Annotated in this window: 94 protein-coding genes, 2 pseudogenes and 2 riboswitches (2 of these 98 cut by a window edge); of the genes and pseudogenes, 58 read left to right on the top strand and 38 right to left on the bottom strand. The window is 36.7% G+C overall.

Annotation, left to right across the window (positions count from 1 at the left end; translation table 11 throughout):
* From bglX to BCI01S_RS05340, 4 genes are all read left to right on the top strand, one after another.
* On the top strand, positions 1 to 1,421 hold the 3' portion of the coding sequence (gene bglX / locus BCI01S_RS05355; RefSeq protein ID WP_061797064.1) for a beta-glucosidase BglX. It extends 739 nt beyond the left edge of the window; 1,421 of the gene's 2,160 nt are visible here — the last part of the coding sequence; its start codon lies off the left edge, out of view; it ends in the stop codon at positions 1,419 to 1,421.
* 10 nt (positions 1,422 to 1,431) lie between these two features.
* Positions 1,432 to 4,746, top strand: coding sequence for a GH36-type glycosyl hydrolase domain-containing protein (locus BCI01S_RS05350; RefSeq protein WP_061797062.1), 3,315 nt, complete (start codon positions 1,432 to 1,434; stop codon positions 4,744 to 4,746).
* 18 nt (positions 4,747 to 4,764) lie between these two features.
* Complete coding sequence (locus BCI01S_RS05345; protein ID WP_047940934.1) at positions 4,765 to 5,736, top strand: LacI family DNA-binding transcriptional regulator; 972 nt, start codon at positions 4,765 to 4,767, stop codon at positions 5,734 to 5,736.
* Between the two features lie 68 nt (positions 5,737 to 5,804).
* The gene (locus BCI01S_RS05340; RefSeq protein WP_328004437.1) at positions 5,805 to 6,506 is read left to right on the top strand and encodes an alpha/beta hydrolase; all 702 of its coding nucleotides are present in this window, start codon (positions 5,805 to 5,807) and stop codon (positions 6,504 to 6,506) included.
* 71 nt (positions 6,507 to 6,577) lie between these two features.
* Here the strand turns inward: BCI01S_RS05340 and BCI01S_RS05335 are convergent, their stop codons facing one another.
* Positions 6,578 to 7,216 (bottom strand): copper homeostasis protein CutC, encoded by a 639-nt coding sequence (locus BCI01S_RS05335; RefSeq protein ID WP_047940932.1) that lies wholly within the window; start codon positions 7,214 to 7,216, stop codon positions 6,578 to 6,580.
* Positions 7,217 to 7,519: 303 nt separating this feature from the next.
* On the opposite strand from BCI01S_RS05335, the gene BCI01S_RS05330 reads away from it, so the two are divergent.
* Positions 7,520 to 8,797, top strand: a complete 1,278-nt coding sequence (locus BCI01S_RS05330; protein WP_061797060.1) for a histidine--tRNA ligase — start codon at positions 7,520 to 7,522, stop codon at positions 8,795 to 8,797.
* Between the two features lie 311 nt (positions 8,798 to 9,108).
* Positions 9,109 to 9,666, top strand: a complete 558-nt coding sequence (locus tag BCI01S_RS05320) for a tyrosine-type recombinase/integrase (RefSeq protein WP_047940929.1) — start codon at positions 9,109 to 9,111, stop codon at positions 9,664 to 9,666.
* 37 nt (positions 9,667 to 9,703) lie between these two features.
* Here BCI01S_RS05320 and BCI01S_RS05315 read toward each other — a convergent pair whose 3' ends face one another.
* On the bottom strand, positions 9,704 to 10,396 hold the full coding sequence (locus BCI01S_RS05315) for a universal stress protein (protein ID WP_047940928.1): 693 nt from the start codon (positions 10,394 to 10,396) through the stop codon (positions 9,704 to 9,706).
* A gap of 231 nt (positions 10,397 to 10,627) precedes the next feature.
* On the opposite strand from BCI01S_RS05315, the gene BCI01S_RS05310 reads away from it, so the two are divergent.
* The 8 genes from BCI01S_RS05310 to queF all read left to right on the top strand — a co-directional run bounded on the left by BCI01S_RS05310 (position 10,628) and on the right by queF (position 17,186).
* Positions 10,628 to 13,045, top strand: coding sequence for a Na+/H+ antiporter subunit A (locus tag BCI01S_RS05310; protein ID WP_047940927.1), 2,418 nt, complete (start codon positions 10,628 to 10,630; stop codon positions 13,043 to 13,045).
* Positions 13,029 to 13,454, top strand: a complete 426-nt coding sequence (locus BCI01S_RS05305; RefSeq protein WP_047940926.1) for a Na(+)/H(+) antiporter subunit B — start codon at positions 13,029 to 13,031, stop codon at positions 13,452 to 13,454. Before BCI01S_RS05310 ends, BCI01S_RS05305 begins: the two co-directional genes overlap by 17 nt.
* Positions 13,454 to 13,792, top strand: a complete 339-nt coding sequence (locus tag BCI01S_RS05300; protein ID WP_047940925.1) for a Na(+)/H(+) antiporter subunit C — start codon at positions 13,454 to 13,456, stop codon at positions 13,790 to 13,792. Before BCI01S_RS05305 ends, BCI01S_RS05300 begins: the two co-directional genes overlap by 1 nt.
* Positions 13,785 to 15,266 (top strand): Na+/H+ antiporter subunit D, encoded by a 1,482-nt coding sequence (locus BCI01S_RS05295; protein WP_047940924.1) that lies wholly within the window; start codon positions 13,785 to 13,787, stop codon positions 15,264 to 15,266. Before BCI01S_RS05300 ends, BCI01S_RS05295 begins: the two co-directional genes overlap by 8 nt.
* A 40-nt stretch (positions 15,267 to 15,306) precedes the next feature.
* On the top strand, positions 15,307 to 15,789 hold the full coding sequence (locus BCI01S_RS05290; protein WP_047940923.1) for a Na+/H+ antiporter subunit E: 483 nt from the start codon (positions 15,307 to 15,309) through the stop codon (positions 15,787 to 15,789).
* Positions 15,782 to 16,066: a Na(+)/H(+) antiporter subunit F1 gene (locus tag BCI01S_RS05285; RefSeq protein ID WP_047940922.1), complete on the top strand. Its 285-nt coding sequence runs from the start codon at positions 15,782 to 15,784 to the stop codon at positions 16,064 to 16,066. The genes BCI01S_RS05290 and BCI01S_RS05285 overlap by 8 nt, the downstream gene beginning before the upstream one ends.
* Complete coding sequence (mnhG, locus tag BCI01S_RS05280; RefSeq protein ID WP_047940921.1) at positions 16,044 to 16,424, top strand: monovalent cation/H(+) antiporter subunit G; 381 nt, start codon at positions 16,044 to 16,046, stop codon at positions 16,422 to 16,424. The genes BCI01S_RS05285 and mnhG overlap by 23 nt, the downstream gene beginning before the upstream one ends.
* Before the next feature lie 89 nt (positions 16,425 to 16,513).
* A riboswitch (PreQ1 riboswitch) is annotated at positions 16,514 to 16,560 on the top strand.
* A gap of 125 nt (positions 16,561 to 16,685) precedes the next feature.
* Positions 16,686 to 17,186 (top strand): preQ(1) synthase, encoded by a 501-nt coding sequence (gene queF, locus BCI01S_RS05275; RefSeq protein WP_047940920.1) that lies wholly within the window; start codon positions 16,686 to 16,688, stop codon positions 17,184 to 17,186.
* Between the two features lie 66 nt (positions 17,187 to 17,252).
* On the opposite strand, the gene BCI01S_RS05270 is transcribed toward queF, so the two are convergent.
* Entirely contained in the window at positions 17,253 to 18,170 is a 918-nt protein-coding gene (locus BCI01S_RS05270) for an aldo/keto reductase (protein WP_047940919.1), read from the bottom strand.
* A gap of 329 nt (positions 18,171 to 18,499) precedes the next feature.
* On the opposite strand from BCI01S_RS05270, the gene amyS reads away from it, so the two are divergent.
* The gene (amyS, locus tag BCI01S_RS05265) at positions 18,500 to 20,044 is read left to right on the top strand and encodes an alpha-amylase (RefSeq protein ID WP_047940918.1); all 1,545 of its coding nucleotides are present in this window, start codon (positions 18,500 to 18,502) and stop codon (positions 20,042 to 20,044) included.
* Positions 20,045 to 20,102: 58 nt separating this feature from the next.
* Here amyS and acsA read toward each other — a convergent pair whose 3' ends face one another.
* Complete coding sequence (gene acsA, locus BCI01S_RS05260; RefSeq protein WP_061797056.1) at positions 20,103 to 21,821, bottom strand: acetate--CoA ligase; 1,719 nt, start codon at positions 21,819 to 21,821, stop codon at positions 20,103 to 20,105.
* Between the two features lie 156 nt (positions 21,822 to 21,977).
* Entirely contained in the window at positions 21,978 to 22,193 is a 216-nt protein-coding gene (locus BCI01S_RS25890) for a DUF3899 domain-containing protein (RefSeq protein WP_235844442.1), read from the bottom strand.
* 644 nt (positions 22,194 to 22,837) lie between these two features.
* Between BCI01S_RS25890 and BCI01S_RS05255 the strand changes: the two genes are divergently transcribed.
* The 8 genes from BCI01S_RS05255 to BCI01S_RS05220 all read left to right on the top strand — a co-directional run bounded on the left by BCI01S_RS05255 (position 22,838) and on the right by BCI01S_RS05220 (position 35,536).
* On the top strand, positions 22,838 to 24,508 hold the full coding sequence (locus tag BCI01S_RS05255; protein WP_061797055.1) for a peptide ABC transporter substrate-binding protein: 1,671 nt from the start codon (positions 22,838 to 22,840) through the stop codon (positions 24,506 to 24,508).
* Between the two features lie 154 nt (positions 24,509 to 24,662).
* Positions 24,663 to 25,592 carry an oligopeptide ABC transporter permease gene (gene opp3b / locus BCI01S_RS05250; protein ID WP_047940914.1) on the top strand — a complete coding sequence of 310 codons (930 nt, stop codon included), beginning with the start codon at positions 24,663 to 24,665 and terminating at the stop codon, positions 25,590 to 25,592.
* A 1-nt stretch (position 25,593) separates the two neighbouring features.
* Complete coding sequence (gene opp3C, locus BCI01S_RS05245) at positions 25,594 to 26,748, top strand: oligopeptide ABC transporter permease (protein ID WP_047940913.1); 1,155 nt, start codon at positions 25,594 to 25,596, stop codon at positions 26,746 to 26,748.
* Positions 26,749 to 26,766: 18 nt separating this feature from the next.
* Entirely contained in the window at positions 26,767 to 27,822 is a 1,056-nt protein-coding gene (locus tag BCI01S_RS05240; RefSeq protein WP_047940912.1) for an ABC transporter ATP-binding protein, read from the top strand.
* Positions 27,819 to 28,760 carry an ABC transporter ATP-binding protein gene (locus tag BCI01S_RS05235; protein ID WP_061797050.1) on the top strand — a complete coding sequence of 314 codons (942 nt, stop codon included), beginning with the start codon at positions 27,819 to 27,821 and terminating at the stop codon, positions 28,758 to 28,760. The genes BCI01S_RS05240 and BCI01S_RS05235 overlap by 4 nt, the downstream gene beginning before the upstream one ends.
* Positions 28,761 to 29,101: 341 nt before the next feature.
* Positions 29,102 to 31,588: a DEAD/DEAH box helicase gene (locus BCI01S_RS05230; protein WP_172885255.1), complete on the top strand. Its 2,487-nt coding sequence runs from the start codon at positions 29,102 to 29,104 to the stop codon at positions 31,586 to 31,588.
* A 294-nt stretch (positions 31,589 to 31,882) separates the two neighbouring features.
* On the top strand, positions 31,883 to 34,666 hold the full coding sequence (locus tag BCI01S_RS05225; RefSeq protein WP_047940910.1) for an ATP-binding protein: 2,784 nt from the start codon (positions 31,883 to 31,885) through the stop codon (positions 34,664 to 34,666).
* A 12-nt stretch (positions 34,667 to 34,678) separates the two neighbouring features.
* Positions 34,679 to 35,536, top strand: a complete 858-nt coding sequence (locus BCI01S_RS05220; protein WP_047940909.1) for a CheR family methyltransferase — start codon at positions 34,679 to 34,681, stop codon at positions 35,534 to 35,536.
* A gap of 102 nt (positions 35,537 to 35,638) precedes the next feature.
* Here the strand turns inward: BCI01S_RS05220 and BCI01S_RS05215 are convergent, their stop codons facing one another.
* The 5 genes from BCI01S_RS05215 to BCI01S_RS25165 form a co-directional block, all read right to left on the bottom strand.
* Complete coding sequence (locus BCI01S_RS05215; protein WP_047940908.1) at positions 35,639 to 36,784, bottom strand: fused response regulator/phosphatase; 1,146 nt, start codon at positions 36,782 to 36,784, stop codon at positions 35,639 to 35,641.
* 211 nt (positions 36,785 to 36,995) lie between these two features.
* Positions 36,996 to 37,838 (bottom strand): hypothetical protein, encoded by an 843-nt coding sequence (locus BCI01S_RS05210; protein ID WP_047940907.1) that lies wholly within the window; start codon positions 37,836 to 37,838, stop codon positions 36,996 to 36,998.
* 324 nt (positions 37,839 to 38,162) lie between these two features.
* Entirely contained in the window at positions 38,163 to 39,146 is a 984-nt protein-coding gene (guaC, locus tag BCI01S_RS05205) for a GMP reductase (RefSeq protein ID WP_047940906.1), read from the bottom strand.
* 270 nt (positions 39,147 to 39,416) lie between these two features.
* On the bottom strand, positions 39,417 to 40,067 hold the full coding sequence (locus BCI01S_RS05200) for an SIMPL domain-containing protein (protein WP_047940905.1): 651 nt from the start codon (positions 40,065 to 40,067) through the stop codon (positions 39,417 to 39,419).
* A 288-nt stretch (positions 40,068 to 40,355) separates the two neighbouring features.
* Positions 40,356 to 40,514: a hypothetical protein gene (locus tag BCI01S_RS25165; RefSeq protein WP_156485388.1), complete on the bottom strand. Its 159-nt coding sequence runs from the start codon at positions 40,512 to 40,514 to the stop codon at positions 40,356 to 40,358.
* An 80-nt stretch (positions 40,515 to 40,594) separates the two neighbouring features.
* Between BCI01S_RS25165 and BCI01S_RS05195 the strand changes: the two genes are divergently transcribed.
* Positions 40,595 to 40,816: an NAD(P)H-dependent oxidoreductase gene (locus BCI01S_RS05195; protein ID WP_053215590.1), complete on the top strand. Its 222-nt coding sequence runs from the start codon at positions 40,595 to 40,597 to the stop codon at positions 40,814 to 40,816.
* 92 nt (positions 40,817 to 40,908) lie between these two features.
* On the opposite strand, the gene BCI01S_RS05190 is transcribed toward BCI01S_RS05195, so the two are convergent.
* The 4 genes from BCI01S_RS05190 to BCI01S_RS05175 form a co-directional block, all read right to left on the bottom strand.
* Positions 40,909 to 42,915 (bottom strand): catalase, encoded by a 2,007-nt coding sequence (locus BCI01S_RS05190; RefSeq protein ID WP_047940904.1) that lies wholly within the window; start codon positions 42,913 to 42,915, stop codon positions 40,909 to 40,911.
* A gap of 129 nt (positions 42,916 to 43,044) precedes the next feature.
* Entirely contained in the window at positions 43,045 to 44,484 is a 1,440-nt protein-coding gene (locus BCI01S_RS05185; protein WP_047940903.1) for an NAD(P)-binding domain-containing protein, read from the bottom strand.
* A 226-nt stretch (positions 44,485 to 44,710) separates the two neighbouring features.
* Positions 44,711 to 45,163, bottom strand: coding sequence for a hypothetical protein (locus tag BCI01S_RS05180; protein WP_047940902.1), 453 nt, complete (start codon positions 45,161 to 45,163; stop codon positions 44,711 to 44,713).
* The gene (locus BCI01S_RS05175; protein ID WP_047940901.1) at positions 45,160 to 45,918 is read right to left on the bottom strand and encodes a hypothetical protein; all 759 of its coding nucleotides are present in this window, start codon (positions 45,916 to 45,918) and stop codon (positions 45,160 to 45,162) included. The genes BCI01S_RS05180 and BCI01S_RS05175 overlap by 4 nt, the downstream gene beginning before the upstream one ends.
* A 459-nt stretch (positions 45,919 to 46,377) precedes the next feature.
* On the opposite strand from BCI01S_RS05175, the gene BCI01S_RS05170 reads away from it, so the two are divergent.
* Both BCI01S_RS05170 and BCI01S_RS05165 read left to right on the top strand, forming a co-directional pair.
* Positions 46,378 to 46,821: a hypothetical protein gene (locus BCI01S_RS05170; protein ID WP_061797046.1), complete on the top strand. Its 444-nt coding sequence runs from the start codon at positions 46,378 to 46,380 to the stop codon at positions 46,819 to 46,821.
* Positions 46,809 to 47,096, top strand: coding sequence for a YxcD family protein (locus tag BCI01S_RS05165; RefSeq protein WP_047940899.1), 288 nt, complete (start codon positions 46,809 to 46,811; stop codon positions 47,094 to 47,096). The genes BCI01S_RS05170 and BCI01S_RS05165 overlap by 13 nt, the downstream gene beginning before the upstream one ends.
* 62 nt (positions 47,097 to 47,158) lie before the next feature.
* On the opposite strand, the gene BCI01S_RS05160 is transcribed toward BCI01S_RS05165, so the two are convergent.
* From BCI01S_RS05160 to BCI01S_RS05120, 10 genes and pseudogenes are all read right to left on the bottom strand, one after another.
* On the bottom strand, positions 47,159 to 48,196 hold the full coding sequence (locus tag BCI01S_RS05160) for a PTS sugar transporter subunit IIC (RefSeq protein WP_047940898.1): 1,038 nt from the start codon (positions 48,194 to 48,196) through the stop codon (positions 47,159 to 47,161).
* A gap of 280 nt (positions 48,197 to 48,476) precedes the next feature.
* Positions 48,477 to 49,937, bottom strand: a complete 1,461-nt coding sequence (locus BCI01S_RS05155) for a sugar porter family MFS transporter (protein WP_061797042.1) — start codon at positions 49,935 to 49,937, stop codon at positions 48,477 to 48,479.
* 700 nt (positions 49,938 to 50,637) lie between these two features.
* The gene (locus BCI01S_RS05150; protein WP_082810002.1) at positions 50,638 to 52,407 is read right to left on the bottom strand and encodes an ABC transporter ATP-binding protein; all 1,770 of its coding nucleotides are present in this window, start codon (positions 52,405 to 52,407) and stop codon (positions 50,638 to 50,640) included.
* Positions 52,408 to 52,430: 23 nt separating this feature from the next.
* Complete coding sequence (locus BCI01S_RS05145; protein ID WP_061797031.1) at positions 52,431 to 53,270, bottom strand: sugar phosphate isomerase/epimerase family protein; 840 nt, start codon at positions 53,268 to 53,270, stop codon at positions 52,431 to 52,433.
* Positions 53,271 to 53,286: 16 nt separating this feature from the next.
* Positions 53,287 to 53,970: a rhamnogalacturonan acetylesterase gene (locus BCI01S_RS05140; protein ID WP_061797029.1), complete on the bottom strand. Its 684-nt coding sequence runs from the start codon at positions 53,968 to 53,970 to the stop codon at positions 53,287 to 53,289.
* A gap of 37 nt (positions 53,971 to 54,007) precedes the next feature.
* Positions 54,008 to 54,745, bottom strand: coding sequence for an alpha/beta hydrolase (locus BCI01S_RS05135; RefSeq protein WP_061797025.1), 738 nt, complete (start codon positions 54,743 to 54,745; stop codon positions 54,008 to 54,010).
* A complete protein-coding gene (gene uxaC / locus BCI01S_RS05130; RefSeq protein WP_061797020.1) occupies positions 54,726 to 56,141 on the bottom strand; it encodes a glucuronate isomerase in 1,416 nt (471 codons plus the stop codon). The genes BCI01S_RS05135 and uxaC overlap by 20 nt, the downstream gene beginning before the upstream one ends.
* Before the next feature lie 194 nt (positions 56,142 to 56,335).
* A pseudogene (locus BCI01S_RS25885) lies at positions 56,336 to 57,814 on the bottom strand (UxaA family hydrolase); the annotation flags it as partial.
* Between the two features lie 36 nt (positions 57,815 to 57,850).
* Positions 57,851 to 59,269 (bottom strand): annotated as a pseudogene (locus tag BCI01S_RS25880) (tagaturonate reductase); the annotation flags it as partial.
* Between the two features lie 20 nt (positions 59,270 to 59,289).
* Complete coding sequence (locus BCI01S_RS05120; protein ID WP_061797015.1) at positions 59,290 to 60,297, bottom strand: LacI family DNA-binding transcriptional regulator; 1,008 nt, start codon at positions 60,295 to 60,297, stop codon at positions 59,290 to 59,292.
* A gap of 264 nt (positions 60,298 to 60,561) precedes the next feature.
* Between BCI01S_RS05120 and BCI01S_RS05115 the strand changes: the two genes are divergently transcribed.
* The gene (locus tag BCI01S_RS05115) at positions 60,562 to 62,775 is read left to right on the top strand and encodes a helix-turn-helix transcriptional regulator (RefSeq protein ID WP_047940890.1); all 2,214 of its coding nucleotides are present in this window, start codon (positions 60,562 to 60,564) and stop codon (positions 62,773 to 62,775) included.
* Between the two features lie 234 nt (positions 62,776 to 63,009).
* Here BCI01S_RS05115 and BCI01S_RS05110 read toward each other — a convergent pair whose 3' ends face one another.
* Positions 63,010 to 63,897: a carbohydrate ABC transporter permease gene (locus BCI01S_RS05110; protein ID WP_047940889.1), complete on the bottom strand. Its 888-nt coding sequence runs from the start codon at positions 63,895 to 63,897 to the stop codon at positions 63,010 to 63,012.
* A gap of 572 nt (positions 63,898 to 64,469) precedes the next feature.
* On the opposite strand from BCI01S_RS05110, the gene BCI01S_RS05105 reads away from it, so the two are divergent.
* The 9 genes from BCI01S_RS05105 (at position 64,470) to BCI01S_RS05065 (ending at position 74,082) form a co-directional block, all read left to right on the top strand.
* Positions 64,470 to 65,399 (top strand): ABC transporter permease, encoded by a 930-nt coding sequence (locus BCI01S_RS05105; RefSeq protein WP_213088026.1) that lies wholly within the window; start codon positions 64,470 to 64,472, stop codon positions 65,397 to 65,399.
* 24 nt (positions 65,400 to 65,423) lie between these two features.
* Positions 65,424 to 66,071 (top strand): YesL family protein, encoded by a 648-nt coding sequence (locus BCI01S_RS05100; RefSeq protein WP_061797006.1) that lies wholly within the window; start codon positions 65,424 to 65,426, stop codon positions 66,069 to 66,071.
* A 135-nt stretch (positions 66,072 to 66,206) separates the two neighbouring features.
* The gene (locus BCI01S_RS05095; RefSeq protein WP_061797000.1) at positions 66,207 to 67,703 is read left to right on the top strand and encodes an extracellular solute-binding protein; all 1,497 of its coding nucleotides are present in this window, start codon (positions 66,207 to 66,209) and stop codon (positions 67,701 to 67,703) included.
* A 141-nt stretch (positions 67,704 to 67,844) separates the two neighbouring features.
* Positions 67,845 to 68,966: a glycoside hydrolase family 88/105 protein gene (locus tag BCI01S_RS05090; RefSeq protein WP_172885254.1), complete on the top strand. Its 1,122-nt coding sequence runs from the start codon at positions 67,845 to 67,847 to the stop codon at positions 68,964 to 68,966.
* Between the two features lie 12 nt (positions 68,967 to 68,978).
* Complete coding sequence (locus tag BCI01S_RS05085) at positions 68,979 to 70,310, top strand: glycoside hydrolase family 28 protein (protein WP_061796996.1); 1,332 nt, start codon at positions 68,979 to 68,981, stop codon at positions 70,308 to 70,310.
* Entirely contained in the window at positions 70,311 to 71,207 is an 897-nt protein-coding gene (locus BCI01S_RS05080) for a dienelactone hydrolase family protein (RefSeq protein WP_061796992.1), read from the top strand.
* Positions 71,177 to 72,064: a pectinesterase family protein gene (locus tag BCI01S_RS05075; protein WP_213087962.1), complete on the top strand. Its 888-nt coding sequence runs from the start codon at positions 71,177 to 71,179 to the stop codon at positions 72,062 to 72,064. Before BCI01S_RS05080 ends, BCI01S_RS05075 begins: the two co-directional genes overlap by 31 nt.
* A gap of 25 nt (positions 72,065 to 72,089) precedes the next feature.
* The gene (locus tag BCI01S_RS05070; RefSeq protein WP_061796987.1) at positions 72,090 to 72,557 is read left to right on the top strand and encodes a DUF4064 domain-containing protein; all 468 of its coding nucleotides are present in this window, start codon (positions 72,090 to 72,092) and stop codon (positions 72,555 to 72,557) included.
* Positions 72,514 to 74,082, top strand: coding sequence for a glycoside hydrolase family 43 protein (locus tag BCI01S_RS05065; RefSeq protein ID WP_061796983.1), 1,569 nt, complete (start codon positions 72,514 to 72,516; stop codon positions 74,080 to 74,082). The genes BCI01S_RS05070 and BCI01S_RS05065 overlap by 44 nt, the downstream gene beginning before the upstream one ends.
* 197 nt (positions 74,083 to 74,279) lie before the next feature.
* On the opposite strand, the gene BCI01S_RS05060 is transcribed toward BCI01S_RS05065, so the two are convergent.
* The 3 genes from BCI01S_RS05060 to BCI01S_RS05050 are packed head-to-tail and all read right to left on the bottom strand — an operon-like array spanning position 74,280 to position 77,224.
* Entirely contained in the window at positions 74,280 to 75,152 is an 873-nt protein-coding gene (locus BCI01S_RS05060) for a glycine betaine ABC transporter substrate-binding protein (protein WP_047940880.1), read from the bottom strand.
* Positions 75,153 to 75,200: 48 nt separating this feature from the next.
* Positions 75,201 to 76,031: an ABC transporter permease gene (locus tag BCI01S_RS05055; protein WP_061796980.1), complete on the bottom strand. Its 831-nt coding sequence runs from the start codon at positions 76,029 to 76,031 to the stop codon at positions 75,201 to 75,203.
* Positions 76,028 to 77,224, bottom strand: a complete 1,197-nt coding sequence (locus BCI01S_RS05050) for a quaternary amine ABC transporter ATP-binding protein (protein ID WP_061796978.1) — start codon at positions 77,222 to 77,224, stop codon at positions 76,028 to 76,030. Before BCI01S_RS05050 ends, BCI01S_RS05055 begins: the two co-directional genes overlap by 4 nt.
* Before the next feature lie 615 nt (positions 77,225 to 77,839).
* On the opposite strand from BCI01S_RS05050, the gene BCI01S_RS05045 reads away from it, so the two are divergent.
* Positions 77,840 to 78,922 carry an NAD(P)/FAD-dependent oxidoreductase gene (locus BCI01S_RS05045; RefSeq protein WP_061796976.1) on the top strand — a complete coding sequence of 361 codons (1,083 nt, stop codon included), beginning with the start codon at positions 77,840 to 77,842 and terminating at the stop codon, positions 78,920 to 78,922.
* A gap of 197 nt (positions 78,923 to 79,119) precedes the next feature.
* Here BCI01S_RS05045 and BCI01S_RS05040 read toward each other — a convergent pair whose 3' ends face one another.
* The gene (locus BCI01S_RS05040) at positions 79,120 to 79,917 is read right to left on the bottom strand and encodes a hypothetical protein (RefSeq protein WP_061796974.1); all 798 of its coding nucleotides are present in this window, start codon (positions 79,915 to 79,917) and stop codon (positions 79,120 to 79,122) included.
* 483 nt (positions 79,918 to 80,400) lie between these two features.
* Between BCI01S_RS05040 and BCI01S_RS05035 the strand changes: the two genes are divergently transcribed.
* The 6 genes from BCI01S_RS05035 to BCI01S_RS05010 all read left to right on the top strand — a co-directional run bounded on the left by BCI01S_RS05035 (position 80,401) and on the right by BCI01S_RS05010 (position 85,565).
* Positions 80,401 to 81,573, top strand: a complete 1,173-nt coding sequence (locus tag BCI01S_RS05035) for an ABC transporter substrate-binding protein (protein WP_047940875.1) — start codon at positions 80,401 to 80,403, stop codon at positions 81,571 to 81,573.
* A gap of 179 nt (positions 81,574 to 81,752) precedes the next feature.
* Positions 81,753 to 82,628 (top strand): branched-chain amino acid ABC transporter permease, encoded by an 876-nt coding sequence (locus BCI01S_RS05030; RefSeq protein WP_047940874.1) that lies wholly within the window; start codon positions 81,753 to 81,755, stop codon positions 82,626 to 82,628.
* Positions 82,629 to 82,640: 12 nt separating this feature from the next.
* Positions 82,641 to 83,576: a branched-chain amino acid ABC transporter permease gene (locus BCI01S_RS05025; protein WP_047940873.1), complete on the top strand. Its 936-nt coding sequence runs from the start codon at positions 82,641 to 82,643 to the stop codon at positions 83,574 to 83,576.
* Positions 83,569 to 84,351: an ABC transporter ATP-binding protein gene (locus BCI01S_RS05020; protein WP_047940872.1), complete on the top strand. Its 783-nt coding sequence runs from the start codon at positions 83,569 to 83,571 to the stop codon at positions 84,349 to 84,351. Before BCI01S_RS05025 ends, BCI01S_RS05020 begins: the two co-directional genes overlap by 8 nt.
* Entirely contained in the window at positions 84,351 to 85,058 is a 708-nt protein-coding gene (locus BCI01S_RS05015) for an ABC transporter ATP-binding protein (protein WP_061796971.1), read from the top strand. Before BCI01S_RS05020 ends, BCI01S_RS05015 begins: the two co-directional genes overlap by 1 nt.
* Before the next feature lie 180 nt (positions 85,059 to 85,238).
* Positions 85,239 to 85,565: an MGMT family protein gene (locus BCI01S_RS05010; RefSeq protein ID WP_047940870.1), complete on the top strand. Its 327-nt coding sequence runs from the start codon at positions 85,239 to 85,241 to the stop codon at positions 85,563 to 85,565.
* 97 nt (positions 85,566 to 85,662) lie between these two features.
* Here the strand turns inward: BCI01S_RS05010 and BCI01S_RS05005 are convergent, their stop codons facing one another.
* A complete protein-coding gene (locus BCI01S_RS05005; protein WP_061797281.1) occupies positions 85,663 to 86,613 on the bottom strand; it encodes an L-lactate dehydrogenase in 951 nt (316 codons plus the stop codon).
* A gap of 364 nt (positions 86,614 to 86,977) precedes the next feature.
* Positions 86,978 to 87,077, top strand: a riboswitch (TPP riboswitch).
* A 130-nt stretch (positions 87,078 to 87,207) separates the two neighbouring features.
* Here BCI01S_RS05005 and tenA point away from each other — a divergent pair.
* From tenA to pgmB, 11 genes are all read left to right on the top strand, one after another.
* Positions 87,208 to 87,894, top strand: a complete 687-nt coding sequence (gene tenA, locus BCI01S_RS05000) for a thiaminase II (RefSeq protein WP_047941041.1) — start codon at positions 87,208 to 87,210, stop codon at positions 87,892 to 87,894.
* Positions 87,891 to 88,487, top strand: a complete 597-nt coding sequence (locus BCI01S_RS04995) for an ECF transporter S component (protein WP_047940868.1) — start codon at positions 87,891 to 87,893, stop codon at positions 88,485 to 88,487. Before tenA ends, BCI01S_RS04995 begins: the two co-directional genes overlap by 4 nt.
* The gene (locus BCI01S_RS04990; protein WP_061796969.1) at positions 88,465 to 90,078 is read left to right on the top strand and encodes an ABC transporter ATP-binding protein; all 1,614 of its coding nucleotides are present in this window, start codon (positions 88,465 to 88,467) and stop codon (positions 90,076 to 90,078) included. The genes BCI01S_RS04995 and BCI01S_RS04990 overlap by 23 nt, the downstream gene beginning before the upstream one ends.
* Entirely contained in the window at positions 90,044 to 90,778 is a 735-nt protein-coding gene (locus tag BCI01S_RS04985; protein ID WP_061797279.1) for an energy-coupling factor transporter transmembrane component T family protein, read from the top strand. Before BCI01S_RS04990 ends, BCI01S_RS04985 begins: the two co-directional genes overlap by 35 nt.
* Positions 90,779 to 91,060: 282 nt before the next feature.
* Complete coding sequence (gene treP, locus BCI01S_RS04980) at positions 91,061 to 92,494, top strand: PTS system trehalose-specific EIIBC component (protein ID WP_061796965.1); 1,434 nt, start codon at positions 91,061 to 91,063, stop codon at positions 92,492 to 92,494.
* 313 nt (positions 92,495 to 92,807) lie between these two features.
* Entirely contained in the window at positions 92,808 to 94,067 is a 1,260-nt protein-coding gene (locus tag BCI01S_RS04975; RefSeq protein WP_061796964.1) for an extracellular solute-binding protein, read from the top strand.
* A 230-nt stretch (positions 94,068 to 94,297) separates the two neighbouring features.
* Positions 94,298 to 95,599, top strand: coding sequence for a sugar ABC transporter permease (locus BCI01S_RS04970; RefSeq protein WP_061796962.1), 1,302 nt, complete (start codon positions 94,298 to 94,300; stop codon positions 95,597 to 95,599).
* A 1-nt stretch (position 95,600) separates the two neighbouring features.
* The gene (locus tag BCI01S_RS04965; protein WP_061796960.1) at positions 95,601 to 96,437 is read left to right on the top strand and encodes a sugar ABC transporter permease; all 837 of its coding nucleotides are present in this window, start codon (positions 95,601 to 95,603) and stop codon (positions 96,435 to 96,437) included.
* A gap of 108 nt (positions 96,438 to 96,545) precedes the next feature.
* Positions 96,546 to 97,418, top strand: a complete 873-nt coding sequence (locus BCI01S_RS04960) for a DUF1189 family protein (protein WP_061796958.1) — start codon at positions 96,546 to 96,548, stop codon at positions 97,416 to 97,418.
* A gap of 12 nt (positions 97,419 to 97,430) precedes the next feature.
* Complete coding sequence (locus BCI01S_RS04955) at positions 97,431 to 99,707, top strand: glycoside hydrolase family 65 protein (protein WP_061796957.1); 2,277 nt, start codon at positions 97,431 to 97,433, stop codon at positions 99,705 to 99,707.
* A 102-nt stretch (positions 99,708 to 99,809) separates the two neighbouring features.
* Positions 99,810 to 100,469 (top strand): beta-phosphoglucomutase, encoded by a 660-nt coding sequence (gene pgmB / locus BCI01S_RS04950; protein WP_047940860.1) that lies wholly within the window; start codon positions 99,810 to 99,812, stop codon positions 100,467 to 100,469.
* Between the two features lie 278 nt (positions 100,470 to 100,747).
* Here the strand turns inward: pgmB and BCI01S_RS04945 are convergent, their stop codons facing one another.
* On the bottom strand, positions 100,748 to 102,517 hold the full coding sequence (locus tag BCI01S_RS04945) for a glycoside hydrolase family 13 protein (RefSeq protein WP_061796955.1): 1,770 nt from the start codon (positions 102,515 to 102,517) through the stop codon (positions 100,748 to 100,750).
* A 276-nt stretch (positions 102,518 to 102,793) separates the two neighbouring features.
* Here BCI01S_RS04945 and BCI01S_RS04940 point away from each other — a divergent pair, with 276 nt between their 5' ends.
* A complete protein-coding gene (locus BCI01S_RS04940; protein WP_047940858.1) occupies positions 102,794 to 103,750 on the top strand; it encodes a LacI family DNA-binding transcriptional regulator in 957 nt (318 codons plus the stop codon).
* 191 nt (positions 103,751 to 103,941) lie between these two features.
* Here the strand turns inward: BCI01S_RS04940 and hxlB are convergent, their stop codons facing one another.
* The 7 genes from hxlB to BCI01S_RS04905 form a co-directional block, all read right to left on the bottom strand.
* Positions 103,942 to 104,490: a 6-phospho-3-hexuloisomerase gene (gene hxlB, locus BCI01S_RS04935; protein WP_047940857.1), complete on the bottom strand. Its 549-nt coding sequence runs from the start codon at positions 104,488 to 104,490 to the stop codon at positions 103,942 to 103,944.
* A complete protein-coding gene (gene hxlA, locus BCI01S_RS04930) occupies positions 104,483 to 105,100 on the bottom strand; it encodes a 3-hexulose-6-phosphate synthase (protein WP_047940856.1) in 618 nt (205 codons plus the stop codon). Before hxlA ends, hxlB begins: the two co-directional genes overlap by 8 nt.
* Before the next feature lie 127 nt (positions 105,101 to 105,227).
* Positions 105,228 to 106,232 carry a LacI family DNA-binding transcriptional regulator gene (locus BCI01S_RS04925; RefSeq protein ID WP_047940855.1) on the bottom strand — a complete coding sequence of 335 codons (1,005 nt, stop codon included), beginning with the start codon at positions 106,230 to 106,232 and terminating at the stop codon, positions 105,228 to 105,230.
* A 91-nt stretch (positions 106,233 to 106,323) separates the two neighbouring features.
* Complete coding sequence (locus tag BCI01S_RS04920) at positions 106,324 to 107,604, bottom strand: MFS transporter (protein ID WP_047940854.1); 1,281 nt, start codon at positions 107,602 to 107,604, stop codon at positions 106,324 to 106,326.
* Positions 107,601 to 108,566 (bottom strand): sugar kinase, encoded by a 966-nt coding sequence (locus BCI01S_RS04915; RefSeq protein ID WP_061796953.1) that lies wholly within the window; start codon positions 108,564 to 108,566, stop codon positions 107,601 to 107,603. Before BCI01S_RS04915 ends, BCI01S_RS04920 begins: the two co-directional genes overlap by 4 nt.
* On the bottom strand, positions 108,553 to 109,338 hold the full coding sequence (locus BCI01S_RS04910; RefSeq protein ID WP_053215589.1) for a hypothetical protein: 786 nt from the start codon (positions 109,336 to 109,338) through the stop codon (positions 108,553 to 108,555). Before BCI01S_RS04910 ends, BCI01S_RS04915 begins: the two co-directional genes overlap by 14 nt.
* A 265-nt stretch (positions 109,339 to 109,603) precedes the next feature.
* Entirely contained in the window at positions 109,604 to 110,971 is a 1,368-nt protein-coding gene (locus tag BCI01S_RS04905; protein WP_047940852.1) for an MATE family efflux transporter, read from the bottom strand.
* Between the two features lie 322 nt (positions 110,972 to 111,293).
* Here BCI01S_RS04905 and BCI01S_RS04900 point away from each other — a divergent pair, with 322 nt between their 5' ends.
* The 3 genes from BCI01S_RS04900 to BCI01S_RS04890 form a co-directional block, all read left to right on the top strand.
* The gene (locus BCI01S_RS04900; RefSeq protein ID WP_047940851.1) at positions 111,294 to 112,493 is read left to right on the top strand and encodes an MFS transporter; all 1,200 of its coding nucleotides are present in this window, start codon (positions 111,294 to 111,296) and stop codon (positions 112,491 to 112,493) included.
* A 481-nt stretch (positions 112,494 to 112,974) separates the two neighbouring features.
* On the top strand, positions 112,975 to 113,985 hold the full coding sequence (locus tag BCI01S_RS04895; protein WP_061796952.1) for a PTS sugar transporter subunit IIC: 1,011 nt from the start codon (positions 112,975 to 112,977) through the stop codon (positions 113,983 to 113,985).
* A 76-nt stretch (positions 113,986 to 114,061) separates the two neighbouring features.
* On the top strand, positions 114,062 to 115,343 hold the 5' portion of the coding sequence (locus BCI01S_RS04890) for a PucR family transcriptional regulator (protein WP_061796949.1). Its footprint extends 242 nt past the window's final position; only the first 1,282 of its 1,524 coding nucleotides appear in the window; the start codon lies at positions 114,062 to 114,064; its stop codon lies off the right edge, out of view.

Genomic DNA, 115,343 nt, shown 5'->3' with positions numbered 1-115,343 from the left:
TTTTTAGAAAAATATTAAGGGAACAGTTTGGTTTTGATGGGGTAGTAATATCTGATTGGGGAGCAGTGAAGGAATTGATTGCTCATGGCGTAGCTGGAAATGAAAAAAAGGCTGCGGAGCTTGCCATAAAGGCAGGAGTAGATATTGAGATGATGACCACTTGTTATGCTCACTATTTAAAGGAGTTAGTAGAGGAAGAAGTAGTAGACGAAAAACTTTTAAATGAAGCAGTGCTAAGAATTTTAGAATTGAAAAATGATTTAGGGTTATTTGAAAATCCTCATCGCGGAGCAGATGCGGATCGGGAAAAAGAAGTAATACTGTCACAATCTCATCGAAATGCATCCAGAGAAATAGCAGCAAAATCAATTGTATTGCTAGAAAACAATGGAGTCCTGCCGTTATCTGCCAATCAAAAAGTAGCAGTTGTCGGACCGGGAGCAGATTCACAGGATATTTTAGGAGCTTGGTCATGGCAAGGGAAAATGGATGAAGCTGTGTCGTTACTTGAAGGGATGCAAACGAAATCTGCTAATATTCTCTCAGCAGAAGTACCTTGTGATTACTTTGAACTATCAGAAGACATGATTTCAAGTGCACTAAAAGCAGCGAGTCATGCAGAAGTCGTTGTATTAGCTTTAGGGGAACAAGAATGGATGAGTGGAGAGGCGGCCAGCCGAAGTAATATTTCCTTGCCGAAAGAACAGATAAAGCTTTTTAAGCAATTAAAGGATACAGGTAAACCGATAATCGTTACGCTGTATAATGGCCGACCGTTAGATATTAGTGAGCTAGATGGAGCAGCTGCCATTTTAGAAGCGTGGTTCCCTGGTACAGAAGGTGGAAATGCACTGAGTGACATTTTATATGGAGATGTAAACCCAAGTGGACGTTTAAGCATGAGTTTCCCAGAAAATGTGGGGCAAGTGCCAGTTTACTACAATGGAGATAATACAGGTCGTCCTTATGAAGAGAATCCGGACGAAAAATATGTTTCTAAATACTTGGATGTTTCAAATTATGCACGTTATCCATTTGGCTATGGATTAAGCTACAGCGAAGTTGTTTATAACAATTTGCAAGTAGATAAAGAGACCATATCGGAGAATGAAGCCGTGACAGTTACGGTGGAAGTGGAGAATAGAGGCAACTATCCTGTCACAGAAACGGTCCAGCTTTATATTCGTGATCTAGTCGGAGAAGTGGTGCGTCCTGTTAAGGAATTAAAGGACTTTAAGCAAGTTTATTTAGAAAACGGAGAAAAGCAAGTGGTAACATTTATTATTTCGGAGAAGCAGCTTCGATATACCCACAGAAATATGCAATTCATCAGTGATGATGGCGATTTTGAAGTAATGGTTGGTCCAAATAGCATAGAACTTCAATCAAAATGTTTTAAATTAAAAAAGATAAGAGGATAGGGATGAAGATATGAATACTCAAATAGTTACATTGAATGGGAATAATACGACATTTTCATTTCTTCCTAGCGGGGATATATATGAGATTTGTCATAAGGATATAATGGTTAACCAACTCATAGGGAATTTATTAGATGGCAGTGCTAACCAGATCTATTTGCGTGTGTTTAAAAATGGGACAATTCTTTCAACACCATTACTAGGTATTCAATCGGATAGCAAGCTGGCAGTAGGTGAGCGTGTATTAATTTGGAATGGCACCTTTCAAGGAGTATCCTATGAAGTTAAATTTATATTAACTTTACAGGATGTATGGTTCTGGGAAGTTTCTTTACAAGGGAATCAAACAGTAGACTTATTATATGGACAGGATATTGGCATTGCGGCAAAAGGAGCCGTTCAATCAAATGAAGCGTATGTGTCTCAATATATCGATCATTACATCGATTCACAGCACGGATATACAATTTGCTCCAGACAAAATCAGCCGCAAGAGGGTAAATTTCCGTATCTACAACAAGGATGTTTGCAAAAAACAATTGGATTTAGTACAGATGGATACCAATTCTTTGGAAAGTCCTACAAAGAAACAAATATTCCTGAGGCATTACAGAGAGAAAGCCTTCCAACAGAGGTTTATCAGTATGAAATGGCTTATGCGGCCCTGCAAACAGAGAAACGAAATGTACAAGAGAAGCAATCGTTCGTTTTTTATGGTTCTATCTTGGAAAACCATCCAGCAGCCGTAGAGAAACCTTGTTTTACTACGGAACAAATAGAAAAAATTTGGGTAGAAGCAAGCAAGTTGGAACAGGTTACAAAACCAGTAAATAAAATGACGTGTATCGTTAATCAAGTTATCAAAACAGAAAGGTTGACTCCTGAGGAAATAGATGAGTTATTTGGTATTCAACTAGAAAAAGAGATAGTAGATCAAAAACTTTTGTCCTTTTTTACCGATAATCAACGTCATGTTGTATTAAAGGAAAAGGAAGTTCAAATGGAAAGGCCGCATGGTCATATCCTTTTAAGCGGAACTGACTTAGTAGTAGATAAACCGGTAATGGCTACAACGGTCTATATGTATGGAATTTTTAATTCCCAAATTGTTTTAGGGAACACTTCCATGAACAAAATGATGAGCAATAATAGAAATTCACTTAATATAATGAAGAAATCTGGTCAACGGATTTATATAAAAATAAATAATCAGTGGCAGTTATTAGCTATGCCATCTGCATTTGAAATGGGCTTTAATGTTGCTAAATGGTATTACAAGCTTGCGGACGACTTGATTACAGTGACAAATTATACCTCTGTTGAAGAGCATGAGATTAAGCTGAGCATCGAGAGTAAAAAAGGGAAAAAATATGATTTCGTCATTAGTAATCATATTTTAATGAATGATGGAGAGGATTCTGTACCGTTTAAATGGGAACAATCAAATCAAGTCATCACATTTAATGGCACACCAAGTTCAACTGTCGATCAAGGCTATCCAGAGCTAACTTATCATATCCATGTTGAACAACCCTTTACGTTGAAGGATGAAACGGTTTTTGTTTCTCTTAAGGAAGGATCTGACTTCCCGCTAGTCATGTTAGAATTGCTGCAAGAACATACCGTAAACCTTACTATTCAGGGGAATTTGCACAGAGGAAATTATCAGCATCATCAAAAGATCGAAAGTATAGAGACGGAAAGCTATGAACGTTATCTGGATGGATTATTAAATGGTTTTCAGATGAAGCATGAGAATCCGCTCATCCAAGAAGAAGTAGAGAGAATGAATCTGCTTAGTAGATGGTATTCTCATAATATGCTAGTCCATTATCTGTCTCCGCATGGGTTAGAGCAATATGGCGGGGCTGCATGGGGAACAAGGGACGTTTCACAGGGGCCGGTGGAATATTTCTTTGCTGTTAATCGCCCTGAAATTGTCCGTGAGATTTTGAAAAAAGTATATGCAAACCAATTCGAAAATGATGGGAATTGGCCGCAGTGGTTTATGTTTGATCGCTTTGAAAAGATTAAAGCAGATGAAAGTCATGGCGATGTTATTGTATGGCCGTTAAAGGTAGTTGGAGATTATTTAACATTTACAGGCGATACGAGCATATTAGCGGAGTCTATTCCATTTACAGATCGGGATACATTTGCGAAAACAGAAGAGTCTTATCCGTTAATGGAGCATGTTAAGAAGCAAATCCACTATATAGAGGAAAATTTTCTGCCGAATACGTTTTTATCCTGTTATGGAGATGGAGATTGGGATGATACATTACAGCCATATGATAGCAGGTTAAAGAAAAATATGGCTAGCAGCTGGACAGTAGCGCTTACCTACCAGACAATCCGTAATTTAGCGAGAGCGTTAGAGAGCTATGATAATCTGTATGCAGCATACCTTTTTGATTTGGCTAAAAATATTAAAGCGGACTTTAACCGTTTTATTTTAAGCACAGATACTATTCCAGGATTTGTCTATATGGAGGATTCGGATCATGTGGAATTAATGATACATCCAGATGATAAAAAGACAAATATTCAATACCGATTATTACCCATGACAAGAAGTATGATTGCGGAATTAATCACACCGGAGATGGCCGAACATCATTATCAAATTATAAAAGAAAATTTATATTTTCCGGATGGAGTGCGGTTAATGAATCGGCCTGCATCTTATAAAGGCGGCGTAAGCACTAACTTTAAACGTGCGGAACAGGCTGCTAACTTTGGAAGGGAAATTGGTTTGCAATATGTACACGCCCATATTCGTTTTACGGAAGCAATGGCGAAGTTAGGGAAAGCAGAAGAAACATGGAAAGGATTAAATACGATTAATCCAATTGGTCTCAAAGATCGTGTAGAAAATGCAGCTATTCGGCAGAGTAATGTTTATTTCAGCAGTTCTGATGGCGATTTCAAAACGAGGTATGAAGCACAAGAGAATTTTGGTAAACTTAAAAATAGCGGTATTCCTGTAAAAGGCGGCTGGCGTATATACTCCAGCGGGCCAGGAATTTATATTAATCAGTTAATAAGCAATGTGTTAGGGATTCGCCAAACAGCTGCAGAGGTTATTATTGATCCAGTTCTGCCAGAAAGCTTAAATGGTTTAACTGTAACATTTCAATTATTAGATAAGCCTGTAGAGATTAAGTATATACTTAGGTCTAAAGATAGGAAGGCGATCTTTAATGGAAATGTTCTAGAGAACAGACTAGAAGATAATCTTTATCGGCAGGGTGGAATATGCTTAAATAAGGAAGCAATGAAGAAAGTATTACAACAAGAAAATATATTAGAAGTATACTGCTAATAGGAAGGGGTGAAGGCAATGGTAGGGATTAAAGATATAGCTAAGGCAGCTGGTGTTTCTATTTCTACCGTATCCTATGCACTAAATGGCAGTCCAAAGGTAACGGAAGCCACTCGTGCAAGAATAACTGCTATTGCAAATGAGCTCAATTATATTCCTAATATGGCAGCGAGAACATTGAAAAAGCAGGAAACAAAAATTATAGCTGTCTATCTTGCAGATTATGGCGGGAGCTTCTATGGAGAGCTATTAGAAGGAATTAAACGGGGTCTTGCCTATTACAACTACGATATGATTGTTTGCAGTGGGCAGAAGTCCCATCTGTTTCTTCCGGAAAGAATGGTAGATGGGGGTATTATTCTAGATTGGACCTTTAGCACGGATGAAATTATTCAATTTGCTAATCGAGGCCACTCTTTAGTTGTGCTGGATCGAGAAATTAGTTGTCCTAATGTTAGAAAAGTGTTATTGGATAATAAAGGCGGAGCAACGCTTGCGGTGGAAAAAATAATTTCAAGTAATCTGGGAAAAGTTTATTTGGTAACAGGTCCAGAAAAAGCGTTTGATAGCCGGCAGAGGCTGGAGGCAAGTGAACGCGAATTAGCACGCTATGGCGTAGAATATGAGGTTATTCCCTCTGCATTTACGGAGGAATCGGGTTATGCAGCAGCAGAAATCATTCATTCGAAGATGACATGCTCACCGATTACTATTTTTTCTTTTAATGATGAAATGGCTGTAGGGATTTATAAATATTTTAAAGATAAAGATAGAAAGATAGGCACAGATATTTCCCTTATTGGATTTGATAATATAGAAATTGGCTCTTTTCTTAATCCGTCATTAGCGACAATTTCTTATTCCAAACATCGTTGGGGAATGGTTGCAGCGGAAAAAGTGGTTCAGTTGATAAATAATGAAGAAGTCGAGGATGAATGGATAATTACCAGTTTTGTAGAAGGAAAATCATTTATTTCTAATAAAAAGTAGGGGTGGAAAAATGGCTGTCTCTAAAGTGAATTTTCGTTCTGAAGTTTTAGGAAAAGCAACTTCTATGAATATTTATCTACCTGATAAAGGGAATAGCCCCCCTTATTCCTGTTATCTATCTGTTACATGGCTGGTCTGATGATGACGAAGCTTGGTTAACTGCTACATCACTAGAAAGATATGCGTCAGAGTATGAATTTGCGATTGCGATGCCTCAAGTGGATTTAAGTTACTATGCAGATATGGTAAATGGAAATCGCTATTGGACGTTTTTATCGGAAGAATTACCTGCATTAGTGAGAAAGTGGTTTCGTATTTCCGATCAGAAAGAGGCTAGCTTTGTTGCTGGACTATCCATGGGCGGCTATGGAGCAACGAAATTGGCTCTCACTTTTCCCAATCGCTTCAACAGCTTTGCCTCTTTATCAGGAGCAATGGATGCCGTGGAATTGTGGAAGAGGGATAAAGATAGAGACAAAGCATTTGCAGATATTTTTGGATCTATTCAGCAACTGGCTGGCAGTGAAAATGACTTATTCTATCTTTTGGAGAAGCTAAAAGAAGATAGCCAGGTGAAAATGCTGCAAATATGTGGTACAGAAGACTTCCTTTATCAGGATAACTTAAAGTTTAGAGAGAAAGCGCAAAAGAAAATAAGAGATTTTCATTATATTGAAATGCCGGGAGATCATAACTGGGCATTTTGGGATAAAACAATTCAGATTGTATTAAAATGGTTTGATGAGAACTATAAAGAAGCGAATAATTAAAAGAAGGGACTGTCCATTTAGGGATAGTCCCTTTGCTGTTTTCATGAAAGAAGGATGCCTCTTTAGGAAAATTATAAATTCCCCAAAATTCTTGTCCCATGCGCTTCTTTCATTCCTAACTCCGAAGAAAGCAACGGCAGGTTAGCAGATGTTATTCCGCCGCCAGGAATAATAATAATTTTTTCAGCAGCATATTCTATATAACTTTTTAGTGCAGGCAGATTGTTCTCTATTCTGGTTGATAGAGGGCCGCCATGCGTTAAAATACGGTGCACGCCATGGGATGCGAGCCAATCAATTGCTTGCCATTTTAGCTGAGGAGCAATTTCATCAAAGGCCATATGAAAGGTAATCTCCATCCCAGCGGCAGCGTCTATGCATTTCTCCAGCGCTTCTTCATCAATCCAGTTAGCTTTATTCAAGCAGCCGATTACAGCTCCATTTATACCAAGCTCTTTAAAAAGGTGGATATCTTGGCGCATAATATCTATCTCATGCTCGTTATAAATAAAGTTTCCGCCTCTTGGGCGAATGATAGCCATCACCTTTGTATTGGTGTTTCTGCAATAGGAAATCGTTTTTGCCGCAACGCCATAGCTTACTGTTGTTCCTCCAACAGAAAGGTTATCGCATAACTCAATTCGATCTGCCCCTTTTTGGATGGCGCTTGGAACAAGGGTGAAGTTTTCTACACATACTTCTTTTATCATTATTGTCACCTACCAATCTAATTAAGATAGTATCATATATGGACATAAAGGAACGGTATAATAAGTGGCTATTGTTTTCTCTTTCCTAATATGTTAAAGTATTTGGAAAATAAGAGGTGATGGAAATGGTTAAACGCACACTTAGTATCTTTCTTTCACAATTACATCATCATAAACAGTAGTCTTGCTATTTCGATTTAAAAATCGTACATAGGAAGGCTATTTCTCATGAAACCGCATTTGATTAAGTTTTACTACTTAAATCAAGGGCGGTTTTTTATTTTTAAACAGGAGGCTAAAAAAATGAAGAAGATGAATTATCAAAATGTAAAGGGAACACTCGATTATTTGCCAGAAGAGGAAGGAATTAGAAGAACGATCCGCAGAACGATGGAAGATGTATTCATTCAGTATGGCTGCAAGCCGATAGAGACACCAATCCTAAATTATCAAAGCTTGCTTGCTTCTAAATACGCTGGCGGGGCAGAAATATTAGAAGAAATGTATACACTTTCCGATCGGGGGAAAAGAGAGCTGGCGCTGCGATATGATTTAACGATCCCTTTTGCGAAGGTTGTTGCAATGAATCCAACATTAAAAATGCCTTTTAAACGCTACGAGATTGGCAAAGTTTTTCGAGATGGACCAATAAAGACCGGCCGTTACCGGGAGTTCACACAATGTGATGTGGATATTGTAGGTGTTCAATCGCAAGTGGCCGAAGCAGAGCTCATGATGATGGCATTAGATATTTTCAGAAGATTAAAGATGGACGTGACGATTCAATATAATAATCGTAAATTATTAGTTGGATTTCTCCGTCAGTTAAATATTACAGGTCAAATGGTAAACCGTGTGATTTTGATTTTAGATAAAATCGAGAAAATTAGTAAAGAAAAAATAAAAGAAGAACTAAGGGAGGCGGGATTAGACCAAGTGGCGATAGATGCTATAGAATCTTTTTTACAAAAGGACTTGGACGGTATTGTAGAGGAGTATCGACAGTTGGCAGAAAAAGAGGAGATTATCAAACAGGGGTTAGAAGAATGGAATGAATTACAAGCATATTTAAAGCAGCTAGAAATTGAGTCATGTTGTTTGTTTAACCCATTTCTTGCGCGAGGGCTTGAAATTTATACAGGAACGATATATGAAATTTTTTTAACAGATAAAAGCGTAAAGTCAAGCATCGGGAGTGGCGGAAGATATGATAACGCGATAGGAGGCCTAATTGGTTCCCAAGAAACTTATGCAACAGTAGGCATTTCTTTTGGGCTGGATGTCATTTTTGCCGCTCTTTCATTAGAGAATAGCTATTTAGAAGCGGAAAGGCTAGACTACTACATTATTCCAATTGGTCGCCCGATGGAAGCTATATCAGCAGCAAAAGCGCTTCGAGACCACGGTTTTAAAGTGGAATTAGAACTAGGAAAGAAAAAACTGGCAAAAGCTTTAGATAAAGCAAATAAAGAAGGTGTCAAAAAGGTCATTATAATAGGAGAAAACGAGGTAGATGGAAATACGTATAAAGTGAGAGATATGGAAACGGGAGAGGAATGGCTAGAAGCTTTTCAATATTAAGTAGGATGGGGCAGTAGATGGGAGACATTTACTGCCTTTTTATGTTTGTCAGGATTAGAAGCGGTGTCAAAACCCATTTCAAGAAAAAAGGTAAAAGAAAAAACATATCCATATTCCTTTTCATATAAGTTAAAAAAATTACCTTTCCGGTAGCATAGAAAAGCAAATTCTCTAGAAAACTTCATAACAGATTATTTCCACACAAGAGAAGCATACTACAAAAGAAATAATATTTAATAGTAGATATTCGTTGTAATGTTACTTAAATGATGATAACATAAAGTTATGTAACATTATTGGGAGGCAAACCGATGGAATATGTCGATCCTATAAAAGAAATTGAGAGTATTAATGCGATTAAAGAAGTATTAAGAAAACAATCTCAAAGAGACTTGCTCCTTTTTGTATTAGGTATTAATACAGGAATAAGAGTTAGTGATTTACTCGCATTAAAAGTTCGGGATGTAAGAGATGCGTCGGGAATTAAGGAGTTTTTGTATCTTCGTGATTCAGATGAAGTGAAGGCATACTATTTAAATAGTAAAGTGCATACTGAATTGGAGAAATATTTGCAAGAACATGAATTTGAAGAAGATGAATTTCTTTTTAAGTCTCAGAAGAATAATCAACCGATTACTCGTCAACAGGCCTATCGGATTATAAACAAAGCGGCAAAATTAGTTGGAATTTCTGGGAAGATTGGAATGCATACCTTGAGAAAAACATTCGGCTACCATGCCTATCGAAAGGGGATTGCTATTTCTTTATTGATGCATGTATACAATCACACTTCCCGTTCGGAAACATTAAAATATATAGGCATTGAAAAGCACGAAAAGAGATTAGTTAAAGTGGACGTTAATCTTTAATAAAAAACTCCACCAAGTTTGGTGGAGTATAAATGGCCTATAGATAATCATCATCGTTACTAGCGTTCGTATCGATGTCAACATTCGTTAATTCGTTAACGATGTCCTCATGTACTTGCACTTGCAATGTTTCTTGATCTTTCATAAATTTGAATACACCATTATTGAAATCCGTACCATGTTCTTTAAAGAAAATCCCTTCATACATTACCTGCTTTGTATGATTAAAAATTAGACGGTATCCATTTTGTTCTTTTACTAAATATGCACGTACACCTTTTTCATATTGACCTTCAGGGTTTTTCAAAAAACGAGCGACCGAAATGATATGAAGATCAACAAATGGGATTTCACGTAATAACGAATTAATAATCGAACCTTTTGCAATCTGCTCCCAACGACTTTGCGCTGTTTGACCGAGAACAATTTGGGTGATGTTTTTTTCTCTAGCTACTTCTGCGATTACCTTAGAGATTGGTCTTGATTCCTTGTCTTTAATGATAAACGCATCCGCACTATGACGTTCAGCTAACTCTTTCCATCTAGAAATATAGTTTGACTTTTCTGCATCCAGCTCATCAAACGGTTTGGAATCAACCGTTAGAATATAGAGTGGACAATCAAGCATATTAGCTAATTTACAGCCTCGTTGTATAAGACGTTCACCGTTAGGACCGTAATAAACGCAGACGAGAATACTTTCATCCATGCGTTCTTTTCCATTTATCATGATTTTTTTCACCTCAGGTATAGATGTGAATGATTTACACCATTAATAATAAACTATGTATGACTATAACGTATGCTACTTTATGAGTCAATGGATTTCTTAAATTATCCAAATGAACAAATATATTTATATTCTTTTACTAATAGTAAGGTTAGACATCGTTTCCATTATAAATACCTTTTTGACTTAAGTTCATCAAAATAGAACCAATTTAAAGGAGGGAAATTAAAAATGACTTGGTTACATTTTATGATATTGTTTCCATTTATGTTTGCCTTAATTGTGCCTTTTATTTATAAAAGGCTGACGCCGCGAATTCATACTGGCTGGTTTGTACTATTTGTGCCATTTCTTATTTTTATCTACCTGTTGACGTACATTCCAAAAGTGGCAAAAGGAGAGGTGTTTACTTCTGCGGTTAAATGGATACCAGCCTACGGTATTAACTTTATAACCTATTTAGATGGGCTTAGCTTAGTTTTTGGATTGCTGATTGCTGGGATAGGAAGTTTAGTCATTTTATATTCTATTTTCTATTTATCAAAGCATCGCGAGGCGTTGCATAACTTCTATGTATATTTATTGTTATTTATGGGAGCGATGCTTGGGCTAGTATTGTCTGATAATTATTATGTTTTGTATGTTTTTTGGGAAATTACGAGTGTGTCGTCCTTTCTGTTAATTGCTTATTGGTATGAAAGGGACCGTTCTAGATATGGTGCACAGAAGGCAATGTTGATTACTGTTTTTGGCGGACTTGCGATGCTGGCGGGTTTGATTATGCTTTCTATTATGGCAGATACAACCAGCATAAGAGAAACGCTGCTTCAACTTGATTTAATTCAAGGCCATGCTTTATTTATACCAGCAATGATTCTCATTTTGCTAGGGGCATTTACGAAGTCTGCCCAATTTCCGTTTAGTATTTGGCTTCCTGATGCCATGGAAGCACCGACTCCAATCAGTGCTTATTTACATTCGGCAACGATGGTTAAAGCAGGAATTTATTTAGTTGCTCGTCTAACTCCTATTTTTGGCGGGACGATGGAGTGGTTCTGGATTGTTGTAGGAATAGGCATTTTTACTTTACTATATGGCTCCTTTAATGCCGTGAAGCAGACAGATTTAAAAGCATTATTAGCGTATTCAACCATTAGTCAATTAGGATTAATTATGAGTCTGCTTGGCTTGGGTTCTGCTGCAATGTATAAAGGGTTAGCTGTAGAAGAAGCAGGGCTGTATGCAACAGCGATTTTTGCAGCGATTTTTCACTTAGTAAATCATTCCACCTTTAAGGGCTCTTTATTTATGGTCGTAGGAATAATTGACCATGAAACCGGTACTCGGGATTTGCGGAGACTTGGCGGGCTTATTCACTTAATGCCAGTTTCCTTTACCCTTACTGTAATTGGCGGTTTTTCGATGGCTGGTCTTCCACCATTTAATGGTTTCCTAAGTAAAGAAATGTTCTTTACCGCTGTTGTGCAAGCATCGGAAATGGAAATATTTAATCTTCAGCATATTGGAATTTTTATTCCTATTATAGCTTGGATTGCTAGTGTATTAACGTTTGTTTATTGCATGGTATTAATTTTTAAAACATTTAGAGGGAAAAATAAAGCACCAAAACTAGATAAGGTGGTGCATGAGGCACCGATTGGCTTGTTACTCTCGCCTATCATCCTAGGTGCGCTTGTTATTCTTTTCTTCTTTATTCCAAATGTTGTCTCGAAGTTTTTGCTAAAACCAGCATTTGCAGCCGTGCTGCCAACACTTGCGCATACGGTCGAGTCGAAAAAAATTAGTGCTTTCCATGGATTTAATACAGAGCTTTGGATGACGATTGGTGTGGTGGGATTAGGCACGATACTATATTTACTTTTACGAAAATGGTATAAGATTTATCGTTTATATCCACAAGCCTTTACATTAAGTAATTTATATAATCTAGGTTTGGAATATCTGGAGAAATTCTCCAAGTCCATTACTGATTTTTATATGACTGGCTTTTTACGTGATTATTTAGTCTATATATTTGGCTTTATCATTTTAATCATTGGGGGATCCTTGTTCCTATTTAATGGTTTTACATTTGATATGTCACATGATTCACCAATTACTATCTTTGATATGGGAATAGTAATTGCAATGATAGTAAGTTCTGTCACGGTGCTGTTCTCCAAATCGAGAATTACATCTATTGTAGCGGTTGGAGCGCTAGGATTTCTTGTTTCATTTTTCTTTGTTCTTTTTAGAGCTCCAGATTTAGCACTTACGCAATTAGTAGTAGAAACGGTAACTACTGTATTATTCTTGCTGTGCTTCTATCATCTGCCGCAATTAAAGAAAGAAATTAGCAGGGTACCTTTTAAAGTGGTTAATGCCATTATTTCGATTGGCATAGGGCTAGTCGTTACACTGATTGCTCTATCTGCAAATGGAACTCATCTATTTGCTTCTATTTCAAGCTATTATGAAAACTCCTATAAACTGGCCGGCGCAAAAAATATCGTTAACGCCATTTTGGTAGATTTCCGTGGTATTGACACGATGTTAGAGATTCTTGTGCTTACAGTGGCAGGTTTGGGCGTTTATACGTTAATAAAGGTAAGACTAGTGGGAGGAGATAAGAATGAAGGAACCAAATGATATTATCATTCGAAGTGTTGCAAAGGTTGCTGTCGTCATTATCCTCACCTTTGCGATCAACCTTTTTGTCTCTGGACACCATTTTCCAGGTGGCGGATTTATTGGCGGTCTTACCTTTGCGGCAGCGATTATACTGCTTTTTCTTACCTTTGATATTGAATCCGTACGAAAGAACCTTCCTGTTGACTTTAAAGTATTAGCGGGAGTTGGCGTGTTAATCGCTGTTTTGACAGGGGTAGGGGGAATGATATTTGGGGAAGCATTTTTAACCCAAGCCTTTGGATACTTTGATCTGCCGATTTTCGGAAAAACAGAGTTGGCGACTGCAGTCCTTTTCGATGTGGGTGTGGCTCTTGCCGTTATCGGGACCGCCATAACAATTATTATGACAATAGGGGATGATCGATAATGGAGACGTTAATGTCTATTCTTGTAGGTGTCTTATTCTCTATCGGAATCTACCTTATTTTAACAAAGACATTATTACGAATTATTTTAGGGACATCTATTCTTGGTCACGGTGTAAACTTGCTTATTATTACAATGGGTGGATTGAATAAGGGAGGGCCACCTCTCTTAGGTATAACCGATCATACTTTTGCAGATTCTCTGCCTCAGGCATTGCTGCTTACGGCCATTGTCATAAACTTTGCAACAACAGCTTTATTTTTAGTACTAAGCTACAGAGCATATAAAGTACTAGGCACCGATGATACAGATTTATTAAGGGGTAATGAGGATGAATAATATTGTCATTTTGCCGATCATCCTTCCTATCGTATTTGCGATGATCATGGTTATTTTTCGAGATAAAGTTATCCTTCATCGGATATTAAGCTTAGTAGCAGTTTTTTCTGTTTTTATTGTGGCGTGTGTTTTAATTGATCAAATTAAAACAGACGGGATTCAGTCCATTCAATTAGGAGGATGGGAGGCGCCGTTTGGTGTAAGTATGGTTGCCGATATGTTTGCAGCAATTCTTGTTCTCGTTACGAGTGTTATTGGGTTTTGCTGTTTGCTGTACGCATTTCATTCGATTGGGGAACAATTGGAGAAGTATTATTTTTATCCGTTATTCTTGGTTTTGATAACAGGTGTAAACGGTTCTTTCCTTACAGGAGATATATTTAACCTATTTGTTTGTTTTGAAGTAATGCTTGTTGCTTCATATGTCCTGATTTCATTAGGAGGAACAAGGGTTCAGCTAAGAGAATCGATTAAATATATACTGATAAATATTATTTCATCCTTTCTGTTTCTCGTTGCAATTGCTTATTTATACGCCATTACGGGAACGCTAAATTTTGCTCATTTATCTGTCCGTATTGCAGAGGTTGGTCAAGGCGGGCTTATGACGACGGTAGCAATTTTATTCCTAATTGTATTTAGCTTAAAAGCTGGATTGTTTTTATTCTTCTGGCTACCAGGCTCTTATAGTGCACCACCAACAGCGATTTCTGCTATCTTTGCTGCGCTGTTAACCAAGGTAGGAATGTATGCGATTATTCGAGTGTTTACCTTGATTTTTTATCATGAAGTTCACATTACCCATTTATTAATTGGAATTCTCGCAGCTATTACAATGACCCTTGGAGCAATTGGAGCTGTAGCCTATAGAGATATCTATAAAGTGATGACCTATAATGTGGTTATTGGTGTTGGGTTTATTTTAGCGGGTGTTGCTACGTACTCAACAGTGGGGATGACTGGTTCCATCTACTATTTCATTCATGATATGGTGATTAAGGCACTTATCTTTCTACTGGGAGGCACAATTATTCATCTGACTGGAACAAGTAAATTAGATGAGATGAGTGGATTGATTCGTTTGCACCCGCAATTAGGCTGGATGTTCTTTGTTGCAGCTTTATCCTTATCAGGAATTCCTCCACTAAGTGGATTTTTAGGAAAAATATTTATTACAGAGGGTACCTTTACTGCAGGATATTACTGGTTAGGTGCATTTGGACTGATCAGCAGCTTATTTGTCCTTTATTCTATTATGAAAGTATTTATGGCTGTGTTTTGGGGCTATACCGATTTAACACTAGAACAAGAAAAAGGGACCACGAAGGGATTAATGCTGCCAATAGCTTTCCTTACTTTCTTAACCATTGCATTAGGGATAGGGACAGAAGGGATTCATGAATATGTAGATTTGGCAGTTGAAGGCTTGATGGACCCCAATTATTATGTCAAAGCTGTTTTAAGCAATAATTAAGGGAATTTAAGTAGTAAATAGACAGAAAGGGGTGGTATCCATGCCTATGCAGATATTGATCAACTTATTAATCGGTATCATCTGGATGTTTTTACAGGACACATGGAATGTCTTAACATTTTTCACTGGTTACTTGTTCGGTATACTAGTTTTATTTATCTTGCGTCGCTATTTGCCAACTAAATTTTATTTAGAAACATTTTTTGCGGTCGTAAAGTTATTTTTTGTTTTTATTGAGCAGCTGTTTACCTCAAGTGTTGTTGTGATTAGGCAGATAACAAGGCCAAGATTAAATATTTCCCCAGGAATATTTTCGTTAGAAACGGAATTAGAGGGGGAATTGGAAGTCTCCTTACTAGCTCTATTAATGAATTTAACTCCTGGTTCTGTTGTAGTAGAGGTTACTTCCGATAATAAAAAGTTCTTTATTCATGCAATGGATATCCCTGCACAAAAGGAATCCATCTTTCGTTCAAAGGAAAAATTCGAAATGGCCATAAAGAGGGTGACTCGCTATGATTGATCAATTATTGGTTGGATCGTTAATTTTACTGATTATATCTATTCTTGCAACAATATATCGTCTTATCAAAGGACCGTCAGCACCTGATAGAATACAGGCATTAGATAGTTTAGGAATCAATCTAATTGCAGGAGTAGCGATTTTTTCCGTTCTGCTTCGGAATACAGGTTTTTTTGAGGTGATTTTATTAATTGGAATTTTGTCGTTTATTGGAACGATTGCTTTTGCCCGATATATGGAAAGAGGTGTAGTCATTGAGCGAAAACAATCTGATTGAACTCATATCTGTTCTGCTTATATTCTGTGGCGCTATTTTTTGTTTTCTGAGTTCCCTTGGATTAATAAGACTGCCAGATGTATACACAAGATCTCATGCTGCATCCAAAGGTTCTACTATGGGAGTACTCTTTACCCTTGTTGGCACATTTGTCTTTTTTATTATAGAAGGTGTTTTTAGCATTCGCCTGTTCTTGGGAATTTTCTTTGTTTTTTTAACTTCTCCTGTCGCATCCCATGTCATTGTTCGTTCCGCTTATCGCTCAAAAGTTAAGCTTGCGGATATAACGGTACAAGATGATCTGAATGCTGAAATGGATAAAGAAGGGATAGAAACAGTGGAAGTAATTCATAAATAAAGGGAAAAAAAGATATAGAAGGCCAGCGATTTTTAATTGACGAATTTTTGTGGATTCTATATAGTAAGAAAAGATATACCCGTACTGAAACGGGAGAGGTTCATAGCAAATACCCTCTATAAAAAACTATGGATACATGCAATTCACGCCATGTCCATAAAGGACATGGCTTTTTTGTTTGATTCAGCTAGTTTTTCTGCGTAAGGTAAATGCCTCTCTTTTAAGCAGTGTTGGGAAACACCAAACAAGGAGGACTTTTTCATGTCAGGAAGAAAGAACGAAGAAGGATTAACAGATTTAACTTTGTTAGGAAATCAAAATACTCAATATAAAAGTGATTATGCACCAGAGGTATTAGAATCAGTGGATAATCTTCATTCGGATAGAGATTATTTTGTGAAATTTAATTGTCCTGAATTTACAAGTCTTTGCCCAATAACAGGACAGCCTGACTTTGCGACAATGTATATTTCTTATATACCAAATAAGAAAATAGTGGAAAGCAAATCTTTAAAGTTGTATTTATTTAGTTTTCGCAATCATGGAGATTTTCACGAAGATTGTGTCAATATTATTATGAATGATTTAATAAAACTGTTAGATCCAAGATATATTGAAGTATGGGGAAAATTCACTCCAAGAGGCGGAATTTCCATCGACCCATGGTGTAATTATGGAAAACCGGGCACTAAATTTGAAGAGATGGCAGCACATCGATTAATGAACCATGATATGTACCCAGAAAAGGTAGACAATCGATAAGAAAAAAACCAGTCAGCGACTCGTTATGTAGAGTAGTTGACTGGTTTTTCTTTTGGATTAATAAGATTATGGCAAAATATTTCCAGCGGCACGATAAATGCTGTACCATTCTTCTCTTGTTAAATAAACGTCACTTGCTTTTATGCAATCAATTAATCGATCTACATTCATTGTGCCGATTACTGGCTGCATATTGGCAGGGTGACGCAATAACCAGGCAATCGCAATGGTTGTGTTACTTACTTGATATTTGTCTGCAATTTCATCAATTTGTTGATTTAATTCAGGGAATTTATCGTTGCCAAGAAAAACGCCTTCAAAGAAACCAAATTGGAATGGGGACCAAGGCTGAATCGTTATATCATGTAAGCGACAGAAGTCTAATATGCTGCCATCACGGTTAATGGCTGAGTCGTTTTCCATATTGACATTAATCCCATTAGAAATCATATTCGCATTTGTAATACTTAATTGCAATTGATTAGCCACAATTGGTTGTTTCACATATTTTTGCAATAATTGAATTTGCATTGGATTTTGGTTGGAAACACCAAAATGGCGAACTTTTCCTGATTGCTCCAAAATGTCAAATGCTTCTGCTACTTCTTCTGGTTCCACTAAAGCGTCTGGGCGATGGAGTAGAAGAGTGTCTAAATATTCGGTGTTCAATCTTTGTAAAATACCGTCTACTGATTGCAAAATATGTTCTTTGGAGAAATCGAACATTCCTTTTCTGATCCCGCATTTAGATTGTAGGATAATATTTTCGCGAACAGTTGGTGACATATGTATAGCGTCAGCAAATATTTCCTCACAGTCACCTTTTCCATAAATATCTGCGTGATCAAAGAAGTTAGCACCATGTTCTAAAGCAGTTTGGACAAATCGTTCTGCTTCCTTTTTTTCTAATGAATTTATACGCATACAGCCAACTGCCACTACTGGCACTTCTAAATTACTGCTACCTAGCTTCATAGTTCTCATGATTTCTACTCCTCCTAAACTATATGGAAAGCGCTTTTATTGTTTCCTCATTCATTTTGACATATGAACGGCTTAAACGGCAAATATTATGTACTTTTTATCCCGCTCTTAATCCTCCTCATACTGAAGGGAAATGAAGGAAACAAAGTTAGAATAACTGCCCTGTAAAGATCAAATAAGCGAACTAACCATCAGCAGTATTATGAGGAAAACCAACTGATGAAGGTTTCTTTATAAAAGAAATGAAAGATTTCCTATTTACTATCCCATACAAGTAGACATATAATTATCATAAAAAAGAAAACGCTTACAAGAAAGGTGGGAATAGAATGAAAGGTTTTATAAGGAAAGCGTTTATTATTGTAATACTTATTTTTTTGTTGTTTCCCTTTGGAAGTGAAAAATTTGTATCAGCGGCTTCTACAAATGGGACGATGATGCAATACTTTGAATGGTATTTACCGAATGATGGAAATCATTGGACAAGACTTCAAAATGATGCTGCAAATCTTTCTAGTAAAGGGGTAACGGCAGTTTGGATCCCTCCAGCATATAAAGGAACAAGTCAAAATGATGTTGGATATGGTGCTTATGATTTATATGATTTAGGGGAGTTTAACCAAAAAGGAACGGTCAGGACTAAATATGGTACAAAAGCCCAATTGAAATCGGCAATCGCTGAATTACATAAACAAAACATACATGTATATGGCGATGTAGTAATGAATCATAAAGGAGGAGCTGACTTTACAGAGACTGTAACTGCAGTTGAAGTAGATCCAAATAATCGAAACCGGGAAACATCCGGCGATTATCAAATTTCTGCATGGACAGGCTTTACTTTTCCTGGGAGAGGCAATACGTATTCTCCATTTAAATGGAATTGGTATCATTTCGATGGGACTGATTGGGATGAGAGTAGGAAAATAAATAGAATATATAAATTTCGGGGAACTGGTAAGGCTTGGGATTGGGAAGTCTCAAGTGAGAATGGTAATTATGATTATTTAATGTATGCAGACATTGACTATGAACATCCTGATGTAATCAATGAAATGAAAAAATGGGGAACCTGGTATGCAAAAGAATTAAATTTAGACGGTTTTCGATTAGATGCGGTTAAACATATAAAACATGATTACCTGCGGGACTGGGTAACACATGTAAGAAACCAGACTGGTAAAGAGATGTTTACTGTAGCGGAATATTGGCAGAATGATATTGGGCAGCTAAATAACTATTTAGCAAAGACAAATTATAATCAGTCTGTTTTTGATGCACCTCTCCATTATCATTTTCATTATGCATCTAATAGCAATGGAAATTATGATATGAGGAATATTCTAAAAGGAACTGTAATGGAAAGCAATCCTAGGCTGGCAGTTACTTTAGTGGAAAACCATGATTCCCAGCCAGGACAATCTTTGGAGTCTGTTGTAAGTACATGGTTTAAGCCCTTAGCCTATGCTTTCATTCTAACAAGAGCTGAAGGATATCCATCTGTTTTTTATGGAGATTACTATGGAACGAAAGGGAATAGTAATTATGAGATTCCTTCTTTAAAAACGCAGTTGGATCCGATTCTAACTGCTCGCAAAAACTATGCATATGGTTTGCAACGTGACTATATTGATCATTGGGATATTATCGGATGGACTAGAGAGGGAGAGGCTGCAAGGGATAAATCAGGACTGGCGACGTTAATAACAGATGGTCCTGGAGGATATAAATGGATGGAAGTAGGAAAACAAAATGCTGGAGAAGTCTGGTACGATATTACAGGGAATAGAAAGGAAACAGTCACTATTAATAATGATGGCTGGGGCCAATTCTATGTAAATGGCGGTTCTGTTTCTATTTATGTACAAAAATAATAATAAAGAGAAGAGTTAGCCAATCTTACTGGAGCAACTCTTCTCTTTTTTCGTTCTCTTAATCCTCCATCGTAGAAAGATCGCCTGTTGGAAGACCAAGCTCCCAAGCTTTCAGTACTCGTCTCATAATCTTCCCACTCCGAGTTTTTGGCAGCTTTTCACAGAATTCGATTTCTCTTGGAGCAGCATGAGCAGCCAAGCCGGTTTTTACAAATAATCTTATCTGCTCTTTTAATTCATCCGTTTGCTCATAGCCATCAACCAATGCAATAAAGGCTTTGATAATTTCCCCTCGAATTGGATCCGGTTTACCGATGACGCCAGCTTCTGCCACTGCTGGAAATTCGATTAATTTACTTTCCACTTCAAATGGTCCAACTCTTTCTCCAGCAGTCATAATAACATCATCAACTCGCCCTTGGAACCAGAAATATCCCTCTTCATCCATATAAGCAGAGTCTCCTGAAACATACCATTCATCATGTTGGAAATAGCTATTAAATTTTTCTTGGTTGTTCCATATTGTATGCATCATCGAAGGCCAGCCTTTTTTTATGGCTAAATTCCCCATTTGGTTTGGCGGCAGAATGTTGCCATTGTCATCTAAAATTACTGCTTCAATTCCCGGTAATGGTTTCCCCATTGAACCTAATTTAATATCCATACATGGTAAATTGCATATTAGTTGAGCACCAGTTTCCGTCATCCACCAAGTGTCATGGATACGATGTCCAAACACATCGTATCCCCATCGAATTACCTCGGGATTCAGTGGTTCGCCAACACTTAATATATGACGTAACGAAGAGAGTGTATATTTTTCTGTTACCTCCTCTCCAGCCGCCATTAGCATTCTAAAGGAGGTAGGAGCACTATACCAAACAGTTACTCCAAAAGTTTCGATCGTTTTATACCATACATCAGGACTAAAGCGACCTCCTGCCACAACATTTGTTGAGCCTGTAAGCCATGGCCCAAAAATTCCGTAGGAGGTACCTGTAACCCAGCCAGGATCAGCTGTGCACCAATATACATCCTCCTCTTGTAAATCTAATACCCATTTTGCCGTTTGATAATGTTGGATCATAGCATTGTGAACATGAAGCACACCTTTAGGCTTTCCTGTTGACCCAGAGGTATAGTGAAGGATTAAACCATCCTTGCGATCGACCCATTCTATGTCTAATTCTGTAGATGCTGTTTGAAAGTAATGAAGGAAATCCTTTGTTTTATCGTCTTCTTGGATATTTTCACCGACAATAAAAATAGTTTCGAGAGCAGGTAATTCTGTATGTGGAATTCTATTTACTAGTTCAGGTGTGGTTATAATTACTTTTGCTTCACTATCATAGAGACGGTCTTTCACCGCATCTTCCATAAAGGCTTCGAACAATGGGCCGACAATGGCACCTAGTTTGATTGCTCCAAGTAAAGCAAAATATAACTCTGGGGAACGAGGCATAAAAATAAACACTCGATCTCCCTTGTTTACATTTCCTACATCCTTTAATACATTTCCAGCTTTATTGGAGAATTTCTTTAAGTCTTTAAATGTGTATGTTTCTTTTCTTGATGGATGAAAATAATGGAGGGCTACTTTATTGGCGCGGTAGTTTTCAGCATGACGATCAATAGCTTCATAGGCCAAATTAATTTTTCCAGTCTGATGCCATGAAAAATCCTTTTCTGCTTGATCCCATTTGAAATGTTGGTACAGCTCCTCATAGTTTTCAAGGTTATGTCTGCCTTTTACAGGTGGAAACGCTTCCAATTTCATTAATACATCCCCCTCATTTCAATATTTTTACAACACCATTATAATGGGTAAACACTATATATACAATTTTAATGTTGTAATTAAATAAATATTCCTACGTTGTAGAAAAATAGGGAGAATGTACGGGATAAAAGATTACTATAAAACTCCATCTTATTAGATATAGTAAATTATCAATAAAATTAGTAAATAAGCAAATAAAGATATAACTTGGAACTTAAGAACAGAGTAAAACCTTTTATTAAATTTTTGAGAAGGAAGAGGCTTCTCCTTCCATTCTTCTAAATAATCATTACTTTTTAGAATAACATGATGGAACCGTCTGAAACTGAATGTTACTCCGTCGAAAAAACCGCCCTTAGCAATATACATAAATAGAAAAATAACAATATAAAAGAAAGTTAAATAAAAGACGGCATTAATATAATGAACAAAAGAATATGACGATGAAGAGATAAAAAAAGAATGAATGTAAGAAAGAGATTTATAAGAAATATAGACCATTTTTTATTTTGCATGAAGTTTCACCTTTTTTAATTAAGTTTTTAATCACGAATAAAAGTATTTTACCTTAACTCTAATTGAAAGTACATTTTTAGAAAAAGGGATAGAAATTCAATATTTCAGAAAACCAGTATTTTTATTTACCTTTTACACTAAAAGTTGTAATAGACCACTGTTATGTGAAACAGCACTCGCTAAAAAATTCTAGTATAATAAAATAATCTGCTAATATATGGAGAAAAAGTATATTGGCATATGGATATATTTTACAATAGTGGGGCCTTTTGAAGTATTTTTCCCCTCTTTTTTGATAATAATTTTTAGAATTTTATCAAAAAAGTAAGCGTTGTCTTTATTGTTTTAATGCAGTATAGTACTGTTTTAGTATAACAATATTTGAAATTATCTCTATATTTAGTCTTTACAACTCTACTAGAATAATAGTATACTCTCTTTAGCTTCTTTTTTAGATGTAATTTACAGAATAATATAACAATGGGGGGTCTTTTTTAATGAAGCGCAAATTTACTTGGCTGCTTTCACTGACGTTAGTGTTAAGTGTATTTTTAGCGGCATGTTCTGGTGGCGACGACAAAGGGTCTAAAGGTTCAGATAAGTCAGCAGAAAATAAAGATGTAGAACAAGTATTAAACTTAATTAACGGAGATGCAATTCCATCCATGGATCCATCAATGGCTACGGATGAATACGGTTTCCAATTCTTAGGAGCTACTATGGAAGGTCTTTATCGTTTAGGTAAAGATGCTAAGGTAGAACCAGGTATTGCAGAATCTCACAAAGTATCTAAAGATGGTTTAACTTGGACATTCAAGTTACGTGAAGATGCTAAATGGTCAAACGGAGATCCTGTAACTGCTAACGATTTCGTTTATGCTTGGCAGCGTGCAGTAAATCCTGACACTGGTTCTGAGTACGGTCCATATATGATGGGTGGCGTAATCAAAAACGCTACAGAAATCAATAAAGGCGAAAAGAAAGTAGAAGAACTAGGAGTTAAAGCAGAAGACGACCATACTTTAGTTGTTGAACTTGCTAACCCAACTGCGTATTTTGAATCATTAACAACATTCGGTACATTCTTACCATTAAATCAAAAATTTGTGGAAGAAAAAGGCGATAAATTCGCGACTAGCTCTGACACTCTTTTATCAAACGGTCCATTTGTTTTAGAAAACTGGGAAAGTACTGCGCAAAAGTGGAATCTTGCTAAAAACGACACATACTGGGATGCAGATACAGTTAAGTTAGAAAAAATCAACTATGTAGTAGTAAAAGACGCTCAAACAATGGTTGACCTATATGAAAAAGGCGAAGTTGACCGTGCTTCATTATCATCAGACTTAGTTGACCAATACTCTTCTCATGAAGACTATACAGTTAAAGCTGATAACTCAGTGTTCTATCTAAAAATTAACCAAACAAGAAACAAAGCGCTTGCTAATAAAAACATCCGTGCAGCGATCAGCCGTGCGTTTGATAAAGAGTCATTAGTTAACACTATCCTAAACAATGGTTCTTTAGTTTCTAACGGTTTAATTCCAGCTGATTTCACTCCAATGACAGATGGCAGCGGTGATTTCCGTAAAGTTAGTGGAGATTTAGTAACATATGATACTGCTGCTGCGAAAGAATTCTGGGAAAAAGGCCTAAAAGAATTAGGTACTAAATCTGTAGAAATTGAATTCTTAGGTGGGGATACAGACGTATCGAAAACAATGAATGAATACTTAGCTAATCAGTTACAAACAAACCTACCAGGTTTAAAAGTAACATTGAAACAAGTACCATTTGAACAACGTTTAGACTTAGATAAAAACCAAGATTATGATCTTCAATTAGCTGGTTGGAGTCCTGACTACCTTGATCCATATACTTTCTTAAGCTTATGGGTTACGGATGGCGGAAATAACAAAATGGGTTACTCAAATCCTGAGTACGACAAGTTGTTAGAAGAAACGACAACAACTCTTGCTACAGACAATGAAGCTCGTTACCAAAACTTCTTAAAAGCTGAAAAAATTCTATTTGATGATGCAGCAATCGCTCCTGTATATCAACGTGCTGGCGCATTCCTATCATCACCAAAAATTCAAGGCTTAATTGATAATCCATTTGGACCAACTTATGAATACAAATGGGTATCTATAGGATCTGCAGAATAATTTTGCTTTTATGAAAAATTCGATGCTATGAAATAAGAGGGAGTGTATGCTTTTATAGCATATACTCTCTTGTATTTTTGAGTAGGAAAATTCTGATTATAGCAAAAATAAATTATTATGCTATAATAAACAAAGAAAATTAGGAGGTGCACAGATGGCTCGATATCTTCTTCGACGTTTATGGTATATGTTCATCACGTTATTCATTATCGCGACAGTCTCCTTCTTCCTGATGAAATTCCTTCCGGGAAGTCCGCTGCAGGCAGAAGATAAGTTAAGTGAAGAACAAAAAACAATCATTTTGGAAAAGTATGGACTGAACGATCCTATTCCAGTTCAGTATGTTCGTTATTTAGGAAACCTTGTGCAAGGGGATTTAGGGGTTTCGTTTAAATTTGATAATACCCCTGTTACAAAAATTTTATCATCAAAAATCGGTCCTTCCGCGCTTCTAGGTGGACAGGCATTAGTGTTAGGAACAGTGCTTGGGATTCTTCTAGGCTTGATAGCTTCGATTTATAGGAATGGTCCAATCGATTACACCTCAACAGTTATTGCCGTACTGGGAACATCGGTTCCTTCGTTCGTATTTGCCGGACTATTACAATATTTCTTTGCAGTAAGATGGGATATACTGCCTGTTGCGCTTTGGGGCGGTTTTGAATATACGATTCTACCAACCATTGCACTTGCAATCTCTCCATTAGCGGTTGCGGCGAGGTTTACAAGAACAGAAATGATTGAGGTATTGCATTCAAATTATATAACGACAGCTCGTGCAAAAGGTGTTACAGAAGCAGGAATTATCTTCAAACATGGATTGCGCAATGCACTGATTCCGCTAGTTACCGTTATAGGTCCAATGGCCGTTGGTTTAATGACAGGATCATTGGTTATAGAGAAAATTTTTGCTATTCCTGGAATTGGGGAGCAATTTGTTACATCTGTTACTGTAAATGATTATCCAACAATTATGGGAACAACCTTAATGTTTGCTTTTGGCTTTGTTATTATAATTTTAATCATTGACCTCCTATATGGATTAATTGATCCGAGAATTAGAATTGCAGGAGGAAAAAAATAAAATGGATAAAAAGAATCTTAATCAAATAGATAAAAATTTATTTAGACCTCTTAAGCAAGAAGAGAATACAAGTGAGAAAATTTCTGCACCAAGCAGAACATTTGCTCAGGATGCAAGAAGAACGTTATTAAAAAACAAGCCGGCAATTGTCAGTATATTTATAATACTATTAATAATCGTAATGAGTATTATTGGACCACATATGAATGACTACGGAAACGATGGACAGAACCTTTCCCGTGCGAAGCTTCCTCCTAGAATACCAGTTTTAGAGAATGTTTCTTGGTTAGGCTTAGATGGTACATTATCTGGTAGATATGAAGGTACGAATGTAGAGGATGCAACTGCAAAAGCAATGGCTCGATATAAAAGTACAGATGAGTTTGTTGATATCAAAGTTTTAGAGGAAGGCGACGGCACAAGAAATTCTGCTGCCGTAAGAGCAACCTACCATATTTATGAAGCAAAAGATATGGATGATACGTATTTCTGGTTTGGTACGGATACACTGGGCCGTGACCAATGGACAAGGCTTTGGGAAGGTACTCGCGTATCATTAATCATTGCGTTTGTCGCTGCTATACTCGATTTATTAATCGGTGTAACGTATGGCGGGGTATCTGGATTCTATGGCGGAAGAGTCGATAACGTCTTGCAGCGTATCGCTGAGATATTAGTAGGAATACCAAACTTAGTAATTATTCTATTAATGATGCTGATTCTCCAGCCAGGAATTGTCTCTATTGTTATTGCCTTAGCGATTACAGGATGGATCGGAATGTCTAGGATTGTTCGTGGTGAGGTACTTAAACTTACCAACCAAGAATTTGTACTGGCAGCAAGAACATTAGGAACGACAAATGGTACAATTATTAGAAAACATTTAGTTCCGAATATTACGGGGATAATTATTGTTAATACTATGTTCTCGATTCCTGGAGCTATCTTCTTCGAAGCATTCCTAAGCTTTATCGGACTTGGTATTGTTCCGCCTAATGCTTCATTAGGGGCATTAATTGAACTAGGATTTGCTAATTTACGATTGTACCCATATTTATTAGTTTTCCCAGCGACTGTATTGTCAGTATTAATGATTGCATTCAATATATTAGGTGATGGATTACGTGATGCATTCGATCCTAAAATGCATAAATAAGAGAGTAGGTGTTTATAAATGAGTAAATTATTAGAAGTCAAAGATTTAAGAGTATCATTTAACACCTACAACGGTGAAGTACAAGCTGTTCGCGGTGTGAGCTTTGAATTAAATAAAGGGGAAACATTAGCAATTGTAGGAGAGTCCGGTTCTGGTAAATCCGTTACGTCCAATGCTTTAATGAGACTTCTTCCTGAACCGCAAAGTGTCATCAAAAGTGGAGAAATATTATTTGAAGGCGAAGATCTTGTAAAAAAGTCAAAAAAAGAAATGCAAAAAATTCGCGGAAAAGATATTTCCATGGTGTTTCAAGACCCGATGTCTTCTTTAAACCCAACAATGAAAATTGGTAACCAAATCATGGAAGGCTTAATAAAGCATCAAAATATGAATAAGTCTGATGCAAAAAAGCGTGCCTTAGAATTACTCGAATTAGTTGGTATTCCACAAGCGGAAATCCGCATTAATCAGTTTCCGCATCAATTCTCAGGTGGAATGCGTCAACGTGTGGTTGTAGCGATTGCTCTTGCGTGTAACCCAAAGATTTTAATTGCCGATGAACCAACAACAGCACTTGATGTTACGATTCAGGCACAAATCCTAGAATTGATGAAAGATATTCAAAAGAAAACAGATAGTGCGATTATTTTTATTACACATGACCTTGGTGTTGTGGCGAATGTGGCAGACCGTGTTGCTGTTATGTATGCTGGAAAAATTGTTGAAATTGGCACAGTAGATGATATTTTCTATAATCCAAAGCATCCATATACTTGGGGATTGATTGGATCGATGCCAACCCTAGATAGTACGGATGAAGAGCTTTTCGCTATCCCTGGAAGCCCGCCGAATATGTTAAAGCCTCCAGCAGGAGATGCATTTGCGCCTAGAAATCAATTTGCGCTAGAAATCGATACAGTAATGGAGCCGCCAATGTTTAAAGTTTCTGATACGCATTATGCTGCAACCTGGTTATTGCATGAAGATGCACCAAAGGTTGAGCCGCCAGAAGCTGTTAAGCAAAGAATGCTTGGTTTCTCCAAAACAGGTCGCAAGGACGGTGAAAAACGTTGACTAGAGAAAAATTACTAGAAGTAAAAAACTTGCAAAAACACTTTTCCGCAGGTAGAGATAGAGTCATTAAAGCCGTTGACGGTGTATCCTTTGATATTTTTAAAGGAGAAACTTTTGGTCTGGTTGGAGAATCTGGTTGTGGAAAATCAACAACAGGTAGAACAATCATCCGTCTTTACGATGCAACAGGTGGAGAAGTGAAATTTGAAGGCGAAGATGTGCACGGAAAAAAATCAAAGGCAGAGCTTCGCAAATTTAATCAAAAAATGCAAATGATTTTCCAAGATCCACATTCTTCTCTAAATCCACGCATGACTGTACTTGATATTATTGCAGAAGGAATTGATAATCATAATCTTGCAAAAACACCAGAAGAGCGTCGTCAAAGAGTCGAAGAACTCCTTGAAGTAGTTGGGTTGAATAAAGAGCATGCCACACGCTTCCCGCACGAATTCAGCGGCGGTCAAAGGCAGAGAATTGGGATTGCTCGCGCCCTAGCTGTTGAGCCAGATTTCATTATCTGTGATGAGCCTATTTCTGCACTAGACGTTTCTATTCAAGCACAGGTAGTAAATCTTTTGAAAAAGCTTCAAAAAGAGCGTGGATTGACTTATTTATTTATTGCCCATGATCTTTCCATGGTAAAATATATTAGTGATCGTATTGGTGTTATGTATATGGGGAATATGGTAGAGCTTGCAGAAGCAGATGAATTGTATGAAAACCCAATTCACCCATACACAAAATCATTATTATCCGCAATTCCACTTCCAGATCCACGATATGAACGTGAGCGCAAGAGAATTGCATATGATCCATCTGTACATGATACTAGTGAACCGGCTGAGTTAAGAGAAGTAACTCCAGGTCACTTTGTACGCTGCACAGAGAAAGAACTAGAGAAGTATAAAAAAGAATTAAGCCTTAAGAAAAACTAATTTAACAAAATTTACTCTATTAAAGAAGACCCTTCCAAATAATCCTTGCCAACGTGCAAGGATTTTTTTATTTCCCGAGAAATCATCCTTTACTTATTTTCCCCTATTTTTAAGGAAATAATCTTTCAAAACACAAAAATCGTATGCAAATAAACGATAAAAAGCGACATGGAATAAAATAAATCAATATAACAACTTTTTAGTTTAGTATCCATGTTATGATCGTTAATAAAGTCCACATGAAAAATGGGAGAAAGTCTAAAAAATTTTAAAAAAACTACATGTCTAAGATAAAATAAAGGAAAATAAGAATGGTATAACATTTCCTATAGGAGTTCATCATGATAAATCCAATATTAAAACCGCAATACGATAAAGCGATTCAACAAACAAAAAACCATATATTAAATGATGTTAATAAGTATTTAGAGAAACAAGATCGTCTGCCTGCTTTTGAACAATATATGGATGACCGAAAAGTATTTATAGAGCAAATTTGGCTAAATACTTGGCTTAATACCGCCACTAGTCATGTCAAGTATGCTGAGAAGAAGCAATATCTCACGAATAAGGGATTAGACATTAATGATCTTAATAAAAAGGTTATTAACCGATTATTTAGAAGTGAAATTCGCGAGGTTGAAGTATTCCCTTATGAAGAATGGTTAAGAACAAACCTAGGGGATAATAAAGAAGAATGGGAAAAAAGGTATAAAGAAAGACGAAAAAGCTATTTGCAAAACGTAGAAGAACAGAAAGATCTAGAAGAGAAACGTAAATATAAAATGAAATTCTCTTATTATATTGAGCAATTAATGGAAAAGCATTATGAGGAATTGTTTCTCTATATTCGCTATTTAACAGGAAGCAATATCGCGCTAGAGATAGAACGGAATGGCATTGTTTTATCTTCGATGGAATTAACCTTTGAAGAATATTTATCAAATGAAATGAATATGCCCTATAACCAATTTTACTTTTTGGAAGACCGGACAGAAGCATATGAAAATTTAATTTTTCAGCATTTAATTGATTTTTTGCCGACATGGCTTAAAGATAAATTGCCTACTCGAATAAAAGAAGAATATGAAGACATATTTGACCATTCCTTAAGCAATTCCTTTTTACTAGAAATAAGCACGCCTTTACTGGAAGAAATAACAGAAGAGTTTCTTGAGGATTTGTTTTCTGAGTATGTAATTGATTTGGAAAAATTATTAGATATTCCTTTTGATGTAGAAATTCATAAAGAGATTATGGAAAAAGACCGTCAAAGGAAGGAACAGAAGGAAGCAGAAGATCGAGAGGAGCAAAGACGACGTAAAGAAGAAGAAGCAAGAATGATTGAGGATATATTTGGAAGAGAATATTATCCTCCAACCAATATAGATGTTAAATATATCCTTCATACTGGAGAAACGAATACTGGTAAAACGTTTCAAGCAATTAACCGAATGATGCAAGCTACAAGCGGTTTATATTTAGCTCCATTGAGATTATTAGCATTAGAAATTTATGAGAAGCTAAATCAGCAAGGAGTTCCATGTTCGCTAAAAACAGGGGAAGAAGAGAAGCTTGTTCTAGAGGCTCAACATCAATCGAGTACAGTAGAAATGTTTCACGAAAAGGATTTTTACGAAGTTGTTGTCATTGATGAGGCACAAATGATTGCGGACAGAGAACGAGGATTCTCATGGTATCGTGCTATCACCAAGGCAAATGCAAAAGAGGTCCATATTATTGCAAGTCTGCATGCCAAAAACATGATTTTGCAGTTATTAGGTGATATAGATGTAGAGGTTCATGAATATCGACGGGAGACACCGTTACAGGTAGAAAATGAGTTGTTTCAATTAAGTCATACAAGAAAGGGAGACGCCTTAGTGTGTTTCTCAAGAAGAAGTGTCTTAGAAACAGCCTCTGAATTACAAAGAAAAGGGTGGCAAGTCAGTATAATTTATGGAAGTATGCCACCAGAAGCAAGAAAAAAACAAATGGAGCGTTTTATTAACGGAGAAACGAAAGTTATTGTTTCAACAGATGCAATTGGGATGGGGCTTAATTTACCAATAAGGAGAATTGTCTTCTTAGAGAATGACAAATTTGATGGGATAAGAAGAAGGATGTTAACCTCACAGGAAGTGAAGCAGATTGCAGGTAGAGCAGGAAGAAAGGGAATATATGATATTGGGCGTGTTGCTTTCACCAGTGACCGTAAAAGAATGAAGTATTTATTAGAAAAAAGAGATGAAGACTTGTATAGATTCACAATAGCACCAACAAGTGCTGTTTTAGAAAGATTTCAAAAGTATTCCAATAACCTAGGGCTCTTCTTTTATTTATGGGGACATTTTAGAAGTCCAGAAGGAACAAAAAAGGCCTCGCTAACCGAGGAAATGCAGCTATATGAAATGATTATGGATACAATGGTCGAAGCGAGAATGTCCCTGCATGATTTATTTAGTTTTCTGAAACTACCATTCGCCACAAGTGAAGCCTCATTACGAGCGCAATGGAAAGTAAATATGGAGGCAATTGTGGAAAACAGGGATTTACCAGAACCGAAAATTAAACAAGATAGTCTGGAGGAATTGGAACTCGCTTACAAAGCGATTGGTCTTCACTTATTATTCCTATATAGATTAGAAAGAAGGACAGAAGCTTATTATTGGGAAAAGGTAAGACTGGAATTGAGTGACCAAATAAACGATCAGTTAAAGACAGGGATTAAAGGGAAGAAACGAACGAAGCAATGCAAGAAATGTGGGAAAGAACTAGCAGCTAAATTTAAATTTGCTGTTTGTAATGATTGTTTTTATCAGACGTAAATTAATACACATAAGGGCTTTGAATGTTAGAGAAGGGTGAGAAGCGGTAAATATAGTCATTCTCACCCTTTGTTTTCCACGTTGTAAGCAATGGAAAAGTAAAGTGTTACTCAAGCATCATTTTGCTTACAAAATCATTAGTAGGTAATATAAAGCATAGGCTTGTAAAGTTGAAGCGATAAAAAAAGTAATATAAACTAGATGAATAAGAAGAAAATAGAGCAAATTCCCTTTTCATTTTTATTGTAAATACTATACTATTAAAATAGAAAATAAGTTAAGGAAGGTAATCAAATGGATTCGAAATTTAAGTTTGGCATTCGCTCCAAAATTATCCTTGGTTACATTGTTATCATTCTTTGCTTACTTGTGTCAGTAATTTTACTAAATAATCAAATACGCTCCCTTCAACAGGAACGTAATTCGATTATCAATTACGATTCTCGCATACATGAACTTACATCTTCCATTGAGAAAAGTGTATTAGATATGGAGACAGGTCAGCGTGGCTACATAATCACAGGTAATCAAAGTTACTTAATTCCGTATAATGATGGGAAGGAAAATTGGAAAGAGCAATTTGAGGAATTGTATCAGTTAATGAGTAATAAACCTGTACAGCAGCAGAATTTACTCGAAATAAAGGAAAACATTTTGAATTGGATTAATACGGCTGGTGAGCCAACCATTCAATATAAAGCACAAAATAATACAGAAGCTCTTGATGAATTTTTCAAAGAGGATAATGGACGGGATTATATAAACGAGATTACAGAAAAGTTTACAAATCTTAGAGATACAGAGAAGACTGCGTCGGCCAAGCAGGCAACAAAGCTGGACCAACAAAATAATGCTTTAACAGTAGGACTATTCGGCGTATTAGTCTTGATTTCTCTTGTTGCTATTAGTCTGGCTGGCCAAACCTCTAAATCGATTGTTAGAACAATAAAGGAAGTAACAGAGTCTATTAAAACAATCGCTGCCTCTAAAGGAAATGTCAGTACTCGTATTCATGTCCGGACAAAAGATGAAATAAGAGAGCTGGCAGAAGTGACAAATAGCCTTCTTGATACCGTTGAGCAAAGAGAATGGTTACAATCAAACGTTGCTGATATTGTGATGAAAATTCAAGGGATTCCTTCTATTGAATCATTGGCTAGTGTGTTTATAACAGAAATAGCACAAAAAACAAATGCAAGCTTTGGAGCCTTTTATGTGAAAGATACTCAACAAAAAAAGGAAACCTATCTAAAAACGGCAACATTTGCTGAATCTGGTGATACGATTGCTCGAGATACTTTTCAATTAGGAGAAGGTCTGATTGGTCAAAGTGCCAAAGAACAGCGCGTCTTGCATTATCAAGAAATTCCAAGTGATTATCGCTTAATTGCAACAGGGCTAGGGGATGTTTCTCCACGCAGTATTATCATTGTACCCGTTCTGTTTGAAGGAGAGGCGATTGCTGTACTTGAGCTTGCTACAATGACAGAATTTACAGCCCTTCAACAAAATCTCATTACCGGGGTAGTGGAGACATTTGGACTAACGATTAATAGTATTATGGGTAGAATGGAAATCGTCCGCTTGTTAAATGAATCTAGAGCAATGACGGAAGAGTTACAAGTTCAATCAGAAGAGCTGCAAACACAATCAGAGGAATTACAGTCACAATCAGAAGAACTGCAAATGCAAAAAGAAGAACTGATGGCTACTAATGAACAGCTCGAAGATCGAACAAGAGAAGCAGAAGCGAAGACAAGGGATTTAGAAAAAGCAAAAGAGGAATTAGAAGAGAAAACAGAGTTGGTTATTCAAAATTCTAATTATAAATCAGAGTTTTTAGCTAATATGTCTCATGAATTAAGAACTCCGCTAAATAGCATTCTAATTCTTTCAGAAATGTTAGCGGAGAATGAGTCGAATCACCTATCGGAAGAAGAAATGGAGTTTGCAAATGTTATTCATTCTTCTGGTAAAGATCTTCTTTCGCTTATAAATGATATTCTTGATCTTTCCAAAGTAGAGGCAGGCAAGCTTGATGTTCATTTTGCAGAAGTAAGCATCCATGATATTACTTCACAATTGGAGCGAAGCTTCGCACCTATCGCTAACCAGAAGGAAGTAGAATTTTTAGTAAATAAACAGGAAGGTCTCCAAGATATCGTATTTACAGATGAAAAGAGATTCCAACAAATTATTAAAAATCTATTATCCAATGCCTTTAAATTTACGGAAAGCGGAACAGTTTCCTTAAATATTAAGAAGAGAAACCAGATTAGCCGCAGTATGAGAGAATTAAGCAATGATTGGCTAGATATTTCTGTAACAGACACCGGTATTGGCATACCGAAAGATAAGCATAAATTAATCTTTGAAACATTCCAGCAGGCAGATGGAGCAACTGTACGTAAATATGGAGGTACTGGCTTAGGCCTTTCCATTTGTAGAGAGTTTGCTAGATTGCTAGGTGGCTGGATTTCCTTGAAGAGTGAGGAAGGCAAGGGAAGTACTTTTACCCTCATTATTCCAAGTCTTCCAAATGGAATAGCAGACACTCAGCTCAATATTAGTGAGATGAATGTAGCTGCTACAATGGAAGTGAAAAAGCAAGAAGCTCGACAAGAAATAGATAAAGAAGAACAAAAGCAGGAAGAAGAAAGAAAAACAGAAATCGTGATTTCTAAGGATGAGAATGAGGATGTGTTTAAAGGGAAAAAGGTATTGATTGTAGACGATGATAATCGTAATATCTTTGCTCTTAAAACGACGCTTGAAAAAAGAGGGATGGATGTCCTTGTTGCCTATAACGGAAAGGAATGTTTGGACATTCTGGATAGAACTACAGATTTAGATGTGATACTAATGGATATTATGATGCCGAATATGAATGGTTATGAAACCATGACAATTATCCGCCAAACGCTGAATCTGACAGAGATACCTATTATCGCATTAACGGCAAAGGCGATGAAGAATGACCGTGAAAAATGTTTAGAGGCGGGAGCATCTGATTATATCAGTAAGCCGCTAGATTTGGATCAATTATACTCCGTCTTAAGAGTATGGTTAGCAAAGTAAGGAGGAACGGAGATGGATTATCCATTCCTGAATAATGATCAAGAGGTAGAGAACCAAGATCATGCAGACATCGAAGTAGATCTGCTGCTCGAAGGGATTTTTCGATTATCAGGTTTTGATTTTCGTCAATATAACCGATCTTCTATTACACGCAGAATTTACTATAGAATGAAGATGGATAATATTCCTACGATTACGAGGCTGCTGGAAAGAGTGATTCATGAAGAGGCATTCCTTGAACAACTTCTTAATGATTTTTCAATCAATGTAACAGAAATGTTTAGGAATCCAAGCTTTTTTCGTTCTTTTAGAGCACAAATCATCCCGCATTTACGAAATCTTGAAGAAATTCGGATATGGCATGCTGGTTGTGCTACTGGCGAAGAAGTCTTTTCTATGGCTATTTTATTAGAAGAAGAGGGATTGAAGGATAAGACGGTTATTTATGCAACAGACATGAATGAAACTGTGCTGGAAAAGGCAAGCAAAGGTGCATTTCCTCTCCACAAAATGCAAGCATATACGAAAAATTATATGCTTGCTGGTGGGAAGAATGCTTTCTCGGAATATTATAAAACCGATCATCAATATGCTTACTTTCATTCTGATTTGTTGAAAAATATTATTTTTGCGCAGCATAATCTAGTAACAGATCAATCCTTTAATGAATTTCATGTTATTATTTGTAGAAATGTACTCATTTACTTTAACCCAATGCTTCAAAATCAAGTGCATCATCTATTTTATGAGAGTTTAAGTAAAGATGGGTTTCTAGGTTTAGGGGATAAAGAGACATTAAGTTTTGTTGAAGTAATGCCAAAATATAGAGAACTTGATGATGGCGAAAGACTTTATCAAAAGATTTATTAAGGCTCTTCGAACAGTGCTGCCTCTTTGTTATAAAGAAAAAGGATTTCTCCTATGAAGAGAAATCCTTTTTCTTTTATTATGTAAATAATCAACAATAATATGTCAGTTATTTGCTTTTGCTTGGATCATTAAGACACACATATCATCTGGTTGATTAGACTGCTGTTCTTTTGTAAGTAAATAATCCATTACAGAACTAGTGTGTTCCCATCTTTTGGAGGAAATAGATCGGATTTGTTTTTCTGCCTCGAATTCACAAGGGCCCATCGCTTCTAATACCCCATCCGTATAAAGAATAATTTGGACATCTTTTTCAAAGGAGATCTCCTTTGTATTAATTTCCATTTCGTCAAAAAATCCTACAGCACAAGTACTTTGTTCTAATGCCACAACATCATTTTCATCAACTAGCATATAACCATAAGGATGCCCAGCATTAACATACTTTACTGTTTTCTCCTTTGTGTCGATTACTAGATAAATAGCTGTAAAGTAAAAAGGCAGCCCCTCTTTTTCATTTTTTAGTAAAGTCATATAACGATTTAATTCTTTTATAACAAGGTCAGGCTGTACTAATTGTTTAACGGATTCTCTTAGGACAGAGGAGATAAACATGCATACTAAAGAGGCAGAAATACCGTGCCCCATCATATCTAAAAGGATAATGGCATATTTATCTTCATCTATTTTATGCCAATAATACATATCACCTGCAAGATTAAAAGAAGGCAGGTAAGAAACTTCGATATGCATATGTTCGTCTTGTAAAGGTGAACTTAATAAGCTTCTTTGTACATGTGTGGCTAAGTCTAATTCATACTGAATCTTTTTTTCATGTTGGGTATGCCAATCCAGTTCTGCTTTTAATCGCAATGCAACGCGTATTCTTGCGAGGAGTTCTATTTTATTTAGAGGTTTTGTAATATAATCAACGCCGCCAATATCCAACGCTTCTGCTAGTTTATTTTTATCTTCTAATGCTGTGACAAAGATAATCTGAATATCTTTGAGGTTTTCCACTTTTTTAATGCGTTTACAAGCTTCAATGCCATCAATCTCTGGCATCATAATATCAAGTAATATTAAGTCCACACTATTCCCTGTGGAATTAGGAGCATCAAGTTGTAGATAATGAAATAATTCATTAGCTGAGGTTAGCGAGACACAATCATCGTATCCAGCATTTTTAAGTATTTTTTCCATTACAAATAGATTGACAGTATTGTCATCTACTAAAAGAATAGTCATAATTCTTATAACTCCTTGTCTATTATGATGATAAGAAAACTTATGTATATCTTATTTAATTAACAACCCTCAATTATGTATAATTATAATTATACCGTTATTTATTAGATAATAATAATTATACGTCCTATATAAAGAGAAGAATTAATGGATAAACAAAAAAACATCGAAGCATATGTATTTTTTTGCCTCGATGTTTTTATTGTTTATCTTAATTTTCTCTTAAAGTTAAATATCTTTTTGCTCGCTTTGGATACACTCCTGCTGTAAGAAGCAGAGACCACGATGAATGGCCTTCTAAGCGGCCGATGGAACCATGAAGAATCAGCCCAAGAAATTGCTCCTCAATCGGAAAATTATTTACCTGAAATTGTTTCTTTGTATGAAGATTGGAAAAATAAACGGTGTTTCTATCAATAGTGCTTATTTGAAAGAAATTATCCTCCACCTCTGTGCATTCCTCTAAGAGCTGCCTAACTCTTGATAAATCTTTTTGATAATCCCAATCTGATGCAAAAAATTGTGGATACATTTGTAGATATAATCTATTTAACAAATCTTCACATAACTGTAGTTCATGGAATGTCTGTCCATAAGAAGCTGACATTTTTGTCCACGTCGTTTTTTCTCTGTGATCCAGCCATATGGAAAACTTTTTAAATTCAGATATAAAGTGCTGCATACTATTACGTTCCTGGGAAATTTTTAAAGCATTAGGCAGGTGAATAAGGAGGAGTAACTCGATAAAAGATTTCTTGCATTTATGCCAAGATGCCGGCATGTTATCTTCTAGATAGTCAGTGAGATAACTGGAGAATGTTCGCAGAAATTCATTGCGGAAATAATCAGCAGGATTTTCCTTTTTATATGCTATTAAATCATCTCCATAATATTCATATAGTCCTCGATAACGCATATTAAATTGAGAGCTGATTTCTATTTTCTTTAGTATTTCACTTCTGCTTTGGGTGCCGGTAAGAGGAATCAGTTTAATTCTTGTTTCTGGGGATTTTTCTCGTTCACGGTGGTTTGTGTGGAAGGAAAAGTTCTTCATAAAAGTACAATCAACCTTTCTTTTTCTATTTTATTTTTGGGGATCCAAGAGGATTAATCTAGAAGTTAGTTATATTATAACTGGGATTTTAACCTATGTCACTCTCCTAATTGGCTGTTTTAGTAAAATCAAAGAGATTGGCACAAAATAAAGTATAGAATGGAGAAAGACGAACATTCTTTAAGCTAGTAAGGAAATAAGTAGAGTGGTCATTCGCTCCCTTCCATTTCGTGTTTAATCAAAAAACCCCACCCCTTATACGAAAATTTATGCTAGCATAAATTTTCGTATAAGGGGTGGGGTTACTAATATGTGCTATTTTATTTAATACACTTTATCTCCATTAAAAATAGAGTTTTTCACGATAACATAATCTACATTGCGAATGGCATCTAATTTGTTTCCACCAGCATAAGAGATAGAGGATTGAAGATCTTGTTCCATTTCTGTTAACGTATCTTGTAAGTGACCTTTATGCTCTACATACATTTTTTTTCCTTCCACGTTTTTCTTTTCGCCCTTTTGAAACTCAGAAGCAGAACCGAAATACTCTTTATAAAGCTTTCCATCTTTTTCAATGGTTTCTCCTGGAGATTCTTCATGTCCAGCAAAAAGAGAGCCGATCATAACCATTGTTGCCCCAAAGCGAACGGATTTTGCAATATCCCCATGTGTGCGGATACCGCCGTCTGCAATAATAGGTTTGCTTGCGGCTTTTGCACACCAACGCAATGCAGCTAACTGCCAGCCGCCTGTTCCAAAACCTGTTTTAATTTTGGTGATACAAACTTTACCAGGTCCGATACCTACTTTCGTTGCATCTGCACCAGCATGTTCAAGCTCTCTTACTGCCTCAGGAGTTCCCACGTTACCAGCAATAACAAAGCTATTAGGCAAGTGCTTTTTGATGTGTTTAATCATGGCAATGACTGCGTTAGAATGACCATGAGCAATATCGATTGTAATAAATTCAGGAACCAAGTTTTCATCTGCTAATTGTAATATAAAGTCATACTCTTCCGTTTTTACCCCAACGCTGATAGAAGCAATTAACTCACGGGATTGCATATCACGGATAAAAGCTTTGCGCATTTCTGGCTGGAAACGGTGCATAATATAGAAATAGCCATTTTCAGCTAAGTATACAGCGATTTTTTCGTCAATGATAGTTTGCATATTGGCAGGAACCACGGGAAGTTTAAAAGTGTGACCGCCTAGTGTAACGGTTGTATCACATTCTGAACGACTATCCACAATACATTTAGCGGGAATTAATTGTATATCTTCGTAATCAAACACGTTATCCATTAAATACACTCCTAAATACGAATATTAGGGTCGAATTATTTAAGAAATGTTCGACCATTAGGTACTTTACATTATTTTGATCAGGATGTCAAAGATTTTTCATGGAATGGGAAAATTTTATTAAAACGTTATCATTTTGAAGAGGATTATTACATAAAGGAGTGGGACGCAAAAATGCCTTTTATTAGAAAATAGAAGGCATTTTAAAGTGATGGGATCTGATTTTTCAACGGGAATTCAGCATAGCTAATTTTGGAGGAATAAAAGGGCTTAGTAAGAAAATTTGACTTCCACCTTCGCATCAATTGTCAGCTGTCCGGGTTCAAGATTAGTAGACACTCCTCCAACCTCCGCAAACGACATCTTTGCTAAAGGCATAGGAATACTAGAACCAGATGGGATTTCTATAACCTTTACTGGGATAGGATCGATGGTTATACGCAGAGTTTCAGCAATGGCCCTTGCCTTTGACAAAGCATCTTTAATGGCCCCTTGAAGCGCTCGTTCGTAATGTTCGGAACGACTGCTGACATCAAAGTGAATACTCATGACTTGATTAGCGCCATTTTGTACAGCTGTATCAATAACCTTACCTGCAAGCTGAATGGTTTCGACAAGAATAGATAGCAGATGGGTTACTTTATAACTTTTGAATACTTGTTTATTTTCCACAAAGTCATATTGCGGAAAAATAGTATAGTCTATTGTTTGGATATTGGAGGAGGGGATGCCTAAACCCAAAATGGCTGTAATGACTTGTTGATGTAGACGGGCATTTTCTTGTTGGGCAGTTGTTACATTTTTCGATTCTGTATTAATACCAAGCGTTATTTTACAAATATTTGGTTCCAGCGACAATGTGCTATTTCCATATACCGTTAAACTTCTTTTAGGTGGTAGAAAGGAGGAGGGCTGGTACATGATTATTCACCTCTGTATATTTATTAAAAAACATCTTGCTTTGTAAAAATGCCATCGCAGTATTTATTTCCTCTAATTCTTCAGCAGAAAGGTGGCCTATTCGTTTCTTTAATTTATTTCCATTTTAAGAAAAACGTGATTCATTACCCTTTTTCCCTCATCTGAAAGTGACATAAATTATTTTCTGCGATTTTTTCATCTGTAAATTTCTTAATTAGATTTTTCTCCGTTAATTTTTTCAAATCTCGGCTTGTATTCAGTAGTGATATTTGCAGACAGTCGCTGATTTCACTTTGGATAACGGCTGATTAATGGAAACATATTAAGAATACTATTCTGAATGGGAGTTAAATCATTTGGTCTTAAATCATTGGTTAACGCATGCTTTAGTTGATAAACAGAAGCAGTAAATGTTATAAACTGTTGAAAAAATGGCTCTTCGTTCAAAATGAATCACCTCAAAGGTAAAATAGCACAGAAGTTATCAAATAACAATTATCAATTGATAACCATATGGGAGGGTTTTTATGAACGTATTGATTATCTTTACACATCCAAGCAAGGAAAGCTTAAATGGTGCCCTATTGAAAAATGTGTTAGAAGGATGCAGGGAAAACGGCTTTATAAAAGATATACAGCTTTTAGATTTATATGAAGAAAATTTTAATCCTATCTTATATTTTGATGAAAAGAATAAAAGACGCCATATGCAAAAGAATCTCATGAAAAAAACGTATTTCAATTTGTAGGAATGAAGAAAGAAGGGACGGTTTGCAACATGGAGAGCGCAGGGAACAAAAGAATGCTTATGCCTTCAAGACATAAGCATTCTTTTATTATATTATACTGTTCTATTCCAGAATCGAGCTTCCGCTATACCTGTAATAAAATCATTAATCGTATTTTTAGCAAGATCGAATATCCCTGGTTCATTTATTGTTATGCGGCTTTTTTCTAATGCTGCATAATCATTAATGGAAATACCTAAAGGTTTATAATGATTAAAAGTCATTTCGATAAATTCAATAGCTTTCGTTTCCAGCTTCGTACTGGTGCTAATAAGTAGTGCAGCATCAAATAGGCTTGCATCAGCAGTATCGTATGTGTCCGTTACTTTTAATTCTCCGTCTATCGTACGCAGATGTTTATCCACGATGCTGAAATTCACTTTATTCGCTGCTAAAGCCTGAACCCATTGAAGTAATTGGGCGCTGTCCGGCTCTCCATTTAAAAGAATCGCTACACAACGAGTGTCAGGTTTCTTTATGGTATTTGCCATGCTTAAGGCTGGAGATTTTTTCACTGACTTTACTTCTAGGTTTTCTTGAGGTAATACTGCTCCAATGTTTTTTGCCACTTCTTCAGCAATACTGCGGTCAATTCGATTAAGGAGAGCGACCGCATTGTTTTTCACCGCTTCTGATTTACACTTTCCAAGTTCAAAGCTAAAAGCATCTTTTATATGTTGTTGTTCAAATGGTGCTAAGCTATTATAAAAAAGTTTAGCTTGTGAATAGAAATCAAGGAAACTATCACTGCGACCTCTAACCTTTCTACCATCTACCTTTTCTTGGTAATGCTCATAACCGCCTTGCTCAACAGGTACTGGTTCCGGCTGATTATTATTCAATGCATTCTTATGATAGCTTGTTTGTCCATGGTGAATGGTCATTTGATGCATACCATCCCGTTGGTTATTGTGAAAAGGACAAACTGGTTGGTTAATCGGAATTTGGTGGAAATTGGGTCCGCCAAGTCTAGATAATTGCGTATCTGTATAAGAGAATAGACGTCCCTGTAATAATGGATCATTAGAAAAATCGATTCCAGGAACAACATGCCCAGGATGGAAAGCAACTTGTTCAGTTTCCGCAAAGAAATTATCGACATTACGATTTAAGGTTAACTTTCCTACAATTTTAACAGGAACCTCCTCTTCCGGCCATATTTTTGTAGGATCTAATATATCGAAATCAAAGGCAAATTCGTCTTCTTCAGGAATAAGTTGCAGACCGAGCTCCCATTCAGGATAGTCGCCCTTCTCAATCGCCTCGTATAAGTCCTGACGGTGGAAATCGGGGTTTTTTCCAGCAGCCTTTTGTGCTTCATCCCAAACCTGTGAATGAATTCCAAGCTTTGGTTTCCAATGAAACTTAACAAAATGGGCTTGCCCCTCTTTATTTATAAGGCGGAAGGTATGGACTCCGAAACCTTCCATCATGCGGAGGCTGCGCGGGATAGCACGATCGCTCATTGCCCACATTACCATATGGGCTGATTCATGATTTTGACCAATGAAGTCCCAAAATGTGTCATGTGCACTTGCTCCTTGTGGAATTTCATTATGTGGCTCAGGTTTTACAGCATGCACAAAATCAGGAAATTTAATGGCATCTTGAATGAAGAAGACGGGAATGTTATTGCCAACTAAATCATAATTACCTTCATCTGTATAAAATTTAACGGCAAATCCTCGTACATCGCGAACAGTATCACTAGAACCTCTAGATCCTTGGACAGTAGAAAAACGAACGAATACAGGTGTTGTTTTATTTGGATCGTTTAAGAAGTCAGCTTTCGTATAGGCTTCAAGGGATTCATATAATTGAAAGACGCCATGTGCACCAACTCCTCGGGCATGAACAATGCGCTCAGGAATTCTTTCATGGTCAAAATGAGTCATTTTTTCCCGAAAGTGAAAGTCCTCCATTAAAGTAGGTCCTCTTAATCCTGCTTTTAAGGAGAATTCATCTTCTGCCATTTTTAAGCCTTGATTGGTCGTTAATCCCGCGTTTTGATCATTATTAATGGTGTATTTTTTTAATTGGTCCATTTTTTTATTTACCATTTCAATACCCCCTAAATGATAGTATGTATCAGTTATAATCCGTTATTTTTAATTAATACCCAGCATCCTGTATTTAAAACACGACAAAATAAACAAGCTAAGACTGCATAAAAGAGTCTTAGCTTGTTATTAAATAACTTTGGAGGGATCCTTTTGATTCACAGGCCATTCTCCAGTGAATTCTTCTGTATCGTATTCAAAAAAGTCTTTTAAATTCATGTCTTTATCATCCAGAAATAGTTCATTCGTAACAGCTGTTACAATACGGGGAATGCCATATCTCATGCCAGATAATGCTGAAGCAGATAAACCACAGCTAATGAGGGCAGCATAATTAAACGAGTATATACCGTGAAGTAATGCTTCTCCTTCTGTGTCACGGCTAATGAAAGAAAAGCCATGACTTAAATAAGGATGTGCATCAAGCATAGGAGATGCTATTTCTTCCGGGGCTTTATAACGATCTTTCCAACGGGCAATATGCTTTTCGATTAAACGTAGTTCTGGACGCAATCGTGGATCTGTTAATAAACCTGTGCTAATGATTAAGTAATCAAATAAAAAGGTTCCCTTTGGTGTAGTTACTTCTGCTTGTTCTCCTTTTTTGGCTACTTTCAGCCAAGGAGAACCGAGATGCAAATGAAAACCGGGCCAGGAAGACGCTCGATTAAAAGTATCATTTGTTGGTGGCTGGTTATGCTGGAAAAAATGGGCAATACTAGCGTATTTATCATCATCTGCTAAGGCGGGAAAATGTTCAATCATACCGGATACTTCCATCTGCCTAATCGGATTAATGCGCTGCATTTTATGACGGCGGACATATACATGGGCTTCGGCTACCCCTTGTGATAAAGCGAAGTTAGCATTATCAAATGCAGATGCACCCCCACCTAAAATGGCAACCCTTTTTCCTCTGAAGGAAGGGAAGTCGATGGATGCAGAAGTATGAGTATATAAAGAAGAAGGGAGATTATCGGATATCATGGCTGGGACATGCCATTCTCCTCCCCCTTGGATGCCGGTTGCTAGAATTACCTTTCGAGCGAGTAAGGAGGATGAAACGGTTCTCTTTCTTTTAATATGGAGTCGGTGTATCCCTTTTTCTATGGGTTCAATTAAAGTCAATTTCACTTCGTTTTGAACAGGTAATTGCAGAATGTCACGATACCATCTAAGGTAATTCATCCATTCTCCACGAGGGATTTTGTCGACTTTTTCCCATCCTTCTCTACCAAATTGTGCCTCCCACCAGGAACGAAAGGTTAGTGAAGGGATACCAAGGTCGATGGAAGTTAAATGTTTAGGAGTGCGTAAGGTGACCATACGAGCATAGGTTTCCCATGGTCCTTCAAGTCCTTCTTTATTTTCATCGATAACAAGAATATTTGATACTCTTTCGCGTAAAAGACCAAATGCAATCCCTAATCCTGATTGACCTCCACCAACGATGACCACATCGAAAACATGTCCTTCCGCATGAATTTTTGGACGAACCCAGTTTTGTCCTCCGTAATTAAGATAAGCTAGATCTGTTTGTACTCGATTATTTAAGTCCTCTAAGCTCATATTGAATGCCATCCCCCTTTCACATTTGATGTAAGAACTCCTTACATCGATATACCATGCCAATATATTAACATGTTCTTTTGCATATTGTATGGATAAAATATCTAAATTTTCTAAATTAATTTAGTCAATTCGTTTAAAAAAGATATTCATCAAAAAAACGAATAGTCACAAAAGCCATAATACTTACTAATTAGATTTTGGCTTTTGTTATTATTCGTTTCTTTTACAATCTCTTTCTCATTCCAACGCTTAGTGCTTTATGTTTCCATAAAATCTCCTTAATTAATGGGGCAACTTCTTTTGTGCTTTGAATAAGCACAATGATTTCAGGCAAGCCTTGAGACAGTTTGTCTTTTTTCTTCCGATGAAAAAGATAGTACAGGCAATAACCACAAAAAAAACCGATAATAGCAGCGAGAAGACCGCTAAAGATAGGTCCTAGAATTAATTTAAAACCAATACTGGCACCTATCACAGCCATACCAGTAGCAAAGGCAACGCCAATTTCAAAAGATGAAACATGAATATCGGCAGAAGCCTTTTTTTTCCTGCTGATAGGAGGAATCTCATTCATATATAGGACCATCATTTCTTCTGGCGGAACACCTAGTGCTTCCATTTCAAAAAGTGCACGTTCAATTTCAATAGATGGCTGGAATGTTCCGACAATAATCATCCCTTTACACCTCTTATGCTAAATTTGGAACCGACATATCTGTCTGTTAAACGTTTTTGCTGTGATTCTTTTGCAAGAATATTATGTTGTATACATGTTATATAGGAATGATAAACGGCTCCACCTAAGATGGAAGGCATAAAAAGTAACCAATGTGGGTGTAATATAGCAGTAGAAGAAGCAAAATCGCCAGTAATGGTCAGGATTATAGCTTTATGTGCATGTGATAATAAAATATATACCCACCACCAAAATATTGCATAAAAACCTAAAAATATCCGGTGATTGTACAGTTGGCCCAATCCAGGAAAGAAAAGTGAGTAGAAGACCCCTAAAAGAGGGCTCTTATTTTGCAAATATTGTATTTCAAATGGGAATATCTCCAAGCTGGCTAAATCAGGTGTGGATAATTCAATATACTTATTTAATTGTACGGCAGAGCGGTAACTATCGCCTATTGTTATTAAATAGATCACAATATATCCAATCATCCAATCTAAATGAATAACGGATCTTGCTAATTCTATTTCTCCACAAAAAGAATAAACCATCGCTTCATTAATATTGGCACCAGTATTAATAATTACTTCTAAAACAGTCAGCAATGTTGCACGGGCATACTGATTAAGAAGATAATGACCAAATCCAGGGAAAACAGCAGACCACCAAGCAACAGTACTTGGTTTTTGATACATTAAATAGGTGATACCTGCTGTGCTATATTTTGCTTTTGGAAAGGTTAGTGTTGCGCTCATTTACATACCTACTTACTAATTTTGGAATTATATATATAGGGTGTGAAAATAAGTTAATCCTATACATTGATTTACAAAAAATAGGAGGTGTAATTTTTAGTAGTTAGCGGAATCTCAGGAAACATAGGTGAAGAGGCTTACACCATATAAGTTGACTAGACAAGTTGTTTATATTAAAATGTATATATACTTAAAAATTGCATACTCCAAAGGGGAGTAGCTTACAGTTACGTCGTCAATACGCGATTAAATCGCCGGCTTAACTGGCAACGAGATGTTGTTTGCGAGACCTTTGCCGTTCTTGGTAAAGGGATAAATAGATAGAAATTAGAAGCCTTTACCAAATTAATGGAAAGGCTTTTTATTTTTCTTGCAAATACTAAGGAAGCAAGGAGAATGATAAAGTCTATAAATTAGTATGTCAATTTCAAAACAAATTTTTAGGAGGAATAGAAAAATATGAAGAAAATTTTGTCAGCAATTCTCACGTTAGGTTTAGTTTTATCACCAGTAAGTATAGTATTTCAAGACTCTGTAACAACGGTAGAAGCAAAGTCTTATAAATCTGGGAAACGAAGCTTCAATAACAACAATAATAGTAATACAAATTCTTTTTTCCAAAAGAAAAATAATACAAACGATACGTCAAAATTTAATCAATCAACGACAGCGAAAAAATCTGGTGGCTTCTTCTCAGGTGGAGGTCTAATGAGAGGGTTAATGGTTGGAGGACTTGCCGGTCTGTTGTTTGGCAGCCTTTTTGCTAATATGGGAGCATTTGGGTCTATATTAGGGCTTTTCATTAATATCCTTGCGATTGTATTAGTATTCAATTTAATTAAAAGAATATTTACTTTCTATCGAAACAAAAAAAGAGAGGAAGCAAATAATTGGAGAAATTAATCATTCCAGAACAGGATATTATCAATGCAATCTGCGTCTATGTAGCACGAAAAAAACAAGTGCGACCAGAGGAAGTAGAAGTAGAGCTAATGTATGATGATGATTATGGCTTTTCAGCAGAAGCATATGTACATGATCGAAAACAAGTCCTTATCACTCAAAATATGATTGAAGCACTCAGATTGTGGTTAGATGAATATTTAAATATGGACCCATATATGGGGTTGAAATTAGTGTTAGATGATGAAGAGGGCATTATCGCAATCGCAAAGTAGAGAAAAATAGTAGAGGATATCAGGCTTTATAGACTGGTATCCTCTATTTTTCTGACTAAAATTTAATCAAAGTTCAACTTATAATCGTCTGATTTAATCATTTTTAATTTTTTTGAAAAAATATACAGTAGGAATACATTTAAAAGAAATGGAATAATTAAAAAGGTAGAAACCATAATCGTAATGTTTTTACTAGTCCAACCACCATCGGCTAAGCGCATAAAATTCATGGGCCCGACTAATCCCGATAATCCAAAACCAGCACTATAAGGAGTTCCCTGTATATTTAAATAGCCAGCCAATCCGCCCAACACAGCAGCTGTAATAATCATTGGAATAACAATCTTCGGTTTCATAAAGAAATTACCCATTTGTATTTTAGGGGATCCCAAAACATGTGCTAATGCAGTACCTAAAGAGTTTGCTTTATAGCTTGCAATAGCCAATCCAATACCTGCTGCCACAATGCCAAGGTTTGCTGCTCCAGAGCCAACTCCTGACAGAGATATAACGGTTGCTACACCTACTGTTGAGATAGGAGAAAGAATAATTAAACAGAACAAGACAGCGATAATGATACCCATGAGAATTGGCTGTAAGTTTGTAACATTTTCGATTGCGATGCCAATTAATCCAGTAGTAGATTTCATATATGGTAATAATAAGTACCCAGCCATTCCGGGGATTAATATACATAATGTTGGTAATAGAAGAATAGAATAGGCCTTCAAGCGGTCACCGATAAAACGGACAAATAATACCGCAAGCGCTGCGGTTATACCTGTGTTCAAAACAACCCCTATACCATTTAACGTAAATAACCCTTCCGCTGTTTTTTGAACAACACCACTACCAACCATTGCAGCAATACCAATACTAGCTGTCTGTATAGAGGATAGCTTAAAGGATATTCCTACCATTACACCAATTAGCACGGGCAATAAACTCATAATAAACGCAGTAATATCTAATACGTGCTGAAGCGGAGGAAAGAAAGGAATAAAGAGCTTTAAGATTTCACCAAGCAATGCATTTGGGATTAACGAGACAACAATTCCGATACTCATACCATTTAATAATTTACTGAAAAACTCTTTCACCTTAAACTCCCCATTCTCCTTGAATTTGGAGTTTATTATATGTAATAACTAGATAATCGTCAATGATTATTTTTAATGCTTCAACGCGAAAAAGTATAAAAGTAATAAAATGATTAATGTTTTTAAATCCACTATATAAAATGCAATGAAATGAACTGATTTTTTATACAAATGTAAAATAAATGGTTTGAAAAAATGCAAAATGTAAAAATAAGAAAGAGCTCCTCCTTTTCTAAGGGGAACTCTTTATGAACTGATTATATATTTCAATTTGTTTTTATTAAGAATGGAATTGTTTTTCTCCAATATTGGTTTTCTGAACACCTCGGGAATCCTTATCAAAGTTTCGGAAATACTGTTCGAGCTGTTCCAATGTTTTTCCTTTTGTTTCTGGTAAGAATTTGCTAACAAATGTTATGGCAAATACTCCAAGTACGGTGAAAAGGAAGAAGGAATTAGATAAGCCAATCTTATCGAGAAGAATTGGGAAAATTAAACCAATAAGAAAGTTTGTTATCCATAAGCAAAATACAGAAATACCCATCCCTAACCCTCGAAGTTTTAAAGGGAATATTTCTGCTAACATAAGCCAGGTTACTGGTGAGATAGCCCCTTGTTGAAATGCTAAGAAAGTAACCGTCATACTAAGTACAGCAAAGGGTAGAATAGTTGTTCCGTTTAAAGTGAAGGAGAAAATCCCAATTAGTAGTAAAGTTGTTGTAGTACCGATTAGTCCGATAATTAACATTGGTTTTCTTCCTACACGTCCCAGCAGCCAAATTCCCAGGAAGGTAGCTAATACAGAAATTACTCCATTGGCGATATTGGCAATGAGAGCGACCTCGGTAGAGAATCCAGTGCTTTCTAGTATTTGTGTTCCATAAAACATGATGGTATTTACCCCTGTGATTTGTTGAACGATGGCAATCCCAATACCAAGAAAGACAATTCTTCTAATCCAAGGTACAGCCAAATCTTTAAAGCTAACTTGTTCCACATGTGCTTCTGTTTCCACTGCTTTTTTAATTTGCTGTAGCTCTGCTTTTGCTCGTTTTTCTTTTCTAATATGCAATAATACACGAAAAGCATCTTTGAACCTGCCCTTTGATGCATACCATCTAGGGCTTTCAGGTACAACAAGCATTCCTATCCATAAGACAATAGCAGGTAAGGTTGCAATGACAAGCATGTATCTCCAAGCGTTTCCTGCACCATCCATTGTATTTCCAATAATAGCATTTGTAATATAGGCAAGTAATTGACCGCTTACGATCATTAATTCATTTTGGGTTACCATTTGACCACGTCGTTCAGCAGGAGACATTTCTGCCAAGAAGGTAGGGACAGCTACTGATGCTCCTCCAACAGCGATACCTAGTAAGAAGCGGAAAGTAACCATGATGGGGAAATTCGGTGCGAAAGTACATCCTAATGTTGTAATAAGAAAAACTGCAGCTAAATATAAAATGACTTTTCTTCGTCCATAGCTATCTGCGAGTTTCCCACTGAACATTGCTCCGAATGCTGCTCCAAATAAGAGCGAGCTAGTAACAAGACCTTCAGTAACTGCATTGAGGTTTAGCTGATCTGGACGAGCCATATAGGGTAAGGCCCCATTTATTACACCAGTATCAAATCCAAAAAGAAGACCACCAAATGTAGAGATAATGGCAATGATTTTTAAATTATTTTTTTTATTCGTGTTGGTGTTCCTACTGTCAGGGTTTAATTGGTCACTCATAATATTTACTTTCTCCTCCTCTTATAATAATGCTTTTTTCTAGTGTCCATTATTATCGTTATATTTGAAATGTAAATCGAAGTTCATCTCCTTTGCTAACCTGTCGTTCTATCCCTTTTAAATAAGATTCTTAGACTGCGAAAGGCAATTACTTTACTTGAATAATAAGTGGGATATATTTCATTATTATCTTTTTTAATCGTATATTGTTTTTGCTATGTAAGGGATAGACGTACCAATACATTACCCCGATAAAAATTTTTGAAAACATCTTTATATACAAGGGAAATTTTTTTCACTAGAATTATTATCTTGCAATTTTATTTAGAGCCTATGCTCAAATAAAAGAATAACAATAATGTGTGAGGACCGCTCTTTTTAGGGAAGGCATTTATTTTAAGCCTTTTTTTATAAGAAAGAAGTAAAAATGGAGTGGATTTTCATCAGAAGAATAATAGATAGGAATAATGAGTTAGAAATTAGTGAAAGGGGAGGTGATATCTTAACAAATTAGAAGGGAAATCAGCCAAAGTGGGGGGAGAATCAGCCAAAGCGGGGAGGGAATCAGCCAAAGCGGGGAGGGAATCAGCCAAAGCGGGGAGGGAATCAGCCAAAGTAGGGAGGGAATCAGCCAAAGCGGATAGGAAATCAGCCAAAGCAAGCAGGATCCCCTTTTAGATAGGGGATCATCTGCTTTCTACTAGCTTTGTAGTTGTTTTAATCGGAAGAACTTACCTTTTTTATCCATTAACTCGTCATATGTACCAAATTCACTGCAGCTACCATTTTCAATCACAGCAATTTTATCGGCCTTTTTTATGGTGGATAATCGATGGGCTACGATGAAGGTGGTTCTATTTTTGCATAAAATAGATAATGCTTCTTGAATTTTTGTTTCGGAATGGCTATCAAGGGCAGAGGTAGCTTCATCTAGAATAATTACCTTTGGATTCCGGATAAGTGCCCTGGCAATGGAGACCCTTTGTCTTTGCCCACCAGACAGTTTATCTCCGTGTTCCCCTATTTTTGTATCTAAACCATCGGGCAATTTCTGAATGACTTCCCAAAGATTTGCACCTTTAAGAACTTCCTTTAGGCGTTCTTCTGAGACGCTAGGCATTCCGTAAGTAACATTTTCTCTAATCGTTCCAGAGAAGAGAATAGTTGATTGAGGTACAACTGCCAAATGATTTCGATATGAGCGTAAATCAAGAAAGGCCATATCGTGCCCATCTAATAGGATCTTTCCTTTTGTCGGTTGGATATAGCCAATTAATAAATGAAGAATGGTGGACTTTCCAGAACCAGATTCTCCCACAAAGGCAATTGTTTCTCCTTGTTTTATTTCTAAGTTTAAACTATGGAGAATGTCCCTCTTTTCATTTGTATAGCGGTATGCGACGTTTTGGATAACAAAATGCCCTTTTACTTCCTTTAGTCTTTTTTTATTTTCATGTTTCTCCACTTCACCTGCTGTAAGAACTTCGCCAATAGATTCAACAGATTCCATTCCTTTTGCAATAGTTGGAATTAAAGTAATCATACTAGAAACAGAGTTAACTACTGTTGTAAAGTATGTTTGATACATGACGACTTCACCAGGAGTAATGGTTCCTTTTAATGCAAGAATACCGGTAAATACTAAACAAATAATTTGAAAGAGTTGAAAGCTAGCCCAACTTACAGCTCCAAATAAGGATTGAATCATATCTAAATGAAATCCTTTTGACAAAATTTGCTGGAAACGATTATTTAAACGAGAGACTTCTTGCTTCTCTAAAGCATGTGCTCGAGCAATGGGAACTAATTCAATCATTTCAATGACTCGTGCTGATGTTTCTTCCATTTCTTTTCGGAATTCTGAATTCGAGTGCCTAATTTTTTTTCGAAAGGCTACAATGATAATGGCAGAAATAGGAACAGTTAGAATAAAAAATAAAAAAACAGTTGGACTATTATATAAAGTTATTCCTAGTGCAACAATTAAATTCACAAGTATGTTTAAGCTCGAGACGAATACTTGGGAAGAAAGAGTTTGAACAGCTTCTACATCTCGCATGATTTTTGATTGGAGACGTCCAGACTGCATTTCTTTATGAAAGGGAATGGATAATTCCTGCAATTTTTTGATAAGAGAAGCGCGTAGTCCGGATTCCACGCTGCGAATAGCTATACTATTATATTTCGTATGATAATAATTAGTGAGGATATTTTGTAATACCAGAATCACCATAATGATGGCATTTATATAAATGGTACGAATGCCGCCACCATCTTTTATGGTAGCGGCATTTATTACATTGGCTATTGCAATCGGCATGACCCATGCTGGAATATGTTTAATCGTATAAAAAACAGCAGATAACAATAGTTTTATATAATGTCCTTTGTAGAGATGGATTAGTACTTTGAAAGAGTTCTTTTGGTGGGTGTCATAGCTTTGCTGAACAATTTCCTCTAATGTATCCAAGGTATTCACTCCTTAAAAACGCCTTATAAACGGTGATACATCTCTCTTATATGGGTGATGGCTGGCCCAATTGCGTTTCCTTGTGTTTCTTCTAAAGTAGCATGAAGAAAAGGTCTATCGTATTTTAGATAAGTGAGAATTGGTTCAAAGTTTAGCATTCCCTTACCAACAGGGACGATCTCTATTTTTCCTTTATTCACTGTAAAGTCTTTAAGATGAATCATAGCAATATGATCATGTAACAAGTCTAATGCTTCATTTAGAATAAATTCTCTTTCTGAGACATTATGGACGTTTATTAGATTCGCAATATCTAGAATGATTTTTAAATGAGGAGACTGTACCTCGTCTATGAGACGTTTTGCTAATGGAGCAGAATAGAGAGGGTGGTTAAGCCCAGCTTCGATTCCCACCGTTATTCCAAAGTATTCAGCATATTCTACTAGTTCCAGCACAGAGCTCCTAGCGATTTGATAAGCTTCTTCTGTGAAATTTTCAGGAGTAAAACCTTCGCTTACACTGCCAGTTTCTGTACCAACGAGGCTGGCACGAAAATCTCGAGCAAGCTGTATATGGGTTTTAAAATCATTTAATGCCTTATGGCGCACAGCAAGATTTCGACTCGAAATATTAACATAGCAGCCTAATGTGCTAATTTTTATCCCGTTATTAGCAAAGTAATCGCCAAAAAAACTGGCTATTCCTGGTGATAGACTTTGAAAGGAGGGGACATAATCTGGAAAAGACTTTTTTATCGCAAATTGAATATTGGTAAATTGATAGTCTCTTAACTGCTTACATAATTCCTCGAGGCTTAGTTGGCCTAAATCATGAGCACGAATACCAAGATTAAGTGTTAACATTGGATTCCCTCCTGAATTAATTTTTAAAAAACTTTTTTAAAGGTAGATCACTTCCTTTTATTGCATTACATATCAGCTTGGCAATTGTACCGGCTCCCTGGTCATTGAAATGAGTATCATCTTTTACTCCATTTGGATAATTGCTGGATTCATGGGCCTCAAGGTGGAGAAAAAGGTTCCTGGATAAGTCTGGGCCAAGGGATTGAAACAAGTCTATTGATTTTTTATGAATATCTAGAAGTGTTACATTGTAAGTCTTGGCGAGTTCCCTCATAGCTTGTGGGTATTCACCAAGAGACATATGATCAATAAGCTGATTTCTAAAATGCCTTCGAGAAACGGAAGTAAGTAATACTGGGTGTGCGTTATGCTTATTGGCGGTATGAATAAATGTATGCAAGTTTGTTTGATAGTCTCCGTATGGATCTGTTCCGCGAGCTTGGTCATCTTTTTGGTCGTTATGTCCAAATTGAATAAAGAGATAATCTCCAGGACGAATTGCCTGTTCAATGGCAGTTAGTCGTCCTTCGTTTATAAAAGATTTGGTACTTCTTCCATTTACAGCTCTATTATCAATAATAATTTGGTCTGTGAAAAAGGAGGAAAGTTTTTCTCCCCAACCCGTTTCTGGACGCTTATCTGGTGTTTTTTCTGCGGCGGTAGAATCACCTGCTAGAAATATAGTTATCTTGTCTGACATAATTCCCCCTCCAATATTCACTTTAATGAAATGATTATCATGACAAAGTAGTTTTTAACCAAGCTTCTGCTAAACTCAACCAGCGATGGACATAGGGAGATTCCTCTGCTAATGCCAGCCCATGTTTCCCAGAAGGAAAAATATGATATTCAAAAGGAATGTTAAATTTGGCTAAACTTTCGGCTAACATGATGGTATTTTGAATAGGGACTGATTGATCATCAGCAGTGTGCCACATAAAGGTGGGCGGCATATGTTCGTCGACCAAATGTTCAATCGAATAAGCCTCAACTAAATGGTTAGGCGGATTTTTCCCCAAAAAATGCTCTCGGCTTCCAGAATGCCCATAAGGTTCCGTGAAGGTAACAACTGGATAGCATAATACTAGCGCATTAGCACGATTGTTTATTTTGGTACAAGCAAGACTTGCTAGATGTCCACCAGCAGAAAAGCCAAGCACACCTATTTTATTTTCTAATAAATTCCAATCCTTGGCATTATTTCGTAGTTGACTAAATACTTCTTCTAGTTCCTTTATAATGCTTGTATGATTGATTGTTCCAACAGGATAATAGAGAATTCCAGCATGATAACCAATCGAATGAAGCCATTTTACAATTGGCTGTGCCTCTTTTTCAGATAAATGGTGGTACCCTCCACCTGGACAAACGAGAATGAAGGGTCTTTTTTTATTATCTAAAAGGGAAAGGTGTAATGTCATATGCTGATTTTCTTCTGAACTGTGGTTATAGTTATCATTGATGATTTTCGACATAAGAATGCTCAAATCCGAAATATTGTTTAGCATTATGGTAGCTAATGTCCTTAACTAAGCTTCCAAGCAAGTCCTCGTCCTCTGGGGCTTCACCTCGTTCGACAATTTCTCCGATAAATTCACAGAGCACTCGGCGGAAATATTCATGTCTTGTGTACGATAGAAAGCTTCGTGAGTCTGTTAACATCCCGACAAAGGTGGAAAGGAGACCAGTGTCACTAAGAACGGTTAATTGATGGCGCATCCCAGCTCTCGTATCGTTATACCACCATCCTGAACCTAGCTGAAGCTTTCCAGGTGTGTGTTTTTGATAAGATCCCATTAAAGTAGCTAAAACAAAGAAGTCATTTGGGTTCAGGGAATAAAGAATTGTTTTCGGTAATTTCCCCTCTTTTTCTGCACGGTCTAACAGACGCTGCAAGGGTATGGTAAGAGGGAGATCGTTCACACCATCATATCCAGTATCAGGACCTAATTGGTCAAACATTGCTGAATTCGTATTGCGATATGCATGGATATGAAGCTGCATTGTCCAATTATGCTCATGATAAAAACCGATTAAGCGAGTTAAGGTTTCTGTACGATATGCACTGATTTCATATGGGGATAATGCTTCATTTTTAAGTCTTTTTTGAAAAATCAATTCCAGTGTTTTCTCATCTGCTTCTTCATAGGTCAATATATCCAGTGCATGATCCGATAATTTTCCGCCCATTTGATGGAAATAATCAACACGTGCTTTAAGTGCCTCTATTAATCCTTGATAGGAATTAATCGTAATATGTGATTGTATACTTAGCCTTTCTACCCATTCGATAAATCCATCTTGGTCAATATTTAATGCTTTATCGGGACGGAAAGAGGGAAGTACTTGAAAATGTCGTTCTGTGTTCTTTAAGCGTTCATGGTAATGCAAATCATCAGTCGGGTCATCGGTCGTACAAACTACTTTAACATTTGAATTGATGATAATATTGCGACGCTTAAAGTCAGCGGTAGCCAATTTCTCATTGGCTAAATCCCAAATAAGAGGGGCATTCTCCTCATTCAGTAATAAATCAATGCCAAAGAAACGTTTTAGCTCTAAATGGGTCCATGTATATAAGGGATTACCAATTGTTTTAGGTACTGTGCGTGCCCAAGCTAAAAATTTGTCATAATCAGAGGCATCGCCAGTAATGTGAGTCTCTGGGATACCGTTTGCGCGCATTAATCGCCATTTATAGTGATCACCTGCTAACCAGGCTTCTGTAAGATTTTTAAAGTTTTTATTCTCATAAATTTCTTTCGGATCTAAGTGACAATGATAGTCGATGATAGGCATCTGCTTTGCATGGTCGTGAAATAGTTTTTGAGCGATATCATTTTTTAATAGAAATTGGTCATTTAGAAACATTAGAATCCCTCTTTCGTTATTTTTTTATAATTCGTGTTTAATAGTGCTTTTATTGTCTCAGTGCCCAAAAGCTCAACGATAGATTGCAAAAGGAAACAGAGAGAGCGTCAGCATTACTACTTTCAATGAATGCACCACAGGTTAACACTATGTTTCTATAAATCTTCTCTATCATAGCCTCATTGACCTATCTTTTATAAAGTAACTCCTGTTTTAAATATAGCGATTTCGCGAACACCATTTGCTTCATTACGTGTTTTTTCTCCACTTGCGACCGCTATTACTTTTTCAATAAATTCCTCTAATACTTCATTCATTGGTCGTTCTAGTAAAGGACCGGCATTAAAGTCCATCCAATGCCTTTTATGTTCATAAATGGTAGAATTGGTTGCTACTTTTACGGTTGGAACAAAACTGCCAAAAGGCGTTCCTCGGCCTGTTGTAAATAAAACTAAATGACAATCAGCAGCGGCAAGCGCAGAAGAAGCTACTAGATCATTGCCTGGTGCTTGCAATAGGCTTAGCCCTTTTTTGGAGATTTTCTCTCCATACTGCAGTACATCTACAACCGGTGCTGTTCCAGCCTTTTGTGTACAGCCTAATGATTTATCTTCTAGAGTGGTAATCCCTCCAGCCTTATTTCCTGGGGAAGGATTTTCATAAACAGGCTCCCCATAAGAATGAAAGTAGTGTTTAAAATCATTGATTAAATGGACGATATCTTCGAAAACCTTTTCATTTTCTGCTCTAGCCATAAGCATTTGTTCTGCACCAAACATTTCAGGGACTTCTGTTAGGATAGTGCTGCCCCCTTGGGAAATTAAGAAGTCCGAAAAAGCTCCTAATAGCGGATTAGCCGTAATTCCAGAGAAACCGTCGGAACCGCCACATTTTAGGCCAACATTTAGCTCGGCAATTGGAATAGGTTCTCTCTGATCATTTTTAGCAGCTTCATATATCTCTTCTAATAGTTCTAAGCCTGCTTCTACTTCGTTGCCTACCTCTTGTGCAACTAAGAATTTAACTCTTTTTCCATCATAATCTCCTAGTAACTCTCTAAATTCAGCAACAACGTTATTTTCACAGCCTAATCCAAAAACAAGTACTCCGCCAGCATTCGGGTGGCTCACAGCGTCTATTAATATACTGCGAGTATTTTCATGGTCTTCTCCTAATTGGGAGCAGCCGTAGGGATGCTTTAAAATGGTAATATTATCGAATGTACCTAAGTCAGGATGGAGAGCTTCAAATTCTTTCAGCATATATTCTGCCGTTCCGTTTACACAGCCAACGGTCGGTACAATATATAAGTCATTGCGAATTCCTACTTTTCCATTTGCCCGTCTGTATCCTTGGAAGGTAAGATCCTTTTTAGGGTATTTTACTTGGTGGATATCTTGCTCATACGTATATTCAAGTTCTCCATCTAAATTTGTTTTTACATTATGCGTATGAAGCCAATCCCCCCGCGTAATCTCCGTCAGCGTATGTCCGATAGGATAGCCATATTTGATCACATTGCTAGATTTTTGAATATCAGTTAAGGCTATTTTATGGCCTTGGGGAATATCAGCTTTAGCTGTGATCGAGATGCCATCAAGATAGACTGTTTCCGCTGCGTTAATTGGTCTTAGGGCAACCGCGACATTGTCTCGCTCATTTAGTTTTAATAGAGAAGGAGGCCGCTTTTCGTTATTTAGCTTTTGTAAAACAGCTCGGGCACCGTCTTTTCTAAGCATATGGATATATGCAGTTACTTCTTCCGCAAGGTTAGGAATAGTGGTTAAGTCTGTATCCCATAAATTTTTGTCATTCAAAATAGTAAAAGCGATAGTTTCAGGATTTTCCCAAGCGTTTGAAAAGGCCTCAAGGACTTCATCGCTATCCTTTGGTTTATATTGTGTTCCCCTGTAGGTTAGGAATAAAGCAGCAAGAGAAGCAGTCATATATGGAGGCAATTGCTGCTGTTTTTCTTGGTATTTAATTAGCAGCGGTAATAAGCGTGCTTTATATTTAGAAACACTGTTTAAAGCAATGGATGATAATTCATGGCGGATAAAGGGATTTTTAAAGCGTTCGATTATAGATTTTGCATATGCCTTTAAGTCATCTAAAGGGAGAGGTAATAATGGCATAATTTCTTGCTGCATTAATTGATTAATAAAGACCGCAAAATCTGCATCATTCATCACATCTTCCACAGTTTCAAGACCAGCAAGTAATCCAAGTGGGACCATCGCTGTATGCGGGCCATTTAATAAGTGAACCTTTCGTTCTCGATATGGTGTCATATCATCGGTTACCAGTACATTCAATCCCGCCTTTTCGAGAGGAAATGATTCTTTTAATTCTTGTGGACCTTCAATGACCCATAATAAATAAGGCTCTGCTTTAACCATTAAGTTATCAATATAGCCATGTTCCTCATTAAGCAGATTTGCTGTATCACGTGGATAACCTGGAACAATGCGATCTACTAAGCTGCAGCAGAATATATTTTCAGCATGAATCCAGCTAATAAATTCCTCTTCTAAATTCCATAGACTTGCATATTGTAAGACAATTTCTTTAAGTTGATCACCGTTACGATCGATTAACTCACAAGGAATAATCGTAAATCCTGGTTTTTTTAATTGAAAGCGCTTGAATAGTAAGGCAGTAAGTTTTCCAGGAAAACTAGTTGAAGGTTGATCGATAGAACAATCCCTTTCATCAAATTGTATTCCAGCTTCTGTAGTATTAGAAATAATAAAGGCCAATTCTTCTTGTTCTGCCAATTGTAAATAAGTTTCCCATTCTTCATAAGGATTAATTAATCGATTAGCAGTTGTAATAATTTCACTCGTCTGAACCATTTGACCTTGATAGAACCCCTCAAGCACGACAGTATAAAGGTAATCTTGTTCTTCTAAGGTTGGATTCGAAACATGCTTGGTCGGCTTCACTAACACAGCACTACCGTTGAATAAATGCTGGTTATTCATTTGTTGTAGTTGCCAATTAAGAAATCCTCTCATGAAATTTCCTGATCCAAATTGAATGACCTTTTCTGGAAAAAAAGACAAATTAGGTTTTAATTGCTTTGAAAGCTTTTCCACTATAGTTCCTCCTTTTGCACACGTTAACATTTTATGATAAAGCAAAACAGTTATGACTGTTTTGTTGGAAAACTAAGCGATTCTCTTATAACTAAGAATGTGTCTACTAAGATTTGTGTCTTTTCTAATGTTCCGTTATTCATTAATGCAATGAGCATTTGCATGCCAATTTCGCTGATTTTATCAATAGGCTTATGAATAGTGGTTAGAGCTGGAGTAGAGTATTGCGCAAAAGCTATATCATCAAATCCAATGATTGAGATATCATTTGGCACTTTCCTCTCTTTCGAAAAACAAGCTTTTAACGCACCGATTGCCATATCATCGTTTGCGCAAAATACAAGACTAGGCGGAGTCGGCAGATCTAGCAATTGCTTCATTTTTTCAAAGCCGCTTTCCATACTATAATCCCCATTGACCATAAATTCAGGCTGTACAGGAAGCCGATGTTTCGATAAGCTATTGACAAATCCTTGTTTCCTTTCAGCTGAGGAACGGAAAGAGCTTTTTCCATTAATGTACGCTAAATTCTTATGACCAAGGCTAATCGCCTCATCGATAGCCTGTTCTACACCTTGTTGATCGTTTGCCGAAACATTTGGAATAGAAGGATCATCTAGTCTGCGATTTAGTACAACCAAAGGTATGCCGGTTTGTTGTATATAGTAAATAAATGCATTGTCTGTGTCACTTTGGCTTAGTACGATAATCCCGTCAAATCGTTTGGAAATGATTTTGTCAAAATGGACTAATGTATCAATACCGTTTACTGCAATACTGTAGTTTTCATCTAGCACAGAATTAACACCTTTTATTACATCTACAAGAAAACTTGAACTTGTTCCATGGCTGATACTAGAGAAAAAAACGCCAATTGTGTAAGATTTCTGGTTTACGAGACTTTTAGCATTAAAGTTTGGTACATAATGTAATTCTGCTGCAATTTTTTTAATTTTGTCTTTGGTTGCAGGTTTAATAAGGGGACTATCATTCAGCGCTCTTGACACAGTGGTGTGCGAAACGCCTGCAAGCTTTGCGATATCCTTAATGGTAACCATAGTTCCTCCTGATAATAATGTTAACGTTCACATTTTATAATTCTTCAGGCAGTTTGTCAATCGGTCATTTGCTGCACACGTGAAAAATCCACTCGCAAAAGATAGACTAGATATGCTATTATATGTATATTCTAATCCAAATTATAGAAAATAATCATTTCATAATAGATAAGAAAATGATTATTTTTCGTATTAAAAATTGTTGAATAATTTGATAACGCTTACAATAAAAGTGTGTTAAGAGGAAATAAGGAGTGTGAGGATTTGAAGAAATTAAGGTTGTTTTACAAATTATTTTTCCCCTTTTTTCTATTAGGGATTAGTATTGTAGTTGGCTTTAGTGTATTTATCTATAACTCTACCTATCACTCCGTCGAAGAGGAATTTCTGAAGGACAAACAAAATTATACAAAACAAATTCTTAATAATGTAGAGCAAAAGGTGCGAACGATTGAATATGGATATACGGCATATAGTTCTACTGCAAACTTTGAGACGATTTTTAAGAAGCCGTTATCAGGAAAAGACTTTGATACATATCGTGATATAAAAAAAGAAATCAGTTATATAGAAATGATGGGAATAGAAGGAAGTAAGCATAATTTAATCAGCCTGGCAGAAAATTGGGGAATAATTGACGGCTCTTTAAAGAAATTATCGGAAGAGGAAATTGCTGGGTATAAGGAAAAGTATGTGGAAAAGGCGAAGCAAAGCTTATTTTGGAGACCAACAAGTACTGGAATTGAGATGATTATGACTTTACCTGTTTATCAACGTGATAAATTTGCTTTAGGAATATCTAATATTCCAAGAAGCAGCATTGATGAGATTGTTGATAATGAACAAGATAGTTTAGTAGAAATATATAATAGTAAAAATGAATTACTATATTCAAGTAGACAAAAGGAAAGGCTGTTGTCTCACGAGAATTATGAGAAAATGATAAACGAGGGAGAGAATATCAAAATAGTAGACACAGAGGGTAAAAAGTTTGTGTATGCTCAGTCAGACTATAATCGCTGGATTTATGTTGTACAGATTAACCCAAAAGAAATCTCTAATATGATTAATAATACAAGGATTGGTTTACTCATTGTCTCGACCTTATTGATTATTTTGGTCGGTATCATTTCCTATATGTTAGCAAATTCTTTTTCAAGACCTATCCGCAAATTACAGGAGAAATTAGCAATAGATCATCTAAGTGGGCAGAAGAATGAACTCTCCCTTGTTGCTGATTCTGTTGACAAGATTATTGGTCAGAATGAAACATTAATGGCTAGCTTAACCATGCAAAAACCACAGCTTGAGACGCTGTTTGTCTTAAGCTTATTTAGAAATAGAATAACAACAAATGAAGCTAAGCACAGGTTAAAACAATTTGGCTATTTCTTTAATGATACGCATCATTTTTACACAGGATTAATACAAATTGACAATATGGATAGCCAAAAAATTGTTGAGAAAGATTTATACTTATTGGCTTTAAATAATATTGTCGAAGAAATAGTCCCTGCTAAGGAAAGATTGATACCTATTGTATTAAATGATGAGATGCAAGCAACCATATTTATAACCGATGTAAATGATCATGATTCCAGTCGAAGAATTATGAAGTATTATGAGGAAATACAATCTGCGGCAAAGGAATATTTAAATATCACTATCAGTATAGGGATAAGTCCTGTTTATCAAACATTAATTAGTAGTAAAAAGGCAGTTGATTTAGCAAAAGAAGCGCTGCATTATCGTGTAAATGTAGGACCAGAGTCTATCATTTTTTATGATGATATTGCTCCTCTCTTGAATGATGCTTCTATTTCTAAATATCCTGTAGAATTGCAAAATGAACTTTTAAATACGATTCGCTCAGGAAATGAGGAGGAAGTGCAGGAGACAGTAGATACCTTAATTAACGAAATCTTCCGGATGAATAAAAATCCGGTCAGCTTAGAAGTAACACTTATTCGGTTAATAAATGAGATTATTCAACTTGGGCAGCTGTTAGGTGCAGAGGCGAAGATTTTTGATAGTATAAAGCCGCTTTATTATGAAGCGATTAATGCCTATTATCCTGCTCGAATAAAACAAATGCTAATTGAACATCTTATTACGCCAATTATTATCAGCACACAGGATAAAACGGATAAGGAGTTTCGATCTTTATCTGATAAAATTGTTCAAATCATTCAGACAGAGTATGACCAGGAAATTTCTTTAGACGTTATTGCTGACCGTCTTCATTATAATCCGAATTACTTAAGCAGCGTTTTCAAGAAAGAATATGGAGAAAACTTTGTTGACTATCTAATGGGATTCCGACTGCAAAAGGCTAAATCCCTGCTAGAAGAAACAAATATGCCAATTAAGGAGATTGCCGAAAAACTCCAATATCGAAATTCTCAAAACTTCATCCGTTTTTTTAAAAAGAAAGTAGGCATGACCCCAGGGGATTATCGGAAACAATATAATCATTAATTAAAAAGCGTGCAAGAAAGAGCTTATTCTTGCACGCTTTTTATGAACCGCAATTAAGATAGTCTTGAGCACATCCTGAATTTCTGTGAGAATAAGAGATAACATCATAACCGGTAAGGACAAGCCAGATGAGAAAGGGTTCTCTTTTAAATGTATGAGGATATAAGTTACTAGAATATCGTTTTGTTGACTGGTAAACAAATTGCTGTCAATAAAAGCATCTTTTCTGTAACGTCATCCCTTTACAGAGCCTACCAACGCTCCTTTGACAAAATATTTTTGAACAAATGGGTATGCAATAAGCATTGGTACTGTTGCTATAACAATAACGGCCATCTTAATCGTTTGCGCAGGTGGAATAACGTCAACTGACGAACCTTCTGCTTGCATGCCGCTTGAAACAATAACAATCTGTCGCAATAAAACTTGAATTGGCCATTTCGTAGAATCATTAATATAAAGAATAGCTGTCATATAAGTATTCCAATAGGTAACGGCATAAAACAAAGAAATGGTCGCAATAGATGGTAGTGCCAATGGCAGCATAATCTTCCAAAAGACTCCTAAATCTGTGCAGCCATCCATTTTAGCTGATTCTTCTAAACTATCCGGTAGTGCTTGAAAGAAGTTTCTCATAATAATTAAATTAAACGCATTAATTGCTACAGGCAGTATCAAAGACCAATAAGAATCAATTAATCCAAAGGCTTTAACTACTAAGAAGGTAGGGATCATGCCACCGCTAAATAACATAGAGAATACAACAAGAAAGTTAAGAAATCCTCTTCCATTAAGATATTTACGTGATAAGCCATAGGCCATCAAAGATGTTAGGACCATACTTACTAAAGTACCGACGCCAGTAACGCCAACGGATACCGCTAAAGACTTAAAGAGTGTTGGCGTAGAAAGAATATAACGGTATGCATCTAATGAGAAAGTTTCAGGAATCAGAATAAATCGTTTAGCTACAACTTCTTGTGTAGAAGCAAAGGAACTAGCTATAACATTTACAAAAGGCAGAAAACAAATTAAGGCAATAATGATTAAAATGGTTCCATTAATAATGGAAAAAACCCGTCCTCCTTTTGTTATTTTCTTATTTTTATACACTTTTTCCATATAGATCCTCCTTCTTATTTTGTCTAACTACAACTTACAACTATTGATGATGTTTTATTGCTCGGATTAGGACTGTAAACCGAGCCACAAGCAGTTAAGGAAAGGTCCGTTTTTCATAAAGTTGTTTTCTTTTTCCGCAGCTGGGAATACACTTTGCTATCCGTATGGCGAATATCTGCAGATCCTTTTAGAAGCCTTCATAAAGTCAACACTCTTTGTAGAAAACAGCCTAAGAAATAGATATACTCTCTTACTATAAAGTTACTTTATCAAGAGAAGATAATTACGTATATAATCAATATTTCAGGAAAAGAAAACGCTTGCCGAGTTCGTTTTTTTCGATTGAAGAGGCAGATAATCATTTGAACAAAATGGTAATCATTACATTGGGTGGGGAAGAGGAAACTATTGATAGAATAAGGTTTTGTAAGCGTTATCAAATAATGATTATATACGTAATTATGCTTTTTCCATATGCTTAAGGTATGAATTAAACATCACACCATAAAGTAAGGGGGTAAATAATGGAAAGCGTCATTAAGCCTAATGATCAGACATTACCTGAGTTAACTATGAAGCAGCGAAAGAAGATTAGAAGACAAAAAACTTGGGCTAATATGAGAAAGAACAAACTTCTATATTTAATGATTTTCCCTGGCTTTCTCTATTTTATTATTTTCAAATATTTACCGATGGGCGGATTGATCATTGCTTTTCAAGATTATCAACCGTTTTTAGGGATTGTGGGCAGCCCATGGGTAGGGATGAAGCATTTTATTCGCTTATTTACAGAACCAACCTTTTTTATGCTTTTAAGTAATACACTTATTTTATTTGCTTTAAATATTTTCATTTTCTTTCCCATGCCGATCATCTTAGCGCTTATGCTAAATGAAGTCAAAAACAAATATTTTAAATCTGGTATCCAAACGTTAATTTATATCCCCCATTTTATGTCATGGGTAATTATTGTTTCCATTACATATGTCTTTTTAAATGTTGATGGTGGATTGATTAATGAAATGTTAGCAGCAATGGGCTTTAATAAAGTCAGTTTTTTAACTTCGCCTGATTGGACGCGAACCGTTTATATTGCACAAGTAATTTGGAAAGAATTAGGCTGGTCGACTATCATATATATCGCCGCTATTACAGCTGTAGATACTCAATTATATGAAGCAGCGGAAATGGATGGAGCAGGACGACTGCGCAAAACATGGCATGTAACATTACCGGCCATTCGACCAGTAATTATTACTTTATTAATCTTAAAAATTGGCAGCACGTTAGATTTAGGATTTGAACACATGTATCTCTTATTGAATTCATTAAATAGAAGTGTCGCAGAGATTTTTGACACCTATATTTATACAGCTGGTTTGAAGAATGGACAATTAAGCTTTAGTACGGCTGTTGGTTTATTTAAGGGATTAGTAGGATTAGTTTTAGTTATGCTTTCAAATAAGCTTGCCAAGAAGTTTGGTGAGGATGGGGTTTATTAAAGTTAGGAGAAAGTGAGGAATTGGATGTTAAAATCAGTGGAAAAAATAAATCACATTTTTACAACAATATTAAACTTAGTTTATGTGAATTTCCTCTGGTGGCTCTTTACTTTATTAGGATTGGGGATATTTGGGGCAGGACCAGCAACCTATGCACTAGTTAGTATCATGAGACAGTGGATGAGGGGAAATACCAGTCTCCCTATCTTTTCTTCTTATTGGAAGTATTACAAAGAGTCCTTCAAGGAATCCATAGTTACTAGCTGGATTTATTTACTACTCGGCTATGTGTTAGTAATCGATTTACTCCATGTTACAAACTGGTATCTCAAAGTATGCTTGATGATCATATTCTCGTTATATTTCCTTTCTGCCGTTTATATTTATCCATTAATGGCTCATTATAACTGGAAAGGAATATTCTTTCGCATAAAGATGTCCTTTATCTTTGGTTTTTCTTGCTTGCAATATTCTCTATTATTGTTTGTTGTGATTGGCGCTACCTATTGGACAGCAATCACATTTTTTCCTGGGATTCTCACTTTCTTCGGTATTAGTTTCTTATTTTATATGATTACTTGGACAGCAAATCAAGTGTTTACTAGAATGGAATTACAAAATACAGAAGAAGTAGAAGATACAACCGTCTATCCTACGCTTAACGGACAGTAAGACTTAATTTTTAGCTTATCCAATTCGGGGAAGATAGGTGGGAAAGCATCGATATAGATCCGAATGGTTCCACTAATCAGTGCAAACATTCATTGATGGAACTTTCGCTTTATCAAATTGTAAAGGAGCGTTTAAATGAAAAAACTATCAAAGTTAGCCAGTATTAGTTTAGCAGGTATGTTGTTATTAGCGGGTTGTAGTGGAGGAAAAGAACAATCATCTGGGACGTATGATGAAAATAGTAAGGCTGAAATTACGTGGCTGAATATTCTACATACGGCATCTCCTCCAACAGATACTATTTTAGATAAAATCGAAGAGAAAACGAATGCTGAAATTAAATTTTCGTGGATACCGGACGCTTCAAAGGAAGAAAGAATTAATACTGCATTAGCCTCTGATTCATTAGCCGATATTGTTACTTTAACTATTCTGGAAAATTCCTCTGTCCGTAATGCATTGAAGTCTGGAATGTTTTGGAATGTAGAAGATTATTTAGATGAATTCCCTAATCTAAAGGAAATTTCACAAGATGTACGTGATTCTGCTTCCATAGAAGGGAAGCTCTATGGTATTCCCTTTCAGAAGGATTTAGCACGTAATGGTGTCGTTTTACGTAAAGACTGGCTTGATAATTTAGGTCTTGAAGTTCCGAAGACTGTTGATGAATTAATGGAAGTTTCGAAAGCGTTTACAGAAAATGATCCTGATGGTAATGGGCAGAATGATACAACTGGATTTGTAGATCGGAACGATTTAATATATGGAGCCTTTAAAACATTAAGTTCTTATTTCGGTACACCTAATGTGTGGGAAATGGATGAAAATGGAGACTTCATTCCGGAATTTGAAACGGATGGTTATGTAAAAACAATGGATTATATGAAGGAGCTGTATAGCAATGGCTGGATAAATAAAGACTTTGCCGTTACAGCAAAAACAGACCAGCAGCAAAGCTTTGCACAGGGAAAAGCAGGAATTTATATTGGCGCCCTTTTCGATGCTAAAAACCTGCAAACGATGGCTACAGGCATCCAAGATAATATGGAATTAGCATTAGTGAACGATATGGTATCGGAATCTAATCCTGAACGTGCCATTTGGGCTGCAAATAATGGAATTGGCGGATTATTGGCCTTTCCGCGTTCAGAAGTAAAGGATGAAGCAGAATTAAAGAGAATTCTTAAGTTTGTAAATGATTTACTAGATCCAGAAATTTACACATTAATGACATATGGTTTGGAAGATGTCCATTATAAACTAACAGATGATGATTCATATGAAATTATCAATCAGGATTTATGGACACAGGAAGTGCAGCCATTCGCGGCTTCTAGACCAAAAGAGTCAGGCTATAATTTGAAAGATCCAAACCCAATTAAAGCATTAGCAGATGAAATGATTGCAGACAATGCGAATTATGCCGTGTTAAATCCTGCTTATTCTTTAGAATCTGCAACCAATACATCACAAGGATCAGAATTACAAAAGATTATTACTGATGCCACATACCAGTATATTTTAGGCGAAATAGAACTGGATGGCTTCAAACAGGCTGTAAAGACATGGGGAGATTCTGGCGGAAACACGATTAAAGAGGAATATAAAGCAGCATACGAACAAACGAAATAATTTTGAATAAAGGTGAGGGGAAAGCAGATTTCGGCTAGACACTCACCTTAAAAAATTTAAAAACAAGATTTTTATAAGGCAAGCAACAATCTTCATGAAGAGGCTTTATAAAGAATCTAAATAGGATGGGAGAATATAAGAATGGCAGAAATGAGTTGGTCAGAGAGAACAGCACAATCCATTATGGAAAGACTTCCACGATTATATGAAGATAGAGGCTATAACGGAAAATGGTCTTATGATTATGGAGTTGTTTTAAAAGGGTTTGAAAACCTTTGGAAACGAACAGGCAAGGAGAAATATTTGCATTTTATAAAAGAAAATCTCGATTATTTTGTTCAACCGGATGGAACGATTAAAGGATATGAAGTATCAGAATTTAATATTGACCATATTAACAATGGAAAATTACTATTTCAACTTTTTAAACAAACGGGAGAGGAAAAGTATCGGCAAGCAGCCGATTTATTGAAATCCCAATTAGAGCTGCATCCAAGAACATCAGAAGGTGTTTTTTGGCATAAGCAAATTTATCCGTATCAGATTTGGCTGGATGGCTTATATATGGGGGCGCCATTCTATGCGCAATATCAAATGGAATATCGAGATGGAGAAGGTCTTGACGATATACTTCACCAATTCAAAATCAGTTATCAACACTTATTAGATGAAAAGACAGGGCTTCTTTATCATGCATGGGATGAGAAGAAAGTCCAGCCATGGGCTAATAAAGAGACAGGACTATCAGAGAATTTTTGGGGAAGAGCCATGGGATGGTATGTCATGGCATTAGTAGATACATTAGAAATTATTCCAAAGGATACACCTGATCGCCCTTTTTTAGAAAAAATTCTTAAGAATACATTGGCAGCATTACTAAACTATCAGGATAAGGAAAAGGGTGTTTGGTATCAGGTAGTCGATAAGCAAGGGGAAAAGGGAAATTATTTGGAGGCGTCTGCAAGCAGTATGTACGTATGTTCTATTGCAAAAGGGATACGCCTTGGAGTTCTAGAAAAACAAGAATGGCTGCATCCGTTAAAGAAAGGCTATCAAGGATTATTAGATGAATTTGTTTTGCTGACAAAAGAGGGATGGGTCAATTTAAATAAAAATTGTCAGGTAGCAGGACTTGGCGGAGCTGACAAACGAGACGGAACTTATACCTATTATATTAGTGAACCAATTATTTGCAATGACCAAAAAGGCTTAGGGGCCTTTTTACAGGCATTAGTGGAAGTGGAGGAAGTTATTAACGAATAAGGAGATTATAAAATGAGCGATTATATTATCACTGAATTCGGTGCAGAGAATGATGGGAGTATATGTACAGAGTCGATTCAGAAGGCGATAGATAAGGCATATGAAAATGGAGGAGGCAGAATTGTTATCCCGCCAGGTGAGTTTCTGACAGGTGCGCTTTTTTTAAAGGATCATATTGAACTTCATTTAGCCGCAGGAGCAGTATTGAAATTCTCTGATCAGCAAGCGGACTATTTCGTTGTTACATCTAGATGGGAAGGTGTCGCTAGAGAAGTATATGCTTCATGCTTATACGCAGAAAATAGCCGGCATATTGCGATTACTGGCTTTGGAACCATTGACGGAAATGGAGAGAAATGGTGGCATCTTTTTCGAAATGAGCGAGAGAAGCTGCTTTATCCGCGGCCAAAATTGATTAGCCTAGATGGTTGTGAAAACGTATCGATTAAAGATGTGACCTTAATAAATTCTCCAAGTTGGACGGTTAACCCCATATGCAGTAACAACATTACGATCGATAATATAAAAATCCATAATCCGCAAGATTCACCAAATACAGATGGCATTGATCCAGAATCCTGCATGAATGTTAGAATCAGTAATTGTCATATTGATGTAGGGGACGATTGTATTGCGATTAAGGCAGGAACAGAGGATACGGCAGAGCGAGTAGCTTGTGAAAATATAACGATTACAAATTGTACCATGGTTCATGGACATGGAGGAGTAGTGCTTGGCAGTGAGATGAGCGGTAATATCCGAAATGTCACCATTAGTAACTGTGTCTTTCAAGATACAGATCGTGGCATTCGGCTGAAGTCTAGACGAGGGCGTGGAGGAGTCGTTGAAGATATTCGTGTAAGTAATATCGTAATGGAAGGTGTAATTTGTCCGTTCATTTTAAATTTATATTATTTCTGTGGTCCTAAAGGAAAGGAAAAATACGTATGGGATAAAAATCCTTACCCAGTAACTAATGAGACTCCGATGTTTAGGCGCATTCATTTTGCCAATATAACGGCTAGGAATGTTCATGCTGCAGCCGGATTCATATACGGTTTAGCCGAGCAATATATATCAGAACTAACTTTTAATCAAGTGGATATTTCATTGGCGGTAGATGCGATTCCTGGAAAACCAGCAATGATGGCAGGCATAGAAGATATGAATAACCGGGGCTTTTATGTAGGCTTTGCAAAGGATATTTTATTTAACCGGGTGACGATTGAAAACCATGAAGGTCCAGCTTTTTTTCTAGAAAATTGTGAGGATATCGAGTTAATAAACTGTAAGTCTAAAAATACAAAGAAGGAAGAAGCGCTTTTAAAGGAAGTGAAGGCATAAGTGGAAAAACAGCGAAAAAGGCTAATCGAGTTATTAGGGGATTATCCACATGCAAAGGATAGGAAGGTGCAGCTAATAAGGAGAGAAGAGAAGGATAACTATGTATTAGAAAGCCTCATGCTGCAATTAAATGAGGAGGAATCCGTACCCGCTTATGTTGCTAAACCTCTAAACAAGGAAGGTCCACTGCCTATCGTCCTTTTTAATCATTCACATGGAGGGAATTTCGATCAAGGAAAAGAAGAGCTGTTAATAAGTAACAGTTATTTACAATCTCCCTCTTTTGTCGAGGCTATAACGACTTTAGGATATGCCGTTGGATCCATTGATATGTGGGGATTTAATGAGCGGAAAGGTAAATTAGAGAGTGAATTAGTTAAAGAAATGTTATTAGATGGAAGATCGCTATGGGGGATGCGGATCTTTGATAATATTGCTTTTCTAGATTATCTTGTAGACCGGCCAGATATCGACCAAAACAGAGTAGCGACGATTGGAATGTCAATGGGAGGCCTTATGAGCTGGTGGATGGCAGCACTAGATGAGCGTATAAAAGTAACCGTAGATATAGCCGCACAGGTACATATAGAAACATTAAGGCAGAAACGGGGGCTAGATCATCATGGTTTTTATTATTATGTGCCAGGCTTTTTAAAGCAGTTTTCTACTTTAGCTGTACAATCGTTAATTGTCCCAAGACCGCGCTTGAGTCTTGTTGGAAAAGATGACCGCATGTGTCCGCTGGAAGGCGTAATGCTGCTAGATGAGGAATTAGGAAAAATATATGGAAAATATGATGCAAAAAATCAGTGGAACAGCCAAATTGTAACTGGCGGTCATCAAGAGACAAAGGAAATGAGAAAGCAATGGGAAAACTTTTTGCAGAAGCATTTATGAAAAATGAACTTCAATTTGTCATTGGGAAAGGCAATGATTGTGATTTTACGAGTATTCAAGAAGCCATTATGCATTGTTCCAATATCGAGAGACCTGTTACATTCATCATCCTAGGTGGAGATTACTATGAAAATATCCTTCTTTATCAATCAAATCGCAAGTTGTTTGGAATAGGGACGGTCAGAATTATTGGAAATAAATATGCACGGCAATTGGATGAGTTTGGTTGTGAAATTGGTACTTTTCAAACAGCGACTCTTTTTATCAATGGAGAGAATATCTGGATAGAAAATATCGAAATCATAAATAATTCGGGGCCGGGAGAAATAGTGGGGCAAGCAGTTGCTTTATATAATGAAGGAAACAAAGTTAGCTTTAAAAATTGTTCCATAAAAGGGTACCAAGATACCGTTTGTCTCGGTCCATTGCCAGATGTACAAAAGGATGGAACTCCTTTTACAACTCCAGAAATAAAAAATAATTTTCAGAACAATATAACAACCTTTATCCATTGTTCTATTGAAGGAACCGTTGATTATATATTTGGTGGAGGAGAAGCAAAGTTTGAAGAATGTGAATTGAAATCTCTTAAACGGCCTAACAACCTGCCAGGATATATTACGGCAGCAAGTACTGCAACCGGGAAAAATGGCTTCCTATTTTCTTGTTGCTATTTAACAGCAGATAAGGATGTAACAAATGTCTTTTTAGGGCGGCCGTGGAGACCATACGCCAATGTAACCTTTTCTCAATGTAGAATAGGGACTCATATTCACTCGGATAAATGGGACGATTGGGGAAAGAAGGAGAATCGAGAAACAGTAACATTTCGGGAAATAGAAAATTACTACAGGTAGAGACTAGGAGAAGGGAACGAGGGAAATGAAACGGAAATGGGAAGTAATAATTGGGATGGCAGGAATGGTGTTATGTGTCCTATTTCTAGGAGGATTTTCACTAACAATGACCTCTATGGATACAGAAACATATAAAGAAACAGTGTTTCCTATTCTGCAGGAAGGTGTCTCTTTCGGTGAGATGCAGGATAGTTTAGAAGCCATGAATGTCTTAGCTATATGGTTCGGTATTACACTAGTACTTGTCCTAGCATTTGTTATAGTTGCGACAGCTTTCATCTGGAGAAATCGACATCCGAGATGGGCTGGAGTACTCTATCTCGTTGCTGGATTTTCAACATTGATAGGTACCCAGTTTATTGCTTTTCCTATCGCCTTTCTCTTTTTTTTAGCAGGAACGTTATGTTTGTTGCGAAAAGGAGTTAATGTGAGTCAGAAAGGAGAAGGTTATGTATCGAACCACTATAAAAAATCCTATTTTACGGGGGTTTAATCCAGATCCCAATATTTTAAGAGTAGATGACACTTATTATATTGCTGTTTCCTCTTTTGAATGGCTGCCAGGAGTACGAATCTATCAGTCTAATGATTTAGTAAATTGGGAACACGAAACAGATATTATTACGAATCAAGTTGATTTAAGAGGCAATCCACAAAATGGAAGCATATGGGCTCCGCAAATTAGTTATTCAGAGGGGCTGTTCTACCTAATTTATACAGATGTTAAAAGTACAAAAAGACCATTTAAGGATTGTCATAACTATTTGATTACCGCGCCAAATATAAATGGTCCTTGGTCAAGTCCTGTATATCTAAACAGCAGTGGATTTGACCCATCCTTATTTCATGATAAAGATGGACGTAAATGGCTGTTAAATGAAATTTGGGATTATCGCATGATAACAGGAAATAAATCAGCAGGTATTGTCATGCAGGAATATGATGCTAAGAATCAAACGCTGATTGGACCTGTTTATAAACTATTTGATGGGACAGAATTAGCTAAAACGGAAGCTCCTCATCTCTATTACTATGGAGACTATTACTACTTAATAACGGCAGAAGGAGGGACTGGGAAAGGGCATTCAGTAACTGTCTGCCGCTCAAAGGTAATAACAGGACCCTATGAATTAGATCCAGAATATCCTATGCTTACAGCAAGTGATAAACCTGAGTCATCGCTCCAATGTTCAGGACATGGAAGTATCGTGCAGACGTCCCTTGGAAATTGGTATATGGTTTATTTATGTACTAGACCATTACAAAATAAAGCCGCGATACTAGGAAGAGAAACAGCGATAGAAGAGGTTTATTGGACAGAGGACGGCTGGCTTCGCCTTTCATCTGGTACAAATGGACCCAGCTTGTTGACTGAAATTGTTACGCGCGAACAAGTAATTTTTCAAAACAATACTGATTTCGAGGATGACTTTACAGGCCCTTTAAAAAAAGAGTGGAATACTTTACGTATTTTAGCAGATGACTCTTGGTGTGATTTAACAAGTAGATCTAATTATTTACGTATGTTTGCAGGGGAATCCATTCAGTCCTTGTTCGAGCATCATATTCTTGCCATTCGTCAAAAAGACTTTCACTTTCAGGCCGAAACAAGCGTAGAATTTCACCCTACTACCTTTAATCAAATGGCTGGTCTCATGCTTTATTTAAATGATAGCAATTATCTATATGCTTACGTGACATTTGATGAAGAAAGAGGCCGAGTTCTTCGCTTTATGCGTTGCGAAAATGGACAATTTCAACTAGATCCGGCCATCATAACTATTACTGCAGGAGAAGTGCAGCTAAAGGTTAGTGGAAACGGAGCGAGAGGAAACTTTTACTTTCGTTCAGATGAAGAACATTCTTGGCGAGAAGTAACCAGCAGCCAAGACCTCCTATTTTTGGCAGGGGGATTTACCGGAAATTTCATTGGGATAGCAGTCCACGATATGGATAAAAAAGCAAGTACATACGCTGATTTTGCATACTTCCGTTATGAGGGATTAGATAGTAATTGATTGGATCTACTTCTGTCATTTCCCATAGGAATGTAATAACGAAGCGGATCGGTGCTAGCGCTGTGGATAGCAATTACCATCAATCCTCTTTCCAAAAAAAAACCCTGGACAATTATATGAAGATCGCATAAGAATCTCCATATAATTGTCCAGGGCTTATATTGGTTGGAATACTTGTGTCCCAACCGCTTCATCATTTATTTCCCTAACATAGCATTCACCTTATCTTGATTATTATCGATCCATTCCTGTGCAACTTCTTCCTCATTAGCTCCATCTTCGATTTTAACAATCATTTCTTCAATATCTTCAACAGGCATGCTCCAGTTGCTTAGGAATTCATGAACCTCAGGGGATTTTTCCTTTAGACCATTATTTACAACTACGTGAACTTCTGATGTCTTAAAGAAACCTTTTGGATCTTCCAATACTTTTAAATCATAATCAACAAACATTGGATGTGGGCGCCATCCTAAGAAAAGGACAGGATCGCCACTTTTGATAAACTTAGAGGCTTGTGCCAGCATGCCACCTTCACTAGAAGCAACATATTCTAAATCTAATCCATATTCTTCAATCATTTCCTTAGAAGTGACGGTCATTCCGGCACCTTCTTCAATACCGTACACTTTTCCGCCAAAGAGATTTTCTTTTCCTTTTAAATCTTCGATACTGTCAATGCCCTCTATGTTAGAGGGAATGACCCAGCCAAGCTCCCCTTCTTTATAGCTGACTGCTAAGTCTTCTAATTGATTTTTGTATCGATTCATATAATTTGCATGCATATCAGGCAGCCAAGCATCCATAAATACATCTAAGTCACCGCGGGAAAGTCCTGTATAAACGCCGCCTGCATCTGCATTTTTCTCCTTAACCGTATAGCCCATATCTTCTAATAATAGTTTAGCAACTTTTGTTGGCGGGATGGTACTAGTCCAAGGAGTAACACCGAAAGTAACAGTTTTAGAATCTCCTGACTCGCTACCTCCTGTATTTTGGTTTTGGGAGGAACAGCCAATTAAAAGAGTGAATAGTAATAACATCAAAAAGCTAAGTTTTAATTTTTTCATAAATTCGTATACTTCCTTTCTCCTGTTAATTTGGTAGATTGTTTGTTTTTATGCTTTTTTTCCTAATCCCTGTGTTATTCGATCCAGGATGATGGCGAGAACAACAATCCCAAGTCCACCGGTAAGACCTAATCCAACATTTACACTAGAGATACCGGATAAAACAGTGCTTCCTAGTCCAGGAGAACCAATCATAGATGCAATAACAGCCATGGATAATGCCAACATAATAGTTTGGTTAATTCCAGCCATAATGGTTGGAATAGCATTAGGTAACTGAACTTTTACGAGCAGCTGCCAAGAAGTAGAACCAAAAGCTTTAGCAGCTTCTACGATATCAGCGGGAACTTGTTTAATGGCCAAGCTTGTCATACGGACTGCTGGTGGAGTAGCGAAAACGAAGGTAGAGATAACAGCTGGAACTTCTCCTAAACCAAAGAGTAGAATAGCAGGGATTAAATACACAAAACTAGGTAGTGTTTGCATGAAATCAAGTAATGGTCGGATAATATGATCCAATGTTCGATTTTTAGCAGTGAATATTCCTAAGGGAACCCCAACAACAATGGAGAAAAAGGTTGCTACAATAACAATAGATAGAGTTTGCATAGCACCTGTCCATAGACCTACCGAACCTAAGTAAAGAGCACCAATAATGGTAAAAAGAGCTATTCCTTTTCCCGCAAGGCGCCAAGCTAAAAGTGCTAAAAGGATTGCTATTACTTCAGCAGGGATAAAGGTGAATAAATTGGTGACAGCATTTATAAATATGCTTAACACTCCGCTGAAGGAGTTGAAAAAGTCACCTAAAACCGGCAGCAGCCAATTGTCTACAAATTGATTTGTCCATTTTTCTAATGGAAAGAAGAAGTAGTTCATATGATAGCCTCCTTTTGTTCTTTTCCGAGAATTAGTCCAGACAATATAGAGACTCGAACGATGATTCCTAACAATCTATTATTTTCTGTAACGGCAATAGGGAATTTTGATTCTGCCGCAACTCCAATTAAATCATTTAATGGGGTATCGTATGTAGTAGAATGGAAGTCGTGTTCTAATACGTCTTCAACCCACTTATTTTCCTTATAGGCATTAATGGCAGCATCAATAGTAAGAATGCCTTTTAGCTGTTTATCCTTATCTACTACGAAGATACTGGATAGACCGGCTTCTTCCATTTTTCTTACGGCCATCCTTGGACCATCTTTCCAAGTGGTAATAAGATCGGGCTGTTTCATAATTTGACCAGCAACTAACACTTTCGAACGATCAACATCTTCTACAAATGTCGATACATAGTCATTCGCTGGATTTTCCAAAATTTCTTCAGCTGTCCCTAACTGTACAATCGAGCCATTTTTCATGATGGCAATACGATCACCGAGCTTAAGAGCCTCATCTAAGTCGTGAGTGATAAAAATAATTGTTTTTCCTAGCTTGTTTTGTAAACGGATAAGTTCATCTTGCATTTCTTTGCGAATAAGTGGATCTAAGGCACTGAATGCTTCATCCATTAGAAGAATATCGCTATCATTTGCTAATGCTCTAGCAAGACCTACCCTTTGCTGCATCCCGCCGCTAAGTTGATGAGGGAAACTTGCCTCATAGCCTTTTAGGCCAACATCATGAATGGCTTTAATAGCCTTTTTTGAACGATCACTCTTCGGATGTCCTTGGATTTCTAAACCATATTCAACATTTTCTTGCACAGTTCGATTTGGAAATAACGCAAAATTCTGAAAAACCATGCTGAGCTTTTTACGTCGTATATCAATAAGTTCCTTTTTATTCATGGTAGTAATGTTTTTCCCGTCAATTAGCACTTCACCTGAAGTTGGCTCAATCAGTCGGTTAATAAGACGTATAAGAGTAGATTTTCCACTGCCGGATAATCCCATTATGACAAAGAATTCTCCTTGTTTTACTTGGAAAGAGGCATTATCAACACCAATTGTCATTCCAGTTTCTTTCAGTATTTTTGTTTTATCTTCGCCAGCCTGTAGTCTTTTCAGCCCTTCTTTTGGGTTTCCCCCAAATATTTTTGTAAGATTTTTAATTTCAATTTTAGGCATTAATCACTTCTCCTTCTTTTTTATTTAGGAGAATTTCCGAATATGGATAAATAAATAGGAAATAAAAAATAAAACCGATTATTTTTAGAGGAATAGTAGGAATTAAGCGAGTGTTATGGCAATACATTTAGTGGAACTTTGGGTAAAAATTAGTTTGATATAGTATTACTTGCTTGTTGTTACTCCCAGTATGGCAATGGGACTTATCCATATCCTTCTCCTGTAGAGTCCTTCTTATTATATAAAACAAATAATAGGCAGTGCAAACGTGAAAATATAGCATATCCTGTTTATATCGTTCGTAAAGTTTTTTCTGATTAAATTAAATATACTGAATACTTATAAATACTACCTTATTCACTAAATAACTCTAGATTCTGACTTTTAGTTTATAAAAAGCAAGTACGATCTAAAACGGGCAGTTACTTCTATATTCTAAGTAAAGAGATTGTTTTATTTCACAAAATGTTGTTTAAAAGTTACTAGATAGGATTGAAAAAATTCCAAAAACAAGGTAGTATGTAAATGAGAATGATAATCAATTTAACTAATAAACTGAATGAGTTAATCATATATAGATAGTATAAAACTTTCAATATAGGAGTGAGCGGGTTAATGGATCATACAGAACTATTCGATGTGACGATAATTGGCGGCGGGCCAGCAGGTCTATATTCTGCTTTTTATAGTGGGCTTAGAGAAATGAAGACAAAAGTTATTGAATTTTTACCACAGTTAGGCGGAAAGCTGCATTTATATCCAGAGAAAATGATCTGGGATGTTGGCGGCATCACTCCAATGCCAGGGGAAAGGTTGAGAGAACAGCTTGTCCAACAGGGACTGACCTTTAACCCAGAAGTAGTGACAAATACGAAGATTCATTCTATCTCCAAAAATGAGGAAGGAATTTTCTTGCTGGAAACAGACTCAGGAGAAGTTCATTATTCCAAAACAGTCATTGTGGCGGTAGGAAGCGGAATCGTCACTCCGCAAAAATTAAAAATTGAAGGTGCCGAAAGATTCGAAGTGGCAAACCTAAACTATACGGTAAAATCCTTAATGCATTTTAGAGATAAAGTAGTTGTTCTTTCTGGAGGCGGAAACTCTGCCGTGGATTGGGCTCTTGAACTAGAGCCGATAGCTAAGAAGGTGTATTTAACATGTAGAAAAGATACACTTGCTGGTCATGAGGCAAAAGCGAGAGAATTGCTAGAAAGCAATGTAGAGTGTTTGTTCCATACCTCTATTACTAAACTGATTGCGAATGAAAATCATGATCGTATTGATTCTGTTGAATTAACGAATACACAATCAGAAGAGGTAAAGACTTTAAAAGTAGATGAAGTAGTTATCAATCATGGCTATGAAATGGATTCGTCGCTTTTAAAAAATAGTAAATTAAAAATTGACATGCTTGAAGATTTCTACATAGCAGGTAATGCTAATAGTGAGACATCTGTGCCAGGAATATTTGCTGCTGGAGATATTCTAAAGCATGAAGGTAAAGTCCATTTAATTGCCGGTGCTTTTCAAGACGCAGCTAATGCAGTCAATAAAGCTAAATTATATATTCAGCCAGAGGCAAGTAATAGCGCAATGGTCTCTTCACATAATGAACTATTTGAAGAGAAGAATAAAGAATTAATTAAAAATATGATTCAATGCGATGATTGTTCAGTAATGAAAATACGAGCTTGATTTCAATTGATTGCTACTTGGTCCACATTTTTATTGCATAGTCAAAAGATCTATTGGAGAAGACGGATTTCCGCTTATCCAATAGATCTTTTTTGTTAGATGGGAAAAGTAGCAAGCTTTGGCTGGTTTCTCAATTTTGGCTGAAAAGCATCAAGTTTTGACTGGAACCCAGTGATTTTCACTAAAAGTAATACGAATTATTCTGTTGAGACAGTCATCATTAAAGCATTTATTGGTACTTCTCCCGTTTCTATAGTATAAACAATATTTCCTTCTTCCCATCTCGCCATATACTCTACTTTATCAGCATTTTCCGGATAATTTACTTCTATTCTTCCATTTTCCTGTGGGACGGGCAGAGCATTTTCCTCCAAAAAGTCCACCATTTTTCTTGCGATATCAGTAGTGTCTAACTTATCAGCAGAAATTGATTTAATTTGTAACACCCATCGTCCCTCTTTCCAAAGTAAATACGAACTTCCCGCTGCTCCTTCCTTCATTCCAGTAATTTGATGTCCCAAATCTACCTTCATTTCATCTGGTATTGAATCTAATGAAACCTCGGGAAAAAGCTTCTCTTGTTTGTTTTTATCATGGGATGTTTCTGCTTTAAAAGTAGCAAGCAAATTATCATTTGTATCTAAAGATTCATCATTGATGGAGACAGGTTCTTGCGTTCGATAGAATGATATAGAATATTGGTCTGTTTCATTTTTATTAATTTTAGCTCCCATATATTCAGAATCAGTGATCGGAAATTTCATCGGTAATTTATTATCTTGCATCTTGAGCATAGAGCGAATTTCTTTCATCTGTTCATTGTTTGATGGGGATTTCTCCATATTTTGTTCCTTTTCCGTATTAGCTTTAGCTTGTCCAGCTGCGTCTGCTTTCTCCGCTGTCGACAGATTTGATTGACTTTCGGCTGATCCATTGGAGCAGCCGCTTGCAATAAGTGAAAAGATAAAGAGTGAAGAAAATAGAAATTTTTTCATACATCGTACTCCTTTCTATGCCTTATTAATACTGTATATTCCCTAAAATAAGAAAAAAATGAGTTATATTAAAAATTTAAAAAATTTATGAATAAATTTTCAGGGTGGAAAGTCGCGTTTGTGTAAGAAAAAGTAACTTATATTCATGGTGAATATTGATGAATTGTTAAGTATACATGGAATCCAAATTATTATGGTAAAAAAACTAACAAAAAGAAGATGATTTATTTTATTCCTAATAGAATTGTTAGAAAAAATTTGAAATTTATTCCTTTAAATGTTATAAATGATAACATTATGGTGAAGTTTGTCGGGTATTGATTATTTTTGTCTAGTTCGTTATGATTAATTTCGCAATATAAAAATGATTCGAATAGTCTGACTAGTCAAATTATGATTCGGTAAGCACTTATATTTAATATGTAGTGTCATTTTCTTCCTATTGTCAGAATAATCAAACAAAGTAAAAAGAGGAGAATTAGTATGAAGAAAAAATTAAGTCTTTTAATAACAGCTTCTACATTGGCTGCTGGAATATTGGCTGGGTGTAGTGCTGGTGGTAAAAATGCATCAAAAGAGGATGAATTTAAGGTTGGAGTAAATCTGGAGCTTTCTGGAGCTGTTGCATCATATGGACAATCATTAGAAAGCGGTATTGATTTAGCTATTAAAGAGATTAATGCAGATGGTGGAATAGATGGCAAGAAAATAGTTCCTGTTAAGGTAGATAATAAATCTGATTTAACGGAGGCAACTAATGGTGCATTGAAGCTAATCGACCAAGATAAGGTTTCAGCAATTATAGGTGCGGCTACGAGTGGTGATACAGTAGCACAAGTGCAAATAGCCAATGATAAGCAAACAGTCTTATTAACTCCGTCGGGTACAGCACCAAACGTTACGGTTAATGAGGATGGAAAGCTAAATGAGTATGCATTCCGTACATCCTTTATTGATCCTTTCCAAGGAAATGTGGCTGCAAATTTTGCTATTAATGATTTGAAAATCAAAAATGCTGCCATTTATGCTGATAGTGCAAGTGATTATGCAAAAGGATTAGCTGCAGCATTTAAAGAGACATTTACAGCTGCTGGTGGAAAAATAGTATCAGAAGAATCTTATGTTGCAAAAGATACAGATTTTAGCGCGACATTAACGAGAATTAAAGGGAAGAATCCAGAGTTTGTGTTTATTCCTGGCTATTATGAAGAAGTTGGCTTAATTATTAAGCAAGCGCGCGAAATGGGTATAACAGCTCCTTTTATGGGTGCTGATGGCTGGGATTCTCCAAAATTAATTGATTTAGCAGGAGCAAAGAACTTAAATAATACGTTTATTACAAACCACTATTCTTCGGAAGATCCAGATGAGAAAATTCAAAAGTTTGTTTCAGCATTTAAGGACGAATACGGAAAAAGCCCAGATGCATTTAATGCTTTAGGTTATGATTCTGTTTATCTATTAAAAGATGCTGCTGAAAGAGCAGGAAGTACTGATTCGGATAAGATTAAAGAAGAATTGGCAAAAACAAAAGATTTATCGTTGATCACTGGGATAGTGACAATCGATGAAAATCATAACCCAATCAAATCAGCAACAGTTTTAGAATATCAAGATGGAAAACAAGTATTTAAAACAAAGGTTGATCCAAAATAAGACTTGGTGGATGGGGAGGGAGAGCCTCCCTATTTTCCATGGAAAGAAAATTAGAGATAAAAGAATGATAGAGATAGAGAGTATGAACAAAAACGTTTTTTATAAGAATTAATTAGCAGTAGGCTATGTGAAAAGTTATTGCATTGACGCATGCTTAGCAAAAGGGAGTGAATAAATAGATGGAATGGATACAACAGCTAGTTAACGGCATTTCCTTGGGAAGTATATATGCTCTTATCGCCTTAGGATATACGATGGTATATGGAATCATTAAACTTATTAACTTTGCTCATGGCGATGTATTTATGGTTGGAGCATTTATTGGCTTTTATGCTATTACTGGTTGGGGACTTAGTTTTTTTCCAGCTTTGATTGTTTCCATGATTGCTTGTGCTATCTTTGGGATTATCATTGAAAGAATTGCATATAAACGGTTGAGAAATGCGACAAGAATCGCTGCCCTAATTACAGCAATCGGGGTTTCTTTATTAATCGAGTATGTTTTTATTTATTTTAGAGGTGCGGGCTTAGAAACCTATCCAAGCGTTTTGCCAACAAAGACATTTGATGTGTTTGGTGCACAAATTACAAGTAAGTCCCTAATTATTTTAGGAACGTCGGTTGGATTAATGTTGATTTTGCAATTTATCGTTCATAAAACGAAGACAGGAAAAGCAATGCGGGCGGTTTCTCATGATATAGACGCTGCAAGATTAATGGGGATTAATGTAGACCGGACTATTTCCGCTACTTTTGCCATTGGTTCTGCTTTAGCGGGAGCAGCAGGCGTTATTTTCGGCGCTTATTACACAAAAATTGAACCACTAATGGGAGTTATTCCAGGATTAAAGGCATTCGTTGCAGCTGTTTTAGGGGGAATAGGAATTATTCCAGGAGCGATGATTGGCGGACTTATCTTAGGGGTAGTTGAGACGGTTGTTAGTGCTTTAGGTTTTTCTTTATGGAGAGATGCTGCGGCTTTTATTATTTTAATTTTGATTCTTATCTTTAAACCATCAGGTATTCTTGGTAAGAATACAAAAGAGAAAGTGTAGGTGACTGGAAGGATGAAAAAATCAAAAGCTTTTTGGATATTCCTTATACTGTCCGCACTTATTTACGGCGTAATTCAGTTCCTGATGACTGGCGGCTGGATTGACACTTTATACAGCAATATGATTATTTTAATGGCTATCAATATTATGCTGGCAGTTAGCTTGCATCTTGTCATAGGAATTACCGGACAATTTTCAATTGGTCATGCTGGCTTTTTGGCGGTAGGGGCATACGTATCAGCAATTGCAACGATGAAGTTTCAAATGCCTTTTCCAATTGCTATTTTAGCTGGTGGAATTGTTGCCGCACTAGCTGGACTGTTAGTTGGAATTCCAACCTTGCGATTAAGAGGCGATTATTTAGCCATTGCCACATTAGGATTTGCAGAAATTATTCGGATTTTCTTCTTAAATATCGATTATGTCGGTGGGGCAGCGGGAATGCAGATTACTCATTTGACTACTTGGACAAGTACGTTTATTTGTTTATTTATTACTATTCTAGTCATTGTTAATTTTACTAATTCAAGACATGGCCGTGCAGCCATTGCAATTAGGGAAAATGAAATTGCGGCAGATGCAATGGGAATTAACACAACTTATTATAAGGTTGCCGCTTTTGCACTAGGGTCTTTATTCGCTGGGGTAGCCGGTGCGCTTCAAGCTCATAACTTTTATATTATTAACCCAACTAACTTTGGATTTTTAAAGTCCTTTGATATTTTGATTTACGTGGTCCTTGGAGGATTAGGGAGTTTATCAGGATCTGTTATTGCAGCAAGCTTCTTGACCATTATTTCTACTTATCTTCAAGATTATCCAGAAACGAGAATGATTATATATAGCCTTGTTTTAGTAATCGTCATGCTCTATCGTCCAAAAGGATTAATGGGAACAAAGGAAATTACAGATTTGTTTAAACGCAAAGGAGGTAATTCCAATGACTAAGCAGGAACCTTTATTGCAAATGAAAAATGTAGGTATTTCTTTTGGAGGCTTAAAAGCAGTGTCCGCGATTGATGTAGAGCTCAATCAAGGAGAGTTAATTGGACTAATAGGTCCGAATGGAGCGGGGAAAACGACTACCTTCAACATGTTAACTGGTGTATATGCGCCAACAGAAGGAGAAATTCTTTTTGACGGAAAAAGTTTAAAGGGGTTGCAGCCTTTTCAGGTAACACGTAGAGGGATTAGTAGAACCTTTCAAAATATACGTTTATTTGAAGAACTATCTGTTTTAGATAATGTAAAGGTAGCTTACCATTCTTTGGCTAAGCACTCTATGCTAAGCAGTATTTTGCGGTTCCCTTCCCACTTTAAAGGGGAGAAGGAGATGGAGGAAAAATCAATAGAGTTTCTTAAGATTTTTCAACTCGACCGTTATATGAAGGAAAAAGCGAAAAATCTCCCGTACGGTCAGCAGCGCCGTTTAGAGATAGCAAGAGCTTTAGCGGCGGGTCCTAAATTGTTGCTATTGGATGAACCTGCTGCAGGGATGAATCCTCAGGAAACACATGAACTGATGGAATTGATTGCCTTTATTCGCAAAAAGTTTCAGCTGACCATTTTACTTATAGAGCATGATATGCCTCTTGTTATGGGGATTTGTGAGCGGATTTATGTTTTGGATCATGGGCAATTAATTGCAGAGGGAACACCTGAAGTGATTAGAAATCATCCAAAAGTAATCGAAGCTTATTTAGGAGAGGAGGTTGCTGAATAATGCTTCATATAAAGGATCTAAATGTATACTATGGAAATATTCAGGCATTAAAAGGAGTAACGCTTGATATTAAGGAAGGAGAAATAGTAACGCTTATTGGTGCGAATGGTGCGGGGAAAAGTACATTATTAAAGACATTATCCGGTCTAATCAAGCCCAAAAAGGGTTCTATAGAATATTTAGGCAAGTCTATTGCAGGAAAGCCTGCACAATCGATTGTAAAGGCAGGTATGTCACATGTTCCAGAGGGAAGACGTGTTTTTTCTAATATGACTGTGGAGGAAAATCTTGAACTAGGTGCCTTTTTACGAAAAGATAAACAGGAAATTCAAAAGAATTTACAAAAGGTTTATGAGATTTTTCCGCGGTTATTTGAAAGAAAAAAACAATTAGCTGGTACTTTATCTGGTGGAGAACAACAAATGCTGGCAATGGGAAGAGCTATAATGGCAAAACCGAAATTGCTTCTTTTAGATGAACCCTCCATGGGATTAGCACCGATTATTGTTCGTACCATCTTTCAGGTTATTCAAGAAATTAATGAAGAAGGAACGACGGTTTTATTAGTGGAGCAAAATGCCCATATGGCATTATCGATTGCACATAGAGGATATGTCATTGAAACAGGAAAAGTGGTTTTATCAGGATCTGCACAAGAATTACAGGAAAGTGATGAATTAAAGCAGGCTTATTTGGGTGGGCATTAATAGTAGATTTGGAAGAACTGGTTATTCACTGGAATAACAGTTCTTTTTTATTTCTTGAAGAATCTCCCGGTTGAATTAACATTTCATCGATTTCTCTCTTGCTCTATCATAAATGACAGATACGCTTTTTAAGTGGAAAAGAATTTTGTTAGAATAGTAGTAAATATAGGAGGATAGATGATGAACCCTTTTACAAAAAAAGCAGTGGAGATTATTACAGATATTCCAGAAGGAAAAGTAATGACCTATGGACAAATAGCTGCTGTGGCTGGAAGCCCTCGGGCAGCAAGACAAGTTGTTAGAGTTCTTCATACCTTATCAGAAAAATACCAACTTCCTTGGCATAGAGTGCTTAATAGTAAAGGCTGTATTGGATTAAGCGGTGAACATGGCCAGCTTCAAAGAAGATTGCTAGAAGCAGAGGGAATTGTATTTCAGCAAAACGGATCGCTTAATTTAAGAGAATATGGATATGAACCGCTGAATTTTATCGATGAACAGATTTAATAGTTGTAGACTAATAGAAGATATTGCTAAACTAGCTGAATTTATAAAATGCAGCAAAAAGCCTATTACGACAGCAGCAATAGGCTTTTATCACTTATTAATTTAGAGCTGATCTCATTGTTTGTTGTAAAACTTCGACAGAATGATTAAATTGTTCTGTTTCTTTTTCATTTAATTCTAGCTCCAGTACTTCACGGATTCCTTGGCGGTTAATAATGGCAGGTACACCAATATAGATGTCTTTATGACCATATTCCCCATCTAGGTATGCAGATACTGGTAAAATAGAGTTCTCATTGCCAAGAATAGCTTTTGTAATGCGGACAAGTGACATGCCGATTCCATAATAAGTGGCACCTTTTCGTTCAATAATATGATAAGCTGCATCGCGAACGTTAATGAAAAGCTCATCTAAGTCTTTTTGAGAGTATTTATCATTTTTAGCAAGCTTTGTTTCAATGCTTTCTAATCCAATCGTTGTACTGCTCCATACAGGCAGTTCCGTATCTCCATGCTCACCGATAATAGCAGCATGGATGTTTCGTGTATCAACGTCGAAATACTCACCTAGCATATAGCGGAAACGGGCAGAATCTAATGTGGTTCCAGAACCGATTACGCGTTCCTTCGGAAGACCAGACTCTTTCCAAACCACATAAGTCAGAATATCAACAGGGTTTGTCGCAATTAAATAAATTCCATCAAAACCGCTAGCAGTAATTTCTTTCACAATACTTTTAAAAATAGCTGTATTTTTGGCAACTAAGTCTAAACGAGTTTCTCCTGGTTTTTGAGGTAGACCGGCAGTAATGACAATTAAATCAGCTTCTCCACAGTCTGAATAGTCGCCAGCCCAGACTTTCGTTGGTGCTGGGGCAAATGGGATACCATGATTTAAATCCATTGCTTCCCCTTCAGCTCTTTCTTTGTTGACATCAATCAAAACGAGTTCTTCTGTAATGCCTTGATTAATTAATGAATAAGCATAGCTGCATCCTACAGCACCTGTACCAATTAAAACGACGCGGTTAATATTTTGCTGTTTCATTTTTTTTTGCAACTCCCTTTTTCTAAATAGATTAATAGTTTTAAAGCTATTTATTGCTAAATGGAGAACAAATTCGTTAATCATTTACTGTGTTGTTACTTTTCTCCATAATATCTTAGAGTTCTTTCTTTTGTAAAATGTTATTACTGTTTATATAGTGATTATACACTTAAACTTTGTGAAAAACATCACATAAATATGTCTATTTTGTGAAAGTTTCTAAAAAATCATCGATTACATTTCGCTTATTTTATAAAATTTTCCCTTTTGAAACGAAGGATAAACAGAATAATCAAAAAGTATCGGTGAATAATGATTGACAAAAATTATATTTATTCGGTAATGTAGTAAGTAACTGAATAGGAAAATCCACTAGGGGAGCCTTTTTGGCTGAGACAAGATTATTTGGACCCTTTGAACCTGATCTAGTTCATACTAGCGTAGGAAAGTGGAGTCGGCCCATTGAATATTAGTGTTTTATTTATTCATTATAAAGCCACTCCATTTTTGGAGTGGCTTTTTTGTATAGCAAAGTTACTCCATATTTTCCTTTTCAGCAAAAATTATCAGGAACAAAAGAAGGAGGAAATGGAAATGAGTTTTTCACAAAAATTACGTGCACAGGCTGAACCAATCTTTCAGGCGATTATGGAACATCCATTTGTGCAAGGAATTGGTAAAGGGGATTTAAAGAAAGAGCAGCTTATACATTATGTGAAACAAGACTTTGAATATTTAAATGCTTTTATGAAAATTTATGGATTGGCGATTTCAAAAAGCACGAACAGAAAAGACATGGAGCTATTTAATAACCAAATTTCCTTTGTGCTTCATAGTGAGATACATCCTCATAATAATTTTTGCGAGGTAGCAGGTGTTAAATACGAAGACCTACAAGGATTCCCAGTAGCTCCCTCTGCTCACCATTATATTCGCCATATGCTAACAGTTGCACATCAAGGTGGAATTGCTGATATTATCGCGGTGCTTTTACCTTGCCCATGGACGTATGTAGAAATCGGGAAAAAACTTTTAGAAGAGGTAAACCCAGATAGTAGCCATCCTTTTTATGACTGGATCCATTTTTATGGGGATGGCCCTATGACAGTTACTACTCCGCTTTGTCAGCGATTAGATGAACTTGCTGAAACACTTAATGAAGAACAGAAGGAAAAGTTAATGGAATACTTTTTATTAAGCTGTCAGCTAGAATATAAGTTTTGGGATATGGCATACCATGTGGAGGAGTGGCCAGTAAAGACGTTTGAGGTGTCTATATGAACTGGAAAGTTAAAGAGGTTGTCTTACTAGTAGTGATTGCCGTGGCATGCGGTGTTCTCTATATGGGCTGGTCCACTTTATGGCTCCCTATCTCAGCGCTTGTCGGCCCTGTTGGTGCTAACTTTATGTTTGGCATATGGGTGATAGCCAGCCCGATAGTTGCTTTTATTCTGCAGAAGCCAGGAGCTGCTTTAATAGCAGAGGTAGTAGCAGCTTCGGTCGAGCTCTTGATTGGCAGTCACTTTGGTTTATCAGCCCTTTTGATCGGCGTATTCCAAGGAGTCGGGGCAGAAATAGCATTTGCGATATTCCGTTATAAAAAATATCATGTTTCTGTCTTAATGTTATCTGGAGGGTTGGCTGCTTGTGGAAGCATGCTTTATAGCCTTCTAGCAAATGGTTTTTCCTATTATACGACGACAACACTTATATTAACCTTTGTTATTCAAGTAATAAGTGGTCTTATTTTGGGTGGACTATTAGCAAAGGCAATTGTAGAGGGGCTGGGAAAAACAGGAGTCTTAAAGGGCTATGCGATTTCTAAAGTGAATCGAAAAAAGGAGAGTAATGATGAGTTCATTGTTAGGATGTAACCATCTGTCTGTGCGCTTCTTGGAGGATAAGGAACCTGTCCTCCAAGAAGTGACACTACATATTAATCAAGGAGAAAAAGTATTAATCCTAGGTCCAAGCGGCAGTGGGAAATCTACTATTCTATCTGTTTTAGCGGGCATTATTCCAGAACATATTGAAGCATATGTATCGGGAGAAGTGATTAGGAGAAAAAGCACAGGGGTTCTTTTCCAAAATCCTGATACCCAGTTTTGCATGCAGCATGTTGATGAAGAAATTGCCTTTAGTCTCGAAAATAGAAAGGTACCCAGGGAAGAAATGGATGCTATTATTTTTGAACTTCTTGAAAAGGTAGGACTAACAATAGAGCCACATACTCCTATTGCAAATCTTTCAGGGGGAATGAAACAGCGTCTAGCACTGGCCTGCCTTTTAGCATTGGAGCCAGAGGTGCTTTTTTTAGATGAACCAACAGCACAGCTAGATCCGGCAGGTAGAAAAGAAGTCTTTGAAGTAATGAAAGATACTGCAGCTGGAACTGGGCAAACACTGATAATGGTAGAGCATGTGTTAGATGGCTGTATCGAATGGATGGATCGTGTCATTCTTTTCAATAAAAAAGGGCAAATAATTGCTGACGGCACCCCAGCTATGGTAGTTAAACAATATAAAGCGGAGATGCAAGAGGCAGGTATATGGCTTCCACAAGTTTTTCCACATAAGTGGGAGGATATAATCCAAAATGAAAATCATTCGAGAAGACTAGAATTAATTAAGGCATATGAAAGAAAAAGGACAGCGGCTCTGGAAATAAAACCCGACCCTATTCTGGAAGTGAACAATTTAACAGCAGCTTACCTTAAAGAGAACATTTTAGAAAACATTGAGTTAACCGTAAATAAAGGAGAATGGATTGCTGTTATTGGCAATAATGGTGCGGGAAAAAGCACCTTTTTAAAGCTGCTTGCTCATCTTAAAAAGAGCCAAAAAGGAGACATCCGCTTTCATGGGAAGGATTTGAAAAAGTGGAAAGACAGAGAGCTGTATCAGCACTTAGGGTTTGTATTCCAGAACCCTGAGCTGCAATTTATTACTCAAACGGTTTTTGATGAAATATCATTCTCCGGTCTTCAATATCAATGGGATAAAGCGGCTATTCATAAAAGAACGACAGAGCTTTTGCAGGAATTTGGATTAGAGCCTTATCAAAATCAACATCCTTTCACCCTTAGCTTTGGGCAGAAAAGAAGATTAAGTGTAGCTACGATGCTGTTATTAGATCAAGATATTCTTCTATTAGATGAACCTACCTTTGGGCAAGATGCAAAATCGTCGCATGATTTATTACAGGTTCTTGAAAAAATAAAGAAAGAGGGAACTTCCATTATTATGGTTACACATGATATGGATATAGTGGATCAATTTGCAGACAAAGTCGTTGTCTTACAACAAAAGAAGCTGGCTTTTGCTGGTCAGCCGTATCTACTTTTTTCGAATCAAGAGCTTTGTAAAAGGCTAGCTATTATCCCTCCTATTCATTATCAATTAATCGCTGATTTAAAGGAGGGTGAAGACAATCAAAAGCAACGAGTCTTATCTATCACATCTTAATCCAGCGATGAAATTAATGACCCATATTATATTAATGGTTATTTTAATGACGATTCAAAGCGTATTTTCGACTGCAGCAATTTGGCTGTATGTGTTAATACTTGGTTTAACATTGGGAGGATGGAAGGGGAAATTTCTTGTTAAAGTGCTTCTCCCATATTCTATTTTTTTTATGCTTACGTTTTGGATGTTAGCGGCGTTTGGAAAAGGAGAAACAGTCGTCTGGAAGTGGGCTTGGTTTCAAGTAACCGAAGAAAGTATCAATAGTGGTTTGCTTATTGCCATGCGGATGCTAGCATTTGTGACAATCGGATTGCTTTTTACAACCACCACGAATTTATACGAATTAATGATGAGTCTTATCCATCAATGGAAATTATCTCCGAAATGGGCATATGGAATGATGGCTGGTTTTCGCTGCATACCGATGTTCCAATCAGATCTTGCCCAATTAAAGGAAGCACATCGAATTCGAGGTTATAAACATAGCGGCACCTTTAAGGCATTCTTCCGTTATGCAGTTCCCTTGTTAACACAGGCAATTCGCCGCTCTGAGCAGATGGCGATGGCAATGGAAGTAAGAGGATTTACAGGAGAAAGGGATAGAACATATTTTCAAAAAACGTCTATCACATTATTTGATTATTTATATTTTAGCATGATGATGATGAGTGCTACTTGTCTAGCTGTATTTATATAGGTCTTGGCAGTTCAGGTCCCACATTTATTCATATCTTCTGGAATGTACACCAATTGAAATGAATAAATTGTAGGGGTCTGTTTTTTTTAAATAGGAAAACCTGGACAAATAACTTCTTTCTCCCTAATCTCAAATATTTATTTTAATTGTATTGACACTACCTGTATATACAACTATAATGAAAACGTAATCAACACTTGTATATACATGTATTGATTATGCAATAGGAATTATAATCGATTTAATAAATACAGGATAGTATAGTCAAAAGGGGGAAGAACGATGGGGAAGTATACAGAACAGGCAAAAGAACTTCTTGAGCATGTTGGTGGAAGCGGAAACATTTCTGTAGTGACACACTGTGCGACAAGAATGCGCTTTGTTTTAAATGATCCATCTATGGCTGATATTGACAGCATTGAAAAAATCAAGCTTGTAAAAGGAACTTTTACTCAAGCAGGACAATTCCAAGTTATCATTGGTAATGAAGTTTCATCTTTTTACAATGAGTTTATCGCTATTGCGGGAGTAAGTGATACTTCTAAGGATGAAGCGAAAAAGGCAGCGAAACAAAACATGAATTTTCTGCAAAGAATGATTGCCCATTTAGCAGATATCTTTACTCCGCTCATTCCAGCGATTGTTGTTGGAGGATTAATTCTAGGTTTTCGTAATGTTATTGGCGAAATTAAATTAGTGGAGGACGGAACCAAAACTTTAGTAGAAGTATCACAGTTCTGGGCTGGTACAAATAGCTTTTTATGGTTAATTGGAGAAGCGATATTTCACTTCTTGCCTGTCGGAATTACCTGGGCAGTTGCAAGAAAGATGGGTGCTACTCCCATTCTTGGAATTGTATTAGGGATCACACTCGTGTCGCCGCAATTATTAAATGCTTATGCAGTAGCTGGAGCAGAAGAAATTCCGTTTTGGGATTTTGGGTTTGCAAAAGTAGACATGATTGGGTACCAAGCCCAAGTAATTCCCGCTATTTTAGCAGGTCTATTGCTTTCATTCCTAGAGCTGCGTTTGCGAAAAATTATTCCAAATGCGATTTCGATGATTTTTGTGCCATTCTTTGCCTTAGTACCAACTGTATTAATTGCCCATACCGTATTAGGACCAATTGGATGGACGATTGGTTCTGCCATTTCTGATGTCGTCTATTCTGGACTAACTTCTTCGGTAGGATGGTTATTTGCGGCCATATTTGGCTTTGCTTATGCACCACTTGTTATTACAGGATTACACCATATGACAAATGCAATCGATTTACAATTAATGAGTGTATTTGATGGAACAAATCTATGGCCGATGATTGCTTTATCCAACATTGCCCAAGGATCAGCAGTATTAGCAATGATTTATTTAAATCGTAAAGACGAACAAGAAAAACAAGTATCCGTTCCAGCGGCAATCTCCTGTTACTTAGGCGTTACAGAGCCAGCCATGTTTGGTATTAATTTAAAATATGGCTTCCCATTCTTAGCGGCCATGATTGGTTCGATGGTGGCAGCAGTTATCTCAGTTGGATCAGGAGTTATGGCTCATTCTATTGGGGTAGGAGGATTGCCAGGATTTTTATCTATCAAAGCAGAACATATGACTACATTTTTAATTGCAATGGTGCTCGCAATTGTTATACCGTTTATTCTGACAATTGTTTTCTCTAAGCTTAATATGGGGAAAGTTTCTTTGAAAAGAGTAAGAGGATAAAATTTTAATAAGTAAGAGTCGAAACAGTATCCCTTAGGAGGGATAACTTCGACTCTTTTTTAGTTTGCGTTCCATTATTTGTACATGGAGAGGTTCTCTAAGCTAATAAAAAAGGATCGGACAAAGGTAATCAAATTCTATTGGTCCATAAAATTATACATACTTTTACGGACATTACCCAATAATAGCGTAATTTATTCATTGTTTTGTTTTTATGTTACATTCTGTTATCGGTAACACAGAGAAAGCGATTGCATTAAAACGGTTTCAAATCTACAATAAGAATGTGAGATAAATAAGGAGGGAAAATTTCATGAAGAGTTATAAAAAACTATTAATGTCAGGAGTAGCGTTACTTACTGCATTCTCTTTAACCGCTTGTGGCGGCAATGATACGAAAGAAAGTTCAAAAGGCGGATCTTCTGACGGAAAACAAACATTAACTGTGTCAGTAGATGGAGATGGATATAAAAAATATATTGATAGTATCAAAGGCGATTTTGAATCTAAAAATAATGCTGAAGTAAAAGTTGTCGTAATGGCGATGACAGATCAAGCTGACGCATTAGCGCTAGATGGTCCTGCTGGAACTGGTCCAGATGTATTTATCGCACCATATGACCGTGTTGGTTCAATGGGAAGCCAAGGGCATTTAGCTGAAGTAACAGCACAGCCTGAAGGAATTACAGAAACGGAAGAAAAACTAGTAACGTTTGATGGCAAACAATATGGAACACCATTTGTTATCGAAACTTTAGTAGGGTTCTATAATAAAGATTTAATTAAAGAAATGCCTAAAGATTTCTCAGAGGTAGAAGCATTAACAAAAGATAGCAAGTATGCATTTGAAGCTGAGTCTGGCAAAAACACAGCTTTCTTAGCGAAATGGACGGACTTCTATTTTAGTTATGGATTAGTTGCTGGATATGGTGGATATGCATTTGGAAAAGAAGGAACAGATCCAACTGACATAGGTTTAAACAACCAAGGTACAATCGATGCCATTAAATATGCAAAGACTTGGTATGATCAATGGCCTAAAGGTATGCAGGACGTAACCGGTTCTGGTGACTTTATCACAGAAATGTTTACTACTGGTAAAACAGCTGTAATTATTGATGGTCCATGGATGGCAGCAACTTTTAAAGATAATGGCGTTAATTATGGAGTTGGTGCAATCCCTACATTACCAAACGGTGAAAAATTTGCTGCATTTGGTGGAGGAAAGGCTTGGGTAGCTTCTTCTTATGCGAAAGATCCGGAATTAGCTGCAAAATGGTTAGAGTATGTTGGGAATGCTGATAATTCAACAAAATTCTTTGAAGCTACAAACGAAGTTCCTGCAAACACAATTGCACGTAAAGCGGTACCAGCAGATAATGAATTAGCTCAAGCAGTTATTGCAAACTTTGAAAACGCTTCTCCGATGCCTAATATTCAACAAATGGCTGAAGTATGGGATGGCGGACAATATCTAATGTTTGATGCAGTTTCTGGTGCGAAAACACCTGAACAATCTGCAGAAGATACAGTGAAAAATATTAAAGAATCGATTGATCAAAAATATAAATAAGGTAGCTTAAAGGAAGGGAGATATTCCACTCCCTTTTAGTCGAAATTTCTAATTGTCATAGCTGATAATTAGAAATTTCGTCTTTCCATAACGCAATCGTTTGCATTGAAAACACTTACAAAACAAGTTGGTTTATCAAAAAAAGTTGGGCGAGTGATGATTTTTTTGGTAAATCAATAAATTACCATTATGCAACAATATGCAATTTTATAGAAAGGGGATAGCCCACAATGAGTCAAAATGAAAGAAATCATAAAAAGAAAGCATCCCTGTTATCCATTATTCCTGGGTTAGGTCAGTTTTATAATAAACAAGCATTTAAAGGAATAGTATTTTTTGCTCTCTTCTTAGTTTTTGCAATAGAGATGGCATTAACTGGATTTCAGGCTTTAGAAGGCTTAATAACATTAGGAAGTATACCTCGTGATGATCACTCGTTATTCCTAATGATTAAAGGAACATTACAGTTAATTTTAACTGTTATCTTTCTCTTCTTCTATATATTAAATATTTTTGATGCTCGTAAGATAGGAGCATTAAGAGATAGAGGAGAAAAAATCAATACGAAGACGGTAGATATATTGAAAAATCTTTGGGAGCAAGGATTCCCTTATATCTTTACATTCCCGTCTTATATTTTAATGGCTTTTATCATTATTTTTCCGGTATTAGTGACATTATTTATCGCTTTTACAAACTATGATTTTCAACATATACCGCCATTTAAGCTGATTGATTGGATTGGTTTTGAGAACTTTACCAACATCTTTTTCTTAAGTTCTTATCGCGCAACATTTATGAAAATCCTTGTTTGGACATTAATTTGGACATTTGGGGCAACTACGTTACAAATCGTTCTTGGTGTCGTTGCTGCTGTTGTGCTACATCAGAAGCATGTAAAAGGGAAAGCATTTTTCCGAATTCTTTTCTTATTGCCATGGGCTGTACCAGCATTTATTTCTATCATGGGATTCTCTAATATGTTTAATGACAGTATCGGTGCTATTAACGCACAAGTAATCCCATTGATTAATCATCTTCCGTTCATTGACATACCGGCAATTTCTTGGAAGACAGATGCGGCTTGGACAAAAACAGCACTTATTATGATCCAAGGCTGGCTTGGATTCCCATATATTTTTGTAATGGTAACAGGAGTATTGCAATCTATTTCAGATGATTTATATGAAGCAGCCAACCTTGATGGAGCAACTGCTTTGCAGCAATTCCGCAATATCACACTACCGATGATCCTTTTTGCAACAGCGCCAGTTATGATCACACAGTATACATTTAACTTTAACAACTTCTCTATCATCTACTTGTTTAATGAAGGTGGTCCAGGAAGTATTGGATGGAATGCAGGATCGACAGATATCCTCATTTCGTGGATTTATAAATTAACAACAGGGCAAGCACCGCAATATGCAGTTGCAGCAGCGGTAACATTGATTATTTCCGCAATTGTAATTGCAGTATCACTCATAACATTTAAGAAAACAAATGCTTTTGGCAATGAGGAGATGATGTAGGATGAGCATGAAAGCATCGCGACTTATCAATAGAATATTAACGTACGGTTTTCTTGGAATCCTATCAATAGTAATCATTTACCCATTATTAGTAACGGCATCAAGTGCCTTTCAAGCTACTAATATGGCGGCATTTACTTTGAAATTGAATGCAAACTGGGGACTTGATAATTTCCAAAGACTTTTTAGCGAAACGAATTATTTAAGCTGGTATAAAAATACGATTATTATTGCGGTTGCAGTAATGGTTGTGCAAGTAACATTGGTAACTCTTTCTGGATATGTATTCAGCCGCTATCGCTTTGTTGGAAGAAAATATAGCTTAATTTTCTTCCTCGTTATTCAAATGGTTCCGACAATGGCAGCATTAACGGCTTATTACGTACTAGCGACAGTACTTGGAGCAATTGATTCTTATTGGCTGCTATCATTAATCTATATCGGTGGTGGTATTCCGATGAACGTATGGTTAATGAAAGGGTATTTTGATACCATTCCGCGTGAATTTGACGAAAGTGCAAGAATTGATGGAGCAGGTCATTTAAGAATCTTTGTACAAATTAATTTACCACTGGTGCGCCCAATGCTTGCTGTTCAAGCTTTATGGGCATTTATGACACCATTTAATGATTTCTTATTATCTAAGTTTTTATTACGCTCCAACGAATTATTAACATTGGCGGTTGGGTTACAAACATTAATTTCCAACCCGCGTGAACAAAAGGTAGCGCTATTTGCGGCAGGGGCGGTTCTCGCAGCATTACCAATTGTTGTCTTATTCTTCTTCCTGCAAAAGAACTTTGTATCTGGTTTAACTAGCGGTGGATCAAAAGGCTAATCAATGACCAAGAGAAGAAATGATAGAGACGTCTGCTATTAGTGGGGCGGGCGTCTTTAGGATAGAAAGAAAACAACGAAGAATTTTAAGTAAGAGAGTGGGATTACAATGAAGAAGTCGGAACCATTTTTGATGCAATATTTTAAGTCTATTATTACACCGACAAATGTATTTAAGGGTAAGAATCTATTAACATGGCCGAAAATGATTTTCCTTTTTATTTTCTTAATTGCCTGCATGATGATGCCAACCTCTATTCAAATGGCAAAACTAACAAACTTCCCATTTGAGTTTTTGTTTCCAAAAACAGCTGAATTAATCACAGATGACTTTGCCGATTCATTGTCTTCTAAACAAGTTAAGAACGGCAAGTTAGTGGGAATAGACAGTCAATATACAGAAGAGACAGGCGGAAATGTGATTGCGATTGATAAAGATAATAAATATCAGCTGACTGGAGAAGACCAGACAATTGGTATAAAAGGATATGCAAACGCCATTGTTTTTAAAGAGGACTATGCTGTAGTTGCCGAAGAAAATGGGTTTGGGTTTCAATTGTACTACCCAATGAATGAGGAGAAATATCCTTTCAAAATAGAAAACAAGGAAGATGTCCTGCAATATATCGGAACATTATGGTATGTGCAGAACAAAGCCTTCCTTCTGCCAATCCTGTTACTATTACTGGCTGGTGTTTATACAGCGATGAATGTAGTGCAATTTCTATTTATGTCATTCGTATTATGGCTGACAAAGAAATCCAATATTACCGATATAAGAACCTTTAAAGAGGCAGCAACCATCGTCCTTAATGCAGCAGGACTGCCAACCATATTAGCTGTAATCTATGGATTTATTCAATTTGATGTTGCAACCTTCATCATGATACAAGGACTTGGAACGGTATTAATGATTGCATTTGCATTTTTTAGAACAGGTTTTAAAGAAAAAAGATTAAAGGTAGACTCAGATAAAGCATAGGGAGAGAAGATTATGACAAATAAGCGTCTTTTCGAAATAAACAGCTGGAAGCTAATATCAAATAAGTTGGAAAAAAAAGAAAAGCGACTGCAGGAAAGCCTAACCTCCATTGGAAATGGTTATATGGGGATGCGGGGAAACTTTGAAGAAGGCTACTCTGGGGATTTTCATCAAGGTACGTATATTGCAGGCGTATGGTTTCCTGATAAAACAAGAGTTGGCTGGTGGAAAAATGGCTATCCTCAATATTTTGGTAAAGTGATCAATGCGCTGAACTTCATTGGTGTAGATATTTATGTAGACGGTACCAAAGTAGATTTGTATAAGGAAAACATTACTGATTTTCACCTAGAGCTAGATATGAAGGAAGGCATTTTAAGAAGAAGCTTCATCCTCCACAAAGGAGAAAGTCAAATCCAGTTTAAGTTTGAGCGCTTTTTAAGTATTGTTGCAAAAGAAGTTTGTGCAATAGATATAAAGGTAACAGCGCTAACAGGAGCGCATAAGATTGAATTAGTTCCATATTTAGATGGTGATGTGACTAATGAAGATTCCAACTATGAAGAGAAATTCTGGGAAGAGACTGGCAGAAAAGTAGAAGCTAATGCTGCCAATCTAATAATGAAAACGGTTGATAATCCTTTTGGAACACCAAGATTTGCAGTATCTGCTTCGATGTCAAATACCATAAATCACTTAGAAGTGACTTCTTACAATGAAAAGCCGATGTATGTTGCCAATGCATATAACAATAAGCTTAAACAAGGGGATACACTCCACCTCCAGAAGTATGTAGCAGTTTCGACCTCTCGTGATTGGGAAGAAGAAAGATTAGGGGCTGTTTCTAATCTGTTAGCAAAACAAGCGAGAGAAAAAGGATATGATTCCTTAAAAGAAGAACATATTGCTGCCTGGGCAGCCCGCTGGGAAAAGGCGGATGTTCAAATTGATGGGGATGAAGAAGCGCAGCAAGGAATCCGATTCAATATTTTTCAATTATTCTCTACGTACTATGGGGACGATGCGCGTCTCAATGTAGGGCCAAAAGGTTTTACAGGAGAAAAATATGGGGGAGCAACCTACTGGGATACAGAAGCATATATCGTACCAATGTATTTGGCTGTCGCAGAGCCTAAAGTAACAGAGCAGCTATTACGTTATCGCCGCCAACAGCTGCCAGGTGCGGAGCATAATGCCAAACAGCAGGGACTGAAAGGTGCATTATACCCAATGGTAACTTTCACTGGGGTAGAGTGCCATAATGAATGGGAGATTACCTTTGAAGAAATTCATCGTAACGGTGCCATTGCCCATGCTATTTTTAATTACACAACGTACACAGGTGACGAAACCTATGCATTAAATGAAGGATTAGATGTATTAGTCGGAATCAGCCGCTTTTGGGCAGATCGCGTACATTATTCGAAAAAAAATGATCAATACATGATACATGGAGTAACAGGACCAAATGAATATGAGAATAACGTAAATAACAATTGGTATACGAATAAGATTGCGACGTGGACATTAAGATATACTTTAGAATTACTTGATAAAACAACTTCAAAAAGAAAAACAGATTTAAATATTGGCAAAAGTGAATTAGCAAAATGGCAAGAAATCATTGACAAGATGTATTTCCCAGTAGATGAAGAATTGGGAATCTTTGTTCAGCACGATACATTCCTTGATAAGGATTTACAGACTGTAGATACCCTCTTAAAAGAAGAGAGACCACTTAATCAAAATTGGTCTTGGGATAAAATTTTGCGTTCTTGTTTTATTAAGCAGGCCGATGTTTTACAAGGGATGTACTTCTTAAATCATGAATTTAGCTTAGAAGAGAAAAAGCGCAACTTTGATTTTTATGAGCCAATGACTGTACATGAATCAAGTCTTTCCCCTTGTGTTCATTCTATTTTAGCAGCAGAAATCGGGCTGGAGGAAAAGGCATATGAGATGTATCAGCGCACGGCAAGATTAGATCTTGATAATTATAATAACGATACAGAAGATGGATTGCATATAACTAGTATGTCAGGAAGCTGGCTGGCTATTGTCCACGGTTTTGCTGGAATGCGCACAGCAACAGGAATTCTTTCCTTTGCACCGTTTGTTCCTAAAGGATGGAATAGCTACACCTTTACAATCAATTATCGAAATCGATTAATTCGAGTCACGACGACTTCAGAGGAAGTGAAATTAGAGCTTCTGTCTGGGAATGCGTTAAAGATTCAGTTATATGGAAAAGATATTTTATTAGAAAAAGAGTTTGTTGGAAAGAAGTAGCTAGTTAGCAGAAGGGAGCCGTTGATTGATTGTTATTCTATTGCTAGAGAAAGGCGCTAGAATAAAGGAAGCGCGGCTCCTTTTTCATAGGAGGACGTGAATATGTTAAAAGGAATTATCTTTGATTTAGACGGAGTTATTACAGACACTGCAGAATATCATTATTTAGCGTGGAAGAAAACAGCTGAGGCCATTGCTGTTCCTTTTGATCGTGAGTTTAATGAAGAATTAAAAGGTGTTAGCCGCATGGACTCTTTATATAAAATACTAGATCATGGGGGAATTCGCGGGCAATTTTCCGACGCGCAAGTGGAAGAGCTGGCACATGATAAAAATACCTATTATCAAGAGCTAATTAAAGAAATTACCCCGAATGATTTATTGCCTGGGATAAAAGACTTCTTGGTAGAATGCAAAGAAGCTGGTTTACAACTTGGCCTTGCTTCTGCAAGCAAAAATGGTCCAGTGATATTAGATCGTTTAGAAGTAACAAACTTTTTTGATACCATCGTTGATCCCGGAAAATTAAAAAAAGGGAAGCCTGATCCAGAAATCTTTGTAAAAGCAGCAGAGCAGCTGCAGTTACAAGTGCGTGAATGTGTGGGAGTGGAAGACGCGGAAGCTGGCATTCAAGCAATAAAGGGAGCAAATATGTTTGCAGTTGGTGTTGGCACCCCTGACCGCATGAAATTAGCAGATTGGCAAGTCGGAAGTACAGCAGAAATAACCCTTGAACGCTTAAAGGAAAAGTTAGGGGAATAATAGAGTGGCAAGAGAATGGAGTGTGTGGTGCGCTCTGTTCTTTTTTATTTGGCTGGGGAAAGTACTGTTTTGGGGAGAGGGAGTAAAAGTAGCATTCTAAGAGAGATGAAAGCCAGAAAAAGAGGGGTAGCCGAAAAAAATGGCGTTCATGTGAGCGATAAAAGCCAGAAAAAATGATATTCAACGCATATAAGCCCCAGCCAAGTTAATAACAATAACAAAAAGCGTATTCCCTTGCATAGCACAGGAGGAATGCGCTTTTTAAAAGAAGGCTGGTGTTAGCTTTTTACCTTGAATTGTAAAATGGAAAATGCACCTGGAGACAATGTTAATTCTTTTTCTAGATTCCAAATAATCTCTTTATCATGATAGAGATCTTGAACATTTTTATTATCGATATTTTCAACAGGAATCGTGAAAGTTTGTTCTTGATCTGTGTTATTAATAGAGAAAATAATATGTTCCTCTTTGTATGTTTTTTGGTACATTGTAATATTATTATTATTTGAATCTACGAAAATAAATGATCCTTTGTTACCAAATGCCGGATGGTTTTTACGAAGTGAAATCAATTTTTGAATATGGGCAAATAAGTCAAGATCTTGCTTTTCTTTTTCCCACACCATACACTTTCTGCAGCCTGGATCCTGTGTACCATCCATTCCTATTTCATCGCCGTAGTAGATACAAGGTGTTCCTGTGAAAGATAAAAGGAATAAATAAAGTAGTTTCACTCTATCCTTTCGATTATTTGCAAGTGTCAAAATACGAGGCGTATCATGACTATCTAATAGATTAAAAGATACTTCATTAACACTACTTGGATACATATGAAGGACATTGGTAATCGTATGTTTGAACTCTGTCGAAGTAATCGAATCCTTCGCAAAGAAATTTACAGCACCTGTTGTGAACGGATAATTCATGACAGCATCAAACTGGTCTCCCTGCAGCCAAGGCATAGAGTCATGCCATATTTCTCCAAGAATATACACATCGGGCTTCAATGCTTTCACTTCTGTGCGGAAATCTCTCCAAAATGGATGATCTACTTCATTGGCAACGTCCAGTCTCCAGCCATCGATGCCAAATTCTCTTACCCAATATCGGCCAACTTCTAATAAATATTCTTTTACTTCTGGATGGCTTGTGTTTAGCTTTGGCATAAACGGGGTAAAGGCAAAAGTATCATAGTTTGGAATTGGTGCTGTTTGAATCGGGAATTCACGAATATGGAACCAATCTTTATAGATAGATTCCTCCCCCTTCTCCATGACATCTTGCCATTGAGGGAAGAAATAACCACTGTGATTAAAAACAGCATCTAACATAACTCGAATCCCATGATCATGAAGAACATCTACCATTTTTTGAAACGTCTGTTTATCGCCAAACTGGGGATCGATTTCCATATAGTCAATTGTATCGTATTTATGATTAGAGTAAGCTTTAAATATTGGAGTGAAATAAACACCATTAACGCCTAAATCGACTAAATAGTCTACATGATTGATAACACCTTGAAAATCGCCGCCAAAAAAGTTGGTAGGGGTTGGCTCTGTACTTCCCCATTCGAGTGTATCAGCAGGATTAAGCATAGGATCCCCGTTAGCAAAGCGTTCTGGGAAAATTTGATACCAAACCGTATCTCTTACCCAGTCGGGAGCATAAAAAGAATCCTCTTTATGCACAAAAGGAATACAAAAATAATAGGCAGTATCATCTGTTGGAATTGCTTGGTAAAATCCTTTTTCTGTATAGATGAGTGTCTCGCCTTTAGAAGATAACTCAAATCCATAGCGTAAACGTCGATACTCAGGCTTTATTTCAATAAACCAATAATCATAAAGTTCTGTGCTGCCACTTTTTTTCATGGGAGCTTTTTCGTATTGCCAAGCTTGATTCACAAAAATGTAAGGGTCACCAAAAATAAGCTGAACAGACTCCATTTCTGCTTTTTTCGTCTGCAGACGGATGTGGACCATATCTTCTTTATAAATATAAGAAAAATTATTGCCAGGCCGATGGTAAATCGCTTCTTTTAACATAAAATCTCCCTTTCTACGCAATCGTTTGCATTATTAAATAGTTGAGTATCTAGCAAAAAACAATTATAATATAAAAAGATAAAAGGAAAACGTTTGCACCCCTCTATTATCAACCCATTTTCGTTATTTATCAAGCATATTTATAAAAAAGTTTAGTTTAAATATAATAGTGAATAATTATTTGTTGTAGAATAAATGAAGTAGTATAATAAATCGCTTTCAATAATTAATAATCTAATGGATAGAGAAATTTAAATTTATACTGGGGGAGTTCCATTGGCAACACTTTCAGATGTGGCAAAAAAAGCAAATGTCTCAAAGATGACTGTTTCAAGAGTGTTAAATCATCCCGAGCAGGTAACAGATGAATTAAAACAGCTTGTATATAAAGCAATGGAAGAATTAAATTATGTTCCTAATTATGCGGCAAGAGCATTGGTTAATAATCGAACACAAGTGATTAAATTACTGATTTTAGAAGAAATGGATACGGTTGAACCTTATTATATGAATTTATTAACGGGGATGAGCAGGGAGCTGGATAAGAACCATTATTCCTTACAGCTAGTAACAAGGACATCGCTTAATATAGGAAAGTGTGATGGCATCATTGTTACGGGTATGCGTGAATCTGACTATGCTTTTATTGAAAAATTAACAATTCCGGTTGTATTATTTGGAGAGAATTTGCATGGATTTGATTTTGTCGATGTGGATAACAAAAAAGGGACATACGTTACGACTAAACATATTTTAGACCTAGGATATAAGCAGCTAATTTTTATCGGAATTGATGAGAAAGAGCCTTTTGGGCAGCTTCGTGAGGCAGGGTACGTAGATGCAATTTCTGAGAATGCTATAGAAGGAAAAATTATAAGAGTAGCAAATAGTTCAAGAGCAGCAGAGGCAAAGGTTTCTGAATTCCTATCAAAGAATGATGGTAAATTTGGATTTGTTTGCGCTTCTGACCGCATTGCAACAGGGGTTATTCGAGCAATCCAGAAGGCAGGGAAAAGTGTGCCAGAAGACTACGCAGTAACTGGGTTTGATGGCGTCTTTCTAGATAGAATCTCATCACCGAAAATTACCACAATTAAGCAGCCCTTAATGGAAATGGGAGAGGCTTGTGCACGCATGCTCCTAAAAAAAATTAATGAACGAAACAAAAATCAAGGGAAACATATTTTTGAGCCGAAGCTCATTGTTCGTGAATCGACCATTCTAGAAGAGTAGAGTGATTTAACCATTTTTAGCAATTGTCAATTCGTGTTTTGGCGAGGGCAAACAATAGCAGTGATAATAAGAGGATTGTTCTTTTATGATAAAAAACAGCCGATATGCTCTTTAAAAGAGGCACAATAAAAAATACCCGCTAAGGAGCACGTACACACAGTCACTCGCTTCTACGGGTATTTATCAAGCCATTATTCCATATTGCTGTGTCTCTTAAAGGCTTCCTCAAATCCAATCTCGTTTAGCTCAGCAAAATTTAGACAAATGGTATCAAAGACAATATGCGCACACTGATCAAATAATGAGCCTAAGGGCTGGATAGACTTCATCTCATTTGCCTGCCGATATTTGGTGCTTGCCGGAATGCAGATTGTATGGGTTGCTTCTTCCACAAGTGGAGAGCTGGGATCAGTAGTTAAGACTAACACAGTGCACCCTAGTTTATGAGCCGTTTCAGCCGTCCAAATAACAGACTTTGTTTTCCCAGAACCAGAAATAGCGACTAATATATCTTCAGAAGAAAGAGCAGGAGTAATGGTCTCTCCCACTACATAAACCGTTGCTCCTAAATGCATTAATCTCATGGCAAAGGATTTGGCCATGAGCCCAGATCGTCCTTCTCCCACGACAAAAATTCTTCTTTTTTCTCTAATTAATGCGGCTGTATCAATTAATAAGTTCTCATTGACTTGTGACAAAACGACTTGAATTTCCTGTTGAATAGCTGTAAGCTTACTCATTGGATAATACCTCCTGATTAAATTGTCTTGCTACCTTTGCTGGATCGGCAGCCTTCGTAATAGCGGAGCCAATAATGGCTATATCGATGCCGCTTTTTTGAAGCTGTGGGATAGAATCGATAGTAATTCCGCCTGCCGCTGCAATTGGGGTTAGGCAGAAAGTGCCGGTTTCCCATTCGCTTTTCCCATTTAATTCTTGCTCATCCTTACTTATATGGTAGCAAAAAATAGCATCCTTAATCGTGGCAAGTGATATCATTTGTTCTCTGGACGTGTTTAATAAATCAATCATTACTTTTTTTTGCTTCTTTTTCGCTACTTCCATACATGTCTCAATGGTTACTTTTGGGGCTGTTCCCATAACTGTGATAATATCTGCCCCGGCAGCAAAGCTAATCTCTGCTTCATATTTCGCATTATCCATTGTTTTCGTGTCAGCAAGGATTTTTTTATGAGGAAATGCTTTTCTCATTTGGCGGACGCTGTCTATTCCAAATTCCTTGATTAGAGAGGTCCCAACTTCAATCCAGTCAATATCAGCTTCTACTAACTGGGCTATACGAATTGCTTCAGAAATAGTTAATCGGTCCAAAGCTAATTGAATAATCATTGTCAACCGTCCTTTCTTTCAATACTAAACCGGTTTATTTAAACGGTAAAAATTTTTAATAGATGTATAGAAGCGTTATTCTGCTCATCTCAATAAGTTTAGAAGGAACGCTTCTCAGATAGATCTTTTATATTTTCTTTATTGAGGATTGTCTAACAATTAATTCACAAGGATAAATAATTTTTTCTACTTTAAAATATTCCTTGTTAACTTGTTTTAATAATATTTCCGTAGCCTTTTTTCCCATTTCAAATGCAGGCTGTGCAATCATAGTCATTGGAGGATTAGAAAGATGTGCAAAAGGAAAATTATCAAAAACAATTAGGGATACATCTTCAGGAATACGTAGTTTCTTTTCCTGTAAAAATGCTAAAGTCTCTAAGAACACTAAATCATTACCTGCTAGAATAGCAGTAGGTGGGTTCTTTTTTTGAAATAGGTGATGTAATTCATTCTTCACATTTTCTATTTCTGAGCTAATAATATTGTCTTCGCAAATGTCTATAGAGTTTTCTAGCAAAGCTTTCTTATAGCCTTCAATTCGTTCTTTTCTTGTCGAAATAGTTAATGGCTGTGTCAAAATAGCTATATTCCTGTGCCCATTTTCCAAAAATAATTTAATTGCGTGATAGCTTGATTCTACATTTGTGGATAGAATAAAAGGAGCATCTATTTCCGGAATATCTCGATCCATAAAGACAACGGGATAATCTTCCTCTATCATTTTGGCATAAATATCGGTGTTTTGCCCTGTTGGAAAAATAATCAGACCATCTACCTGTTTGGCACGCAATGTTTCTATATATGTTCGTTCCTTTTTGGGATTGTTATCAGCGTTGCAAATGATTGCCTGATAATCATGTTCGAAACAGTAATCTTCAATAGAACGGCAGATTTCTGTCGAAAATCGATGGACAATATCAGCAACAATAATTCCAATCATAGAAGTTTTCTTTTGTTTTAGGCTCCGTGCAATATAATTGGGATGATACCCTAGTTGTTCAATGGCACTTTTGATTTTTTTCCTTGTGTCTTCTCCCATATATTCATAACGCTTGTTGATATATTGTGAAACGGTGCTTTTAGAGACACCTGCATATTTCGCTACATCCGCCATGGTTACTTTCGCCATTTGTTTTCCTCTCTCGCTACATTAATAGATTCTTTTTTAGTATAAAACAATCTACCGTTACAAGAAAGCGAAAGAGGAAAACGCTTAAAAATTAGTCATGCAATGGTTGCTGTGCTAATTTTTCTATTACCTTCTTTTCCTTTTTTGTAGCAATAATTGTTAAAATAGCTGACAATAATAAGGATATTGCCATGAAATTATAAGAAGCTCCAAAACCACCAGTTAAATCATTTAAATAGCCAACGATATAGGCTCCAGCGAAAGAACCTAATGCTCCCATACTATTGATTAATGCCATTGCCCCGCCAGAGACGTTTCTAGGAAGGATTTCTGGAATAATCGCAAAGAAAGGGCCATAAGGTGCATACATTGCTCCTCCAGCAATAGAAAGGAGAATAAAGGATAACCAGAAATTACTTGTGCCAATTAAATAGGAGCCATAGAAGCAAATTGCTCCAATTAAGAGAAATGGATAGACAAAAAGTTTGCGATTTTGATATTTATCTGAGAAATAAGAAACCGCTAACATTAACACACATGCTAGTACATAAGGAATTGATGCAAGCCAGCCCGTTGTTACAATACTTGCATTTGGGGCTGAATTAATAATAGTAGGAAGCCACATCACAAAACCATATACGCCAATACTCCAAAGTGCATATTGAAGACTAAGCAGGATAACAGTCTTTGACTTAAATGCTTCACGATAGTCCTTAACTGGTTTAAGTTCTTTTTGTTCTTCTAACAAAGCTTGATGAATGGCAGCCTTTTCGTCGCTGTTAAGCCATTTTGCATCTTTCGGATGATCATTGACTAGTTTCCACCATAAAAATGCCCAGATAACGGCAGGTAAACCTTCTAATATAAACATCCATCTCCAACCGAGAGATTCAAGAATATAACCAGATACAATACTCATCCATAAAACGGTTGCCGGATTTCCTAGAATGAGGAAGGTATTTGCGCGAGAACGCTCTGCCTTTGTAAACCAATGACTTAGAAATACTAGCATCGCAGGCATAACAGCACTTTCTACTACCCCTAAGCTAAAGCGTATAACGAATAATATGTTCACATTGGAAATGAGGCCAGTGGCTGTTGCTAAGAAACCCCAAAGGATTAATGACCAAAATATTAGTTTTTTTGCGCTCTTATTCTCTGCGTAATGAGCTCCTGGAATTTGAAAGAAGAAATATCCTAAAAAGAATAACGCGCCAAGCAGAGAAGAGGTAGCCGCAGTAATATTTAAATCCTCTGCCAAGCCGCCAGCAGCTCCAAAACTATAATTTGCTCTGTCTAAATAAGCTAAGCTATAAGTAATAAAAACAATCGGGATAAGACGAATCCATCTTTTTTTAGAAAGGGTATTCATATACGTACACTCCTTTGAGATTGATTGTTTATAAAATGCCTAAGTTCTTGTTTATCCGGATAGCCAGTATTGTCACCAAGCGATTGTACAGCTAATGCACCAATTGCATTTCCTCGCTGCACGGATTCCTCTACAGTAAGACCCTCTAAGAACCCACTTATTACTCCAACAGCAAAACCGTCCCCTGCACCAACTGTATCAATCACCTTTGCTACAGGATAGCCATAGATGGTTCCTTCTTCTGTAGGGGATTTATAATAGGCACCTTGCGCGCCAAGTTTGATGATAACTAATTCCACGCCAGCGTCTAAATAATAGGAACCAATATCAGCAGGTGTTTGATAGCCCGTTAGTTTGATGCCTTCCTCTAATCCTGGTAATACATAGTTCGCTTGTTTTGCGAAGAAATTGATGGTATCTACCATTTCCTTTTCTGAATTCCAAAGATTTGGCCTTAAATTTGGATCAAAAGAAACCTTTTTACGCTCCCTTTTAAAAAACGATAAAGCATGCTGAGCAAAATCTCTAGTTTCCAAGGAAAGTGCTAATGGAATCCCAGTCATATGCAGATGCTTTGCTTTCTGAAAATAATCTTCATCAAAGTCCGCGATAGCTAGATGGCTTGCAGCAGAGCCTTTTCGGAAATATTGGACTTCTGGATCACCTTTGGTTACCCGTGACTTTAATTGAAATCCAGTTGGGAAATATGCATCTGTCATGATTTGTTCTATATGAACTCGATTCTTTTGGAGGTTTTCCGTTATAAATTTTCCAAAGGCATCAGCACCAACTTTACTTACAAAGCTAGCTTTATATCCTAATTTAGCTAAGCCGATTGCTACATTTGTTTCCGCACCTGCCAGTTCCATTGTAAAATGCTGTACCTCATGTAGTGGGCCGCAAGAGTCGGCTATAAACATTGCCATGGCCTCGCCAAATGTAATGACATCAATTGAGTGCATGTGATTTTTCCCTCCCTTGATTTGCATGGACAATCTCTATAAATTTATTAATCTCCAAGCTTGATCTCTCCAAGGAAAACTCCAATGCTCTCGGAATGGCAGCCGGAATCAAATAATCCATTTTTCGCCAAAATGCATTTGGATCAAGTGGTAAGGGATCGGTAAAAAAATGCTTGCCTTGTTTAAATACATGTTTTAAATGAAAATAAAAAATATATGGTTGGAAAATTTGAAATGCTGTCAATGCATCTTCCTCCTGAATTATCCAGTTGCCTATATCAAATGTCATTTTGATTGGCATCTCCAAATTAGAAGCGTTTTCAAAAAAGGATGCTAACGGCTGGATTTTTCCCCCTTCCATTGTTTGATCATTTTCCACTAATAAGGAAAGAGAAGGGTAGTTCTGGATGATGTTCCATAAGGAGTGCAGCTCTGATTTGTTCTCCAAATAATGTCCCAGGGGGAGCTTAACCCATTTTGCTGAGAGAATCCTGCTCTCCTCCAAGATAGTATGAAGTGCTTGCTCGTTTACAGCACCCGCATTGTTCCAAACTGGAATGGGAGCAGAGTAAACGGTAAATAAGTTAGAATGCTGGAGAATAGGCTGTATAAGCTGTAAGGTTGTTAGCAATTCCTCTTCATGTAATAATTCTCTCCTAATTTCAATTCCGGAGGCTTTTGATTTTGCAATGATTGAAATGGCTTGAAGTAAATCTTTCGTTGCAATTTTTTCGTCAAAAAAGGAGTTCAAAGGGATATATATAGCAGACATTTATATCTCACCTTTCATAAAACGATTTAGTAAACCGGTTTAGTGATATTATAAATGGAATGAAAGCGCTTTTCAATAATTAATTCAATAATTAGGGAAAAAGTAGGAGAAGGGGATAATATGAACATTATTGGGGAGGGTATTCGCGAAAAGAGGGGAAGTATTCGCGAAAACACTTGAGAAATTCGCGAAAAAGAAGAGAAAATTCGCGAAAAATACAATTTATCAGCCAAACCCAAAAAAAGGTCTATGTAAAAACACTCTTTTACATAGACCTTTCCGAAATCGAACGATTAACTTTCACTCGTTCCCAAGGTTTTGACTTCCAGCGTCTGAAGGCAAATATTCCTCTAAACCATTCATCTATCCCTTGAGCCAACCAGATACCAAGAAGTCCCAATCCTAATGTAATTCCTAGAGCATAGCTCAGCGTAACGGCAATTCCCCACATGGAGATAATACCAATAATGACAGGGAAGCGAACATCACCGGAGGATTTTAAGGAACTCATTAAGACAATATTCATCGCTCTTCCTGGTTCTGTAAAGACCACTGCCCAGAGAATAGGTAGCCCGATAGCAATAATTTCATAGTTATCTGTAAATAGCTCTAATATTGGCTGGCCGATTAATGCCATTACAAGGGCTGCCGCTAATGAAACGATCATGGCAAGTCTAAGTGTTTTAATGCCTCGTTTCAATGCACGGTCAAACTGCTTCCCGCCAATATAACGTGCAACCAGAAGCTGAGTACCTTCAGCAATTGCTAAAGTAAATAAATAGCAGATCATGGAAATATTACTAATATATACTCTGGCTGCTAAGGAGGCATCTCCTAGAGAAGCAACCATTGCAGTAATCATAAGCTGTGAAAATTGATACGATAAATTTTCTCCCGCAGAAGGAATGCCGATATAGAGCATATCTCGAATATCTTGTTTATTGACTTTGATGAAATCCTTAACGGAAAAGGTTAAAGCAATTCTTTTATAAACAAGATAAAGCAAAACAAGCACAGCAAATGTACGAGCTATAACGATAGTCCATGAAACACCAATGACACCTGTGATAGGTAAACCAAAAACACCAAGAATACTAATGGCATAACCGGATACGCTAATTACATTCATCAAAACACTAACAATCATGGATTCTTTTGTAAAGCCATGACTTCTTAATATGGCACTAAGTGCAAGTGAGAGAGATTCTAAGAAGAGGGACGCACCACATATACGAACAAATATTAATCCATATTCTAATACTTCACCGCGAATATCGAAAAGTTGTAATAAATGTTCACCGAAGATAACAACGAGGGCTGCAATAATTATGCCGAACCAGAAGTTTAAACCAACCGCAGAGCGTGCAAACCTTCTAGCAAGATTAAGCTCATTAGCCCCAAGTTTTTGCCCGATTAGTATCATGGCAGCAATAGACGTTACATTAAAGACTAGAATAAAAATCCCAAGAAGCTGATTGGCAACTCCTACACCTGCAGCTGCGCTGTCAGAATAATGGCTTAGCATTAAGGTAGCAGTTACTCCCATACCCATGTGTAAAGCAAGTTCAATAAACAGTGGCCAAGATATATTAAAAAGAGACTGATTTTGTATTTTATTTGTTGAAACACTCAACAGGTAAAACTCCCCTTTACATTTTAAAAATAGAAAACATAACAATCATTTTATGCTTATTTGGAAGAAAGTAAAGGGAAAGAGAGCATTTTTTTTTAGAAATTTTTCAAAAATCTTGAATATAGTAGTAATTAGCGCTTTTTTTGGAATTATTTATAGGAATAACCCATTATTTACCGTAACATATGCTAAGTATTTTGCCTTTTAACTAAAAAATTATTTGAAATGTAATGAATAGTGTCATGACAAGTGTTATTATAATAGTTAGTTTTTATAATTATACCTATCAGTGGGAACCTAAGGGAAAAATGGGAGGATTACAATGAAAAAGGAAATATCTCAAAGAAAGATTCTTGGTATCGCAGGATTAGGATGGATGTTTGATGCGATGGATGTTGGAATGCTTTCATTTATTATTACTGCTCTCCAAGCAGATTGGGGTTTATCGGGAAAAGAAATGGGCTGGATTGGCAGTATGAATTCGATTGGAATGGCTGTCGGAGCACTTGTTTTTGGATTAATGGCAGATAGAATCGGAAGAAAACATGTATTTATGATTACATTATTACTCTTTTCTATTGGCAGCGGGCTCTCTGCCTTTACTACATCCTTAACTATCTTTCTAATCCTACGTTTTTTCATTGGAATGGGACTTGGTGGGGAACTGCCGGTAGCATCCACACTTGTTTCAGAAAGTGTTCCAAAGGAAAAACGAGGCAGAGTCGTTGTGTTACTTGAAAGCTTTTGGGCATTTGGCTGGTTACTCGCTGCAGTAATCTCCTATTTTGTTATTCCAAAATATGGGTGGCAGGCCGCGCTTATAATAAGCGTTCTCCCAGCATTTTACGCTATATATTTACGTTTGCATCTACCTGATTCACCAAAATTTTTAAAAGTAGAAAAAGAGAAAAAGCTAACGATTAGGGAAAGCTTGCAAGCTGTATGGTCGAAGGAAAATCGGAAGCAAACAGCAACCTTATGGATTTTATGGTTCTGTGTAGTCTTTTCTTATTATGGAATGTTTTTATGGCTTCCGAGTGTCATGGTATCTCAAGGCTTTAGTATGATAAAAAGCTTTGAATATGTATTAATTATGACACTAGCACAATTACCAGGATATGCTTTGGCAGCCTATTTAATTGAAAAAGCAGGAAGAAAGTTTGTACTCGTTCTATTTTTAATTGGGACAGCAGGTAGTGCCTTTATGTTTGGGTTAGCGGGAAGCACAGCGATGCTGCTTACTGCAGGGATTCTTTTATCCTTCTTTAACTTAGGTGCATGGGGAGCTCTTTATGCTTATACACCAGAACAATACTCGACCAAGGTCCGAGGAACTGGAGCAGGAATGGCTGCTGCGATTGGAAGAGTTGGCGGGATCTTAGGACCGTTATTAGTTCCCTACCTAACAGCACAAAAGGTTTCGATTCCCGCTATTTTTACTATTTTTTGTATTGCTGTATTAATCGGAGCAGCAGTAGTTCTGTTTTTTGGAAAAGAGACTAAGAATACCGAAATTATTTAGAGTGGCTCGCCACTCTTTTTTTTGTTAAATATTCTAACAAAAGTTCAATTGTGAAAAAAATTTTACATATAACCTTCATATTGATTTTATTTTTCTTGAATAATAATCACTTTTTATATAAAGGGAAGAGGAAGATTACATTCTGATTTTTATGATAGCGTTTTAATAAAAACTGAAATAAAAAAATTATTTACATATTCAGAATATTGGTGATATTATAGCTACACACTAATTAAACGGTTTAGGAGGAGCATGACATGAAGATCAAAACAAATACAGCACTGAATATTATACTCATATTATGCTCTTAGGATTAAATAATCCCTCTTTATTAAAATGGGAATTGTTTAGTCCAGTTTTTGTTATTTAAAAACAAGGCGCTAAACAGTTTGTAAAACTTGAAGGTGCCTATCCATTATTGGACAGGCTTTTTTGTTTTTATCTAGCTAATAATTATTTTCAAATAGAGGAGTAGAGAATGATGAAGAACAAAGAATATTTTATGGAACGAATGTATAAAGCCTCAGCAGGAATGTCAAATGCAGTCCTTGTAACATTAGGAATGGGATTGTTGTTAGAATCGATCGGAAAAGCATTTGGCTGGGATGTTTTAAGCGGAGTAGCAAAGGTATTGTTAGCACCGGCATTTGGAGCGGGAATTGCCTATCAGTTAGGTGGAAACACATTAGTTATTTTTAGTGCGATGGTCTGTAGTACAATTGGGGGAAATGCGCTGCATGCAACAGATGCTGGAATGGTGCTTGTTTCCGGACAGCCAATCAGTGCAGTATTAGCAGCAGTAGTGGCAACATATGTTGGGAAGTGGATTAACGGAAAAACAATTTTAGATATGGTGGCCATTCCAGCTGCAGCAATTTTAGTTGGAGGAATTGCTGGAGTAGGTTTAGCGGCAGTGACAACTCCAATGCTAGAATGGATTAGTGCCCAAATCACTTCATCGGTTCAAGGCTCACCTTTAGTAGCGCCAATGGTTATCTCGTTAGTATGGAGCATCCTGCTGATGACTCCAGCATCATCAGCAGCTTTAGCAATTGCATTGCAAATGGATCCAGTGTCAAGTGCGGCAGCGTTAATCGGGTGTACGGTACAATTTGTTGGATTTACAGCGATGTCTCTACGTCAAAATGATTTAGGAGGATTTCTTGCACAATCTATCATTACACCAAAAGTACAGTTCCCTAATTTGGTGAAAAACCCGTTGTTAATCATTCCACCTTTTGTAGCAGCTGTCATTTGTGCCCCGATTGCAACATTAGGATTCGGATTCACGGCAACGTATGAATTGGCTGGATTAGGATTGAATTCTTTAATTGCACCAATCAGCATTATGGCCACACAAGGCTTGCATGGATTCTTAATTTATGTGGCAGTAGGTATGGTCCTTCCAATTGTGATTACACTTCCGCTTTATTTCGTGATTCTTCGCGCAGGCTGGGCAAAAGCTGGAGATTTAGCTATGAAAGTACAGTAAAAATTATGAATCGAGGCTTCCGAAAATTAGGAAGCCTCTTTTGATGAAAAGGATAAAAGTAGTGGAGGTGGTAAGAATGAATCAATCGGGTATTACAGTTAATGATTTATTACGACTCCCTGTTTTAAAGGATGCAAAAGTGATAAGTGGGAGGGAAGGGTTAAATAGAAATGTTCAAAATATCGATATTATGGAAGTTCCTGATATCGACGGCTGGTTAAGGGGGGGAGAGTTGCTGCTAACAACAGCTTATTCCATAAGGCATGATCTTTCCTTACTGACAAAGCTTGTGGAGAAATTAGCGCAGGCAAATGCTGCTGCATTAGCGATAAAACCGGAAAGGTATTTACATGAAATGCCAAAAGAGATGATGGAGGTAAGTAATAAATATAACCTTCCCATTATTCAGCTTCCAGTCGGTGTGCCATACATTGATATTACAAATGCTGTCATGGAACAAATTGTAAATAAACATGCTGCTTTACTTAGAAGGTCTGAAGAAATTTATAAGAAGTTAACGACATTGGTTCTTGAAAACAGTGGGATACAAACGGTTGCTGATAATGTATCACAAATGATAGAAGCACCTATTATTCTTTTAGATAAAGCTGGCAAAAAAATTGTTTGCTCCCCAATGGAAGGAAGGATGAACGAATATACGCATATAAAGCAATGGGATATTACAGTAGATAAGGAGCGAGTTGGCAAATTTTTAATTGAAAAAGAGCATTTGGATGAAATGGATAAAATTTGCGTAGAACAGGCACGACTAGTTTTTTCTTTAGAATTAATGAGAAGAAAAACAGCAATGGATACAGAGAATCATTTAAGAGGAAACTTTATTGAAGAACTGCTTGCAGGCATATTTCTCCCTCAAGAAGAAGTGGTGAATAAAGGAAGACAACTTGGATTGGATCCTGAAATAATGTGGGAAATAATCGTGATGGAAAGTGCAAATCTTATGGAGGAAGGTTCACCATTGTTACATGAATTAAGCAGCGTTATAGAATCTGTTAATCTATCCCATGCTAATAAGGTTTACACACAGAAACAAGGAAATCGGCTTGTTATCCTCTCAGCCGCTCCCTATCAACCTATTATGACAACGGAAACAAATCAACTATGGATGGAGAAATTAGTCCCCCTTATTAAGAAATATACCGATTTTCAAGTAGGATTTGGCGGAAGAGCTTTATTATGGGAGATACATTTAAGTTATTTAGAAGCTAGAAATTCACTTTTAATTGGATCAAGTCTTAATAAAGGGAAAAAAATGTACTTTTATGAAGATATTGAGCTATTTAAGTTGTTACTAGACAGTTCCGACTATGTCAATATGGATCCAGTTATTGAAAGGA

Source organism: Niallia circulans NBRC 13626 (genome assembly GCF_001591585.1).
Taxonomy (GTDB): domain Bacteria; phylum Bacillota; class Bacilli; order Bacillales; family Cytobacillaceae; genus Niallia; species Niallia circulans.
The sequence above is the reverse complement of the archived record's forward strand: the minus strand, read 5'-3'. Positions and strand labels throughout refer to the sequence as shown.

What these genes read in the sequence shown, in the direction of transcription:
- BCI01S_RS05005 (WP_061797281.1), bottom strand. Translation starts at nt 86,613, where the DNA reads ATGAAACAGCAAAATATTAACCGCGTCGTTTTAATTGGTACAGGTGCT.
- BCI01S_RS05270 (WP_047940919.1), bottom strand. Translation starts at nt 18,170, where the DNA reads ATGAGAACTATGAAGCTAGGTAGCAGTAATTTAGAAGTGCCAGTAGTG.
- BCI01S_RS05085 (WP_061796996.1), top strand. Translation starts at nt 68,979, where the DNA reads ATGAGCGATTATATTATCACTGAATTCGGTGCAGAGAATGATGGGAGT.
- BCI01S_RS05185 (WP_047940903.1), bottom strand. Translation starts at nt 44,484, where the DNA reads ATGAGCTTAGAGGACTTAAATAATCGAGTACAAACAGATCTAGCTTAT.
- BCI01S_RS05155 (WP_061797042.1), bottom strand. Translation starts at nt 49,937, where the DNA reads ATGAGTGACCAATTAAACCCTGACAGTAGGAACACCAACACGAATAAA.
- BCI01S_RS05180 (WP_047940902.1), bottom strand. Translation starts at nt 45,163, where the DNA reads ATGATTATTGTCGGAACATTCCAGCCATCTATTGAAATTGAACGTGCA.
- BCI01S_RS05065 (WP_061796983.1), top strand. Translation starts at nt 72,514, where the DNA reads ATGTATCGAACCACTATAAAAAATCCTATTTTACGGGGGTTTAATCCA.
- BCI01S_RS05305 (WP_047940926.1), top strand. Translation starts at nt 13,029, where the DNA reads ATGAAGGAACCAAATGATATTATCATTCGAAGTGTTGCAAAGGTTGCT.
- BCI01S_RS05110 (WP_047940889.1), bottom strand. Translation starts at nt 63,897, where the DNA reads ATGGAAAAAGTGTATAAAAATAAGAAAATAACAAAAGGAGGACGGGTT.
- opp3b (WP_047940914.1), top strand. Translation starts at nt 24,663, where the DNA reads ATGGCTCGATATCTTCTTCGACGTTTATGGTATATGTTCATCACGTTA.
- BCI01S_RS05345 (WP_047940934.1), top strand. Translation starts at nt 4,765, where the DNA reads ATGGTAGGGATTAAAGATATAGCTAAGGCAGCTGGTGTTTCTATTTCT.
- guaC (WP_047940906.1), bottom strand. Translation starts at nt 39,146, where the DNA reads ATGGATAACGTGTTTGATTACGAAGATATACAATTAATTCCCGCTAAA.
- queF (WP_047940920.1), top strand. Translation starts at nt 16,686, where the DNA reads ATGTCAGGAAGAAAGAACGAAGAAGGATTAACAGATTTAACTTTGTTA.
- BCI01S_RS05210 (WP_047940907.1), bottom strand. Translation starts at nt 37,838, where the DNA reads ATGAAGAACTTTTCCTTCCACACAAACCACCGTGAACGAGAAAAATCC.
- BCI01S_RS05200 (WP_047940905.1), bottom strand. Translation starts at nt 40,067, where the DNA reads ATGTACCAGCCCTCCTCCTTTCTACCACCTAAAAGAAGTTTAACGGTA.
- BCI01S_RS05225 (WP_047940910.1), top strand. Translation starts at nt 31,883, where the DNA reads ATGGATTCGAAATTTAAGTTTGGCATTCGCTCCAAAATTATCCTTGGT.
- hxlA (WP_047940856.1), bottom strand. Translation starts at nt 105,100, where the DNA reads ATGATTATTCAATTAGCTTTGGACCGATTAACTATTTCTGAAGCAATT.
- treP (WP_061796965.1), top strand. Translation starts at nt 91,061, where the DNA reads ATGGGGAAGTATACAGAACAGGCAAAAGAACTTCTTGAGCATGTTGGT.
- BCI01S_RS05090 (WP_172885254.1), top strand. Translation starts at nt 67,845, where the DNA reads ATGGCAGAAATGAGTTGGTCAGAGAGAACAGCACAATCCATTATGGAA.
- BCI01S_RS04910 (WP_053215589.1), bottom strand. Translation starts at nt 109,338, where the DNA reads ATGTCTGCTATATATATCCCTTTGAACTCCTTTTTTGACGAAAAAATT.
- BCI01S_RS04995 (WP_047940868.1), top strand. Translation starts at nt 87,891, where the DNA reads ATGAACTGGAAAGTTAAAGAGGTTGTCTTACTAGTAGTGATTGCCGTG.
- BCI01S_RS05315 (WP_047940928.1), bottom strand. Translation starts at nt 10,396, where the DNA reads ATGATAAATGGAAAAGAACGCATGGATGAAAGTATTCTCGTCTGCGTT.
- amyS (WP_047940918.1), top strand. Translation starts at nt 18,500, where the DNA reads ATGAAAGGTTTTATAAGGAAAGCGTTTATTATTGTAATACTTATTTTT.
- BCI01S_RS05145 (WP_061797031.1), bottom strand. Translation starts at nt 53,270, where the DNA reads ATGTTAACACTTAATCTTGGTATTCGTGCTCATGATTTAGGCCAACTA.
- BCI01S_RS05195 (WP_053215590.1), top strand. Translation starts at nt 40,595, where the DNA reads ATGAACGTATTGATTATCTTTACACATCCAAGCAAGGAAAGCTTAAAT.
- BCI01S_RS04915 (WP_061796953.1), bottom strand. Translation starts at nt 108,566, where the DNA reads ATGCACTCAATTGATGTCATTACATTTGGCGAGGCCATGGCAATGTTT.
- BCI01S_RS05170 (WP_061797046.1), top strand. Translation starts at nt 46,378, where the DNA reads ATGAAGAAAATTTTGTCAGCAATTCTCACGTTAGGTTTAGTTTTATCA.
- BCI01S_RS05215 (WP_047940908.1), bottom strand. Translation starts at nt 36,784, where the DNA reads ATGACTATTCTTTTAGTAGATGACAATACTGTCAATCTATTTGTAATG.
- BCI01S_RS04900 (WP_047940851.1), top strand. Translation starts at nt 111,294, where the DNA reads ATGAAAAAGGAAATATCTCAAAGAAAGATTCTTGGTATCGCAGGATTA.
- uxaC (WP_061797020.1), bottom strand. Translation starts at nt 56,141, where the DNA reads ATGTTTCTAAATGACCAATTTCTATTAAAAAATGATATCGCTCAAAAA.
- BCI01S_RS05020 (WP_047940872.1), top strand. Translation starts at nt 83,569, where the DNA reads ATGACTAAGCAGGAACCTTTATTGCAAATGAAAAATGTAGGTATTTCT.
- BCI01S_RS05230 (WP_172885255.1), top strand. Translation starts at nt 29,102, where the DNA reads ATGATAAATCCAATATTAAAACCGCAATACGATAAAGCGATTCAACAA.
- BCI01S_RS05055 (WP_061796980.1), bottom strand. Translation starts at nt 76,031, where the DNA reads ATGAACTACTTCTTCTTTCCATTAGAAAAATGGACAAATCAATTTGTA.
- BCI01S_RS05335 (WP_047940932.1), bottom strand. Translation starts at nt 7,216, where the DNA reads ATGATAAAAGAAGTATGTGTAGAAAACTTCACCCTTGTTCCAAGCGCC.
- acsA (WP_061797056.1), bottom strand. Translation starts at nt 21,821, where the DNA reads ATGAAATTGGAAGCGTTTCCACCTGTAAAAGGCAGACATAACCTTGAA.
- BCI01S_RS04895 (WP_061796952.1), top strand. Translation starts at nt 112,975, where the DNA reads ATGAAGAACAAAGAATATTTTATGGAACGAATGTATAAAGCCTCAGCA.
- BCI01S_RS04975 (WP_061796964.1), top strand. Translation starts at nt 92,808, where the DNA reads ATGAAGAGTTATAAAAAACTATTAATGTCAGGAGTAGCGTTACTTACT.
- BCI01S_RS05070 (WP_061796987.1), top strand. Translation starts at nt 72,090, where the DNA reads ATGAAACGGAAATGGGAAGTAATAATTGGGATGGCAGGAATGGTGTTA.
- BCI01S_RS05045 (WP_061796976.1), top strand. Translation starts at nt 77,840, where the DNA reads ATGGATCATACAGAACTATTCGATGTGACGATAATTGGCGGCGGGCCA.
- BCI01S_RS05190 (WP_047940904.1), bottom strand. Translation starts at nt 42,915, where the DNA reads ATGGTAAATAAAAAAATGGACCAATTAAAAAAATACACCATTAATAAT.
- BCI01S_RS05295 (WP_047940924.1), top strand. Translation starts at nt 13,785, where the DNA reads ATGAATAATATTGTCATTTTGCCGATCATCCTTCCTATCGTATTTGCG.
- BCI01S_RS04990 (WP_061796969.1), top strand. Translation starts at nt 88,465, where the DNA reads ATGAGTTCATTGTTAGGATGTAACCATCTGTCTGTGCGCTTCTTGGAG.
- BCI01S_RS05135 (WP_061797025.1), bottom strand. Translation starts at nt 54,745, where the DNA reads ATGTCGAAAATCATCAATGATAACTATAACCACAGTTCAGAAGAAAAT.
- opp3C (WP_047940913.1), top strand. Translation starts at nt 25,594, where the DNA reads ATGGATAAAAAGAATCTTAATCAAATAGATAAAAATTTATTTAGACCT.
- BCI01S_RS05255 (WP_061797055.1), top strand. Translation starts at nt 22,838, where the DNA reads ATGAAGCGCAAATTTACTTGGCTGCTTTCACTGACGTTAGTGTTAAGT.
- BCI01S_RS05220 (WP_047940909.1), top strand. Translation starts at nt 34,679, where the DNA reads ATGGATTATCCATTCCTGAATAATGATCAAGAGGTAGAGAACCAAGAT.
- BCI01S_RS04925 (WP_047940855.1), bottom strand. Translation starts at nt 106,232, where the DNA reads ATGGCGAAAGTAACCATGGCGGATGTAGCGAAATATGCAGGTGTCTCT.
- BCI01S_RS04970 (WP_061796962.1), top strand. Translation starts at nt 94,298, where the DNA reads ATGAGTCAAAATGAAAGAAATCATAAAAAGAAAGCATCCCTGTTATCC.
- BCI01S_RS05290 (WP_047940923.1), top strand. Translation starts at nt 15,307, where the DNA reads ATGCCTATGCAGATATTGATCAACTTATTAATCGGTATCATCTGGATG.
- BCI01S_RS05285 (WP_047940922.1), top strand. Translation starts at nt 15,782, where the DNA reads ATGATTGATCAATTATTGGTTGGATCGTTAATTTTACTGATTATATCT.
- BCI01S_RS05095 (WP_061797000.1), top strand. Translation starts at nt 66,207, where the DNA reads ATGAAAAAACTATCAAAGTTAGCCAGTATTAGTTTAGCAGGTATGTTG.
- BCI01S_RS25890 (WP_235844442.1), bottom strand. Translation starts at nt 22,193, where the DNA reads ATGTATATTGCTAAGGGCGGTTTTTTCGACGGAGTAACATTCAGTTTC.
- BCI01S_RS04955 (WP_061796957.1), top strand. Translation starts at nt 97,431, where the DNA reads ATGACAAATAAGCGTCTTTTCGAAATAAACAGCTGGAAGCTAATATCA.
- BCI01S_RS05105 (WP_213088026.1), top strand. Translation starts at nt 64,470, where the DNA reads ATGAAGCAGCGAAAGAAGATTAGAAGACAAAAAACTTGGGCTAATATG.
- pgmB (WP_047940860.1), top strand. Translation starts at nt 99,810, where the DNA reads ATGTTAAAAGGAATTATCTTTGATTTAGACGGAGTTATTACAGACACT.
- BCI01S_RS05350 (WP_061797062.1), top strand. Translation starts at nt 1,432, where the DNA reads ATGAATACTCAAATAGTTACATTGAATGGGAATAATACGACATTTTCA.
- BCI01S_RS05175 (WP_047940901.1), bottom strand. Translation starts at nt 45,918, where the DNA reads ATGAGCGCAACACTAACCTTTCCAAAAGCAAAATATAGCACAGCAGGT.
- BCI01S_RS04960 (WP_061796958.1), top strand. Translation starts at nt 96,546, where the DNA reads ATGAAGAAGTCGGAACCATTTTTGATGCAATATTTTAAGTCTATTATT.
- BCI01S_RS05060 (WP_047940880.1), bottom strand. Translation starts at nt 75,152, where the DNA reads ATGAAAAAATTAAAACTTAGCTTTTTGATGTTATTACTATTCACTCTT.
- BCI01S_RS04920 (WP_047940854.1), bottom strand. Translation starts at nt 107,604, where the DNA reads ATGAATACCCTTTCTAAAAAAAGATGGATTCGTCTTATCCCGATTGTT.
- BCI01S_RS05010 (WP_047940870.1), top strand. Translation starts at nt 85,239, where the DNA reads ATGAACCCTTTTACAAAAAAAGCAGTGGAGATTATTACAGATATTCCA.
- tenA (WP_047941041.1), top strand. Translation starts at nt 87,208, where the DNA reads ATGAGTTTTTCACAAAAATTACGTGCACAGGCTGAACCAATCTTTCAG.
- BCI01S_RS05030 (WP_047940874.1), top strand. Translation starts at nt 81,753, where the DNA reads ATGGAATGGATACAACAGCTAGTTAACGGCATTTCCTTGGGAAGTATA.
- BCI01S_RS05140 (WP_061797029.1), bottom strand. Translation starts at nt 53,970, where the DNA reads ATGTCAGACAAGATAACTATATTTCTAGCAGGTGATTCTACCGCCGCA.
- BCI01S_RS05120 (WP_061797015.1), bottom strand. Translation starts at nt 60,297, where the DNA reads ATGGTTACCATTAAGGATATCGCAAAGCTTGCAGGCGTTTCGCACACC.
- BCI01S_RS05035 (WP_047940875.1), top strand. Translation starts at nt 80,401, where the DNA reads ATGAAGAAAAAATTAAGTCTTTTAATAACAGCTTCTACATTGGCTGCT.
- BCI01S_RS05050 (WP_061796978.1), bottom strand. Translation starts at nt 77,224, where the DNA reads ATGCCTAAAATTGAAATTAAAAATCTTACAAAAATATTTGGGGGAAAC.
- BCI01S_RS05075 (WP_213087962.1), top strand. Translation starts at nt 71,177, where the DNA reads ATGGGAAAACTTTTTGCAGAAGCATTTATGAAAAATGAACTTCAATTT.
- BCI01S_RS05100 (WP_061797006.1), top strand. Translation starts at nt 65,424, where the DNA reads ATGTTAAAATCAGTGGAAAAAATAAATCACATTTTTACAACAATATTA.
- hxlB (WP_047940857.1), bottom strand. Translation starts at nt 104,490, where the DNA reads ATGAGTAAGCTTACAGCTATTCAACAGGAAATTCAAGTCGTTTTGTCA.
- BCI01S_RS05015 (WP_061796971.1), top strand. Translation starts at nt 84,351, where the DNA reads ATGCTTCATATAAAGGATCTAAATGTATACTATGGAAATATTCAGGCA.
- BCI01S_RS05025 (WP_047940873.1), top strand. Translation starts at nt 82,641, where the DNA reads ATGAAAAAATCAAAAGCTTTTTGGATATTCCTTATACTGTCCGCACTT.
- BCI01S_RS05040 (WP_061796974.1), bottom strand. Translation starts at nt 79,917, where the DNA reads ATGAAAAAATTTCTATTTTCTTCACTCTTTATCTTTTCACTTATTGCA.
- BCI01S_RS05300 (WP_047940925.1), top strand. Translation starts at nt 13,454, where the DNA reads ATGGAGACGTTAATGTCTATTCTTGTAGGTGTCTTATTCTCTATCGGA.
- BCI01S_RS05310 (WP_047940927.1), top strand. Translation starts at nt 10,628, where the DNA reads ATGACTTGGTTACATTTTATGATATTGTTTCCATTTATGTTTGCCTTA.
- BCI01S_RS04965 (WP_061796960.1), top strand. Translation starts at nt 95,601, where the DNA reads ATGAGCATGAAAGCATCGCGACTTATCAATAGAATATTAACGTACGGT.
- BCI01S_RS04945 (WP_061796955.1), bottom strand. Translation starts at nt 102,517, where the DNA reads ATGTTAAAAGAAGCGATTTACCATCGGCCTGGCAATAATTTTTCTTAT.
- BCI01S_RS05330 (WP_061797060.1), top strand. Translation starts at nt 7,520, where the DNA reads ATGAAGAAGATGAATTATCAAAATGTAAAGGGAACACTCGATTATTTG.
- BCI01S_RS05240 (WP_047940912.1), top strand. Translation starts at nt 26,767, where the DNA reads ATGAGTAAATTATTAGAAGTCAAAGATTTAAGAGTATCATTTAACACC.
- BCI01S_RS05320 (WP_047940929.1), top strand. Translation starts at nt 9,109, where the DNA reads ATGGAATATGTCGATCCTATAAAAGAAATTGAGAGTATTAATGCGATT.